Source organism: Candidatus Nitrosotenuis aquarius (genome assembly GCF_002787055.1).
GTDB lineage: Archaea > Thermoproteota > Nitrososphaeria > Nitrososphaerales > Nitrosopumilaceae > Nitrosotenuis > Nitrosotenuis aquarius.
Map to the genome: position 1 here is coordinate 111,554 of NZ_CP024808.1, position 112,951 is coordinate 224,504.

The 112,951-nt window shown below is 42.8% G+C and carries 138 protein-coding genes and 2 tRNA genes (2 of these 140 cut by a window edge); 68 read left to right on the forward strand and 72 right to left on the reverse strand.

Annotation, left to right across the window (positions count from 1 at the left end; translation table 11 throughout):
- A protein-coding gene (locus NAQ_RS00675; RefSeq protein WP_100181776.1) for a hypothetical protein crosses the window boundary here: on the forward strand, positions 1-137 show its 3' end. The gene continues 721 nt to the left of window position 1, outside the view; only the last 137 of its 858 coding nucleotides appear in the window; its start codon lies beyond the left edge, outside the window; its stop codon occupies positions 135-137.
- On the opposite strand, the gene NAQ_RS00680 is transcribed toward NAQ_RS00675, so the two are convergent.
- Complete coding sequence (locus NAQ_RS00680; protein WP_100181777.1) at positions 134-730, reverse strand: hypothetical protein; 597 nt, start codon at positions 728-730, stop codon at positions 134-136. The genes NAQ_RS00675 and NAQ_RS00680 overlap by 4 nt on opposite strands.
- Positions 731-761: 31 nt before the next feature.
- Positions 762-1,475, reverse strand: a complete 714-nt coding sequence (locus tag NAQ_RS10315; RefSeq protein ID WP_100181778.1) for a coiled-coil domain-containing protein — start codon at positions 1,473-1,475, stop codon at positions 762-764.
- A gap of 206 nt (positions 1,476-1,681) precedes the next feature.
- Between NAQ_RS10315 and NAQ_RS00690 the strand changes: the two genes are divergently transcribed.
- Both NAQ_RS00690 and NAQ_RS00695 read left to right on the forward strand, forming a co-directional pair.
- Positions 1,682-2,134 carry an eL15 family ribosomal protein gene (locus tag NAQ_RS00690; protein ID WP_100181779.1) on the forward strand — a complete coding sequence of 151 codons (453 nt, stop codon included), beginning with the start codon at positions 1,682-1,684 and terminating at the stop codon, positions 2,132-2,134.
- A 1-nt stretch (position 2,135) separates the two neighbouring features.
- Positions 2,136-2,660 carry a hypothetical protein gene (locus NAQ_RS00695; RefSeq protein WP_100181780.1) on the forward strand — a complete coding sequence of 175 codons (525 nt, stop codon included), beginning with the start codon at positions 2,136-2,138 and terminating at the stop codon, positions 2,658-2,660.
- On the opposite strand, the gene NAQ_RS00700 is transcribed toward NAQ_RS00695, so the two are convergent.
- On the reverse strand, positions 2,657-3,319 hold the full coding sequence (locus NAQ_RS00700) for a peroxiredoxin family protein (protein ID WP_100181781.1): 663 nt from the start codon (positions 3,317-3,319) through the stop codon (positions 2,657-2,659). The genes NAQ_RS00695 and NAQ_RS00700 overlap by 4 nt on opposite strands.
- An 83-nt stretch (positions 3,320-3,402) precedes the next feature.
- Between NAQ_RS00700 and NAQ_RS00705 the strand changes: the two genes are divergently transcribed.
- Positions 3,403-3,891 (forward strand): HEAT repeat domain-containing protein, encoded by a 489-nt coding sequence (locus tag NAQ_RS00705; protein ID WP_100181782.1) that lies wholly within the window; start codon positions 3,403-3,405, stop codon positions 3,889-3,891.
- Here NAQ_RS00705 and NAQ_RS00710 read toward each other — a convergent pair.
- Genes NAQ_RS00710 through NAQ_RS00720 form a run of 3 tightly spaced genes read right to left on the reverse strand, consistent with a single transcriptional unit; the run spans position 3,888 to position 8,621 of the window.
- A complete protein-coding gene (locus tag NAQ_RS00710; protein WP_100181783.1) occupies positions 3,888-5,966 on the reverse strand; it encodes an AAA family ATPase in 2,079 nt (692 codons plus the stop codon). The genes NAQ_RS00705 and NAQ_RS00710 overlap by 4 nt on opposite strands.
- Positions 5,963-7,093 (reverse strand): metallophosphoesterase family protein, encoded by a 1,131-nt coding sequence (locus NAQ_RS00715; protein ID WP_100181784.1) that lies wholly within the window; start codon positions 7,091-7,093, stop codon positions 5,963-5,965. Before NAQ_RS00715 ends, NAQ_RS00710 begins: the two co-directional genes overlap by 4 nt.
- Position 7,094: 1 nt before the next feature.
- The gene (locus NAQ_RS00720; RefSeq protein ID WP_100181785.1) at positions 7,095-8,621 is read right to left on the reverse strand and encodes an ATP-binding protein; all 1,527 of its coding nucleotides are present in this window, start codon (positions 8,619-8,621) and stop codon (positions 7,095-7,097) included.
- A 237-nt stretch (positions 8,622-8,858) separates the two neighbouring features.
- Between NAQ_RS00720 and NAQ_RS00725 the strand changes: the two genes are divergently transcribed.
- Positions 8,859-9,656 carry a hypothetical protein gene (locus tag NAQ_RS00725; protein WP_100181786.1) on the forward strand — a complete coding sequence of 266 codons (798 nt, stop codon included), beginning with the start codon at positions 8,859-8,861 and terminating at the stop codon, positions 9,654-9,656.
- Here the strand turns inward: NAQ_RS00725 and NAQ_RS00730 are convergent.
- Entirely contained in the window at positions 9,653-10,690 is a 1,038-nt protein-coding gene (locus NAQ_RS00730; protein WP_100181787.1) for a V0D/AC39 family V-type ATPase subunit, read from the reverse strand. The two genes, NAQ_RS00725 and NAQ_RS00730, sit on opposite strands and share 4 nt — an antisense overlap.
- A gap of 257 nt (positions 10,691-10,947) precedes the next feature.
- On the opposite strand from NAQ_RS00730, the gene NAQ_RS00735 reads away from it, so the two are divergent.
- Positions 10,948-11,472, forward strand: a complete 525-nt coding sequence (locus tag NAQ_RS00735; protein ID WP_100181788.1) for an Lrp/AsnC ligand binding domain-containing protein — start codon at positions 10,948-10,950, stop codon at positions 11,470-11,472.
- Here NAQ_RS00735 and NAQ_RS00740 read toward each other — a convergent pair.
- Entirely contained in the window at positions 11,464-12,303 is an 840-nt protein-coding gene (locus NAQ_RS00740; protein WP_100181789.1) for a DNA double-strand break repair nuclease NurA, read from the reverse strand. The two genes, NAQ_RS00735 and NAQ_RS00740, sit on opposite strands and share 9 nt — an antisense overlap.
- 246 nt (positions 12,304-12,549) lie before the next feature.
- Between NAQ_RS00740 and NAQ_RS00745 the strand changes: the two genes are divergently transcribed.
- Together NAQ_RS00745 and nadA are read left to right on the forward strand one after the other, a co-directional pair.
- A complete protein-coding gene (locus tag NAQ_RS00745; protein WP_100183369.1) occupies positions 12,550-13,368 on the forward strand; it encodes an aspartate dehydrogenase in 819 nt (272 codons plus the stop codon).
- A 94-nt stretch (positions 13,369-13,462) separates the two neighbouring features.
- Entirely contained in the window at positions 13,463-14,398 is a 936-nt protein-coding gene (gene nadA / locus NAQ_RS00750; RefSeq protein WP_100181790.1) for a quinolinate synthase NadA, read from the forward strand.
- On the opposite strand, the gene nadC is transcribed toward nadA, so the two are convergent.
- The 4 genes from nadC to NAQ_RS00770 form a co-directional block, all read right to left on the reverse strand.
- The gene (gene nadC, locus NAQ_RS00755) at positions 14,395-15,210 is read right to left on the reverse strand and encodes a carboxylating nicotinate-nucleotide diphosphorylase (protein WP_100181791.1); all 816 of its coding nucleotides are present in this window, start codon (positions 15,208-15,210) and stop codon (positions 14,395-14,397) included. The genes nadA and nadC overlap by 4 nt on opposite strands.
- A gap of 37 nt (positions 15,211-15,247) precedes the next feature.
- Positions 15,248-16,258 carry a sensor histidine kinase gene (locus NAQ_RS00760; RefSeq protein ID WP_100181792.1) on the reverse strand — a complete coding sequence of 337 codons (1,011 nt, stop codon included), beginning with the start codon at positions 16,256-16,258 and terminating at the stop codon, positions 15,248-15,250.
- A gap of 66 nt (positions 16,259-16,324) precedes the next feature.
- Complete coding sequence (gene spt4 / locus NAQ_RS00765) at positions 16,325-16,513, reverse strand: transcription elongation factor subunit Spt4 (protein ID WP_100181793.1); 189 nt, start codon at positions 16,511-16,513, stop codon at positions 16,325-16,327.
- The gene (locus NAQ_RS00770) at positions 16,514-17,119 is read right to left on the reverse strand and encodes a DNA-directed RNA polymerase (RefSeq protein ID WP_100183370.1); all 606 of its coding nucleotides are present in this window, start codon (positions 17,117-17,119) and stop codon (positions 16,514-16,516) included.
- 233 nt (positions 17,120-17,352) lie between these two features.
- Here NAQ_RS00770 and NAQ_RS00775 point away from each other — a divergent pair, with 233 nt between their 5' ends.
- From NAQ_RS00775 to NAQ_RS00795, 5 genes are all read left to right on the forward strand, one after another.
- A complete protein-coding gene (locus NAQ_RS00775; RefSeq protein ID WP_100181794.1) occupies positions 17,353-18,432 on the forward strand; it encodes an Mrp/NBP35 family ATP-binding protein in 1,080 nt (359 codons plus the stop codon).
- Positions 18,433-18,437: 5 nt separating this feature from the next.
- A complete protein-coding gene (locus NAQ_RS00780) occupies positions 18,438-18,923 on the forward strand; it encodes a GTP-dependent dephospho-CoA kinase family protein (RefSeq protein ID WP_100181795.1) in 486 nt (161 codons plus the stop codon).
- A gap of 101 nt (positions 18,924-19,024) precedes the next feature.
- Entirely contained in the window at positions 19,025-19,564 is a 540-nt protein-coding gene (locus NAQ_RS00785; protein WP_100181796.1) for an inorganic diphosphatase, read from the forward strand.
- A 69-nt stretch (positions 19,565-19,633) separates the two neighbouring features.
- The gene (locus tag NAQ_RS00790) at positions 19,634-19,999 is read left to right on the forward strand and encodes a SprT family zinc-dependent metalloprotease (RefSeq protein WP_100181797.1); all 366 of its coding nucleotides are present in this window, start codon (positions 19,634-19,636) and stop codon (positions 19,997-19,999) included.
- Positions 20,000-20,042: 43 nt separating this feature from the next.
- The gene (locus NAQ_RS00795) at positions 20,043-22,082 is read left to right on the forward strand and encodes a sodium-translocating pyrophosphatase (RefSeq protein WP_420887487.1); all 2,040 of its coding nucleotides are present in this window, start codon (positions 20,043-20,045) and stop codon (positions 22,080-22,082) included.
- Between the two features lie 2 nt (positions 22,083-22,084).
- On the opposite strand, the gene NAQ_RS00800 is transcribed toward NAQ_RS00795, so the two are convergent.
- Both NAQ_RS00800 and NAQ_RS00805 read right to left on the reverse strand, forming a co-directional pair.
- Positions 22,085-22,411 carry a winged helix-turn-helix transcriptional regulator gene (locus NAQ_RS00800; RefSeq protein ID WP_100181798.1) on the reverse strand — a complete coding sequence of 109 codons (327 nt, stop codon included), beginning with the start codon at positions 22,409-22,411 and terminating at the stop codon, positions 22,085-22,087.
- Positions 22,412-22,504: 93 nt separating this feature from the next.
- On the reverse strand, positions 22,505-22,783 hold the full coding sequence (locus tag NAQ_RS00805; RefSeq protein ID WP_100181799.1) for a restriction endonuclease subunit S: 279 nt from the start codon (positions 22,781-22,783) through the stop codon (positions 22,505-22,507).
- Between the two features lie 203 nt (positions 22,784-22,986).
- Between NAQ_RS00805 and NAQ_RS09945 the strand changes: the two genes are divergently transcribed.
- On the forward strand, positions 22,987-23,163 hold the full coding sequence (locus NAQ_RS09945) for a hypothetical protein (RefSeq protein WP_162858547.1): 177 nt from the start codon (positions 22,987-22,989) through the stop codon (positions 23,161-23,163).
- A 1-nt stretch (position 23,164) separates the two neighbouring features.
- Here the strand turns inward: NAQ_RS09945 and NAQ_RS00810 are convergent, their stop codons facing one another.
- Both NAQ_RS00810 and NAQ_RS00815 read right to left on the reverse strand, forming a co-directional pair.
- Positions 23,165-23,347 carry a hypothetical protein gene (locus NAQ_RS00810; protein WP_100181800.1) on the reverse strand — a complete coding sequence of 61 codons (183 nt, stop codon included), beginning with the start codon at positions 23,345-23,347 and terminating at the stop codon, positions 23,165-23,167.
- A 54-nt stretch (positions 23,348-23,401) separates the two neighbouring features.
- Positions 23,402-23,659 (reverse strand): DUF2024 family protein, encoded by a 258-nt coding sequence (locus tag NAQ_RS00815; protein ID WP_100183372.1) that lies wholly within the window; start codon positions 23,657-23,659, stop codon positions 23,402-23,404.
- A gap of 63 nt (positions 23,660-23,722) precedes the next feature.
- On the opposite strand from NAQ_RS00815, the gene NAQ_RS00820 reads away from it, so the two are divergent.
- Complete coding sequence (locus NAQ_RS00820) at positions 23,723-24,094, forward strand: cyclophilin-like fold protein (protein WP_320410639.1); 372 nt, start codon at positions 23,723-23,725, stop codon at positions 24,092-24,094.
- Here NAQ_RS00820 and NAQ_RS00825 read toward each other — a convergent pair.
- Complete coding sequence (locus NAQ_RS00825; protein ID WP_100181802.1) at positions 24,085-24,495, reverse strand: M67 family metallopeptidase; 411 nt, start codon at positions 24,493-24,495, stop codon at positions 24,085-24,087. The genes NAQ_RS00820 and NAQ_RS00825 overlap by 10 nt on opposite strands.
- 1 nt (position 24,496) lies before the next feature.
- The gene (locus tag NAQ_RS00830) at positions 24,497-26,092 is read right to left on the reverse strand and encodes a plastocyanin/azurin family copper-binding protein (RefSeq protein ID WP_119571096.1); all 1,596 of its coding nucleotides are present in this window, start codon (positions 26,090-26,092) and stop codon (positions 24,497-24,499) included.
- Positions 26,093-26,184: 92 nt separating this feature from the next.
- Here NAQ_RS00830 and cyoE point away from each other — a divergent pair, with 92 nt between their 5' ends.
- Entirely contained in the window at positions 26,185-27,072 is an 888-nt protein-coding gene (gene cyoE / locus NAQ_RS00835) for a heme o synthase (protein WP_100181803.1), read from the forward strand.
- On the opposite strand, the gene NAQ_RS00840 is transcribed toward cyoE, so the two are convergent.
- The 5 genes from NAQ_RS00840 to NAQ_RS00860 are packed head-to-tail and all read right to left on the reverse strand — an operon-like array spanning position 27,069 to position 31,201.
- On the reverse strand, positions 27,069-27,371 hold the full coding sequence (locus tag NAQ_RS00840; protein WP_100181804.1) for a hypothetical protein: 303 nt from the start codon (positions 27,369-27,371) through the stop codon (positions 27,069-27,071). The two genes, cyoE and NAQ_RS00840, sit on opposite strands and share 4 nt — an antisense overlap.
- A gap of 3 nt (positions 27,372-27,374) precedes the next feature.
- Positions 27,375-29,546: a CDC48 family AAA ATPase gene (locus NAQ_RS00845; protein WP_100181805.1), complete on the reverse strand. Its 2,172-nt coding sequence runs from the start codon at positions 29,544-29,546 to the stop codon at positions 27,375-27,377.
- A gap of 4 nt (positions 29,547-29,550) precedes the next feature.
- Positions 29,551-29,832, reverse strand: coding sequence for an elongation factor 1-beta (locus NAQ_RS00850; protein WP_100181806.1), 282 nt, complete (start codon positions 29,830-29,832; stop codon positions 29,551-29,553).
- 3 nt (positions 29,833-29,835) lie between these two features.
- Positions 29,836-30,015: a zinc finger domain-containing protein gene (locus NAQ_RS00855; RefSeq protein ID WP_100181807.1), complete on the reverse strand. Its 180-nt coding sequence runs from the start codon at positions 30,013-30,015 to the stop codon at positions 29,836-29,838.
- Between the two features lie 49 nt (positions 30,016-30,064).
- Complete coding sequence (locus NAQ_RS00860) at positions 30,065-31,201, reverse strand: geranylgeranyl reductase family protein (protein ID WP_177585540.1); 1,137 nt, start codon at positions 31,199-31,201, stop codon at positions 30,065-30,067.
- An 84-nt stretch (positions 31,202-31,285) separates the two neighbouring features.
- Between NAQ_RS00860 and pth2 the strand changes: the two genes are divergently transcribed.
- The 7 genes from pth2 (at position 31,286) to NAQ_RS00895 (ending at position 37,711) form a co-directional block, all read left to right on the forward strand.
- Positions 31,286-31,636, forward strand: coding sequence for a peptidyl-tRNA hydrolase Pth2 (gene pth2, locus NAQ_RS00865; protein WP_420887488.1), 351 nt, complete (start codon positions 31,286-31,288; stop codon positions 31,634-31,636).
- A gap of 41 nt (positions 31,637-31,677) precedes the next feature.
- On the forward strand, positions 31,678-33,234 hold the full coding sequence (locus NAQ_RS00870) for a Vgb family protein (RefSeq protein ID WP_100181809.1): 1,557 nt from the start codon (positions 31,678-31,680) through the stop codon (positions 33,232-33,234).
- Positions 33,231-34,424 (forward strand): tRNA pseudouridine(13) synthase TruD, encoded by a 1,194-nt coding sequence (gene truD / locus NAQ_RS00875; protein WP_100181810.1) that lies wholly within the window; start codon positions 33,231-33,233, stop codon positions 34,422-34,424. Before NAQ_RS00870 ends, truD begins: the two co-directional genes overlap by 4 nt.
- A 70-nt stretch (positions 34,425-34,494) precedes the next feature.
- The gene (locus tag NAQ_RS00880; protein ID WP_100181811.1) at positions 34,495-35,661 is read left to right on the forward strand and encodes a glycosyltransferase; all 1,167 of its coding nucleotides are present in this window, start codon (positions 34,495-34,497) and stop codon (positions 35,659-35,661) included.
- A 42-nt stretch (positions 35,662-35,703) separates the two neighbouring features.
- Positions 35,704-35,970, forward strand: a complete 267-nt coding sequence (locus NAQ_RS00885; RefSeq protein ID WP_100181812.1) for a hypothetical protein — start codon at positions 35,704-35,706, stop codon at positions 35,968-35,970.
- 35 nt (positions 35,971-36,005) lie between these two features.
- A complete protein-coding gene (locus NAQ_RS00890) occupies positions 36,006-37,484 on the forward strand; it encodes a thioredoxin-like domain-containing protein (RefSeq protein ID WP_100181813.1) in 1,479 nt (492 codons plus the stop codon).
- Complete coding sequence (locus NAQ_RS00895; RefSeq protein WP_100181814.1) at positions 37,481-37,711, forward strand: Lrp/AsnC ligand binding domain-containing protein; 231 nt, start codon at positions 37,481-37,483, stop codon at positions 37,709-37,711. The genes NAQ_RS00890 and NAQ_RS00895 overlap by 4 nt, the downstream gene beginning before the upstream one ends.
- On the opposite strand, the gene NAQ_RS00900 is transcribed toward NAQ_RS00895, so the two are convergent.
- The gene (locus tag NAQ_RS00900) at positions 37,689-37,907 is read right to left on the reverse strand and encodes a hypothetical protein (protein ID WP_245871631.1); all 219 of its coding nucleotides are present in this window, start codon (positions 37,905-37,907) and stop codon (positions 37,689-37,691) included. The two genes, NAQ_RS00895 and NAQ_RS00900, sit on opposite strands and share 23 nt — an antisense overlap.
- Positions 37,908-37,995: 88 nt before the next feature.
- Between NAQ_RS00900 and NAQ_RS00905 the strand changes: the two genes are divergently transcribed.
- Together NAQ_RS00905 and NAQ_RS00910 are read left to right on the forward strand one after the other, a co-directional pair.
- Complete coding sequence (locus NAQ_RS00905; RefSeq protein ID WP_100181816.1) at positions 37,996-38,457, forward strand: hypothetical protein; 462 nt, start codon at positions 37,996-37,998, stop codon at positions 38,455-38,457.
- 93 nt (positions 38,458-38,550) lie between these two features.
- On the forward strand, positions 38,551-39,240 hold the full coding sequence (locus NAQ_RS00910; RefSeq protein WP_100181817.1) for a hypothetical protein: 690 nt from the start codon (positions 38,551-38,553) through the stop codon (positions 39,238-39,240).
- On the opposite strand, the gene NAQ_RS00915 is transcribed toward NAQ_RS00910, so the two are convergent.
- On the reverse strand, positions 39,241-39,510 hold the full coding sequence (locus tag NAQ_RS00915) for a hypothetical protein (RefSeq protein WP_100181818.1): 270 nt from the start codon (positions 39,508-39,510) through the stop codon (positions 39,241-39,243).
- Positions 39,511-39,740: 230 nt separating this feature from the next.
- On the opposite strand from NAQ_RS00915, the gene NAQ_RS00925 reads away from it, so the two are divergent.
- Positions 39,741-40,079: a hypothetical protein gene (locus NAQ_RS00925; RefSeq protein ID WP_245871633.1), complete on the forward strand. Its 339-nt coding sequence runs from the start codon at positions 39,741-39,743 to the stop codon at positions 40,077-40,079.
- A 111-nt stretch (positions 40,080-40,190) separates the two neighbouring features.
- On the opposite strand, the gene NAQ_RS00930 is transcribed toward NAQ_RS00925, so the two are convergent.
- From NAQ_RS00930 to NAQ_RS00935, 3 genes are read right to left on the reverse strand one after another with little or no spacing between them, the layout of a single operon-like run.
- Positions 40,191-40,460 carry a hypothetical protein gene (locus NAQ_RS00930; RefSeq protein WP_420887489.1) on the reverse strand — a complete coding sequence of 90 codons (270 nt, stop codon included), beginning with the start codon at positions 40,458-40,460 and terminating at the stop codon, positions 40,191-40,193.
- Positions 40,457-40,606 carry a hypothetical protein gene (locus NAQ_RS09950; protein WP_162858548.1) on the reverse strand — a complete coding sequence of 50 codons (150 nt, stop codon included), beginning with the start codon at positions 40,604-40,606 and terminating at the stop codon, positions 40,457-40,459. The genes NAQ_RS00930 and NAQ_RS09950 overlap by 4 nt, the downstream gene beginning before the upstream one ends.
- A 25-nt stretch (positions 40,607-40,631) precedes the next feature.
- Positions 40,632-41,654, reverse strand: coding sequence for an alcohol dehydrogenase catalytic domain-containing protein (locus NAQ_RS00935; RefSeq protein ID WP_100183375.1), 1,023 nt, complete (start codon positions 41,652-41,654; stop codon positions 40,632-40,634).
- Between the two features lie 74 nt (positions 41,655-41,728).
- Between NAQ_RS00935 and NAQ_RS00940 the strand changes: the two genes are divergently transcribed.
- Both NAQ_RS00940 and NAQ_RS00945 read left to right on the forward strand, forming a co-directional pair.
- On the forward strand, positions 41,729-41,953 hold the full coding sequence (locus tag NAQ_RS00940) for a hypothetical protein (protein WP_100181820.1): 225 nt from the start codon (positions 41,729-41,731) through the stop codon (positions 41,951-41,953).
- 35 nt (positions 41,954-41,988) lie between these two features.
- Positions 41,989-44,019, forward strand: a complete 2,031-nt coding sequence (locus tag NAQ_RS00945; protein WP_100181821.1) for a thioredoxin domain-containing protein — start codon at positions 41,989-41,991, stop codon at positions 44,017-44,019.
- On the opposite strand, the gene NAQ_RS00950 is transcribed toward NAQ_RS00945, so the two are convergent.
- A complete protein-coding gene (locus tag NAQ_RS00950; RefSeq protein WP_100181822.1) occupies positions 44,008-44,325 on the reverse strand; it encodes a hypothetical protein in 318 nt (105 codons plus the stop codon). The genes NAQ_RS00945 and NAQ_RS00950 overlap by 12 nt on opposite strands.
- A gap of 40 nt (positions 44,326-44,365) precedes the next feature.
- A complete protein-coding gene (locus NAQ_RS00955; RefSeq protein ID WP_100183376.1) occupies positions 44,366-44,641 on the reverse strand; it encodes a hypothetical protein in 276 nt (91 codons plus the stop codon).
- 54 nt (positions 44,642-44,695) lie between these two features.
- Here NAQ_RS00955 and NAQ_RS00960 point away from each other — a divergent pair, with 54 nt between their 5' ends.
- Complete coding sequence (locus NAQ_RS00960; RefSeq protein ID WP_100181823.1) at positions 44,696-45,148, forward strand: hypothetical protein; 453 nt, start codon at positions 44,696-44,698, stop codon at positions 45,146-45,148.
- On the opposite strand, the gene NAQ_RS00965 is transcribed toward NAQ_RS00960, so the two are convergent.
- Positions 45,145-45,636, reverse strand: a complete 492-nt coding sequence (locus NAQ_RS00965) for a hypothetical protein (RefSeq protein WP_245871635.1) — start codon at positions 45,634-45,636, stop codon at positions 45,145-45,147. The genes NAQ_RS00960 and NAQ_RS00965 overlap by 4 nt on opposite strands.
- 92 nt (positions 45,637-45,728) lie before the next feature.
- Here NAQ_RS00965 and NAQ_RS00970 point away from each other — a divergent pair, with 92 nt between their 5' ends.
- The 3 genes from NAQ_RS00970 to NAQ_RS00980 all read left to right on the forward strand — a co-directional run bounded on the left by NAQ_RS00970 (position 45,729) and on the right by NAQ_RS00980 (position 47,747).
- Positions 45,729-46,526, forward strand: a complete 798-nt coding sequence (locus NAQ_RS00970; RefSeq protein WP_100181825.1) for an MG2 domain-containing protein — start codon at positions 45,729-45,731, stop codon at positions 46,524-46,526.
- Positions 46,527-46,594: 68 nt separating this feature from the next.
- A complete protein-coding gene (locus NAQ_RS00975) occupies positions 46,595-47,182 on the forward strand; it encodes a cupredoxin domain-containing protein (protein WP_100181826.1) in 588 nt (195 codons plus the stop codon).
- Between the two features lie 88 nt (positions 47,183-47,270).
- Entirely contained in the window at positions 47,271-47,747 is a 477-nt protein-coding gene (locus tag NAQ_RS00980; protein ID WP_100181827.1) for a cupredoxin domain-containing protein, read from the forward strand.
- A 14-nt stretch (positions 47,748-47,761) separates the two neighbouring features.
- Here the strand turns inward: NAQ_RS00980 and NAQ_RS00985 are convergent, their stop codons facing one another.
- The 4 genes from NAQ_RS00985 to NAQ_RS01000 all read right to left on the reverse strand — a co-directional run bounded on the left by NAQ_RS00985 (position 47,762) and on the right by NAQ_RS01000 (position 50,059).
- Complete coding sequence (locus NAQ_RS00985) at positions 47,762-48,049, reverse strand: hypothetical protein (protein WP_100181828.1); 288 nt, start codon at positions 48,047-48,049, stop codon at positions 47,762-47,764.
- Positions 48,050-48,064: 15 nt separating this feature from the next.
- Positions 48,065-48,307, reverse strand: a complete 243-nt coding sequence (locus tag NAQ_RS00990) for an Lrp/AsnC family transcriptional regulator (RefSeq protein WP_100181829.1) — start codon at positions 48,305-48,307, stop codon at positions 48,065-48,067.
- A gap of 32 nt (positions 48,308-48,339) precedes the next feature.
- Positions 48,340-49,866, reverse strand: a complete 1,527-nt coding sequence (locus tag NAQ_RS00995) for a DEAD/DEAH box helicase (RefSeq protein ID WP_100181830.1) — start codon at positions 49,864-49,866, stop codon at positions 48,340-48,342.
- A 119-nt stretch (positions 49,867-49,985) separates the two neighbouring features.
- A tRNA-Thr gene (locus NAQ_RS01000) sits at positions 49,986-50,059 on the reverse strand.
- An 84-nt stretch (positions 50,060-50,143) separates the two neighbouring features.
- On the opposite strand from NAQ_RS01000, the gene NAQ_RS01005 reads away from it, so the two are divergent.
- Positions 50,144-50,362, forward strand: coding sequence for a hypothetical protein (locus tag NAQ_RS01005; RefSeq protein ID WP_100181831.1), 219 nt, complete (start codon positions 50,144-50,146; stop codon positions 50,360-50,362).
- Here the strand turns inward: NAQ_RS01005 and NAQ_RS01010 are convergent.
- Positions 50,339-50,902: a hypothetical protein gene (locus NAQ_RS01010; protein WP_245871637.1), complete on the reverse strand. Its 564-nt coding sequence runs from the start codon at positions 50,900-50,902 to the stop codon at positions 50,339-50,341. The two genes, NAQ_RS01005 and NAQ_RS01010, sit on opposite strands and share 24 nt — an antisense overlap.
- Before the next feature lie 148 nt (positions 50,903-51,050).
- Between NAQ_RS01010 and NAQ_RS01015 the strand changes: the two genes are divergently transcribed.
- Positions 51,051-51,602, forward strand: coding sequence for a pyruvoyl-dependent arginine decarboxylase (locus NAQ_RS01015; protein WP_100181832.1), 552 nt, complete (start codon positions 51,051-51,053; stop codon positions 51,600-51,602).
- On the opposite strand, the gene NAQ_RS01020 is transcribed toward NAQ_RS01015, so the two are convergent.
- Positions 51,595-52,791 (reverse strand): hypothetical protein, encoded by a 1,197-nt coding sequence (locus tag NAQ_RS01020; RefSeq protein ID WP_162858549.1) that lies wholly within the window; start codon positions 52,789-52,791, stop codon positions 51,595-51,597. The two genes, NAQ_RS01015 and NAQ_RS01020, sit on opposite strands and share 8 nt — an antisense overlap.
- A 126-nt stretch (positions 52,792-52,917) precedes the next feature.
- A complete protein-coding gene (locus tag NAQ_RS01025) occupies positions 52,918-54,681 on the reverse strand; it encodes a M3 family oligoendopeptidase (protein WP_100181834.1) in 1,764 nt (587 codons plus the stop codon).
- Positions 54,682-54,753: 72 nt separating this feature from the next.
- On the opposite strand from NAQ_RS01025, the gene NAQ_RS01030 reads away from it, so the two are divergent.
- From NAQ_RS01030 to NAQ_RS01045, 4 genes are all read left to right on the forward strand, one after another.
- Positions 54,754-54,849: transfer RNA gene (locus NAQ_RS01030), tRNA-Val, on the forward strand.
- A 104-nt stretch (positions 54,850-54,953) separates the two neighbouring features.
- Positions 54,954-55,316, forward strand: coding sequence for a response regulator (locus NAQ_RS01035; protein WP_162858550.1), 363 nt, complete (start codon positions 54,954-54,956; stop codon positions 55,314-55,316).
- 57 nt (positions 55,317-55,373) lie between these two features.
- Complete coding sequence (locus NAQ_RS01040) at positions 55,374-56,441, forward strand: zinc-binding dehydrogenase (protein ID WP_100181836.1); 1,068 nt, start codon at positions 55,374-55,376, stop codon at positions 56,439-56,441.
- Positions 56,438-57,436 (forward strand): aldo/keto reductase, encoded by a 999-nt coding sequence (locus NAQ_RS01045; protein ID WP_100181837.1) that lies wholly within the window; start codon positions 56,438-56,440, stop codon positions 57,434-57,436. Before NAQ_RS01040 ends, NAQ_RS01045 begins: the two co-directional genes overlap by 4 nt.
- Here NAQ_RS01045 and NAQ_RS01050 read toward each other — a convergent pair whose 3' ends face one another.
- Positions 57,437-59,581, reverse strand: a complete 2,145-nt coding sequence (locus NAQ_RS01050; RefSeq protein WP_100181838.1) for a methyl-accepting chemotaxis protein — start codon at positions 59,579-59,581, stop codon at positions 57,437-57,439.
- Positions 59,582-59,756: 175 nt separating this feature from the next.
- Here NAQ_RS01050 and NAQ_RS01055 point away from each other — a divergent pair, with 175 nt between their 5' ends.
- The 6 genes from NAQ_RS01055 (at position 59,757) to NAQ_RS01075 (ending at position 64,476) form a co-directional block, all read left to right on the forward strand.
- The gene (locus NAQ_RS01055) at positions 59,757-61,199 is read left to right on the forward strand and encodes a sensor histidine kinase (protein WP_100181839.1); all 1,443 of its coding nucleotides are present in this window, start codon (positions 59,757-59,759) and stop codon (positions 61,197-61,199) included.
- Between the two features lie 37 nt (positions 61,200-61,236).
- The gene (locus tag NAQ_RS10365) at positions 61,237-61,362 is read left to right on the forward strand and encodes a hypothetical protein (protein ID WP_256387156.1); all 126 of its coding nucleotides are present in this window, start codon (positions 61,237-61,239) and stop codon (positions 61,360-61,362) included.
- 75 nt (positions 61,363-61,437) lie between these two features.
- Entirely contained in the window at positions 61,438-61,824 is a 387-nt protein-coding gene (locus NAQ_RS01060; RefSeq protein WP_100181840.1) for a hypothetical protein, read from the forward strand.
- Positions 61,825-61,945: 121 nt separating this feature from the next.
- Positions 61,946-63,064: a methyl-accepting chemotaxis protein gene (locus NAQ_RS01065; protein ID WP_162858551.1), complete on the forward strand. Its 1,119-nt coding sequence runs from the start codon at positions 61,946-61,948 to the stop codon at positions 63,062-63,064.
- Between the two features lie 67 nt (positions 63,065-63,131).
- A complete protein-coding gene (locus tag NAQ_RS01070; RefSeq protein ID WP_100181842.1) occupies positions 63,132-63,497 on the forward strand; it encodes a response regulator in 366 nt (121 codons plus the stop codon).
- Between the two features lie 37 nt (positions 63,498-63,534).
- A complete protein-coding gene (locus NAQ_RS01075) occupies positions 63,535-64,476 on the forward strand; it encodes a TerC family protein (protein ID WP_100181843.1) in 942 nt (313 codons plus the stop codon).
- A 111-nt stretch (positions 64,477-64,587) separates the two neighbouring features.
- On the opposite strand, the gene NAQ_RS01080 is transcribed toward NAQ_RS01075, so the two are convergent.
- The 5 genes from NAQ_RS01080 to ileS are packed head-to-tail and all read right to left on the reverse strand — an operon-like array spanning position 64,588 to position 70,420.
- Positions 64,588-64,755, reverse strand: coding sequence for a 50S ribosomal protein L40e (locus NAQ_RS01080; protein ID WP_100181844.1), 168 nt, complete (start codon positions 64,753-64,755; stop codon positions 64,588-64,590).
- Positions 64,756-64,782: 27 nt separating this feature from the next.
- Complete coding sequence (gene sucD, locus NAQ_RS01085) at positions 64,783-65,703, reverse strand: succinate--CoA ligase subunit alpha (RefSeq protein ID WP_100181845.1); 921 nt, start codon at positions 65,701-65,703, stop codon at positions 64,783-64,785.
- A complete protein-coding gene (locus tag NAQ_RS01090) occupies positions 65,696-66,808 on the reverse strand; it encodes an ATP-grasp domain-containing protein (RefSeq protein WP_100181846.1) in 1,113 nt (370 codons plus the stop codon). The genes sucD and NAQ_RS01090 overlap by 8 nt, the downstream gene beginning before the upstream one ends.
- Positions 66,809-66,841: 33 nt before the next feature.
- Positions 66,842-67,171 carry a hypothetical protein gene (locus NAQ_RS01095; protein WP_100181847.1) on the reverse strand — a complete coding sequence of 110 codons (330 nt, stop codon included), beginning with the start codon at positions 67,169-67,171 and terminating at the stop codon, positions 66,842-66,844.
- A 57-nt stretch (positions 67,172-67,228) separates the two neighbouring features.
- Entirely contained in the window at positions 67,229-70,420 is a 3,192-nt protein-coding gene (gene ileS, locus NAQ_RS01100) for an isoleucine--tRNA ligase (protein WP_245871639.1), read from the reverse strand.
- A gap of 85 nt (positions 70,421-70,505) precedes the next feature.
- Here ileS and purD point away from each other — a divergent pair, with 85 nt between their 5' ends.
- The gene (gene purD, locus NAQ_RS01105; RefSeq protein ID WP_100181848.1) at positions 70,506-71,771 is read left to right on the forward strand and encodes a phosphoribosylamine--glycine ligase; all 1,266 of its coding nucleotides are present in this window, start codon (positions 70,506-70,508) and stop codon (positions 71,769-71,771) included.
- Here purD and NAQ_RS01110 read toward each other — a convergent pair.
- On the reverse strand, positions 71,757-72,317 hold the full coding sequence (locus NAQ_RS01110) for a 5-formyltetrahydrofolate cyclo-ligase (RefSeq protein ID WP_100181849.1): 561 nt from the start codon (positions 72,315-72,317) through the stop codon (positions 71,757-71,759). The two genes, purD and NAQ_RS01110, sit on opposite strands and share 15 nt — an antisense overlap.
- A complete protein-coding gene (locus NAQ_RS01115; protein WP_100181850.1) occupies positions 72,304-73,158 on the reverse strand; it encodes a bifunctional 5,10-methylenetetrahydrofolate dehydrogenase/5,10-methenyltetrahydrofolate cyclohydrolase in 855 nt (284 codons plus the stop codon). Before NAQ_RS01115 ends, NAQ_RS01110 begins: the two co-directional genes overlap by 14 nt.
- A gap of 256 nt (positions 73,159-73,414) precedes the next feature.
- On the opposite strand from NAQ_RS01115, the gene NAQ_RS01120 reads away from it, so the two are divergent.
- The 4 genes from NAQ_RS01120 to NAQ_RS01130 are packed head-to-tail and all read left to right on the forward strand — an operon-like array spanning position 73,415 to position 76,065.
- Positions 73,415-74,620, forward strand: coding sequence for a S1C family serine protease (locus tag NAQ_RS01120; protein ID WP_100181851.1), 1,206 nt, complete (start codon positions 73,415-73,417; stop codon positions 74,618-74,620).
- Between the two features lie 32 nt (positions 74,621-74,652).
- Positions 74,653-74,799: a hypothetical protein gene (locus NAQ_RS09955; protein WP_162858552.1), complete on the forward strand. Its 147-nt coding sequence runs from the start codon at positions 74,653-74,655 to the stop codon at positions 74,797-74,799.
- Between the two features lie 2 nt (positions 74,800-74,801).
- Positions 74,802-75,740 (forward strand): COG1361 family protein, encoded by a 939-nt coding sequence (locus NAQ_RS01125; RefSeq protein WP_245871640.1) that lies wholly within the window; start codon positions 74,802-74,804, stop codon positions 75,738-75,740.
- Positions 75,741-75,744: 4 nt separating this feature from the next.
- Positions 75,745-76,065, forward strand: coding sequence for a cupin domain-containing protein (locus tag NAQ_RS01130; RefSeq protein ID WP_100181852.1), 321 nt, complete (start codon positions 75,745-75,747; stop codon positions 76,063-76,065).
- On the opposite strand, the gene purN is transcribed toward NAQ_RS01130, so the two are convergent.
- Together purN and NAQ_RS01140 are read right to left on the reverse strand one after the other, a co-directional pair.
- Entirely contained in the window at positions 76,046-76,666 is a 621-nt protein-coding gene (gene purN / locus NAQ_RS01135; protein WP_256387157.1) for a phosphoribosylglycinamide formyltransferase, read from the reverse strand. The two genes, NAQ_RS01130 and purN, sit on opposite strands and share 20 nt — an antisense overlap.
- A 33-nt stretch (positions 76,667-76,699) precedes the next feature.
- Positions 76,700-77,575 (reverse strand): sensor histidine kinase, encoded by an 876-nt coding sequence (locus NAQ_RS01140; protein WP_100181853.1) that lies wholly within the window; start codon positions 77,573-77,575, stop codon positions 76,700-76,702.
- A gap of 135 nt (positions 77,576-77,710) precedes the next feature.
- Between NAQ_RS01140 and NAQ_RS01145 the strand changes: the two genes are divergently transcribed.
- The 3 genes from NAQ_RS01145 to NAQ_RS01155 all read left to right on the forward strand — a co-directional run bounded on the left by NAQ_RS01145 (position 77,711) and on the right by NAQ_RS01155 (position 79,906).
- Positions 77,711-77,995 (forward strand): hypothetical protein, encoded by a 285-nt coding sequence (locus NAQ_RS01145; RefSeq protein ID WP_100181854.1) that lies wholly within the window; start codon positions 77,711-77,713, stop codon positions 77,993-77,995.
- Between the two features lie 2 nt (positions 77,996-77,997).
- Positions 77,998-78,795, forward strand: a complete 798-nt coding sequence (locus tag NAQ_RS01150; RefSeq protein WP_100181855.1) for a hypothetical protein — start codon at positions 77,998-78,000, stop codon at positions 78,793-78,795.
- A 109-nt stretch (positions 78,796-78,904) separates the two neighbouring features.
- Positions 78,905-79,906 carry a fused MFS/spermidine synthase gene (locus NAQ_RS01155; RefSeq protein WP_100181856.1) on the forward strand — a complete coding sequence of 334 codons (1,002 nt, stop codon included), beginning with the start codon at positions 78,905-78,907 and terminating at the stop codon, positions 79,904-79,906.
- Here the strand turns inward: NAQ_RS01155 and NAQ_RS01160 are convergent.
- Entirely contained in the window at positions 79,891-80,673 is a 783-nt protein-coding gene (locus NAQ_RS01160) for a hypothetical protein (protein ID WP_100181857.1), read from the reverse strand. The genes NAQ_RS01155 and NAQ_RS01160 overlap by 16 nt on opposite strands.
- Positions 80,674-80,806: 133 nt before the next feature.
- Between NAQ_RS01160 and NAQ_RS01165 the strand changes: the two genes are divergently transcribed.
- Both NAQ_RS01165 and NAQ_RS09960 read left to right on the forward strand, forming a co-directional pair.
- On the forward strand, positions 80,807-81,766 hold the full coding sequence (locus tag NAQ_RS01165; protein ID WP_162858553.1) for a DMT family transporter: 960 nt from the start codon (positions 80,807-80,809) through the stop codon (positions 81,764-81,766).
- A gap of 48 nt (positions 81,767-81,814) precedes the next feature.
- Entirely contained in the window at positions 81,815-81,985 is a 171-nt protein-coding gene (locus NAQ_RS09960) for a hypothetical protein (protein WP_162858554.1), read from the forward strand.
- On the opposite strand, the gene NAQ_RS01170 is transcribed toward NAQ_RS09960, so the two are convergent.
- The gene (locus NAQ_RS01170) at positions 81,978-82,334 is read right to left on the reverse strand and encodes a response regulator transcription factor (protein WP_162858555.1); all 357 of its coding nucleotides are present in this window, start codon (positions 82,332-82,334) and stop codon (positions 81,978-81,980) included. The genes NAQ_RS09960 and NAQ_RS01170 overlap by 8 nt on opposite strands.
- 195 nt (positions 82,335-82,529) lie before the next feature.
- Between NAQ_RS01170 and NAQ_RS01175 the strand changes: the two genes are divergently transcribed.
- The 4 genes from NAQ_RS01175 (at position 82,530) to NAQ_RS01190 (ending at position 85,483) form a co-directional block, all read left to right on the forward strand.
- Entirely contained in the window at positions 82,530-83,138 is a 609-nt protein-coding gene (locus NAQ_RS01175) for a transcriptional regulator (protein ID WP_100181860.1), read from the forward strand.
- A gap of 381 nt (positions 83,139-83,519) precedes the next feature.
- Positions 83,520-84,479 (forward strand): MBL fold metallo-hydrolase, encoded by a 960-nt coding sequence (locus NAQ_RS01180; RefSeq protein WP_100183381.1) that lies wholly within the window; start codon positions 83,520-83,522, stop codon positions 84,477-84,479.
- Between the two features lie 87 nt (positions 84,480-84,566).
- Positions 84,567-84,872: a YciI family protein gene (locus NAQ_RS01185; RefSeq protein WP_100181861.1), complete on the forward strand. Its 306-nt coding sequence runs from the start codon at positions 84,567-84,569 to the stop codon at positions 84,870-84,872.
- A 56-nt stretch (positions 84,873-84,928) separates the two neighbouring features.
- Positions 84,929-85,483 (forward strand): hemerythrin domain-containing protein, encoded by a 555-nt coding sequence (locus NAQ_RS01190; RefSeq protein ID WP_100181862.1) that lies wholly within the window; start codon positions 84,929-84,931, stop codon positions 85,481-85,483.
- A gap of 18 nt (positions 85,484-85,501) precedes the next feature.
- Here NAQ_RS01190 and NAQ_RS01195 read toward each other — a convergent pair whose 3' ends face one another.
- The 7 genes from NAQ_RS01195 to uvrB form a co-directional block, all read right to left on the reverse strand.
- Entirely contained in the window at positions 85,502-86,113 is a 612-nt protein-coding gene (locus NAQ_RS01195) for a cupredoxin domain-containing protein (RefSeq protein ID WP_100181863.1), read from the reverse strand.
- Between the two features lie 30 nt (positions 86,114-86,143).
- Positions 86,144-86,683, reverse strand: a complete 540-nt coding sequence (locus tag NAQ_RS01200; RefSeq protein WP_100181864.1) for a hypothetical protein — start codon at positions 86,681-86,683, stop codon at positions 86,144-86,146.
- A 17-nt stretch (positions 86,684-86,700) separates the two neighbouring features.
- Positions 86,701-86,970, reverse strand: a complete 270-nt coding sequence (locus NAQ_RS01205; RefSeq protein WP_100181865.1) for a hypothetical protein — start codon at positions 86,968-86,970, stop codon at positions 86,701-86,703.
- A gap of 177 nt (positions 86,971-87,147) precedes the next feature.
- Positions 87,148-87,390, reverse strand: coding sequence for an Lrp/AsnC ligand binding domain-containing protein (locus tag NAQ_RS01210; RefSeq protein ID WP_100181866.1), 243 nt, complete (start codon positions 87,388-87,390; stop codon positions 87,148-87,150).
- Positions 87,391-87,498: 108 nt separating this feature from the next.
- Entirely contained in the window at positions 87,499-89,088 is a 1,590-nt protein-coding gene (uvrC, locus tag NAQ_RS01215) for an excinuclease ABC subunit UvrC (protein ID WP_100181867.1), read from the reverse strand.
- Positions 89,085-91,898 (reverse strand): excinuclease ABC subunit UvrA, encoded by a 2,814-nt coding sequence (gene uvrA / locus NAQ_RS01220; RefSeq protein WP_100181868.1) that lies wholly within the window; start codon positions 91,896-91,898, stop codon positions 89,085-89,087. The genes uvrC and uvrA overlap by 4 nt, the downstream gene beginning before the upstream one ends.
- Positions 91,888-93,834, reverse strand: a complete 1,947-nt coding sequence (gene uvrB, locus NAQ_RS01225; protein WP_177585541.1) for an excinuclease ABC subunit UvrB — start codon at positions 93,832-93,834, stop codon at positions 91,888-91,890. The genes uvrA and uvrB overlap by 11 nt, the downstream gene beginning before the upstream one ends.
- 130 nt (positions 93,835-93,964) lie before the next feature.
- Between uvrB and NAQ_RS01230 the strand changes: the two genes are divergently transcribed.
- A complete protein-coding gene (locus NAQ_RS01230; RefSeq protein ID WP_100181870.1) occupies positions 93,965-94,621 on the forward strand; it encodes a hypothetical protein in 657 nt (218 codons plus the stop codon).
- A 1-nt stretch (position 94,622) separates the two neighbouring features.
- Here the strand turns inward: NAQ_RS01230 and NAQ_RS01235 are convergent, their stop codons facing one another.
- From NAQ_RS01235 to NAQ_RS01260, 6 genes are all read right to left on the reverse strand, one after another.
- Entirely contained in the window at positions 94,623-95,255 is a 633-nt protein-coding gene (locus tag NAQ_RS01235) for a pyridoxamine 5'-phosphate oxidase family protein (protein WP_100181871.1), read from the reverse strand.
- A 162-nt stretch (positions 95,256-95,417) separates the two neighbouring features.
- A complete protein-coding gene (locus NAQ_RS01240; RefSeq protein ID WP_100181872.1) occupies positions 95,418-95,828 on the reverse strand; it encodes a hypothetical protein in 411 nt (136 codons plus the stop codon).
- A gap of 71 nt (positions 95,829-95,899) precedes the next feature.
- A complete protein-coding gene (locus tag NAQ_RS01245) occupies positions 95,900-96,412 on the reverse strand; it encodes a bifunctional (p)ppGpp synthetase/guanosine-3',5'-bis(diphosphate) 3'-pyrophosphohydrolase (protein ID WP_100181873.1) in 513 nt (170 codons plus the stop codon).
- A gap of 9 nt (positions 96,413-96,421) precedes the next feature.
- Entirely contained in the window at positions 96,422-97,507 is a 1,086-nt protein-coding gene (locus NAQ_RS01250) for an LLM class flavin-dependent oxidoreductase (RefSeq protein WP_100181874.1), read from the reverse strand.
- Between the two features lie 86 nt (positions 97,508-97,593).
- Positions 97,594-98,538, reverse strand: coding sequence for an iron-containing alcohol dehydrogenase (locus NAQ_RS01255; RefSeq protein WP_100181875.1), 945 nt, complete (start codon positions 98,536-98,538; stop codon positions 97,594-97,596).
- Positions 98,539-98,563: 25 nt separating this feature from the next.
- Complete coding sequence (locus tag NAQ_RS01260; protein ID WP_100181876.1) at positions 98,564-99,415, reverse strand: arginase family protein; 852 nt, start codon at positions 99,413-99,415, stop codon at positions 98,564-98,566.
- Between the two features lie 111 nt (positions 99,416-99,526).
- Here NAQ_RS01260 and NAQ_RS01265 point away from each other — a divergent pair, with 111 nt between their 5' ends.
- Positions 99,527-100,750 carry a glycerate kinase type-2 family protein gene (locus NAQ_RS01265; protein WP_245871787.1) on the forward strand — a complete coding sequence of 408 codons (1,224 nt, stop codon included), beginning with the start codon at positions 99,527-99,529 and terminating at the stop codon, positions 100,748-100,750.
- Here the strand turns inward: NAQ_RS01265 and NAQ_RS01270 are convergent.
- Positions 100,739-101,119 carry a hypothetical protein gene (locus NAQ_RS01270; RefSeq protein WP_177585543.1) on the reverse strand — a complete coding sequence of 127 codons (381 nt, stop codon included), beginning with the start codon at positions 101,117-101,119 and terminating at the stop codon, positions 100,739-100,741. The two genes, NAQ_RS01265 and NAQ_RS01270, sit on opposite strands and share 12 nt — an antisense overlap.
- 76 nt (positions 101,120-101,195) lie before the next feature.
- Here NAQ_RS01270 and NAQ_RS01275 point away from each other — a divergent pair, with 76 nt between their 5' ends.
- A complete protein-coding gene (locus NAQ_RS01275) occupies positions 101,196-101,402 on the forward strand; it encodes a hypothetical protein (RefSeq protein ID WP_100181878.1) in 207 nt (68 codons plus the stop codon).
- Here NAQ_RS01275 and NAQ_RS09965 read toward each other — a convergent pair.
- Positions 101,399-101,551 (reverse strand): hypothetical protein, encoded by a 153-nt coding sequence (locus tag NAQ_RS09965; protein WP_162858556.1) that lies wholly within the window; start codon positions 101,549-101,551, stop codon positions 101,399-101,401. The two genes, NAQ_RS01275 and NAQ_RS09965, sit on opposite strands and share 4 nt — an antisense overlap.
- Positions 101,552-101,678: 127 nt before the next feature.
- On the opposite strand from NAQ_RS09965, the gene NAQ_RS01280 reads away from it, so the two are divergent.
- Positions 101,679-102,992, forward strand: a complete 1,314-nt coding sequence (locus NAQ_RS01280) for a multicopper oxidase domain-containing protein (protein ID WP_245871643.1) — start codon at positions 101,679-101,681, stop codon at positions 102,990-102,992.
- Here the strand turns inward: NAQ_RS01280 and NAQ_RS01285 are convergent.
- The 7 genes from NAQ_RS01285 to NAQ_RS01310 form a co-directional block, all read right to left on the reverse strand.
- Positions 102,989-103,507, reverse strand: coding sequence for a type II toxin-antitoxin system HicB family antitoxin (locus tag NAQ_RS01285; RefSeq protein ID WP_245871644.1), 519 nt, complete (start codon positions 103,505-103,507; stop codon positions 102,989-102,991). The genes NAQ_RS01280 and NAQ_RS01285 overlap by 4 nt on opposite strands.
- On the reverse strand, positions 103,504-103,935 hold the full coding sequence (locus NAQ_RS01290; RefSeq protein ID WP_100181881.1) for a hypothetical protein: 432 nt from the start codon (positions 103,933-103,935) through the stop codon (positions 103,504-103,506). Before NAQ_RS01290 ends, NAQ_RS01285 begins: the two co-directional genes overlap by 4 nt.
- Before the next feature lie 17 nt (positions 103,936-103,952).
- A complete protein-coding gene (locus NAQ_RS10370; RefSeq protein ID WP_256387158.1) occupies positions 103,953-104,075 on the reverse strand; it encodes a hypothetical protein in 123 nt (40 codons plus the stop codon).
- A gap of 80 nt (positions 104,076-104,155) precedes the next feature.
- Complete coding sequence (locus NAQ_RS01295) at positions 104,156-105,322, reverse strand: citrate/2-methylcitrate synthase (RefSeq protein WP_100183383.1); 1,167 nt, start codon at positions 105,320-105,322, stop codon at positions 104,156-104,158.
- Positions 105,323-105,378: 56 nt separating this feature from the next.
- A complete protein-coding gene (locus NAQ_RS01300; protein ID WP_100181882.1) occupies positions 105,379-106,026 on the reverse strand; it encodes a hypothetical protein in 648 nt (215 codons plus the stop codon).
- A 303-nt stretch (positions 106,027-106,329) separates the two neighbouring features.
- Positions 106,330-107,124 (reverse strand): MEDS domain-containing protein, encoded by a 795-nt coding sequence (locus tag NAQ_RS01305; protein WP_100181883.1) that lies wholly within the window; start codon positions 107,122-107,124, stop codon positions 106,330-106,332.
- 31 nt (positions 107,125-107,155) lie between these two features.
- Positions 107,156-107,851 (reverse strand): hypothetical protein, encoded by a 696-nt coding sequence (locus tag NAQ_RS01310; protein WP_218192568.1) that lies wholly within the window; start codon positions 107,849-107,851, stop codon positions 107,156-107,158.
- Between the two features lie 124 nt (positions 107,852-107,975).
- Between NAQ_RS01310 and NAQ_RS01315 the strand changes: the two genes are divergently transcribed.
- The 6 genes from NAQ_RS01315 to NAQ_RS01340 form a co-directional block, all read left to right on the forward strand.
- Positions 107,976-108,347 (forward strand): response regulator, encoded by a 372-nt coding sequence (locus tag NAQ_RS01315; protein WP_100181885.1) that lies wholly within the window; start codon positions 107,976-107,978, stop codon positions 108,345-108,347.
- A gap of 8 nt (positions 108,348-108,355) precedes the next feature.
- Positions 108,356-109,300: a matrixin family metalloprotease gene (locus NAQ_RS01320; RefSeq protein WP_100181886.1), complete on the forward strand. Its 945-nt coding sequence runs from the start codon at positions 108,356-108,358 to the stop codon at positions 109,298-109,300.
- Positions 109,301-109,389: 89 nt separating this feature from the next.
- The gene (locus NAQ_RS01325; RefSeq protein ID WP_162858558.1) at positions 109,390-111,291 is read left to right on the forward strand and encodes a sensor histidine kinase; all 1,902 of its coding nucleotides are present in this window, start codon (positions 109,390-109,392) and stop codon (positions 111,289-111,291) included.
- A gap of 61 nt (positions 111,292-111,352) precedes the next feature.
- Positions 111,353-112,084 (forward strand): sensor histidine kinase, encoded by a 732-nt coding sequence (locus NAQ_RS01330; RefSeq protein ID WP_256387173.1) that lies wholly within the window; start codon positions 111,353-111,355, stop codon positions 112,082-112,084.
- A gap of 89 nt (positions 112,085-112,173) precedes the next feature.
- Complete coding sequence (locus NAQ_RS01335; protein WP_100181889.1) at positions 112,174-112,362, forward strand: hypothetical protein; 189 nt, start codon at positions 112,174-112,176, stop codon at positions 112,360-112,362.
- Between the two features lie 36 nt (positions 112,363-112,398).
- Positions 112,399-112,951, forward strand: the 5' portion of a protein-coding gene (locus NAQ_RS01340; RefSeq protein WP_338140700.1) for a DHHA1 domain-containing protein. 455 nt of this gene lie beyond the right edge of the window; the window shows 553 of its 1,008 coding nt (coding positions 1-553); it begins with the start codon at positions 112,399-112,401; its stop codon lies off the right edge, out of view.

A 112,951-nucleotide genomic window follows, 5' to 3' on the forward strand; every position in this document is an offset into this window, starting at 1 on the left:
ATACATCCGCACCAACATCATCTTCCACAAGCATGGGCAAAGAATTCATAGTTGGAATATTTGCGGCATTTATCATTGCGTTTGTAGTAATGATAATTCTCTGGGCAATAGGCAGAGCGGGCAGACGCAAAAACTAGATTATTTTCTGATTTACCAGGTACTGCAGTCCTCTGACAAACTCAGAATCTGATATCTTTCTCTCAGACCACCACTTGCCGTTTATCTTGTACCAGTCGGGAATCTCTGTTTTTTCCTCTAGTTTTTGGCCCGCAGGCAGCTTGACTGTCTCTTTTTCCACCAAAAACTTGAAGAACATTGAATCGCTAATTGCCCCATCTAGCCACTGGGGAACTATGACGTTGCTGCCAAAAGGCATGACGATATTTCCTATGTCGACTAGCAGAAACGGCGCAGATGTCATTATTCCGTTATATTCTACCTGAATCTGGTATTTTCCCTCTCGGAACAGTTCTGAATTGAATGGAACCGGAGTTGTAATTGTGGTGTTTTGTTTTGTTATTTGTACTGGGATGCCACTACTTTTGATTCCTTCAGAGTCTATAATATGCAAAATGGCGTTCTTGCCGGTAACACTTGACACTGATATTGTAACAGAGAGGTAATCGCCGTAATTGTATGTGGCCTTGCTTGTCTGAACAAAAACCGACTGCGCAGATGCAAGTGGAAACGACGCTACAATCAGTAACAACACTGCAAGCTCGGCCTTCACGCACCTGTTCCGGTCAGACCAGACAAAAATGTTACTGAGGTTTTTTCTTGATTTGCTCTTCTAGCGAGTTTACTGCGCCAAGAATCTTTGCAGCGTCGTCCGTGATTCCAAGCCTTGCAAGTTCTGCACGAATTGTCTCTATTGGGTCTGGTGCCTGCATTTGCTTTTTCTTGTCGAGGATCTCTATTTCCTTTTTCACATCAGAGATTTGCGCGTCTTTTTCCTTTAGCTCTTGCTTTGCTCGCTCTATCTGGGTCTGGTGGTATGCTATTTTTTCCAGTGCGGATTCGCGCTCTGACTGCAAATGTGATAGTAACGAGTTTGTGTCGTTTTCTGTTATTTTTTTATAGTGAATTTTATCAAGCTCCACTCTTGGCTTTACCTGAAAGTTTTGCAGTGATTCCAGCTCTTCTTTGAATCGCTGCTCGTCTGCCTTTAGCTTGTCGATTTTTGATTTTTTTGCAGCAAGGTGCGCATTTACAAATTTTAGGTACTGGTTTGTGTTGGAAATATCGTCTTTGAATCTTTCAGACTTGTCCTGGACTGCCTCTTCCTTTGTGGCATAGCTGCGCTCTTTGCCAAAGCTGATCTGCCTTGATGTTACCGCAAGGGGGTCCACTATTTCCAGCTTGGGCCCAGTCTCTGTGATGTGAGCCCACTCGTCCTCGGCAGTAACATTTTGGTTAAAGTGGTTTTTTGCATCTTCTTCTTCCTTGGTTAGTCTGTTGATGTGTTTTTCTGGCATGTAGTACGGTAGGAACTATGCCATATGTCTTGCTAGTCGTTTGAAAAGCGCAAACTGCTCCGACATACTTATGACGGTGTGATGTGTAATGACGCTGAACTAAGTTCCTGCGGGTGAAACTAGCCTAGGCAAATTCTGACACTCGCAGACATTTTGTGCTTATTTTCCAGCTTACGCATATTAAGGGGGAAAAAATAATCGCGTTAATGCTTACCGCACAAGATCGAGTCTGGCTAAAACACTGGCAAGAAAACTCACCAGAGATAAGAAAGACCGCAATAGAGTGGAGAAAACAACCCGCATTCCACAGAATTGACAAGCCAAGCAGGATTGCAAAGGCAAGACGACTGGGCTACAAGGCAAAGCAAGGAATAGTAGTTATTCGCACTCGCGTCGGAACAGGCGGTATGAGGCGACAAAGACCAGTAGCAGGAAGAAGACAAAAACATCTTGGTGTCACCAGAATCAAGGCAGACATTAACATGCAGGGTGTGGCAGAGCAGAGAACAGCAGAAAAATACAAGAACCTAAAGTTGCTTGGCTCGTACTTTTTGTACAAGGATGGATTCCATTATTGGTTTGAAATTATCCTAGCAGACAAGGCACACCCAAGAATTGTCAAGGACAAAGAACTGCGAAAAAGAGTAATCCCTGCATAAATTGAAAATTCTCTTTGCATTATTGTTACTAGTTGTGGTATTGCCAGCATTTGCCGAGCCAATCTCTGACAAGACAGGCCTCAAGACAACGTTTTCTGTTATGGTAAATTCCAAGCCATATGCCATAGAGACCACAGCAAACTTTGATGTAAGAAATGTCTCATTTGAGGATGACACTCTGATATTTGCAATCAACAGCAGCCTTGAGAACAATTTTGCCGAACTGCAAATCCCAAACGAGATAACAAAGGGTGAGCTGAAATTCATCCTCGATGATACCCAAATAACACCAAAGGTCTTGCAAAATGAAAGGATTTCATTTGTAACACTAGAGTTTGCAGGAAACGGCACCCACACACTAGAGGTGCAAAGCGACTTTGTCGAACAACAAGAAGTTATAGAAACACCTGAAATCTTGGAGGAAAAACCTGACAATATTGTAGTGATTCTAGCAGCAGTAGGAATTGTGGTTGCAGGCGGTGCAGCGACAACTGCGGCAGTTTATTTCAAGAGAAAAAAGGCCTAGCCTTCATGCAATAATTGCTCAATCATGGACTCGATGTGTCCTGACTGGCCAAACGAAACATCACGCAGTATTCCCTTTCTGTCAACTAGAATTGTAGATGGCGTGCCACGCAGCTGGAACTTGTCAAATGTTCCTGCGGAATATTCCTTTGACATCATGTATTGTTCTACTCGCGCAATTATCTGCTTTCTGTATTCTTCTGGCTGCACATCAAAGTCCGGCAGCTGTGACTTGATAAACTCCATTACTATTTGCGGTGACGGCTTGCCTGTTGTCTTGACTAGGTTGTCCATTGCAAGCGGAAACGGAATCTTGTAGGGGATTTTACCATCAGAGCTTTTGCCGTACATTGCAAGCGCCTTTTTTGTCTCGCCTACTGTCTCTCCAGTCTTTGCCAATAACTCCAAGTTTTCTACGGTGTTTTTATCAAAATCCTCAAACGCAGTCGCAATTCCCAAGACACGCACGCCTTGGTCCTTGTACTTGTTGTAAATATTGATTGCCTCTGGAATTCCATACAAAAAGCATCCAGGACAGTTTACCTGAAATACCTCTACTAGGACAATGTGGTCTTTTTCCTGATCAAAGTTGGTCGGCATTCCCTGAACCCACTTTGAGACCTCAAAGTTTGGCGCCTTTTGGCCTATCTGGACTGACATCTGTTTTTTGATCCTTGGTTTTATTATAAAATCTAACCGTATCATACAACAATAATATAACAGCCAGCAAATCCGCAGATCACATGGATATAATCCCAGAAAAACGACTGGCACTTTTTGCAGAAATGGAAGACAGATATGAAAAAAAGGACGTCGACTATTTTGTAAAACTGCTGGACAATGACGATTATGTGGTCAGGACTAGGGCTACGTGCATCCTAGTAGACTTTGGCGGCGAGGACAAGATCCCATACATTGCCAAGGTTCTAAAAAACGATGAAAACGAGCTGGTCCGACACGAGGCCGCATTTTCTCTTGGGCAAATGGGGTATAGAAGCGCAATTCCTCACCTAGAGGATGCCACATCAAATGACCCAAGCATGTTTGTCAGACACGAGGCGGCAATTGCACTGGGAGTTGTGGGCGCCAAAGACGCAATTCCAACGTTAACCCGGGCACTATCGGATCCAAGCCCACCTGTCGTGGAGTCTGCAATAGTCGCGCTATCTAACCTACAATTCATGGAAAAGCTGTCCAAGAACGAAAAGTTTGCAAAACTGACCGGTGGCTAGAGCAAGGCTACCTGCGTGCCGTTTTCACTGGACTCGAATCGATAAATTTTCTCAACTGAAGAATCCTCAAAGATTTCGGCATCGTGCGTTATTATGATGAACTGGATTGGGTTTGCGTTTGCAACGTCGGTCAGCTGAGACAAAACCCGCACCAAGGATCTTCGTCGCTCGCTATCCAGATGTGTTGTCGGCTCGTCCAATATGACAAAGTTCAGATTAGATGATCCTAGCAAGTGCGCCATTCCAAGTCGAAGCGATAATGCAACACTTACCTGTTCTCCACCGGAAAGCGAATCAATGTCAATTATAGTATTTTTGGAATAACACGTAATGGAAATGTCTCTGGTTTTTTCCGCAAGTGTTATCCTGTGGATTTTTGTGTTTAGCATCTCTAGGTATTCTGATGCCTTTGCGGATATTGTTGATAGCGCCCATGATCGAAGGCTTGTGGCAACTGGGCCGTCCCGATTGTAGATGTTATCCTGGATTTCGTCTAGTTGTGCGATATAATTTTTGACATGTGCCAGCTCGGACAGAACTGACTTGATTTGGTCTATTCGTGATGTGGCCTGTGTTATTTTTTGTGTTACTGCGCCGTATTCCTGGTCTAGCCTGCTGAGTTCTTTTTTGGCCGACTCTGAGCCTGATTTTAGCTTGGCAAATTCGGCCTGATCAAATCCTTCTATTTCTTGTTGCATCTTTGCGATTTTTTCGTACAATATTTTTGCATGAGAGTCAATCTCTGATGCTTCCAGCAAGCCAGACGTGGTCATGACAAGTGGAATTTTCTGGATTTGCGCCTTTTGTGACTCTACTTCTTGGACCAGGATACTGATCTGCTCTGGCCTCTGTATGGAATGGGCGTCAAGTGTTGCTTTTGCCGCTGTCGCCTTTTTGCTGTACTCTAGTGTTTCTTTTTCTTCCTGAATTAGGCTTGATTTTTTTGATTCTAGTGCCTGGATTTGTAATTTGATGCTTTCTTGTTCTTCTTTGATGTGTTCTACTTGAAAGACTGGCTTGAGTCTGTCCACATGAGAGTCGCAGACAGGGCATTTGCCGTCTTGGAGCTGGAGTTTTTTTGCAAGTTCTGCGTGCTCTAGCAGGACTGCCTTTTTAGTTTCTAGCTCTGTGATTTTTCTTCTCGAGTCCTCGATTTGAGACTTGATTGACTGGAGTTTTGCTTCCAGTTCTTCTTTTTTGCCAGATATCTCAAAGCAGCCTTGGCAGTCGCGAATCTTTCTCTCCTTTTCCGTAATGGTTTTTTGGATTGATATTATGGCATCTTTGACGTATTTTGCAAATTCCGATTTTCGCTCCTCTATTTGCTTTAGTATCAATTCTTTGGCAGAATCAAGACTGATTTTGCTTTGCAGCACTTCCAGTTCTTTGGCCTTGGACTCTTTTTTTTGCTGCAATTCAAGCATCTGGGGTTCGCAATTTTTTATCTCTAGATTTTTTTCTTCAATTTCTTTTTCTAATAGTGGAATGTGGGTATCATCGTAGCCGAATTTTTTGTAAATTGTCTGGCGAAATGATTTTTGTGCTATTTTGAGATTCTCTGACGCCAAGTCAAGCTTGTCGATTCCGATTATTGCGTTGAGCAGTTCCTTGAACTCTTTTGGCTTTGCCTTGATAATAGAGCTCAGCTCGCCCTGCTGGACAATTGATGCGACCTTTAGCTTTTGAAAATCTAGTCCTAGTGTGGTTTCTATTTCATGTGTCGTGGATTCACCAAACTGCTTGCGCTCACCAGCAGAGCGCAGTATTTCTTGGCCTCCCTGGATTTCGACAAACTGGGCGGCAAGTGCGCCCTTGGAGTCTATTTTGCGCGTGGCCTCAAATGTCCTGTTCTTTGAGGTAAACCTGACTTTGGCATATGCCTGCGTATTTCCGCGCCTAATGAGGCTCTTGTTTGACTTGCGGGTGTGCTCGCCAAACAATGCAAATGTTATGGCGTCAATTATGCTTGATTTTCCAGCACCGTTGTGTCCTACAAAAACAGTCACGCCGTCATCAAAGTCCAGCTTTGTCTCCGAATGCGAGATAAAGTTGCCAAGCTCTATTGTCTTTATCATTTCTTGAACCTCTCAAATTCCTCTAGGATTGCCTGCTCTGCTTCCTTTACCTTGTTTGCTGATAACAATGGCAGCAGTTCATGTATTGCAAATGTCGCCTTTTCATTTGATCCCAAATAGTTTGATGCCAGCCTGAATAATTCGTCGTCAATGCTTGATGGTCTCTCTAATAGTATGGTACCATTGGAGCCCTCTTCTTGCAGTATTTTCCAGGTATAGTGTAAGGCGTGTGGTGCCAGTCTTGCAATCTGAGTCTGGATTATCTCTGACTCGATCTCTTTTCCGTGGATTTTTAGTTCCACTATGGGTTTTTTTGCAAGAGTTGAAATTTTCTCTAAAATCTTGCTTACTGATTCTGATAGTTTTTCAAATTCGACTTTTTCTGATAGTTGCGGACGCGTATTGAGTTTTATCCAGTTTGGCTTTGCCTCGCTTGTGGAAATGTCAACAATGTAGAATCCTTTCTGTGTTTCCTTGATTCCCTCGCTTGTTGTCATTTCTATTGACCCTGGGTATGCGATTGGTCCTAACAGATGTGAGAATTGCTTTAGGAACTTATCGTGGAGATGGCCCATGGCATAGTATGTGAAATTTTTTGGCAGATCCGTTGATGCAAGCTCGCCTGCAAACTGGTTTACCTCCACAATTCCCTGGTGCATTATCAGAATTTTGTGGCCTGGATGATGTAATGCGACTTTGTCAAGCTCGGAAAATCTGTCCAAAAACTGGGGCATTTCTCCCCGCCTGATCTTATCAAAGCCCGCAATCAGAACGTCCTTGTATACAAAGGGTGTGCCCTGGCCTACATATCTTGAGAATTCCAAATTATGGTACACGTACGGAATTGGCGCAGAGCGAATCCGAGAAATGTCGTGCTCGCCTAGCACAAAAAACGAGTCAATGTTGTTTTGCTTGAGGCGCTTGAGCGCATTTGCCATCTGCAGTATTGCAGTGCCGGTCGGGTTTGGCACATGGAAAATGTCCCCTGCAAATATCACAAAGTCGACATGGTCCTTGATGGAGACATCAACTGATTCGTTAAACGCAGAATAGACATCGTCCTCTCGCTCTTGCAGTCCGTATTGTGTTAGGCCCAAATGCGTATCTGAAATGTGGGAAAAGCTCATACTAGTCAAGCAGCAGATCTTTTTGTATTAATTTTTGCGTGGACTCGGTTGCGATCTTCTCGAATTTTTTTGTAGACTTCCATTCCGATATGGCGTTTTTATCAGAACCTACTGGCTTGTCCTTTACCTCCTCTATGTGAACTATGGCGGGCAGGTTCACCCACTGGCCCACAAACACAGCATCGCCTACATTCAGCGATGTTAGCTGGTTAATCAAATCATGAGAAATGGATTCGGCTGCCGCCGTTATCTGGCGCTGGTCGTCTTCTTGGACTATTTTCATTACTGCAAGTGAGCCCATCTGTGATAGCACATTTGGATCAATGTTTCTGGGTCGTTGTGACACTATGCACAGTCCTAGGCCGAACTTGCGTCCCTCTCGGGCAATCTTGGCAGCCCAGTATTTCGTATGGGTCTCCTCCCCCTTTGGAATAAACACATGTGCTTCCTCAATTATCACAAAGACTGGCGACTCGAATCTGTACCTGTGCGATGACTTGGCCTTTGCGCTTTTTGCCAACAATGCAGATTTTCTGTCCGTGAGCAATTCCTGGAAATAGTACGCTAGTGCGACGTTTGCCTGTTTTTCTGATAGCTCCGAGATGTTTAGCACGTTTATCTTGCCTTCTTTTATGAGGCCCAGTGGATCCATGATGTCTGGGTCCAAAACATCGGCAAATCTGTGCCTGGCATCGTCTATTTTGTCTCGTACCCTGTCTGCAGAATGCCTGTCGTCCTTTCGCTCTGGATTTGCACCAATCATTTCCACATTATGGTCTAGTGCATCCCAAAAATTCTGAGATTCCTTGACATCTGGAGTAAATGCTAACCTCAAAATTCTCTGCTGAATGTCTGCATTTTCTCTAATTTCTAAAACGTCAGAAAGCGTGTTTGCATCCAATAGTCTTGGATTTATTTTTGCCTCAATTACATTGATTTCTGGGATGTGCAGGTCTGCATAGTCATTGTGATAGTCAAAAATTATCAAAGTCCCGTTTACTGTGGAAATTTGCTTTGCTAGCAATGACACGAGATTACTTTTTCCCATTCCAGTCATTGCCAAAATTCCTAAATGGCGAGACACAATTTTGTTCAAGTTTATTTTAGCTTCAATTTGTGAATTTCTAAGCAGCGTGCCGACTCTGACCCACTCATCTTTCTGTGGGGCAAAAATATTTCCAAGATCATCCTTGGTTGCAGACAAGATTCCAGTTCCGGGAATTGGAGGAATTGCAGGCAACACTACGACGCTTTTTTGCAACTGTGCCAAGTATCCCAAGATTCCAATCTTTGCAGTAAAACTCTTGTCACGTGAATTGATATCTGCGATTTCCTTGCTTTCTATTGCCTCATCAAAATTATGAATATCCGTTAGTGCCGCGCTAGTTACAAATGATCTTTCAACTAGGCCAAGCAGCTTGCCATCTTGTGAATCAATTATTACATATTCCCCAACTGACAATGGACGCGATGTCTGCGCAGTGACTGCAGTTGGCTTTGACTCACCAATTACTACTCCTAGCGTCATGGCGCAACCCCATCAAAAAATCTCATGCAAAAAAACTAGCCCGGCCTGATAAATAAATTCCAAGATTGATTCTGAGCTGACCTTTGTTTGACATATTGTGTGCGCAATTACGCATGATGTAAAAATTACACATTTATGTGTAATTTGGTCTGAATTTCGATAATCGATCATACAATTCTTACAATTCTTTTCTTTTTGAACAGATAATCTTAAAAATATTGAATACGTACCCTACTAGTGCTACACTATCCAGACACTATAGTTGCAACAACTGTCGAAGAAAAGGTAGCAAAAAAACTGCACAAGCACCTAGACTCACTCGGTCTAGATTGCAAGCTTATCCCAGATGGAACGATGGATTTTGAGTATGATTATCCACGATCATCCCTTGACGGCCCAAATCCTGGAGTAGCAAGCAGAGGAGTACTCAAGGTAACCGGAGATTTCGATTACATTGACATACTCAAGAGAAAAACTGTGTCAAAAAGTGAGTTTGCCCCAGGAGGATTCTATGGAATGGGAATTGCAGAAGGAACCATGTGGAAGCTACAATTTTTCATATCCTTTCCATCCGAGTATGATCTTGGACCGCTGAACTTTGGAACTCTGACCAAAGTACTCAAAGGAAGATTCCACTCCAAGGTAGAGGACTTTATTTGGAGTGGATATGGCAAGCTCACAACACTTCCTCCCGGATTGATAGCAGACGACGTAATTGCCGTGTTAAATGCAGACAAAAAACTGCGTGAGCTGATGATGCATGCATTACTCAAAGAACACACCATAACGGTGTCTGTGTACAAACCAAAGGCCAAGGTCAACTATGAAATCTCGCAAATAGTAAAGGACGACTCGTACTGGTACAAGTACAAGCCAAAAAAGGAATCACACGCAAAGATTATGATTACTTCCGAGTGGAAGGTGCAAAAAGACCTATTCCTAGACCAACAGACACTAGAGGCATATCAAAGATTGAGTGCAAACATCAAGTCCACCGTAGAAAAGCTCAAGTATCACATAGCAAGACGAAGCTAGGCATCCTTTACAATTAATCTGTCCATTACTGTCTGACTTGGAATGTTTTGCTCTACACCAAATGCGATTGATGAAAGGTTTCTTATCTCGTAGTCTAAGAGTCGCACTATTGCAACTACTGTGGAAAAGCCGAAAATACGCACAAACTGGGCATTCATGGTGTCGTAGATTTTGCGCTCAAATGAGCGCTCAAACTTTGCAATCACATCGTCCTCGTCTTGCGGAACTAGATCCTTGTAGTGAGTCCCAAGAAGCTCATTTAGCGCATTTTTGATGGAATCTGCAGAAATCATCCGCGTGAGTATTTCCTTTGCCTCACTTGATGCGTTTGAGACAATTATGTGCTGTAGTTGGTTTTCATCCAGATTCCAGAACTTGCCCCGCAAAATGCTCATCATGTTGTAAAAGTCAATCTCCATTCCACAAACCGAATGCAGTGTAAACTCACCTGAGCTCTTGACGGTCCTACTGAGATTTTCATAAAACGACTTGTCAAAATACAAGTCCAGCACCTGTATCTGCTTTTTCTCATTATACAACAAATATGCCTTTTCTACCTCCTCACCAATCCCGATTGCCTTTAGAACACTAACTGCTTCTTCGATGTCTTTTGCAACCAGCGCCTTGAGTACAATGTCGCGCTCTTTTATCAGTTCTTCTGGATGCAGACTCAGAGATGTCTCTATTTCGCTTTGCGGCCTGCCAAGAATTTTTCCTTTTAAAATAATTTTCAGATTTCGCAAAATAAATTTCAGGTAATATGCAAACATTACATTAGATCCACCAGATGCCTGCATCATCATGTGGTGCAGCTCCGCCTGCCTGTCTCGCAGTGCAAGCTCTATTTTTTGCGCAGAAAATGGCTTTGTTACCTTTGATATGGAGTCATTGTATGTGGTGTTTTTTAGCCGGGTTACCAGCTCGTCTAGGTCCCTAGACTCTGATAGTGTTTGTAGATCTTTTTTTGTTAAAAGCTTGCCCTTTAGGCTGTATGATTTTACGCCAGCATAGACTTGGAGTGACTGTGTAACCATTGCCCGAACAGCGATTTGCTCATTAATGTTTTTTATTAAAATATGAAAAAAACATTAAAGATTATAATTATTTGATCTATTTTGCTCTAAATTTGATCAATTATGGGATTTTATTGTAAATTTTACCTTATGCGTAAATCATCATGTGCTAAATAACAAATTTGTAATTGTATTTTGTTGAGTTTTGCAATTGACGTAAAAAACTGAAAAGGTAACTTACAAAATACTTTTTGTCTAGTTTTGCGTAATAGTGTGGGTTGGCAAAAGCATACGTCCTAATAACGTGCGAGAGCGGCTCTGAAGACTATGTCCTGTCTTCCCTGAGATCAATTGACTCTGTCAAGATGGCAACAGGAGTGTTTGGCACATATGATATTCTAAGCAAGCTGGAGGCAAGCTCCGAAGATTTACTAAAAGACATTATAACAAAAAAGATTCGCAAGCTTCCAAGAATTAGGGCAACATACACTCTGATGGCGGACGGCAAAAACACTATTGCCAAAAAGATTGACGGCAAGGATGTTTTGGATACCTACATGTCTTATGCATACATTTTGCTTGACTGCGAAAAGGGAAAAGAAGTCGACACCATGCAAAACCTGAGCAAAATTGCCGAGGTGATCGACGGTGACGTCCTCTTCACATCGCAGATTATTTGCAATGTAGTGGCGCCGACATACAATGAAATCTCAGATATTGTGACAAAAAAGATTCGAAAGCTAGCTGGAATTAAAGGAACGACTACGCTAAATGTGATTAATCACAAACCAAGATCATTCTAAAACTTCGCGCGAGCCTATCTCGTTTGATATTCCATACAAGCTGACAAGCTTTGCCAAATCAGCACTGCTAATTTTGCAGTTGTTATGTGCGAGCTTTAGCGCGTAGGGGTATCCGCTGACACTTGTCTTGTAGAGTTTGTCTAGGATCGATTTTATCTCATCTTCAGAGTGGTTGCCGCCAAACAACTCGATTTTGATTAGCGGTGTAGAATCTGATAGTCTTGCATAAATTGAAGAGATTTGCTTGTCACGCCCGAATTCCGAGTCAACAAAAATCTTGCTAAATCCAGGCGTTTTGGTTGCATGATTATAATAGAAAATGTCCCCTGCCAGTGATCCCAGATCCTTGAACTGGACGTTTGTGTTTGATGTTTTTGCAATAAAGATGACATTGTCTTTACGTGTCATGACTCGAACAATCTCTGGAGTCAGGCCTGCCTGTCTTGTCATGAACTGCGAGTATAGGGAGCCATCCATCATCACTATATCTGATACTTCGACTGCCTTTTTGCAAATGTCTACTTCCATCTCGCTTGCCATTCTTGAAATGTCAAGGCCAACCCTGCCCAAGCCCTGCCTGTGCAGATCGTCTATTACTGTACCGTCCGATTGTATGGCAACTGCAGTCACAACCCACAGTTCCATTCCCTGAAATTTTGTACTGTTAAAGCTAGAATCAATTCCACATAACGCGGCATCTTGCTTTTTTGGCGTGTATTCTATCCAGTTTTGACTTGCGCGCTCTACTATTTGATCAAATTTGGGCCCCTTTAGAACGGAGAGAATCTTTTCGCGGTTTTTAATTGCCTCTTTGTAAACCGTGTTAAGCATAGGTTACCTTCATTGCAGAAAATAAAACCCTTGGGATGAATGAACCGTTAACACGCAACTAGCTCCAAGCTGATTTACTTTTTACGCCATCGTCGGGCAGCCTTTTGATCTGCATATCTTTGGTGCTTGCCAGTTTTTCTTTTTACCATGGCTGTGTTTCTATATCATGGCTAGTTAATTCTTCCTACTTTGAATTGTTTGGCAATATGCCATAATTCATTTACTAGATGCATGATCGGCTTTGTGTTGAAGAAAATAGGGCTTTTGGGGTGTGGTGCTATTGGCACGCAAATAGCACTCGCAATAGACACTGGCAAAATCCCTGCAGAACTGACTCATATTTATGATTTTGATAATGCCAAAGCAGAGGCACTTGCTGCCAAGCTTGCAAAAAGACCCATCATCGTGGCAAATCCGCATTTGTTGTCATCAAATAATGTGGATATTGTAGTGGAAGCAGCATCGCAAGATGCAGTAAAAAATCACGCACTCAGCATCTTGCAAAACAGGAAGGACTTGATGATGATGAGCGTAGGCGCACTGCTTGACGAGTCTGTACTTGATATTTTATTTGATGCGTGCAGGGAATTTAAGAAAAAAATCTATCTACCATCTGGTGCAATTGCCGGCCTTGACGCAATAAAGTCAGTCAAAGATGAGCTAGAATCCCTCACACTAGTTACAACAAAAAACCCAAAGGCACTGGCCGGAGCAAAATTCTTTGAGGCAAAAAAAATGGACATACATTCTATAACGCAAAAGACTGCAATCTTTGAAGGCCCAGCAAAAGAGGCAGTAACATTGTTTCCAGCAAACATCAACGTTGCGGCTTTGCTTAGCCTGGCAGGCCTAGGAAGCACAAAGACCTCAGTCAAAATAATAGCAGATCCTGAGACTGACAAGAACATACACCAAATAGAGGCGCGTGGCAAATTTGGCAAAATTACAATCCAGGTCGAAAATGTCCCAGATCCGACAAACCCCAAGACCAGCAGGCTTGCAATTTTGTCTGCCATTGAATGCCTGCGTACAGCATGCACTGATGATATCAAAATAGGAACATAATTCTGGCAAAAATTACCGTAATCTGGGCCAAATCTGTAAAATCGCACTATTATCCCAGTCTTTAAATCAATAATTCCAATATTGGTATGATCGGATGCTACAAGACAAAATAGCGCAACTCAAAAAAGAAAAAGACGTAGTCATACTTGCTCACAATTATCAGCTACCCGAAGTCCAAGATGTGGCAGACTTTGTAGGTGATTCACTGGGATTGTCAAGACAGGCGGCAAAGACTCCGCACAAGACAATTCTGTTCTGCGGAGTTCATTTTATGGCGGAAACTGCCGCAATCATCTGTCCTGACAAAAAGGTGCTCATTCCAGATTTGGCTGCGGGCTGCTCTCTGGCAGATTCTATAACCGTAGACCAGCTGAGGGACTGGAAAAAGCAACACCCGGATGCAATTGCAGTGGGCTATGTCAATACGTCTGCCGAAGTAAAATCTGAGCTGGACTATTGTTGCACATCCTCAAACGCAGTAAATGTAGTCAAGGCAATTCCTGAAAACCGGGACGTCTTGTTTTTGCCAGACATGTTCTTGGGCTCATACGTTGCAAAGATGACTGGAAGAAAAAACATGTACATCTGGGCAGGCGAATGCCACGTTCATGCAGGAATACGCTCAGACGACATACACAAGCTTCTAGACTCACACGCAAACTCTGAATTATTGGTTCATCCAGAATGCAGTTGCACATCACAAATAATGTATGATGTTGCAGTAGGTGACTACAGGGGCCGCCAAGTCCAGATAATGTCGACTGAGGGCATGATGAACTATGCAAAACAGTCTGCCGGACAGAACTTTGTAGTTGCAACAGAAACCGGAATCTTGTATAGAATGCAGCAACAAAACCCGGGCAAGAATTTCATTCCAGCATCAAGGGGTGCCGTATGCCAGTACATGAAAATGATCACACTGGACAAGGTATATTCCGCACTGCTTGAGGAAAAATACGAAGTACGCGTGCCAAAACAAACTGCAGACAAGGCACGGTTAGCTATTGAGCGGATGCTTGCTATCAGCTAGACTTCTAGACTAAAATCTACTGCTTTTACGGAATTTGTAATGCTGCCAACTGAAATCATATCGACGCCAGTTTTTGCAAATTCCCTGATGTTTTGTATGTTGATTCCGCCTGACGCCTCAAGACGAATGTTCTTTCGTAGGTGCATTCTTTCTAGCTGCTTTATCGTCTTTTTTATTAAATCTGGGGAGAAATTGTCTAGCATTATTATTGGAACGCCAAGTGTTGCAGCAAGTATTGCATCGGAAAATGTGTCTACCTCGACTTCAAAGACCTTGGCTCTTTTCTTTGCTCGCCTGATTAGCTCCACAATAGAGCCTTCTGCGGCAATATGGTTGTCTTTGATCATTATCATGTCTGATAGGGTTACTCGGTGCTTTCTTCCACCTCCGATTTCTACTGCTTCTTTGTCAAAAAAACGCAAGCCAGGCGCAGTCTTTCTTGTGGAATAGATGTCTGTTTTTTTGCTGATCTTTTTTACTTGCCTTACAAGCTGGTTTGTGGCAGTTGCAATCCCACTCATTCTGGATAATAGATTCAGTGCGGTTCGCTCGCAGCTAAGAATTGATCTTGCGGGACCAGTAATTTGGAGCACAACTTGATTTGCCTTGATTGTCTGACCGTCATCTCGCATTATATGTACTCTGCATTTTTTCATTGCAAAGATTTCTTTGGTGTGCTTTGCGCCAGCGATTATTCCACCCTGTCGCGCAATTATTGTGGCAGTGATTTTTTTGTTTGATAAAATTGCACTGGTAACATCGCCTCTGTTGATGTCTTCTGCCAAAAATCTGGCAAGCTCTCTGGTGTTCAATTACATCGTGTGGTTTTGTGCCTAAATAGAACTTTTTCTATGTTGATTCGGTTTGAATTGCTTCTTCGTGCTTGCTCAGGCTCTCCCACTCGGATTTTTTTGGAATCTTGATGGTAAATGTGGTTCCCTTGCCCACAACACTGGATGCTGTGATCGTTCCTCCGTGCTGCTCTATGATGTTTTTGCAGCTAGACAAGCCAAGGCCAGTGCCGACCTGTTTTGTAGTGAATAACGGCTCGAAGATCTTTGGCAGAATCTCATCCGATATGCCGCATCCTGTATCGGATACTTTGACTAGTACGTTGTTGCTGTCTTGCGGATCATCAAAAATTCCTACACTGACTATTCCTTTCTTACCTTCTGATGCTTGTATGGCATTCATTATCAAATTTACAAAAACAATTTCCAATTTCTCAGGATCGCAAAATATCTCCCTGTCGTTTTCCGGCAGGTGAATCTCTATGTTCTCTGGTGCAACTATTCGCTCTACTACGTCCTGCAATATCACGCATAATGAATAATCCTTCTTTTTGAGTGGAGATATTCTGACATAATCCATGACATCCTCTAGCTGATGCGACATTCGGTATATTGCCCTATCAAGCCTAGTCCACTGCTCCCTTGCTTTATCATCCAGATTCGACTCTAACCTCATTCTCAAAATCTGTGATGTGTTTTGTATAACGCTTAATGGGTTTCTCAAATCATGTGCCACTCTTGCAGAAAGATTTCCTATTGCAGAAAGTCGCTCTGACTTTAATAGTTCCTGCGTCTTGTTCATAATTTCGATTTGCAGCTTGTCTCGTTGATTGGCGAGCTCGCGCTTTGCATTTTCGAGCTCTATCATCTTGATTTGCAGCTTGTCTCTCTGGCTTGACAATTCATCTTGTGTTTCTTCTAGTCTTGCCATGTTATCTTGGAGCTTTGTGTTCAGCTCCTCTGCCTTTTCTTTGGATGCTCGAAGCTCTCGAACTTTGTTTACTAGAACCTTGGTTAGCTCCTCACTGGAGAATTCTTTTATGAAAAAGTAGGGACTATTATCCGACAATGCTATTTGGTATTTTTCCTGTTTTCACTAAGAGCTTGTGTGTGTTTTAATCAAACAAAATATTTCTTAGGCGATTTTTAATGCGTACTTGCCTTTCTGGGTAATTCCCAGGGTTTTGGCAATGTGCGAGTTTTCTGGGTCGCCAATTAGGACTACTCCTGTCCAGTCTGGTGTAAGATCAGACGATTTGCAAACTGGGCAAACTTTTCCAACAAAAACACACTTGCATTTTCTGCAAGCCATCTCTTTGACCATTTACTTTTTCACTTCGACTGGCTTCTTTTCTTTCTTTTCTGTTTCTCCGCCCTCTTTGCCGGATTTCTTTATCTCCTCTGCAATCCAATCCTCTGCTCCCAAGAACGGCTGTCTACACGTAATTCCAATTTTACCCATCGTTGCCGCTTTGCCTAATGATACTGCGGTGATTCTTGCGCGAAGTGTAGAGCCGACCTTTAGTGTGCGGTTGCTTTGCTTTGCAATAATCATGCCTGACTTTACATCTGATTGTAAATAATCATCCATCACTTGTGATAGGTGTAAGAGTGCATCTGTTGGGCCAATTCTGACAAATGCACCAAAGTCTGTAATGTCTACAATTTCTCCTAGGACAATTTCCTGTAGTTTTGGAGTAAATGTCAATGCCTCAAATTCGACTCGATGATATGTTCCGCCGTCGCCTGCAATCATTTTTCCCATTTCGTCTACTTTGGCATCTAAAATCATGATGATGTAGCCGAGCTCTGCGTTTATCATGGACTCGTATTTTTCCTTGAGAATAGCTACTGCTGCCTTTTTTAGTGATGCGCCAAACATGCTTGGCGGGATCCTAACAACATCCTCTAGGGTCGATATAGAAAACAACTGTGCGAAACTCCATGCGTAGAATTTATGAATCTTTGGGTAACTTTGCAATAATTTTTGTGAATCTTGGTGTGCCTGTGCCAAATATTGCATGAATTTTGTATTGATTGGTTTTTGATTTGGCAAAAAATAATTTCTAATTAGGAATACCTAAGCTGTAATTATCTGCAAAATAATTTCGCTGTTTTGAAAATCGACCTATCTTTAAATAATGTAATTCAAATTTTTTGTGCATGGTTGGCATTGACCAAGTTCTCACAAAACTTGCTACTGTAATTGATCCTGACCTCAAAAAAGACATTGTATCAATGGGAATGATAAAGGACTTGGAGCTAAACGAAGGAAATCTCAAATTTACACTAGAACTAACAACGCCGGCATGCCCGTTCAATGACCAAATAGAGCAGGATGTTCGCCGCGCAGTAGGAGAACTGGACGGAATCAAAAACTCCGACATCAAGGTAACTGCCAAAGTCATGGAAGGACGCACATTAGATGCAGACGAAGCAATGGCTTCTGTCAAAAACATTATCGGTGTCGCGAGCGGCAAGGGTGGTGTCGGAAAATCTACAGTATCGTTGAACTTGGCGTTGGCACTTGCACAGTCTGGCGCCAAAGTCGGATTGCTTGATGCAGATATCTACGGTCCTAGCATTCCTCTGATGCTTGGAATGCAAAAGGCGTTCATGGAAGTGGACAACAACAAGCTCCAGCCGGCAGAGATGAACGGAATCAAGGTTGTATCATTTGGATTCTTTGCAGAGCAAGAACACCAGGCCGCAATTTATCGTGGCCCGATTATATCTGGAATACTAAAGCAATTTCTCGTTGACACAAACTGGTCAAATCTTGATTATTTGATTGTGGATTTGCCTCCTGGCACTGGCGACATACCTCTGACACTTGCGCAAACAATTCCTATTACTGGCATACTGGTGGTTACCACACCACAAGACGTTGCATCAAATGTTGCAACCAAAGCAATTGGCATGTTCAACAAGTTAAACGTTCCAATTATCGGTGTAATTGAAAACATGAGTTATTTTATTTGTCCCAAATGCAGCGACAAACATTACATTTTTGGTGAAGGTGGAGCAAGACGAATCAGCGAAAAATTCAATGTTCCATTCATTGGAGAAATTCCGCTCAACTCTGGTATCATGGAAGGCTCGGATAAGGGCAAGCCAGTGATTCTATCGCATCCTATGTCGCCTTCCGCTGAAGCAATTCGTGCATCTGCAAAAAACGTCGCAGCCCAGTGTAGCATTTTGGCAGCCAAGCTAAAAGAAGAAATGCAAGGCGCAACCGCATAATATTATTGAGATTACCTGACTCTCTTCGTGACGAACTAAAGGCACCACTTGGAATTTTGCTCAAGGACACCACTAAAGAAAACATTGCAAATCACATCCCAAAAAATTCCTACATCATAACTGTGGGCGATGCCACAACTGAAAAAATGCTGATACTTGGATTTGTACCATCATTACAGATAGTGGATGGATACGAAAAAAGGGGAAAGAGAACTCCTCCGCAAAGCAACGCCACAAAACTATACTGTGACAATCCGGCAGCTCAGATAACGCAGCAAAGTATTGATCTTATCAGGCAAGCATTTTCCTCAAGGCCCCCAATCCAAATTCTGGTAAATGGCGAGGAAGACCTACTTGTAATTCCAGTTTGCATCTATGCACCGCAAAACTCGGTTGTATTGTACGGCCAGCCAAATGAAGGCCTAGTAATAGTGCAAATAACACAAGAAATTAGAAATAAAACAAAAAATCTACTGGATCGTATGATCTAGGGGTATGATGAGACGGTGGCTGTATGATCAATGATTACACACTACAAACTCTGACCCTTTAATCTCAAAGTATAGATTATTCCTGTTCTGGTGATGATACAATGACAAAGAATTTCTGGCACGACATTGAGACCGGAATCGACATCCCAGAGATAATCAATGTGGTAGTGGAAATCCCAAAGGGCTCGCAAAACAAGTACGAATACGACAAAAAACACAACATGATAAAGCTGGACCGAGTCTTGTTCTCCCCGTTTCACTATCCGGGTGATTATGGTATAATCCCACAGACACTATCTGATGACGGCGACCCGCTAGACGCATTGGTGCTTGTGACAAACCCCACATTTCCTGGCATACTGATCGAGTGCAGGCCGATTGGGCTGCTCAAGCTAAAGGACCAAGGCCAATCCGATGACAAGATAATCTGCGTATCCACTACAGATCCTAGATACCTGAACACAAAGGATGTCACCGATATAGAAGAGCATCATCTAAAAGAAATGGCTCACTTTTTCCAAGTGTACAAGGACTTGGAAGGAAAAAAAGTCGAGGTCCTAGGCTGGGATTCTGCAGACACTGCCAAGACAGTAATAATTGAGGCGGTAAAAAACTACAAAAAAATCCTATCCAAGTATTAAGATCTTGAACCAATTTTTGCACAAGAATTGACACTGTATGATTTAGTTTGATTCTAAAACTCATACTGGATGCATCTAGACGACGATCTACGGCTTGGTATTTTGGAAAAGACTGGGATTTTTTCTAACAGACTATCAATTCAGGAACCCAAAGTGCTAATGACGTCTAAAGAAGTCCTAGAAATGCCAAAGGAAATGACAAGGGGGAGGCGAACTACTGCATACAAGTATTATGGCGTATCCTACATGCAGCACAATCTCATTTTCATCAACGTCAAAAAGATCCCAGACGAAAAGGCACTAGATGACACCATAGCGCACGAGCTCGTACACCAGAGATTTCCATATTTGGCACATGGAAAAAGATTCAACAAGCTTGTCCGCCAAGTTCTCAAGGGCAAAACCTTTCCGCCATACAAAAAGAGAAAGTCCTAGTTTTATGGTTTATATGCCGTATTTTTAGGCAGGCAGTTATATCATGGAACTGTCGCTAGAATTTTTAATTCCTATTATTGCGTCAATTGCCTCTTTTGCAGTAGCTGCCGGATTTGCTGTCTGGGTAACTAGACAAAACCCTGGCACAAAACAAATGACTGACATATCTGATGCAGTCAAAGTCGGTGCAGCTGCCTTTCTGAGACGAGAGCTCAAAATTATCTTGCCAATAGCAATTGGTCTTTCTATTGTAATTGGCTATTTCATTGGATATTCAAACGGAATTGCATTTGCAGTAGGTGCGGCACTTTCTGCAGTTGCCGGAATCATTTCACTTAAAATCACAGTCAAGGCAGCAGTCAGGGCGGCAAACGCCACAGGAAGTGGACTGGGTAAAACATTTGCCTTGGCGTTCAGGGGTGGTGCAACAGTAGGTCTTGCAGTTCCTGCAATGGCATTATTGGCACTGGCAATTCTCTTTATGGTATTTCCAGACCCAATCACAATTGCCGGTGTTGGTATTGGTGCTAGTCTTATTGCGTTGTTTATCAGAATCGGAGGAGGAATCTTTACCAAGGCAGCCGACATGGGTGCCGACCTGGTAGGAAAAGTAGAGGCAAACATCCCAGAAGACGACCCAAGAAACCCGGCAACAATTGCAGACAACGTAGGCGATAACGTAGGCGATGCTGCCGGAATGGGCTCTGACGTTTACGAATCATACATTGTAACAATTTTGGCATCAATACTAATTGGCGCACTAATCGGCCTGCCAAAAATTATGACATATCCAATCATGGTTGGGGCTGCAGGAATGATTGCATCCATAATAGGCACTGCAACAATTGGCTCAAAAACAAAAACAGACGTGATGAAGCCGCTAAACGTCTCATTTTATGTATCGGCCGCAATTGCAATAGGCCTAAACTTTGTCTTTACTACGATGTTCCTAGGGAATGACAAGCTCGCATACGCACTCTTTGGATGCACAGTGGTGGGCGTAATTCTGGTTCCAGTAATACAGAGAATCACTGACCATTACACCAATTACAAGTACAAGCCAGTCAGAGACATTACCGATGCTGCCAAGTGGGGCTATGCATCGTTAACACTGATGGGCATAATCAAAGGAATGCAGTCGACAGGACCATTCATGATTGCTCTCGTAGTAGCTATAGTAATTTCATTCTCAGTTTCAGCAGCTGCCGCACCAGATCCATCGCAAGCAATGCTGTATGGAATCTTTGGCACGTCGCTTACTGCAATGGCAATGCTAAGTCTTGCAGGCATTGTGTTGTCAATTGATGCATTTGGCCCAATTGCAGACAATGCTGGCGGCATTGTGGAGATGACTGGCATGGGTGAAGAAAACCGCAAGGTAACAGATCAAATCGATGCAGTGGGAAACACAACAAAGGCAGTGACCAAAGGATTTGCAATTGCCAGCGCAGGCCTTGCAGCACTTGCAATGATCCAAGCATTCCAATATGAAGCAGAAAAGGTTTTCGAGCATGCATTTGATTATGGTCTATCAAATCCAGGAGTCGTAATCGGCTTGCTGGTAGGGGGACTGATTCCATTTATCATAACCGGTCAGCTGATTGGCGGAGTGTCTCGCGCAGCATCCAAAATGGTCGACGAGGTTAGGCGCCAGTTCAAGGCAGACCCAGAAATTCTCACAGGCAAATCCAAGCCCGACTATGCAAAATGTGTGGACATTGCCACTGTTGCCTCACTGCGAGAACTGTGGAAGTCAGCATCAATTGCAATTGCGGCACCGATTGTTCTTGGAATTATCCTGGGTCCACCGGCAGTCGCAGGACTGTTGATGGGCGCAGTAGTGACTGGAATCTTTTTGGCGTATCACCTAGCAAACACTGGCGGAGCATGGGACAATGCCAAAAAGCTTGTCGAAATGCAGGGAAGAAAAGGAAGTGAAGAGCACAAAGTTGCAGTGGTTGGCGATATCATCGGTGACCCATACAAAGACACGGCAGGACCTGCACTGAACACAGTGATAAAATTGCTAAACACAGTCGCAATCGTCTTTGTTGGCGCATTTGTGGCAATCTTGGTTCTCTAGAATTATTTTCTGTTTTTCATTGCCCACTTTACCAAGGCAGAACTTGCAACGATTAGATCTATTCCGCTTTTTGTAATGCTGTATTCTACAGTATATGGTGGAATCTTGCCGTGCTTTGCGCGCTTTACTAGACCTTCCCCTTGGAGTGATCTTAGTACCTCAGACAGTGTGGACGGAGAGATTCCTTTTTGCGACTCTAGTATCTGGGAGTAGCGCATTTTTTTGTGGTTTCTTAGCTCCCATAAAACCTGAAAATTCCATTTCTTTGCGCAAAACCTAGAGATTCTGGCAAGAAACGGACTGACATAGTTGACACTGGACTGATTCACAAGTTTTTTACCTGCTACAGTGCTTTAAACAAACTGGTGGAATTCCAAAACTGGAAGACCAGTTAAAATAATTCTTACTGTATGCAGATTATTTCAATTTTCTAACGACTTTAGGAATTCTGCGATTTCTTTTTGTGCTGCCATCTCATCAAGCTCTATTTTGAACTCGTCGATGATCTTTTGATAGTCGTTTGGATATACTTCTTTTATGACTGCGCCAAGATACTCTGGATGCTCAAAGCAATCAAAAATCCTGCAGTCATAGTAATTTTCAAGCTTGGCAAGTACTTGGTGGTATTGCGGCCCGCCTCTTCTCATCAACACTATTTCAATTGATAACACTAGTGCAGCCCTTGAATCGTTATTGCTCACAGCTCGATAAACCCTGAGTTGTATTAGATTTATTGTTTGTCTATTGTGAAAATTAGTCATAATACTATATGAGTATCATATTAATTTGGAAGGTATTTGCAAGATTTATCAAACAAACGTTGGGGGTATGATGTTCATACCACTTCGATTCCTCGAAGTTGACATCTTAAATAACTTTTCATAAAACATACATTGAACAGGTCTTGGTAAAGAAAAGAATCACATTCACACTAGATGAGGATCTTGACAAAAAGATCCGCACACTTCAGGTTGACCTAATATCTAGGACAAACCATGGTTGGAGCTATTCTTCTGTCTTGTCCGTAATAATCGAAGAAGGACTAAAGGTACTGTCTGCAAAAAAGATAGTAAAAAAGTAAATTATTCTACCACTCGGGTCATGTCAAGCTCGTCAATTTGAGCCTCGATTGCCTTGCTTAGCGTATTTTTGTGCTCAGGGCAGAACCAAAAATAACCATCAACCGTCTCAAAACAGCCGCAAATCCACTGGGTTTTCTTGTCGCCTTCGACTGTCAATTTGTGGTATTTTGCTTCTTCAGACATGGTATTGGGCCGCGAATTTGGAATTAAAATGTAATTAAAAATTAAAAAAAGGGCTTATGGACAGCCTTCCATCTTTTGGATGAAGAATCCATTTGCTTTGATTGCGTCTTCTACTGGCTTTGGTGCACCTTGTGAGTGGCAAAACTGACATTCTTCTGTTGTCACTTTGGCCTCTTCTTCACCGATGGTTTTGAGCCATTGTTTTGCGTATTGGATTGCCTTGCCATGGTCTTTTTCTGATGTGATGACATCAAAATGCATGGTGTGACCGTCCTTTGCTTCTACGTATGTGTCGTAGACGTGTATTTCCATCATGTTTTGTTTATGGAAAAAAGGGATATTTAATTCAAAGATGATAAAGTATCATTGAAGCATATGGTAATAGTTGAGATTCCAGACTCTGAGAATATTATACTAGAACTGGATGATGCCATGGCTCCAAAAACTGTAGCCGCATTTCTGAAAAGCCTCCCACTTACCATAAAGGCAAATGTCTGGGGCAAAGAGATCTATACGGATCCTGCGCCGTTTTCTATTGGGCCAGAAAATGCCCAAGATGTAGTGGAATTGTATGATGTGGCTTTTTGGCCTCCGGGAAATGCAATTTGTCTTTTCTATGGTAACACACCGCTTAGTGATTCTGTGATCAAGCCATACTCCACAGTCAACGTGATTGGCAAAATACTCCATCCAAATACGTCTGTGATCAAAAAGACATCTGGCAAAAAGCTAGTCTTTTATGCTTGAATTTTTATCAAAACTGGGCTTATTTCCGATTCTAGCACAAACGCATTTAGCTGGTCATGCGCATTTGAGAATATTACCCACACGACTGGGTTTATCATCATGAATTTTTTGTCAGTAGAGGACGGACTTGCTTCCGAGTGTGGGTGTGAGTGAAAGATTCCTATGACATCCAGTCCTTTTCTTTCCGCTTCCTGATACCCATGTAGCAATTCCTCATTTGATATGGTAAAGTTCACAGGCGAGTTTTCCGTATTTTTCGTCAAAAATATCTCCTTTACTGTGGATGTGTTGGATTCTTCTTTGCCAAAAAGCAGCGCACACGATTCAACAGGTGCATATTTTTTTGCGTGATCTATTAGAATTTGTTTTTGGGATTGGCTTAGGATTATTGTTTTTTGCAAGCTAACCTACGATTACTTTGCCCTTCATCCATGGGTGGACTATGCAATAATAGTCAAATGTGCCTGCCTCTTCAAATGTATGGGAATATTCTGCGCCTGACATAACTATGCTAGAATCAAACTTGGCCTCAACCTCTGTTGCAGTGTGTGCTGCAGTGTCGGAGTTTTTCCAAGTTACTGTTCCTCCAACTGTAACATATGCTGTGTTTGGAATAAAGCATTTGTCACCACATTCAGTGTTTGATGCAGTGCCTGCTGCCATGTCTACTAGTACAAGCTCAGCTGGTACGATTGCCGTTTCTGCAGGTGTTTCCTCGACAGGTGCCTCTTCTACTGGCGCCTCTGGTTCAACTGGGGCTTCTACTGGTGCTTCAGTCGTGGGTTCTGCGGGAATTTCGAGTGGAGTATCAACTGGGGCCTCGACAGGTGCCTCTTCTACTGGAATCTCTTCTGGTGGCACAGAGTTTGGATCAGTTGCGGTTGAGCCTTCTGCTAGTCGCTCCCCTGACGAGTCTACTAGGTCAAATGACGCTGTCATCCAAGGATGAACTATGCAGAGATAGTCGTATTTGCCAATCTCAAGTGTTGATGTGTCTATCTTGAATGTCTCACCTGCATTAATTATTGATGAATCAAATTTTGGGGCATCTCCAGCATGTGTGACTGTGTGCATTGTAGAGTCGTTGTTTGTCCAAACTATTGCGTCTCCCTTGGTTACTTGGACTGTATCTGGATCATAGTCCGGGTTTCCTTGTATGGCCGAGTCCTTGAGAATTGAGATTTCTACTGTTGGTACTGCCGGTGCCTCTCCTCCGTACACAAACGATGCTGTCATCCACGGGTGTACAATACACATGTACTCGTATGTTCCTGGCTGCAGCTTGGATGTTTCAAGTAGGTATTTTGCTCCGCCATTCATAATTCCAGAGTCAAACGTAGCACCAGCATCTGCTGAGCTAGTGACTGTGTGTGTCACATCATCGTCGTTTGTCCACTCGATATTGTTTCCAGCAGGCACTGTGGCCATGTCTGGATCATAGTCTGGCGCTCCCTGGACTGCAGAGCCCTTGAGTATTGAAATTGAAGTTATTGGTGCGGTGGGTGCGGCCGCTTTTTCCTCTTCTACTTCCTCCGGTGGCGGGACCAAATACTGCGACGGTCCGTACAATCCAAATCCAACATAGGCTGAAATTGCAGCTCCTGTGGCAATTACGAATATGATTCCTATTGGCTTTGCATATTGCGGCATCTTCATTGACACATATGCCATCACTATTGCCGGAACTGTGACAATTAGCATGACACCGATGAATGTTGGGATGCTTGTTATGGAGTTGAAAATTAGTGCGGCAGCACCAAACGAAAGCGAAATTGCCAAAACAACCAAAGTCGTTGCCTTGGCTCTGTTACTAGTTGAAACACCGCCGTCCAAAATTCCGGCAGCCAAAAATATCAATCCTATAAACATGGTAAGGCCAGTCAGGGCGTGCATTCCATCAATGAATGTGTGTGCTATTCCTGCATAAGAAATGGTAACTCCGGCTAGGCCTATGGCAGTCAGACCCATTCCTGGCATCATGAGGTCCCAATTACTCATTTGAGCTTGATGCCTAAAGTGAGGTACTTATTCCTTTTGTAGTGGAACTCGTCGAAGAAATTAAATGCCTAGCTGGGCGTTTTTGAGTGAGTTTGGCAGCAAAAGAACTACTCGAAGTATCAAAGCCAAGAATTGTGGTCTTACTGGTTATCACGGCGGTAACGTCAATGTATGCCGCATCAAAGCTAATCGGCCCAGATCTTGATCCGATGGGATTACTCCACATCATAATTGCAGGCGGTCTGGCATCTGCAGGATCTAGCGCCCTGAATCATTATTACGATCGTGACATCGATCCACTAATGAAGCGAACCATCTCCAGGCCAATCCCATCTGGAAAAATAAAGGCGCCAACTGTTTTGGCATATGGCCTAGCAGTGAGTGTGGCATCTGTTGTTTATGCATATTTTACACTAAACTGGGTCTCGACATTTTTCATAGGTCTTGGCATATTTTTTTATGTAATAATCTACACTGCTTGGCTTAAGAGAAAAAACTCGTCTAATATCGTAATTGGCGGCTTTGCAGGAAGTGCAGCCTCCATGGCTGGCTGGACTGCAGCAACCGGATTTGTCCCGCCTATGGGAATTGACCTGCTGGGATTCTTGGTTGGCTTTTTGGTCTTTGTGTGGACTCCGTCTCACTTTTGGTGCCTTGCCATGAAAATACGAGATGATTACGCAGAGGCGCGGGTGCCAATGTTACCGGTGCTAATTGGGATGCAAAAAACATCCAAGTATATTCTGGCAAACACTGCAATACTACTTCCATATTCACTGGCACTGTATGCGTTTGGCCTAGGCCTAGTCTATGTGGCAATTGCCGCAGCAAGTGGCGGTCTGATGCTGGTATATCACTACAAGCTCACAAAAAACCCAACATCGGACTTTGCATGGAAGGCGTACAAAGTCACTGCACCATATCTGACAATAATATTTGTAGCAGTGGCTCTAGATGCGGCGTTTCACTTTAGGATCTAGGAATCGTCAACGCCTGGAAAAGAAGCCTCATAGTCCTTTTCCATAATTTCCTTGTTTTGCTCGTCGTATTCGTCCTCTTCGGATTCTTGTGCTGCAACTTCGACTCGCCTTGTGTCCTTTGTGAGCCATGACACGCGGATTAGGCCCATTATCTCCAAGTCTAGTAAAATTTTGTTAAACTTGTCTTCAGCCAGTGGATGGCCTGCCTTGGTTAGTGCTTTTACTAGGTCTGTATCAGTAATTGATGTGACGTCCTTGATCTTTTCAAATACGATGTTTTTTATTGGAAAGTCTGCCATGGTTTATCCGTAAAATGCTCTGTCTATTGACTTTGGTACAACATTAGAAATAGTTTCCCTTATTGCCAAATACCACTGGTCAACTTCCTTTGTGATTGATGGTCGAATCTTCTTAAGGGCTGCAGCAAAGTCTGCACTGTCTATTTTGGCGGAATTGTTTTGCATTGCGTGAACTCCGGCCTCTCTGCACAAAGCCGACAAATCAGCACCAGTATAGTTTTGGGTAGAAACTGAGATCTCTTCTAGGTTTACGTTCTCAGATAGTGGCATCTTTTCTGTTAGAATTTTGATTATCTCGAGCCTTCCCTTTTCGTCTGGCTGCTGCACATATAGTACTGGCTCTAGTCTTCCCGGTCTGAGCAGTGAGCTGTCTAGTAAATCAGGCCTGTTTGTGATTCCAATTACTATTACGCGTGATGGTCCGCTTTCCTCCATTTCTGTGAGGAGCTGACTCAGTATTGTCTGGCCTATTCCTGCCTCTTCGCCTGACTTTATTCTTGCAAGCGAGTCCATTTCGTCAAATATTATAATACATGGGGCAGACGTCTTTGCCTTTCTGAAAATCTCTCTTATTGCTTTTTCAGATTCGCCAACCCACTTTGATAGAATTTCTGGCCCTCTAACTAGGATCATGTTGCTTCCGCTCTCCGTTGCAACTGCGCGCGCAAGAAGTGTCTTGCCACATCCGGGTGGGCCGTACAGTAAAATTCCACGTGGAGGCTTGATTCCCATGCTGTAGAATTTTTGCGGCTCTTTTAGTGCAACTATGATGTTTTCCTGGAGAGACTTTTTGACTTCGTCTAGGCCTCCGACATTTTTCCAAAAGACCTTTGGTCGCTCCACATAGAACTCCCTCATTGCTGTGGGCACAACTTCGTGTATTGCGTCGTAAAAGTCGGCTAGTGTTATTTCCATTGACTGTAGTATTTCTGCAGATACTTTTTCCGTCTCTAGGTCGATTTCTGGCAAAAATCTCCTAATTGCCTTGAGTGCTGCCTCTCTACACAATGACTTGATGTCTGCTCCAGTGTATCCGTGCAGTTCAGCTGCAAGTCTTCTCAGCTCGACGTCTTCGGCAATCGGCATGCCTCTTGTATGGATTTGCAAAATCTCCAGTCTTCCATCCACGTTTGGAACAGAGACCTCTATTTCCCTGTCAAATCTTCCAGGCCTTCGCAGTGCCGGGTCCACGCTGTCTGGCCTGTTTGTTGCACCAAGAACAATGACGTTTCCCCTATCTGTGAGGCCGTCCATTAGTGCAAGAAGTTGCGCTACGACTCTTTTTTCGACATCTCCGTATGCTTCCTCTCTTTTTGGGGCAATAGCATCGATTTCATCAATGAATATTATGCTTGGAGAGTTGTCCTTTGCTTCCTTGAAAATGTCTCTAAGCTTTGCCTCTGTTTCTCCGTAATACTTGTTCATTATCTCTGGACCATTAATTGAAAACATGTTTGCCTCTGACTCTGATGCCAAGACTTTGGCAATGAGTGTCTTACCACATCCTGGCGGGCCGTACAAGAGTATGCCGCTGTGGGGCTCTATTCCAAGCCTGTCAAATATTTCTGGGTGCCGTAGTGGCAGCTCTGCAATCTCTCGCATTATTTTGATTTCATTTTTGAGTCCGCCGACCTCATCGTATGTGACTCGAACCTTTTTGTCAATTGCCTTATCTGCAGATATCACAAAGTCGGTGCTCTTGTCTATTGTTACAATTCCCCTTGGGGAAATCTTGCTTATCTTGAAGTCCATCGGGTTACCCAAAATCATAACAGAGATCTCGTCTCCCTGGCAGAACGGCAGTCCCTTGAGCCTGTTCTTTACAAAATCGGTAAATTCCTTGTCCACTGTTACAACATCGGACACCGGTGTTAGAACAATTGACTTTGCTATTTTTGCTGATGCCTTTTTGATTTTTACTATATCGTTTAGTGCGCTGCCAATGTTCTTTCTTGTCTGGCCGTCGACGCGAACAACATCTGGGAACTTGTCGTCTTCATCTGTTGGCCATGCAACTGCACAGCTTGCCTTTTTGCCGGTAATCTCTATGATGTCTCCTGGATTTACTTTGAGAAAGTCCATCGCATCTGGACCAATTCGGGCTCTTTTCTTGCCGACATCTCTCTGCTTTGCCTCTCCTACTCGCATTTGCAGAGGTTCGTCTTTTTTGGCCACTGAATCACTTCACATCTACTGATTTGCGGCTCATGTTGAGGACCTCAAATTCGCTTACTCCTGCGACTGATCTGATGGTGTTCTCTAGCATGTCCATCTGTCCTTCCTTGTCATCTAAATCAAACTCTGCTTTTAGAAAGAATAGGCCAAAAGCAAGAGGCTCTTTAGTGTATTTTCCCATAGTAATGCCGCCCTCGAGTTTTGCCGAGATGTTTTTTGCCAGATCGTCCAGATTGACTTCAGTGCCTTCTGGGAGGATCTTGGTTATCAAAAGTAGTCGTGCCATTTCTTATGGTCCTGAAAACTTGCAAGTAGGGCATGTGTATGTTCTTGCTGCCTCTCTGCAACTTTGACATCTCCATACCAAGACTGCGCCACATTCTGGGCACATGAATTTTACACACTTGTCGTTTGGCATGATGTGTTTGTTGCAACAGCTGCAGACTGGAAGAGTCAGTGATGTTGACATGTGCTGTCTTTTTTAATATTCCATTTATAGCTTCCCAAGCGTTTTTTGTCTAGTTGAGCAGCTTGCGTATTTCGCCGCCAAAAATGGTCTGAGCAATTTTGAGCGATCCTCGAAGTCCTAGCATCTTGATGATTGCCGACGTATGAAAATCAAAATCGTCATTGTTGGAGATATCTGATATCATTTCTGGAGTTATTGTGGAAAATATCTTGTCTATGGTGGAATTGTCCAGTCGCTCTAGCATTTTTCTTGCAAAGAGCTGTTTTTCAAATTCCTTTCCAAATTTTTCAGTCCAGAGTTTTTGGTATGACTTTAGATCGTCTTTGTTGTGTGATGTTAGATAATTTGAGATGGCGCGGCCTGCCAAGATTCCGCCCACTCCGCAAGAATAAATTCCACCCGCAGTAGTCGGCTTTGCCTGACCTGCAGCATCTCCGACAATTACTGTGTTTGCCTCTACAAAATCACCAAGTGGACCGTTAATCCAGATTGGCGCAAAGACCTTGCGAATAGTAGAGTGTTTTCCCTTTTGCTCTAGGAACTTTTCTATTGCAGAAATGGCGTTGATGCCTTTTCCTGCAACTCCCACCTTTCCCATTCCGTCTGCTGCAGGTATTACCCAAGAAAAGAATCCGGGATATTTTTGAGAGTCAAAATTCACTTCGACTAGGCCTTTTTGAATCCAGTCTGCGTATATTTCGTATTGCGCAGATTGCAGGGTGCCTGTGCGGTCTCGCTGAATTATGGATGCAATTCCTCTTGCATCCACCAGAATTTTGCAATCAAATGTTCCAGCACTCGTTACTGCCTGGCCTTGCCTGAATTCCTTGAGTGATGTCTTTACTCTGATCTCTGCTCCGTTTTTTTGCGCTTGGCGAGCAATCTGCTTGTCCAGCTCACGCCTGTTGATCACAATGACGTTCTGCTTTTTTGCGTCAATGTCTAGTGTTATTCCTCCCGGCGATGTCAAGCGCGCCTTTTGGATTGGAGAGTCCAGCGTTTTGGTGGATGGTATTATTCCTAGGTCTTGCAAGCCAGATGCTGACACAAGTCCACCACAATGCTCAGGCGTGCCAACTTCAAAGTCTTCTTCTAGTACTAGGACAGAATGGCCAGCCTTTGCTATCTCTCGTGCACAAAAAAGACCTGCAACGCTTGCCCCTGCAATCACAACCTCATATGACAATTTGCTGTCTTTTGGAATGATTTCCTTTAATTCATTTCGGAAATATTTGCAAAGTTTTTCAATGTGATGTATGGCAAGTAGTTGTTGGGCCTAAAACAAGTCATAATAGTACGGGCAGACCTTGGAATGGGAAAAGGCAAGATTGCAGCTCAGGTGGGGCACGCATGTGTACTTGGAGCAGAAAATGTTCGCAAGTCTCGCCCAGATTGGTTTTCCAAGTGGTGGCAAGGCCAAGCAAAAATAGTGCTCAAGGTAAATTCCGAGTCCGAGCTTGAATCAATAAAGCGGGACGCAATAGAGATGGGCCTTCCATGGGCCGAGGTGACTGATGCAGGCCACACACAGATAGCGCCTGGCACATTTACATGCCTTTCAATAGGTCCTGCCCCAGAAGAGCAAATAGACAAGATAACAAGTGAGCTCAAGCTGCTATGATGCCCAGAATAGATATAATGTGGTAAACAAAAACGTGACTTGTGAAGAAAAAGGGAATAGCAGTAGCAATATTTTTTGGAGTAATTCTAATAACATCAACACTGGCACTTGCACTAAACTCTAGCCCAAGCCAGCAAAACCCGCTGACAAAGACCACCATTACCGGAACACCGGCAGACAACTTTCCGGATTTGGATAGGCCAAAGTTCTGTGGCGCCAGTAATGCAAAATCAAATCAATATGTAACTGAATACAAAATCCCGACTGACTGCACACAACCACTAGCAATCACAACTGATGACTCTGGAACTGTGTACTTTGTTCAGACAAACACCGGCAAAATAGCAAAATTTGATCCAGACACAGAATACTTTGTGGAATATCCAAACCCTGACTGGCCACAGGGCGGGCGCTCTATGATGTGGGGAATTGATTATTCATTTGGCGATGTTTGGTATACCGATGATTCGTTTGACTCTATCTGGAAATTTTCAACAACTGAAGAAAAATACTCTCGTGTAGGCTTTCCAACACAGGAAGACTCGCTTCCGCAACACCTCAAGGTGCTTGGCAACCAAATTATAGTAAACGACTTTTATGAAGGCAAAATAAGCCTCTATGATCGCACACAAACCTCAAAAGACAAAACATACACAAACATCCCGACTCCTATTCCGGGCTCTTTTGTTGGCGGATTTGATGTGGATTCTGATGGAAACATCTGGTACACAAACTGGATGCTCAGACAAGGCGGCGCACTGATAAAATTCGACTATAACTCGTTTGCAGACTATGTCGCATCAGGCACTGGCAAAAATGTAACCGTACTGGACTTTTCAGAGACCTTCAACCTGCCTCAATCAATTGCCGCGCCAAACGGACTGGCAGTGGACAAGAACGGAAATGTCTGGCTTGCAGACACTGCCAGCAGCAACTTTTACAAGTTTACAGAATCGACTGAATCCTATACTAGATACACTACTCCAATTGCACCGCTTGCAACATATGGCAACGCAACCGGCATGATCAAGACTCCTGTCAGCCAGCCTTATTGGGCGCAAATTGAAGGCGACAAATTATACTTTAATGAGCAGGCATCAAACGCACTGGCGGTATTTGACATTGAGCAAGAATATCTGGTGGAATATCACGTGCCGTCAAGAAACCCAAACTGGGCCGACTGTGGTGACAAATCCGACTGTGGAATTGCGCAGGTCTTTGGATTTGACGTGGCAGGAGACAAAATCTGGTTTACCCAGTGGGTTGAAAACAAAATTGGCAAAGTAGACCTTGCAAAACCACTATCGACTACCGTTTCTACCTCAAGCAAGCAACTAACAATTCCAAAGGGGCAGACTGCGTCAGTTGACGTAATGATATCCACAAACCAAAACACGGAAATCCTGTCAAAGGCAACATCCGAGTTCTCTGATATTATAGTAAAAACTCCAGTTTCAACTATCTCTGAATCCCAGTCAGTTCCAGTATCGATTGTGACTAACCCGTCTGCACTTCCTGGCACCTACAAGGTCCTAGTCTCTGCAAGGACTGCGGATGTTACCGTGTCTGAATTTATCACAGTAACAATAACGCAGTGATTCCAAAAATAGACTCTGATATTGGAATAGGGGTGTACACCACAAAATTTGCAGGCTGCGGTGGAAAGATTCGCACCAGGCCTGAAGATTTTTTAGTATCGGAGGTTCTAGGCAAAAAGACACGTGCATCTCTTTGCGGTGACGGCTATGCAGTGTATAGACTAAAAAAATCTGGAATCGACACGAATCACGCACTTGATCTAGTTTTCAAAAAAACCGGCGCAAGGCTCAAGGCGCTGGGGCTCAAGGACGCACATGCCGTAACTATACAATATGTATGCTCTATGGCACAGGGAAAGACAATTCCAAATTATTCCGATGGCAAGATCACACTGGAGAGAATTGGATTTGCAAAAAAACCACTCTCTGCCAAAGACATGACTGGGAATAACTTTGTCATACGTATAGATGGTGCAGACTCGACACTATCCAGCTTTGCAGAATCTGACAAAATTCTGAATTTCTACGGATACCAGAGATTTGGCTCCAAGCGGCCAGTAACACACCTAATTGGCAAGGCGATAATCCAAAAAAGATTTTCAGATGCAGTAAGCCTGTTATTGTCGTTTACTTCGCAATATGATTCGCAGGAAAACACCAAACTAAGGCAGGAAATGGAAGATCCGGCAAACTATTCCAAAGTGCTGGATGTAATTCCGCCACAAATGGACCTAGAAAAAATCGTTCTACGACAAATGATAGAGCACGGGGACCCAAAAAAGGCACTCCACGAGCTACCAATTGGGATTCGCAGGCTGTATGTTGAGGCATACCAGTCATACTTGTTCAATCTCACACTGACTAGTGCGTACCAGTATGGCGAGGATCTCTTTGCGCCGCAACAAGGCGATGTCTGCTTTGACAAAAACGCCAAGCTTGGCAAATACCAAATGGATGACTCACAAAAGCTAGCAATTCCAATGGTCGGCTTTTCCTATTTCAAAAAGACCAGATTTGACTATCATGTCTCAAAGATATTAGAGCAAGAACAAGTCACGCCGTCTGATTTCTATCTAAAGGAAATGCAGGAATCATCCAACGAAGGTGGATTTAGAAGCGCTGCCATACATTGTGATGACTTTACAATAAAGTCTGATACGGTAAGCTTTACGCTTCAGCGCGGATCGTTTGCCACAATGATAATGCGCGAAATAATCAAGCCGCAGAGCCCACTTGAGGCTGGTTTTTAAAGAATTTAGCTCGTACGTTAACTGATTTTAATAATCATTTAATACTCTAAATCTTGGGCAAGAATCAATCATGAAATACAGCGAGATCCCAAGTGGTACTCAGGTCTCTATTATCATTCCAACATATAATGAGTCACAAAACATACTCAAAATTCTAAAATCAATTCAGGACAATTTGCCAAAGAACACCAGGGCACAAACCATAGTAGTTGACGACAATTCACCGGACGGCACAGGCAAGCTAGTCGAAGAATACATGCAAAGCGTCAAAAAGTTTGCAAATAATACCATCGAGGTAATACACAGAAAGACAAAGGACGGCCTGGCATCTGCAATACTCAAGGGAGTGCAGCTTGCCACTGGCAATACTATTGTTGTCATGGACAGTGATTTATCACACCCTGCAAGCCTTTTACCAAAAATGATTGATGCACTAAAGCATCCAAAATACGACATTGTCGTCGCATCGCGATACGTAAACGGCGGCGCTATTGTCGGATGGACTAGAAAAAGAAAATTCCTCTCAAAACTTGCTACATTTATCGCAAAGCGTGGCCTTGGTGTGCGCACCAAAGACCCAATGTCTGGCTTTTTTGCATTCAAAAAACCGGTGATTCAGGGCTTGAGCTTTGACGCCATAGGCTACAAGATGCTGCTTGAAATACTAGTCAAGGCAAAGAGCGCAAACGTCTTGGAAATACCCTACACATTTACAAACCGGGAATTTGGCAAAAGCAAGCTAGACTCTAAAACAATATTTGATTATCTCAAGGCAGTCTGGAAGCTATATCGATACGGCAAGGAAGCAAACAAGGAAGAAAGACGCAAATCTGTCAGCTTTTTCTCAAAGGCAGGCAGATTCTACTCTATTGGCGCAATCGGTCTTGCCATAAACTATGTAGTCTCGTCGCTCTTTACGGACGTGGTGTCTGATCTGTGGTATCTGCACGCCACCATAATTGGCATTGCAGTGTCCATGTCTAGTAACTTTGTTCTCAACAAAATATGGACCTTTGAGGATCGCAACTTTGAGCCAAAACACGCATCAATTCAATATGCCAAATTCATGGGACTAAGCTCGCTTGGTGCGCTAGCGCAGCTTGCAATGGTGTATTTGCTAGTTGATCACAACAAAATGGACTATCCTCTGGCACTTGTTCTGGCTGTTGCAACAAGCGCACTGTCGAATTTTGTACTGAACAAAAAACTGACATTCAAAGAAAAAGTATGGTCTTAATTTCAGAAAGCTAAAATACCTATCCCAGTTAACGCCAAATCGATGATGGATCCAATCTTCATCGTAGCTATAGTATTTTTGGTACTTGGAGGAGCCTTTGGAGGCTATGTCGTGTATCACAAAGAGACCGTCATCAGGCCACTGGAAATAGAAGAACACAATGCAGTGGAAAAAATGTCATGCGATGAACTAAGACTAAAGCACGAAGGAGGACAATACTGGTCCTTTAACAACTGGAAGCTTGGCAACACCAAGATTTGCGGATGCCCCAACCCACCACCACAATGCACCGGTGGCGGCGGACACTAGATGATTTTTATTTTTGATTTGTATCTTTACAAATAATGTTTGACTTTTCCGTATCAAAGGCACCAGAATTTCCGGAATTTGACTGGCTAAACACAAACTCGGACATTTCATTATCAAAACTAAGGGGGCATGTCGTGGTGCTGGACTTTTGGACGTATTGCTGTATAAACTGCATGCATACATTACCAACACTTGCCAAGCTAGAGCATGTATATAGCGACAAGCCGGTTGTGTTCATAGGGGTTCACTCGGGCAAGTTTTCTAGCGAACAAGAGACAAAAAACGTCCAATCTGCCATTCTGCGATACGAAATAGAGCACCCTGTCATAGTGGACAGGCAAATGAAGATCTGGCAGAGCTTTGGCGTGCGGGCGTGGCCTACAATAGTGATACTGGATCCTGCGGGAAATGTGGTGTATCACCAGTCCGGCGAAGGGCAATACGACGTCATCTCTGACACAATTGATGTGTTGTTGCAAAAATATGAGCAAAAGGGCACTCTGGCAAGAGTGCCACTAGACATCAAGCCATCTAGGCCTGCAAAAAACAACACACCGTCGTTTCCAGGCAAACTATCCATTTCACAATCAGGCAAAATCGCAATAAGTGATTCTAATCATAATAGAATCATAATAGTTGATGTTTCTGGCAATATCTTGAATGTTATCGGAAGTGGAAAAGTCGGACTCAAAGACGGCGGTTTTGCAGTTGCAGAGTTTTTCAGGCCGCAAGGCGTTGCGTGGAATGGTGATGTATTGTTTGTTGCAGACACTGAAAATCATTCATTGCGTAAAATTGACTTTGCGCAAAACAAAGTACTAACAGTTGCAGGAACTGGCAAGCAGGGACCGTGGCGCTCGCAAGGAGGAAGAGGAATCGCGACTGCAATCAGCTCGCCATGGGATGTTGCATGCAAGGACAACCTAGTCTATGTTGCAATGGCAGGAAATCACCAAATTTGGACATATGATATTACAACTGAGATGATACTGCCGTTTGCTGGTACCGGCCAGGAAGACATCATAGACGGCCCGGCAAAATCCGCGCAACTGGCACAGCCAAGTGGTCTGTCCATTTCCGGAAATGTACTGTATTTTGCAGACAGTGAAACATCTGCAATAAGAAAAATCGACCTTGCAACAAACACTGTACAGTCTTTGGTCGGCCATGGATTATTCGAATTTGGCCACGAAGATGGTCATACTGACTCTGCATTATTTCAACACCCTCTGGGATTGTGTGCAACACCTGAGGCGATATTTGTTGCAGACACGTACAATTCCGCAATTCGAGTAATTGATCTAAAAACAAGCCAGGTTTACACGCTTATTGGCAAGACAGAAAAAGAGACAGTCTGCCTTCCAGAGAATCCGTCTTGCGATATTTTGGCACTATACGAGCCTAGCGACGTAGAACTATACGAAGGAAGACTCTATATTTCTGACACAAACAACCATCTGATCCGCGTCTTTGATCTAAAGACAAACACGCTATCCACGCTGGAGATAAAATGACCCAGACTGCATATGTGCTGGTTAGCTGCATGATGGGCCAAGAACATTCCATCCTGGAGCAAATACGGACAATCCCTCAGGTAAAAACAGCAATAATAACATACGGCGAATACGACATTGTCGCAAAAATAGAGACCAGCACCGCTCAAGAGATGGCAGAAATAATTTCTTCACAAATAAGGCAAATCCAAAAAATTCGAAGCACTATAACCTTGCACGTAATCTAGCTCGCACATACAAAAATACGCCCGCCCCACAGACTGCAACTCCGGATAGTATGATTGCGATTCCGTAGTAGATCCAGTCCTTGTTATAGTACATAAACGAGGATTCCGGTCCTACGACACCTCTGCCTTGGTATTGGAACAATACACCAAAGCAAATCATTATTGCACCGATTATCATGATGATCTTTTTCATCATGTCTTGGCAGATGTTGTATCTGTTAAATGCTTGTAGGCCTGATAATCATTAAATTAGTTTTAATAGCATTTGGTGTTTCACAAAAAGTATGAAGTACGCAGTAATTATTGCGGTTGTATTTGCAGTAGGCTTGCTCTTTGTTGGGGCAAACCTTTCCGCAGATGCAGCAAAATCCAGTGGAACAAAAAACCAGCAGTTTGGAAAAGGCTCACAAATCCAAGTATGTGGTACACATTTCTGCGCATCCGATCCTTCGCTGAAAAAGCATGTCGACCATGAGAAAAACAAGCCGACCCAAGACGACCTACGAGCGCTATTTAACAGAATGGACAAAATCCACAAACAGCACCAAGATCAGCTCTTGGACAAGTGGAGACTGATGACAAACGCAGAGCGCGTCCAATTCATAAAACAAATGAACGAGATGATGACAAAGATGGAGTCAATTGATATGGCTACTCACATGGAGCAGATGCTTGTGGACCAGCACGATGCATCCCACACAAAGATGAAGGACCAAGTCCACAAAAAGACAAAAACAGGCAAATAAGCCTAGCCTTCTTTTTTTAATACACTAAAGTTGATAACAAGACCAAATGATTTTCCGTCATTTTCTTTAATCTGGTTTTGTCGAGGCTCAAAAATGTACAATTGGAGCGCAGACGCATACGGCGAGCGACGCTTTTCATTTGTTAATCTCATTGTCTTTGCCTCGGCTGCATCAATTGCAATTTTATTGTTCTTGGTGTTTGCGCCGCAGATTCGCGAGCTGACACAAAGTATTCCATATCTAATAGAACTAGCATATTTTCCGACAATCTTTGTCGGGTTTTTGTTTGGACTAAAGCTGACCGAGCGCGCAATCAGTCCTGCAGAAACGCGCAGCCCAATCAAGCGAGGAATAATCAAGATTTTGCTGTTCTTCTTTATTATAGGAGGGCTATTCAGCTCCGTAAGTTTTGCACTAAACGGCGGAATTCACCTGCCAGAAAAATCGGTACTAGAGATGGGCCTAGCAGACTGGGTTACGCAGTTTAGCTCTCATAATGGCGGCCTGACATTTCTTATTGTTACTAGCATTTCACTCATGGCAGTTGCCACAAAAAGAATCATAGGACTGCAGGGAATAGCAAACAGCATTTCGACGTTTTTTGGCACATTCATATTTTTTTCCATGGTTGCGTTGAGCCTATCGCATACAGAGCCTTCGGCGTCCCAGGTATACCTGTACACGTTTTACCATGCGGGAATAATTGGGGGGGCTCTATACAAAATGAACAAGCTCACATCAAACATGAACATGTGGGAAGACTTTGCTAATGGGTATAGGTAACTAGGGATTAGTTGATACGTCCATTGACTCGTCAAGATTGAGCGAGAGATTACGCCCCTCTGCGACTTTTTGCTCTTCTTGCTTTAGCTTCATCTCCTCTAGGAATTGCTTGTATTCGTGCTGTTTTTCCTTGCTTACTCTGTCAGAGTATAACACGTCGTCTCCTATTGCTAGGTACAGCAAGGCAATCACCACTAGTGAGGCAGCAACCAAAATCATGGAATAGCCTACTGTTCGATAATTATGTGGGTTTTTTTCCTTGCTTTCCATTGTACTGCCTTGATTTTGGGGATGATTTATCCCTTTTTAGTTTTTTTGCGCATTTTTGATCCCACCTGATCAGGTGCGCATCGAATTGAACACACAGATCCTTATGGGCTGGTATTGTTCTACTATAATTCCTGAAGGTCTTGCGGCGCCTCTCCGGAGGTTCTTGTCCCGCATCATCCTTCAGCTTTTTTCGCAAAAGGCACAAAACCGGCCTAGTACAATCCAAAACAATGGCAATTCAGATCCTAAACTATGAGTTTTTGGGGCCGATTCGGCTATCAGAGTGGGGGCCGCCAATGGAAGAGGTCCTGTACCTGATTTTGTCAAAAAGCAAAGAAGCATTTCAGATTATCTATGTGGGCGAGTCTGGCAAAACAGACGATGCGGGATTTTTTACCAAACATGACAAGTTCAAGTGCTGGCTCTCGCATGCATCAGAGCAAAACCTGCATCTGTGCATTTACCCAATGTGGGGCTCTGAGCAAGAGCAGCGGCAAAGGATTGTGCGCAAAATCGCAGAAAAATACACCCCACCATGCAACTCAGATAACACAAATATCGAACAATAATATCATTATACCATGAACTGTCCTTGCTGTGGTGGTATGATGGAAAAAACTCAAGACCTAGGGTCTAGTGTCTTGATGAAATGTAAGGAATGCGGCTTGTCTGATACTGTGTTAAAGTGAGTCTGTCTTGTTTTTGACTTCGAATATCTGCAATGTGAGCAGGTCTAGTGCTTTTTTTAGGTGATCAAACTCGTTAATTGAATGAATCTGGCCTTCGACTAGTCTGCGCAAAACCTTGATTGTTCCCTTTTGGAACTCGTCATGAGCAATGATCTCAAGCGCATTTAGCTTTGATAGCATGGCATCGAGCTCTTTTTTGATGTCATCTGGAGACTGGTGGTTTCCCATGATGCATTTTATGATAATTCCAATATGAATCACATGAGCTCTTCATCTAGCTTTTCGATGGACTCTACAAATTGCCTGCAAGAACATCCGGGTATGGCGCACTTGCCTAGCTTTAGGAATGAATCGTTTTTTGATTCTTCGTGGATTTGCCTTACATGATGGCAGCGCTTGCAGTTCACAAAAACGATTTTGGTTTTGGTTTATTTAAGGCGTAAGAACTGCACGTGCCTCTATTCTGGAATATTTGAGATCCTCTAGGACGGAATTTGCCTGTTCCAGCGGAAATGACTTGAAGATTATTTTCATGTCGTTTTGTTTTGCCAATCTTACTACATCTACCATGTCTGATCTAGAGCCAATCAGAGTCCCGCGCAAAGTTTTTTCCGTAAATACGTCAAAGTTTGGAATGCTTGCCAGTACTCCAAGTACTATGGTTCCGCCCTTTTTGACTGAATTGATTGCCAAGTCCACTATTTTTTCTGATGGCGCAAAGACAATTGCTGAATCAAGCAGCCCTTCTTCTTTTTTTAGTGTGGAGAGAAACTCGTTTTGCTCTGTAAACTGGATTACATTGTCTGCTCCAACTTTTTTTGCCACATCAAGGTGAGCCTTGTTTCGCGCAACGCCTACTACGCGCATTCCTTCCAGTTTTGCAAACTCCACTGTTAGGTGGCCCACTCCGCCGACGCCAAAAATGCCGACTGTTTTTTGTCTTGTAGGCTCGGATGCTTTGACTGCCTTGTATGCGGTAATTCCGGCACAAAAAAGAGGTGCGGCATATTCGGATTTCATGGAATCTGGAATCGGCGTTGCAAAGTCTTCTGATACTGTGATGTATTCTGCATACCCACCAAGCATCGTCTCGCCTGTGATCTCTGCCTGGTCACAGAGGTGTTCTTTTCCGGTTTTGCAGTAATCGCAATGCATGCAAGAGCCGTGTAGTGGGGATATTCCTATTCGCTGGCCAACTTTGAGGTTTTTTACACTGGGTCCTATCTGAGTTATGGTTCCAACAATTTCATGCCCTGGAATGGTTGGCAACGCTGGAGGAATTCCGTACTTTTGCCAGTCTCCCTCTATTCCGTGGAGCTGTGATCTGCAAACCCCGCAAGCCTCTATTCTGACTAGTACATCGTTGTTCTTTTTTATTTTATGAGTTTCAATCTCTCGCAGTTGTAATGGCTTGCCCTCAATCGGCCCAAGTCTTTCTAGCACCATTGCGCGCATTATTCTGTAAGATAATGCCAAGCTATTTCTTGGTTTAGATAAAAAATTAAACTCTGGGCGTTGCATTGTGGTATATGGCTGACATTGCGCCAGACGACAAAAGGCGAATAGAACTATTGGAAGTCGTTTCAAAGAAGGGACTCAAGACGCTGTCTTTGGAGGACCTAAAGGAGCTGATCATCTTGGTGGAGAAAAAGGACTATTCTCACAACAAAAAGGCTCAAAAATCCAAAATGAAGCTGCTGGCGCAAATCAATGCGCGTGTATATGACATTGAAGAAAAGACTTGGTTTAGATAAAAAATACAAATACTAAAACGAATCACGCAAGTTTGTTGGCAGAAAATAAACTCGTACATGAGACCAGTCCGTACCTTTTACAACATGCACACAATCCGGTAAACTGGTATCCGTGGGGAAAAGAGGCGCTAGAAAAAGCAGTAAATGAAAACAAGCCGATTTTCCTCTCAGTTGGGTACAGCTCGTGCCACTGGTGTCATGTGATGGAGCACGAGTCATTTGAAAACGAAGAGATTGCCAAAATAATGAATGAGAATTTTGTCTCAATCAAGGTAGACCGAGAGGAGCGACCTGACTTGGACGACATTTACCAGAAGGTGTGCCAGATGGCAACAGGACAAGGAGGCTGGCCGCTAAGCGTGTTTTTGACGCCGGACCAAAAGCCGTTCTATGTGGGTACGTATTTTCCAATTCTGGATAATTATGGCAGGCCTGGCTTTGGGAGCATACTGCTTCAGCTGGCACAAGCCTGGAAGGAAAAGCCAAATGACGTAAAAAAAGCATCCGAGAATTTTATGCAAAACCTTCGCGGCGCAGAAATGGTAACAACTCCTGCAACACTAGACAAAGCAATCCTGGATGAAGCCGCAATGAATCTGTTTCAAATTGCCGACAACACATATGGTGGATTTGGCCAGGCACCAAAATTTCCAAACGCCGCAAATCTTTCCTTTTTGCTGCGATACGGAAAAATCTCCAAGATATCAAAGTTCTCGGAATTTGTATTCAAGACACTAAACAAGATGGGAAAAGGAGGAATCTTTGATCAGATTGGTGGTGGATTTCACCGCTATTCAACGGATGCACGCTGGCTTGTCCCTCACTTTGAAAAGATGCTATATGATAATGCATTATTACCAATAGTGTATGCCGAGGCGTACCAGCTGAGCAGGGACTCGTTCTATCTAGATGTAATTAACAAAACTCTGGGGTTTGTCTTGCGCGAGATGACCTCACCAGAAGGAGGGTTCTATTCCGCACTGGATGCCGACTCTGAGGGCGAAGAAGGCAAATTCTATGTCTGGAGCAAAAAAGAAGTGAGCCAAATCTTGGGAAAAGACGCCGATGTGTTTTGTCTGTACTATGACGTCACCGATGGCGGCAACTTTGAGGGCCACACCATACTGAATAATTCAATTGCCACATCTGCAGTTGCATTCCATACTGGAATCACCGAGGATGCAGTAAGGTCAATAATAGCAGAATCATCAAAAAAACTCCTAGACGTACGCTCAAAGCGCATCAGGCCAGGCCTTGATGACAAAATAATCACTTCATGGAATGCATTGATGGTCTCTGCATTTGCCAAGGGGTACAGGGTAACTGACAATCTAGCATACCTGCAGGCGGCAGAAAACTGCGTGACATTCATTGAGAAAAACCTCCTAGCTGGAGATTCTCTTCTGAGAACGTACAAAAACGGCAAGGCAAAGTTATCTGCATACCTTGAAGACTATGCGTATCTTGTCAATGCACTAGTTGATCTCTTTGAGGTAAACCCAGATGCAAAATATTTGGCGCTGGCAGAAAAACTTGCGAAGTATATGGTTGAGCATTTCTGGGATGAGAAAAATTCTAACTTTTACTTTACTGCGGACAATCATGAATCACTCATCATACGCCCAAAGAACAACTATGATCTGTCGATGCCGTCTGGCAACTCTGTTACCGCAAACGCATTGCTAAAACTATACCATTTGACGCAGAACAAAAAATTCCATGAAATATCTGTCAAAACAATGGAAGCATTTGCAATAATGGCCGCAGAAAATCCGTTTGGGTTTGGGTATTTGCTAAATACGATTTATCTACATCTGCAAAACCCAACTGAAATAACACTGCTAAACCCACAAAACAAAACCATCTATGACGATCTAACAAAACGATTCCTACCAGAATCCATTCTAGTCACGATACAAAGCCAAGCCCAGATACAAGCACTGGAAAAATACCAGTACTTTGCTGGCAAGGAATTTGAAGATGAAACAACGGTGTTTGTGTGCAAAAACTTTAGCTGCTCTCTGCCACTAAAGACCATATCTGAAATAGTAAAGTTACTTTCTTAGAGTTATTTCTAGGACATCGCCTACTTGGGGCCGTCCGAGTCTTTCATAGCGGACCTTTGGCATCGTAATGGATATGGTGGTCTGATCATACGTCTTTATCTTGACTGTGGGCTGTGCCCCCAAAATGGCCTCTAGCAGTGGCTGCACTTGCTCTTTTAGTTCCGGGTCTAGCTTTTTTGCAACGGAATCTAGAATCATCTGCTTTTGCGAGATTGGCTCAGTTTGCACGTCTTCTGCAAGAGAAATCTGCACTATTGTCCCATTGTCGACTATTTGGTGGATGCGGTATTTTGTAATGTCTGCCAATGCTGGTTATTTTTTGTAATGGGATTTAATCCATTCTGGATTATCCCAGTATTGCCTTTTTGATGAGTGCTGCCTTGTCTTTGATTATCTTGTTGAATTCCTGCATGTCGTCTAGCTCGACTGTTCTTTTTTCATTTTCATATGCTCTCAAAAACGCAGAATACACGCATCCGGCTATTATCCCAAACGTGGCGTCCTCTATGGATATTACCTCTGGGGAATAGTTTTGCACAATTTGCCTAAACGATTGGGCTTCGCTTATGTAATAGTCAATCTGATTCTCAAGAAAATCGCGGGTGTATTTTGTTAGCGCCACTCTGTAATTTCCGGTTTGATGATTTATTAACATTGAGAGCAAACCCAGCATGACATGTGGAAGTTAGATCTGGATTCGGATTTTTTTAGAATCTTGGACAAGGATCGAAAAATTGCTGGCTACTTTTGGCCAGACTATGGGCAGATTCTACCTGAAAACAAGTACGACGAAATTGTAGAAAAGATGCACAAAAACCATGATCCTATTCCCGGTGGATTTGTTACTGTGCCGATGGTAAAGTTTGGAATTTTTGATAACAATCAGGAGATGGATGTCTTGCAGTTATCTAGTAAAATCGATGACGTCCATGCGAGAATGGATGTGTGGAAGGAATTTCTACTCGAAAAACAAATGCAGCACTCTATCCAGATGTCCCACACTGACAATGACATGCTCAGCCTGAGCTTTCCGGTAAAGTTTTCTCAGGGCGTGCCTCTTGAGAAGGAAAAACTGCTTGATGCATTATCTTCAACGCTGGACTTACTGTCGCAAAAAGGCTTGCTCTAGTTTTGGCCCGCGTTATTTTTTGCCTCATTAAACAAAACAAGGCCTGCCATCTCATTTTCAAATGATTCCTGAAGCAATAGATCTGAGCGTATCTTGTGTGCAGTGTCGTTGGTCGCAATCCATTCTATGAGATATTGATCACTTTCAAGCTGTTTTTCCGTTGATGTTTTGAAGAGTTTTACTGATTTTGCAAACGATTCAGGCGGGGAAAGCAACTCGTAGGATTTGAGTATCTCTTGCATTTTCTTTGTATGGGTTTCTCCAAATTCTAAAAATTCTTCCTTTTCTATGGCTCCTTCGTCAAGCATTGTCTTCATTGAATAAAATTCTGTCTGGGTTTTTTTTAATTCGTCTTGGATTGTCTGAAGGCTATCTCCAAATGCTTTGCCGCGATTTTTTGCCTGATCTGCTGAATATACGAACAATATTGCCAGCGCGATAATTATTGCTCCTGCAATTCCAGCAATGTGAATGGCCTTTATCTTCAAATTATTTGATATGGATTTTGAGGCGCGATATTAATTGTTGGTCAAACAAATCCTACCCAAGTATTATTAATCATAAAAAAGAAAATAATGCAATGCAATTACTGCTTTTAGCTGCATTAATTGGTGGATTAGTTGCAATTGTACCAACTGTGTCGTACGCAGATTCTAATTTTGTGCTGATTGGAAATGGCTTTGGCACAATAAATGGTAACATAGATGCGGCTTCACTACAAATGTCATTAAAATTTCTGGATTCTGGCAAAACTGAATTCCAAAGCGGAAAAATTCTGCTTGGTGATGATATACAAGTCATCGATGAGGCAAGCCTGTCATTGTTTTACAATAAAAAATTCCTAAGGCTGAACGCAGAATCTGGCGATCTTCGGCTGTCTGCCTCAGGCAAACTCGTACTAAATGTTGACGATGATTCTATCTATCATCTGACTGGCAGAACATCAACCAATGATGCGTTCTCTGTTTTTGCCAGACTCAAGCAGGACCAAGCACCGCCAAGCCCAATAGACGAGCCTGTGCAGAAAAAAGATCTCTTGCTTTTAGTAAAACAAACCGAACGAGTACAATGGAAGTCACCATACAAGTTTACTGTAAGGGCGTTTGATCTAAAATCAAACCCGCTGTCTGACTTTTACAATACTTTTGGATATTTGGAAGGGCTGCAAGTCTCTGCCACGGTAACAAATCCTGTGGGCACTGTCATAAAGACATCCAGTGGAACTACACAAAAATTTGGTTATTATGATGATTCCATAATAATTCCAGACAATTCCAGAACTGGTACATACAAGCTAAGTGTTACTGCATCTGGCAAGGATTATCAAAGTATCACGCAAGAATTTACATTTGTAGTAATTCCGCTTGGTACAAGTTAAGCAGAATTAGGTGTTGGAGAAATTCTGAACAATCTTAATATATCAAAAGTCGAGCTCGGTGATCAATAATGAATACCAAATTACTTGCAAGTTTTGCAGTATTTGTGTTACTGGCAGCAGTTGTTAGTGTATCGATGACTAACTCTGCATTTGCAGCAGAAGACAAAAAGGCCGAAATGAAGGCAAAGAAAGACGACAAAAAGACAGCAATCAAAGAAAAGAAAGACACCAAGAAAGCCGAAATGAAGGCAAAGAAAGACGACAAAAAGACAGCAATCAAAGAAAAGAAAGACACCAAGAAAGCCGAAATGAAGGCAAAGAAAGACACCGCGACAGGCCAAACTAGCGCAAAGGCAGCACCATCTGGTGAGGCATTAAAAGAAGTTACAGTAGACATGGCAAAAGGAACCGCGTCGGACACCAACTGTGGTGATAAATGCTATCTCCCAAGCACCGTAGCTGTCACTGTAGGCGGTAAAGTCACATGGAAAAACGTAGACTCCGCGGCTCATACTGCAACAGCATCTGATGGCTCTTTTGACACTAGTCTTGTCAACGCAGGCGCATCTGCTTCTAACACATTCAACACTGCGGGTTCATACCCATACATGTGCATTCTCCACCCCTGGATGAAAGGCACAGTCACCGTCCAATAATCAGAAGAGATTCTGATTTTTCTTATTTTATTATCTCCGATGAAATCCTGAACAAAATTAATTAAGTTATGATATTGTTCCCAAAATCATGAACAAGACAATTCTTGCAGGTGTGGCGATCTTTGCATTACTTGGCGCTGTCCTGGCTGTACCAATGATGCAACATGCAGACGCCGCAGAAAGCAAGGAAAAAAAGACTGTCAAAAAAGAGACAAAAAAGAAAGAAACAACCAAAAAACCGACTAAATCAACCGGTAAGGCCTCTTCTACCGTGACAGTAGAAATGGTAAAGGGCTCTGCAAATGAAGGATGTCAGAAAGGCAACAAATGCTATTCTCCATTTGAGGCCAAAGTTGCAAAGGGCGGAACTGTAACTTGGAAAAATGTAGACTCTGCAGCCCACACTGCGACTAGTGGCAACCTCAAGACAGGCCCTGACGGCAAATTCGACACCGGACTTGTGGCAGCTGGAGGAACATTCTCACAAAAGTTTGACAAAGCTGGAAAATACGATTACTTTTGCATCGTCCACCCGTGGATGACAGGTAAAGTAACTGTCAGCTAAATTCTTTTTTATTTTTAATCTATGTAATTTCCTTGCTCGTCCGTTCTTAGCTCAATTTGCATGACGGATCCTGAAATGAATGACTCGTTTCGAATTGTTCGCACGCGTGCAACGTCGATGTGGTATGGCCACATTTCAACTACTATTTCGCCAACTTGGACGTTTTCTGGGGCATCTGTAAGTCTGATGTCTTCTTTTTTAATGCCATATTCCTGGAGTTTTTTTAGGCAATGGGTGACTAGGGGCTCTGGGTTGTTGTGGTTTATTGCCCACACTGTTCCAGAATATTGAATTTTTTCCAATTTGTATTACCTGAATTATTTGGTCTTGCTTGCAAGAACCTTTAATGTCATTGTGCTCATGACTCGTGACAGTCTTCGGATTTTGTTAGATACTGTCTTGTCAAAGTCTTCTGGTGATTTTGCATGAATCTCAATTATGATGTCATATGCACCAAATGTCAGGTATGCTTGCTTTACTTCTGGAATCTGCTTTATTTCGTCTAGCAGGTATTCTTCTGCGCCAAGGTCACAATTGAGTAAAACAAAACCTACTTCCATTGCATATCACTATAACTCGAGTTTAAAAAAGATTACCAGCGTCTTCTGTGTGCTGGTCGCTTTGAAGAGTGTTGCCCTCTAAAGCCGTCCTCTATTCTGGATTCACGTTTTTCCTCTCTTCTATAACCTGAATCTCTTCGCTCTTCTCTGCCAGAATCACGTCTATCATAATCGCGTCTTCCCTTGCTGAATCCGCCCCTAAATCCAGAATCCCGTCTATCATCGTTTCTCCTAAATCCTGAATCTCTTCGCTCTTCTCTGCCAGAATCACGTCTATCATAATCGCGTCTTCCGCCAAATCCTCCACTCCTACCAAACCCTCCTCTGGAGCCTCCGCCCCTGCCAAAGCTTCTTCCTCCACTCCTACCAAAACCGCCTCCACCCCCGCGTCCAAATGTTCTGCGCGGGCCGACCTGTCTTTTTAGTGGGTCTGGAATGTCTACAATGATTCCCATCTTTTCGTTAAGATCAGTCATTGGAGCTTTGACTTGTTGCTTTATGAGATTAAAGTCGCCGACAGAAGAATATGATACTAGCGTGATTGCTCTGCCTTTTGCGCCTGCTCTTGCGGTTCTTCCAATTCGGTGGAAGTAGACCATTTCCTGGTTTGGTACATCATAGTTTACAACCAGTGCTACCTCTGGAACATCGATTCCTCTTGCAGCTACGTCGGTTGCAACCAAAATGTCCGCCTGGCCTCGCCTGAACTGCGACATGGATATTTCACGTCTGTGTTGCGACATGTCTCCTTCAATTGCCACAGCATTGTATCCTGCTTGGCGCAATGCGCGAGCAACATCTCTAGTTCTGTTTTTAGTTGAGCAAAACACTACTGATTGGCCACGCTTGTTTTCTTTGATAAATTGCACTAGATAATCCATTTTCTCTCTGTCCTTGATAATCAGAAATGATTGATCTATTCCCTCTCCTGATAGGTCATCTGCTGATAGGAGGAACTGTTTTGGGTTGTTCAGGTATTCGTCTGCCAGTCTTAGAATCTCTGGAGGCATTGTAGCAGAGAATAATGACATTACTTTGTTGACTGGGGTCATTTCCAAGATGAATCTGATATCGTCGATAAATCCCATGTCTAGCATAGTGTCTGCTTCGTCTAGTACAACATACTTGAGGTCGTTGAGCTCAATAGATCCCTGCTTTAGGTGGTCAATTAGTCTGCCTGGCGTGGCAACGATTACCTCGACTCCATGTTTGAGCGCTTGGAGTTGTACTCCCATTCCCTGTCCGCCGTATATTGAAACTACGCGAATACCTGTGTGTTTTGCAAATTTTTTGATCTCCTCTGTTATTTGCAGTGCTAATTCTCTGGTTGGTGCTAGTACCAAGCCTTGGATGGTCTTGTTTGCATCAATTCCACTCAGCATTGATATTCCAAATGCTGCCGTCTTGCCAGTTCCGGTATGTGCCTGACCTATGACATCTCTGCCAGATAGCAACACAGGTATAGTTGCCTCTTGGATTGGAAACGCCTCGTCAAATCCTATGTCCTTTAGCCCATCTAAGATGGATTGTTTTATCCCTAATTCTTCAAATTTTGTCAATTTATTTTCCTAAGCAATGACAGACAAAGAAGCTCATTGCTTATTTTCCGTCATTATAGCCTAATGATTGCCAGAATCTCTGGTCCTCTAATAAATCCTTGGAACATGAAGTTGAAAAAAGCCAATAAAGGGATTTGGACCCTTGACCCACGGTTTACAAAACCGTTGCTCTGCCAGGCTGAGCTATATTGGCAACGATTTTCTAACAAAAACTAGCGTTTTAAAATGTTAGTGCAGCCCGTCACTCTTTAATAGAGTCACATTACAAACTCAACAAATGAAGTGGATTCCACCAAAGAAGCTCAAGGTTCTGACAATTTTGTTTCTGGGAACTGGAACTTGGGGAATCATTGCGGGAATGCTTCTCATAAAACCAATCCCGATGATGTTGGTGTTATTTGGTGTTATCAATCTCTGCATCGGCGGATTCATCGGATATCGATATTTCATGCAGGGACCAAAGCCGGAAAGGTCATCGGATAAGCGTAAGAAATAATGCCACTACAACTAGGATGTTTGTAGTAAAGTGCATCGCATAAGAGTGGTTGAGGCCTTTTTTGTCATAGACGTACTTGAACAAAAACCCAATCGGGATTAGCAGTATTGCCATGTGCAGCTTGATTCCCATTGCAACATGCGCTACCGCCCAAACCAGAACCATCTTTTTTGATTTTCTAAAGTATAGTTCCTCTACGTGGTTTATGTGGATGAACATGTACAGGAGTAGCGGAATAAACGGTACAATTCCCCAGAACCCTTGGTCTGCAAAAGGACCAAACGCAATGTTGTAGCCCAGCCAGCTCCAGTTAAGAATTGGAATATTTTCTACAATTGGGTATAGTGTAAGCAGGTATCCGATCAGTATGCCAAATGCTATTGGGGCATATATGATGGAGCGAATTCCATCCTTTAGGTCCAGCAGCCGCTTTTTTGTCTCCTTGATTAGTATCAGAGATGTTGCAACCGTAAAGACATAGTACCCGATTACAAATCCGTCTGATTGCAGGGCGGAATCCAAAAAGCTGAAGATATCCACGATCCAGTATGGGCTCAACTGAATAATAACATGTGCGTATCTGTATTTAGCAAAAGGCGCACATTTTGTGCAAACTCTTTTAGACAAAAATCATGGCTTCACCAGCTGAAATAAGTATAATAATTCCATGTATTGTTACAAAAACAAAATGCTTGATCTTGTTGCAAAAAAATTATTCCTCACAAAAGGCAAAGGCGTTCATGAGGACCGGCTGACAAGCTTCGAATTTGCCTTGCGAGACGCAGGAATCGCAGGCACAAACATCGTTCTGATTTCCAGCATTTTCCCACCTCGCGCAAAGATGGTCTCGCGCGCAGAAGGCCTCAAGCTTATCAACCCAGGCCAAGTTCTCTTTTGCATTTATTCAAGAAACCAAACAAACGAGCCACACCGACTAATCTCGGCATCCGTTGGCGTCGCTCAGCCAAAAGACCCAAACAGGTACGGCTATCTTTCAGAATATGAGGCGTTTGGACAAAATGAAAAGCAGGCAGGCGACTATGCAGAAGACATTGCGGCTCAAATGCTTGCATCGTCTCTTGGAATCAAGTTTGATCTTGACAAATCGTGGGACGAAAAAAGAAAACAATGGAAGATTTCCGGAGAAATTTACAAATCAATGAACATAACGCAGACTGCGGTAGGTGACAGCAAAGGGCGCTGGACCACGGTGTTTTCTGCAGCTGTTCTGGTTATTTAGATCTGATTCCTTTTAGATAATACACAACTGCTCCTGCAGCTGCTGCTCCAATTCCAACTAGGATTACAATTTCCTGCAGTCCGACACTTACTGGGATTGACAATGATTCTTTGCCGAACGTGATCTTCAAATCAGAACTATCTGCAGAAAACTCCTTGCCAAAAAGATACATTGCCTCTATTTTCTTGCCTGAATTGGAATTGAAGAACCATCCGCTTGTCTCTAGATCTGCTGGAACTGTCTGATTGTTCTTGACTGTGGCACCAATCATACTTCCTGCAGCTGCCTGCGCAGATTCATCTTGCGGAAGTATTACGACCTGCACTATGGAATTTAGTGGAAAGAATCCCACTTTGTAATAGTCTGATTTTTTGATTTCGTTTACCTTGAGGTATTTTAATGGTTCAACAGCTGTGATGCTTTGCGCTAGTCCTGGATAGTTCTCTGAGACTTTGAGCTGCATAACCGAGATTGGTCCCCTTGGCAGTATGGTAAATGTCATCCTCGAAGAGTCGTCTTTGGATAGTGTTTGTGCTATTTCATAAAATCCACCCATGCTTCTTATCTGGCTTGGAATCAGTGCGCTGGAGACTCGATTGAACATAAAGTCTGTGTTCTGAAATGACGCCGTATAGACTGCCGAGACTACCCCCCTTCCAGAAACTTGGCCTTGCGTCTCTAGCGCTCGGTTTGCTTTATCGTCATAATGGATGAATGTAGAGTGGAATTCAGTATCTAGGCCGAAAAATTCGTTAATGTCGTCTATTATGGCATCGCCTGTCTGTCTTGCTTTTTGCTGCGCTGCTTGGATGCCTCCTTCACCCTCTTGGCGCTTGACGTTTACCAGTACGCAAATGTCGTCCTGCACTCCGAGGACACACTGGTTTTCATTTGTGATTACCACTGCGACAATGTCTGTGTTGTTTCGTATTTTTTGGTCTAATGCGGGCGGGATCTGAAATTCATGCAGGGATGTGGTTTGTAATGACACTGAGGCCGTAACATTGTTTGACATTCTCTGATCGACTAGGATGGTTGCCGTCTCGTGAAACGTGGCAAGCCTTGGCTCTTCTGCAAACACACTCACAGTAAATCCTAGGACAAAAACCAGGCCAAGTATTGCAAAAACACGGTACACAAAGTTGGCAGAACTAATTTTTACTATTAACTTTGCGTAAGAATCAGCCATCACTGAATCAAAGGTTTAAATCCAAATGGCTCAGAACACATCTTGACATCGATTCAAACCGTTCGGGGAACAAAAAATTCCGTGGACTGGCAGCCAGTGCGTAAAGGCTGTCAGCCCCATTTTCACTTACAATAAAACCAGTTCTTTTACCTGAGATTTGATGTAATCAAAGCCATCCTGCCAGAACTTGGCAGATGAAATGTTGATTCCATATTCATCTAGCAGGGTCTCTGGCTTTTTAGAGCCGCCGGCAGCTAGGATCTCTAGGTATGTCTTCTCAAACGATCTTCCTTCCCTCTGATACATTTGGAACAGCGACAGCGACAGCAGATTTCCAAATGAATATGCGTAGCAGTAAAACGGCGTGTGGAAAAAATGAGGAATGCAGGACCACTCAAGCGCAAAATCCTCTGATATCTCTATGGAATTGGCAAACTGGGTCTTCAGGTTCCCAAGATATGTCTTGGATAACTCTTCTATTGTCGTGCCACTGGCAATTTGCTTGTGTGCGTCGATCTCAAATATTGTAAAGAAAGCTTGGCGCATCACGGTAGCATAAATGTCGTCTATTTTTTCTGACAGAATAGCGGCTTTTTCGGTGTCCGTCATCTGGTCTGAAATGTTATCGTATAGAAGCAATTCAGAAAATGTCGATGCTGTTTCTGCCAATGGGAGTGGGGCCTCTGAGACTAGGATGGATTGCTTTGATGCTGCCTGGCTATGCACTGCATGGCCAAGCTCGTGTGCCAAGGTGAATACGTCCTTTGATTTTCCTGCATAGTTTACCAAAACATATGGGGTCAACTTTGGCGATACTGTGCTGCAAAATGCACCGTCCCGCTTGCCTGGCCTTATCTGAGAATCAATATGGCTTTGCGCAAATACTTTATTTGCATACTCTGACAGCGTGGGACTGAACTTGTTCAGAGACTCTAGGACCAGTTTTATTGCCTTGTCGTAGGTGTAGTCCTTTTCTTTGAATTTTTTTGCGCTTGGCGCATACAGGTCGTATCTTCTGAGCTTTTTGAGGCCCAGAGACCTTGCCTTGAACTCAAAAAACTCGTAAAACACACTAGAGTTCTTCTTGCAGACATCAAGCAACACCTGGACGGTTTTGTCATCGACATCATTTCCGATATTTCTAATCGAAATCGGGGAGGTGTATTTTCTGATTTCAATTCCTTCGTCTTTCCAGTTTAGGACCAGATTCTGGTAGATTTCGCCTAGCACTCCCTTGTTTGCATTGAACTTGCCTAGGAGCGTCTGATATGCTGTCTTTCTCAAGCTTGGATTGGTACTGCGTACAAGAACACTCAGCTGCTCTCGAGTAAGTTTTTTCTTTTTGCCGTTAATTGTTATGATGTACTCAAACGCATTTGTTATCTTGTCGTATAATTTTACAAGTGCTGTCGAGCCGGTAACATCAAGGGTGTTGATTATTTTTTCTTCCTGCTCTGAGAGGGAATATTTTGCCAAGAGTCGCTTGTGTCTTAGGAATTGTGATAGGTTTCCTGCGTCCTTGATTAGTCTGTTTGCATTTTTCTCGTCGATTTTGCGCTTCCACCACAAGTCAAAAAATAATGTCTTGTTTTCGATTTCAGAGCCAAGCTTGGACATTTTTGTCAGCAGTGTGGTGGCCTCATCTGACTGGGTGTCTGATGAATACAATAACGATGCATAGCCGCCTAGTCTACTTGCATCCTCTGTCAGATCTTCTATGTTGTGTATGATTCCAAAGAACTCTTTTGATGAAATGGAAGGCCTAAGCTTTGACTTTATTTTCTCAAAATTCTTGACTTTGGCTTCTAGCCTTGTTACCTGTTTTGCAAATTCTGGGCTTTTGTGGTCTGGTGCTAATTCGGATAATTTCCACGTGCTTTGTTTATGCATCAGACTGGTCTGCATTTTTTCCTCTATATGACTATTCTAACGACTAAATAGCGCAGAAATTTGTCCATAGTTGGACCGGTTGTCTAGTTGGTTAGGATGACGCACTCACACTGCGTAAGGATTGTTGCAATCCCGCAAAGGTCGTGGGTTCGAATCCCACCCGGTCCACTCTTATTGTATTATTATATGATAGTAAAGTAGTACCTTCGCTAATTTGTTTGTATTATGTGTACAAACAGGCAGTTTAATCTCACAATGTCACACACTTTGTGTTGATTCGAGCAATCATAATAGATGATGAAACCGATAGTGCGGAAGTTTTTGCCGAATTCCTCAAACTCAAAGACATCGATGTTGCGGGTCTTGGCAAAAACGGCAAGGAAGGCGTAGAATTGTACAAAAAACACAAGCCAGACGTGGTGTTTTTGGACCTTGTAATGCCACAATATGACGGGTTTTACGCACTAGAGGAAATCAAAAAGATAAACGCAGATGCACGAGTCATAATAATTACCGCATTTCTGACTGACCTGATGAGAAAAAGACTGGATAATTTTGGCGTCGAAGATGTTTTTGAAAAACCATATTCGGTCAAGGAAATCGCAAACACACTAAAAGAAAAAATTACTACCTAGGAACTGTCGGCAGATCATGCCAATACATAAAAAACACAACAAGACAACAAAATCTAGTTGAGAGCGCTAGTCTATGACAATTATTGTGTAAATGATGACTATGCATCTGTTTTGCAAATCAAAGACATTCCAGAACCCGCCCCAAAACCAAACGAAGTTGTATTTCGAGTGCGAGCAGCTGCTCTGAACTATGATGATATCTGGGGAATGAGGGGGGTGCCACTCAAAGTCCCACTACCGCACATCTCTGGCTCTGATGCGGCAGGCGACGTCATTGCAATAGGTGATGACGTGACTGGCATCAAGATTGGCGACAGAATTGTTTCGCATGGAAACATGTCGTGCCGACTGTGCAAGAACTGCACCTCTGGGCGAGAGTTTGACTGTAAAAAACGCAAGGTCTGGGGATTTGAGACAGGCCCACTCTGGGGTGGCTACTGCGAGGTCACGCACTTGCCAGAAGTAAATGCGGTGAAAATACCTGACGGTGTATCGTATGAGGAGGCGGCTGCCTGCTCCATGACACTTATGACTGCGTGGCACATGCTTGTGGGCCGTGCACAAATCAAGCCCGGACAGCTGGTCTTGGTAATGGGTGGTGGCTCTGGCATGGGAATATTTGGAATTCAGATAGCAAAGATGTATGGTTGCACTGTGATTGCAACTGCGTCTGGCGACAAGCTGGAAAAATGCTTGCAATTGGGGGCAGACTATGCGGTGGACCACAGAAAAGAAGACTGGCACAAGCAGGTATTTGCAATATCCAAGGAATTTGCAAAAACAAAGGACGGGATTCCGGGAATTGATGTGATCTTTGAGCACATTGGAGGCTTGCACTGGAACAAGGAGCTAACCCTGCTAAAGTATGGTGCAACACTTGTTACAACAGGTGCCACTACTGGCTATGACGTGATAACTGATCTGAGACACATTTTCTTCAAGGGCACAAACATTTTGGGCTCTACTTTGGCCACCAAGTCCGAGCTGGAAGATGCGCTATATTGGGTATCAAAGGGAAAAATAAGGCCGGTAATTGACTCTGTGTACACAATAGATAATGCGGCAGAGGCCCACACAAAAATGCTAAGGGGAAATCTCTTTGGCAAAATCATAATGAAACCATGATAGAAACCGCAACACTTGGCTCGGACCTGAAAATCTGCAGAATAATAAACGGAATGTGGCAGGTATCTGGCGGCCACGGACACATCACACCACAAAAGGCCATATCTGAAATGGATCTGTATCACAAAGCCGGCCTGACAAGCTGGGACATGGCAGATATCTACGGCCCCGCAGAAGGGTTTTTTGGAAAATTTAGGCAAAACTTGGAAAAATCCGGGCATGATTTGAGTGGCTTGGTTGGGCTGACCAAGTTTGTTCCAAATCCTGTACCAATGAACAGAACCATCGTGGAGCGCGCAATTAAAAACTCGATTCTGCACATGAATGTTTCATCGTTGGATCTAGTCCAGTTTCACTGGTGGGATTATGACGATCCAAGGTATTTTGATGCGTTATACCACTTGACGGCACTCCGCGATGAGGGAAAAATAAAACACATCGGCCTGACAAACTTTGACACCATCCGAATGCAGATGATGCTGGACAAGGGGTTTGTCATAGTATCAAACCAGGTGCAATATTCCATAATTGACCAGAGGCCCCAAATGGAAATGGAAGAATTCTGCAAAAAACACAACATCCATCTTTTGGCGTATGGGACGCTGGGAGGTGGATTGCTATCTGAGCGATTCCTTGGTTCTGATGATCCGACAAGAATTGATCTGAACACATACTCGCTACAAAAATACCACAACATGATTGATGCATGGGGAGGCTGGACACTATTCCAAAAGCTACTGCACACACTGGACAAAATAGCAAAAAAACATCACACCTCAATACCGAATGTAGCAACAAGGTTCATTCTGGACAAGCCACAAGTCGCAGGAGTGATTATTGGCGCAAGACTAGGAATAGCGCAACACATTGAGCAAAACAAGCAAACGTTTTCACTCAATCTTGACTCTGATGATTATTCTGCAATACAAGAAATAACATCTCAGGCAAATGACCTGTTTGATGTAATTGGGGATTGCGGCTCTGAGTATCGCTAGTTATTTTTTGAGGCTTATTTTGGCAAGAATAGATTTCTTCTCTGGCTCGGCATTTTGGGTTGATTCTAGCGAGAATTTGGCCAGCGTTGCCTGGAGCTGTGATGCCAGCTCGGCCAGCTGTGTTGAGGCCGTGGCTATTTCATGTGTCTGAGCAGTCTGTTCTTCTACTGCAGCCGATGCTTCCTCAGTAGATGCTGCATTTTCCTCGGATACAGCTGCAATGTCTACTGCATCCGCTGAAATGCTAGCTACTTTGTTTGCTTGTTCATGGGCAAAATCAGCTAATTGTTTGACATTTTCAGAGACATTTTTGATGTTTGTCGCAATTTCATGCAGCGTTTTTAGTGACGAATCAATTACCATTTTGCCTTGGTTTACTTCATTTGAGCTCGTCTCGATCTCTTCTACTACCTCTTGCGCATATTCGTGAATTTGTTTTAACTTGGTGTCTATTTCATCAGACGATTGTGCAGAGCTTTCTGCCAAATGTCGAACTTCATCGGCGACTACTGCAAATCCACGGCCTGCCTCTCCGGCACGAGCTGCCTCTATTGCGGCATTTAGAGCCAAAAGATTTGTCTGATCGGCTATTTCTCGAATCACTTGCAGTGCAGCAGTGATTTCGTTTGTCTTTTCTGCTAACTTGTGGACCTTTTTTGCAGAATCGTTTGTTACTTCGATAATCTTGTTCATGCGCTCATTTGCTTCGCCTGCAGCTTCTGCTCCACGCTCTGATAGTGTGCCTACCTGAATTGATATCTCTGCAGATTCTTTGGCACTAGATGACAACTCGTTCATTGATTTTGTGAGTTCTTCCACAGTTTGCTTTGATTTTTCAATTCGCTGCGCCTGGGTTTGTGATCCTCGTGAAATTTGGTCTACTGTGGTTGCTATTTGCTGCACTGAGGAGTTTAGCTGGGTTCCAGATGCGGAGAGTTGTTGCGCATTTGCATATACTGACTGGGATGCATTTTGCATTTCTGATAGGACCCCTCTGAGCTTGTCAACCATTTGTTTTTCTGAGTTTAGCAGCGTGCCTATTTCGTCCTTGGATTTTGAGGCTGGAACTACTACTCCGAGATTGCCCTCGCTTATTTTCCTTGCAACCTGTGCGGCATTGTGGATTGGATGAGATATTGATCTTGATATGAAAAATGCAAATACGCCTACGGCGCCAACTACGATTCCGCCTGTAATTATGTACATGTTTTGCAATGAAATTATGGGTATCATGATCTCTGCCACATCAAACTCTGCAATCAAAACATAGCCTAATTCTGGTTCACACTTTGATGCACCAAAAATTGGCACATTTCTATAATCCGGATAAATGGATGCTGAAATGTCTTTGCTATTATTGATGCATTCTTGGACTGGTAGAGTGTCCACAATTTGCTTGAATTCTAATCCTTCTGTAAATCTTGAAGGCGTGATCATCGTTTTATCAAAATTTACCATATATGTCTCGCCAGTATTGCCAAGGCCGTCCCTGTCTAGAACAACTTTGTCCAAAATTGGAATTCCCGTCTGAGCAATTATTACACCGATTTTTTGATTATTCGAATCAATGATTGGCACTGCAGTGATTGCAATTCTCTTTCCGTCTTCTTGTGTATATTCGCGATGTGGATTTTCTAATCCTTTTTGGAATAACCTGTTTGCAGAATAATCCGAATTAATCAATGATGAATCTTGTGCATAAATTACCTGGCCACTTGCAGACATTATCTTGAAGTTTTGATATCCATCCTGTCCGCCAGTGATTTGCTTCGTGTTTTCAAAAATCTCTTGCAGAGATTCTGTATTGCCGGATTCTATAGAGTCAATTACTTGTGGCATCTTTGCTACTTGGGTTAATTGTTGAATTCTAAACGAGTTCAACTGCTCTAGTGTTTTTGCCCTGTCATTGGCAAGTGTTTTTAGCTGATCAAATGAGCGTTGCTCTAGGGATTCCTGAGAAATTGAAAAACTAACAAGTGATATTGTTACCAGCGGAATGGTTGCAACCAAAACAAAAAGACACACAAGCTTTGCATTCAGTGAGCCTAGTAATTTCATGAATTCATGTAGGTATGTGTAATTATAGGCTGATGTGTGTCTGTCTAGAACAATTTTGCCAAACAAAGTATGACGATAATACTTCATCACTTCTTATCCTCATACACAATTTTACCGCCTCGTTCCTAGCAATGTAAATACTACATTGACAAATTGCTTACTTTTGTTTATCATGCATTTTAAAATCAAAACCAAATAGACTCAATCTGTGCGGGTACAGAGGAAAATTTTACTAGGGTTTCTCATTATTATTGCAATTACCGTGCCAAACGGCATAGTTGGATTTCTCAAAGTAGAGCAGAATCTTCTGACCATAGAATCCGATACCAAATCCAGCATTAATGATCTAAAAGTGGCAGCACATCTTGATGGGCTGGCAGTTTCCATGAGGTATTATGATGAGGTATTGACACAGGCTGCGCGAAACTATGCATTTACGTCTGATGAAAAATGGACATCGGCCTATTTTGAAGCCGAGCCGAAACTGGACCGTGCAATACAAGATGCTCTTGCATCTGGTACTGAAAAAGAAAAGTCGATTTTCTCTAGAATCCATGAGGCGAATCTGTTGCTTGTGAGACTGGAGCATCAGGCAATTGATCTGGCCAGAGATGGTAAGGCGGCAGATGCAATTCAAATTCTAGACTCTGAAGAATACTGGAATTCAAAACAAGTCTATCGTCAGGCACTGGCTCAATATTCAAAAGATAAGGGCATAGAGCTTGATCAACTAATAGAAAAATCAACCGCCAAAATAGACAGCAATGCCGCCCAGATTAATGGCGTCCTGCTGGAAACGCAAATCCTTCTCTATGTTGGAATCCCAATACTAGTAATAGTTGCTGCAAGTCTTAGCTATTTCATATCTCGCTCCATCTCAAAGCCTATACGGCAATTACACACTGCAGCAGAACAAGTCTCAAATGGAAACTACGATATACAATTCCAAGCACAAAACAATGACGAAATTGGCGAGCTTGGCCAAAAGTTCCAATCAATGATAAACGCATTCAAAAATTCGCTAGAAACAGAAAGAAAACTAGTCATCACCCAAGAACGACTAAAGACGGAAAAGCTAACTGCAATAGGTGAACTTGCTGCAAGAATTGCCCATGACTTGCGAAATCCATTATCTGTAATCAAAAATGTGTCAGAGCTAATCAGATTACAATACCCAAGAGAAGATCCAAGACTCCAAGAGCACTTTAACAAGCTAGAAAACTCAATTCAACGCATGTCTCACCAAATAGATGACGTACTAAACTTTGTCCGCACTACACCGCTTGAGAAGAAGATCACATCACTGCGGGAAATAATCCAAAAGTCCGTCGATGATTTGGATGTGCCTGATGGTATTAGCGTGGTTGTGCCAAGCAATGACGAAAAAATAGACTGTGACGATCAAAAGATGAGAACTGCATTTTCAAATATTCTGTTAAACGCAATTCAGGCAATATCTGATAAGGGAACAATATCTATCAAGATAACCGGATACACAAAGCACATCACAATAGAGATCTCTGATTCAGGCCCTGGCATTCCAGAAAATGTACTGCCGCACATTTTTGAGCCCTTATTTACCACAAAGCAGCGCGGAACAGGCCTAGGACTGTCCAGCTGCAAAAACATCATAGCGCAACACGGTGGAACCATATTGGCGAAAAACAATCCCACTACCTTTGTGATAACACTACCTCGGATCTAAAATTCTTATACTGACTGGGTGTAGTGATATTATGTGCGTGCGAGACAGTGATGATTCGTTTAGACGCGGACGAAAGCAGATGGTAATGGACAAAAAAGAAGACGAGCTGGAATCTCACTTTAAAACATCGATGCTTTTCCAAAAATCAATGAAGGCGCTTTAAATACAAAACCGTAAACTCGTCCGTATGAATCTCACACACAGTACCTAATAGGGCTTGCAAAATCATTATCATCGTTTGAGCTCCCTGAAAACAAGAGAAAAAACCGAATTTGAGTTGTTGCTAACTGGCGAGGATTTTTCTGGGTTTAATTCTGATACGTATGATTTATCAAAAATTCTGGATCAAAAACTGGCTAGTGCTATTAATGGCGAGATTAATTCCATAATGGGCAAAAATTCTAACCTGCAAGCAATACCCGTATTGCAGAATCTTTGCTCCAAGATCCCCTCTACCATATTTACAAAATACGAGCGTGCAGGCAAAAACTATGTCACAATAGAGCACAAGTTGGGCGATTCCGGCAACGTGTTCTTTAGCGAATTATTCACAAGATCTATTCGTGCATCTGATCATCATACGGTATCCGGGCAAAATAAAATCTGCTTTATTTTCAGACAGTAAATAACAAAAACAACCTGCCCGTGGCAGGTGTTGCAATACTGTTTTTGTTACTTTGATGTAATTGTGCCAAATTTGCTATAAAATGACATGTCTGTTTGAAAAGTAAACACAGCTGTTCTAGTTGGGTAGCGTAAAATCCAAAGATATGTCCACCACGCAAATCCAGCAGGGAAAAAAATTCACACTAGAGGAAGTAGTCGAGTTTATTGATCTGATTGCAGAAAAGCTAAATTCTGCAATAGACAAAGTAGATGATGTCAATCATAAGACACATGTTTTGTCAGTTAATGCGTCAATAGAGGCCGCCCGTGCAGGAACATACGGCAGGCCGTTTGGGATAGTTGCAACAAACATGAGTGAGCTATCTGAAGAGACATCCAAAATCACCGACAATATGAGAAAAGACACCAAGGAAATCATCAATGTGGGCAACATGATAAAGACACAGTCAAAGGAATTCCGTGGAAACAGACTCACTGATTTGGCGCTAGTAAACATTGACCTAATAGACAGGAATCTCTACGAGAGAACCGCAGATGTTCGATGGTGGGCAACGGACTCAAATGTAATAGATGCATTGACAAAAAAGAACCAGGATGCATGCGATGTCGCATCAAAAAGGCTTGGAGTCATCTTGCAGGCATATACTGTTTATTATGATCTGGTAATTGCCGATGTTTCAGGAAATATAGTATCTAATGGAAATCCAGAAAAGTTTCCGTCACGCGGTCTTAATGTTTCTGATTCTAGATGGTTTGTCTCTGCAATGAATACAAAAAATTCTGGACAGTTTGGCTTTGAGTCGGTCCACCGCTCAAGCCTTGTATCAAATAATTTATGCTTGATTTATTCTGCGGCAGTCCGGGAAAATGGCGACCCGAAGGGCCAAATAATTGGAGTCTTGGGGGTTATCTTCAAGTGGGAGTCGCTTGCCCAAACGGTGATTGTACACACTCCTATTTCTGAGGACGAAAAGAAAAACACCCGAATCTGTATTGTGGATGACTCTGGATTGATTCTGGCAGACTCTGATGGCAAAATGCTCCGAGACAGCCTTGACTTTGATCAAAAAACCAGCCTGCTATCGGAGAAGAAAAACCACATCTTCATCGAATATTGCGGCCTGAATTGTTGCATTGCGCATGCACTGTCGCCAGGATTTGAAGGGTATTCTACCGGCTGGCATTCTATAATAATTCAGAAGCTTGGCACTGCCAAAAAGGCAAAGCTAGTCAAATAGCATCTTTCTTGGTTGTGTGTGATGTGAACAAACATCAAACTATATTGTATCGTTTTGGGATGATGTTATGAAGATATTACACATAGAAGACAATGCGGAAATCGTCGAGCCTGCAAAGCTTATCTTTGAATCGGCAGGGCACACATACCATTACACATTGGATGGCAAGGTCGGCCTGCAGGCGATCCGAGATGACAAGTACGATGTAGTGTTTTTGGATCTAATGATGCCAGAATTTTCCGGCTTTGATGTAATTGACACTCTGGAAAAAGAAAATCTGATGAAAAAGCAGACGACTTTTGTCTTTTCTGCCATGACGCTGCCAAAAGAGCAGGAAGACAAGCTGCTCCGCCAAGGCGTGCACAGCGTTTTGCGCAAGCCGATCTTTTTGGCAGATCTAATCAAGAAAATCGACCTGATCCAAGTCCACTAATGTATATTATGAGTGTCTAATGTGTCAGAATTGACGCATGAACGACGTTTACATACTGTGGACAGTATTTACCATCTTCGTTGGCATATCGCTTGCAATTGACCTAGGAGTATTTTCCAAGCTCCGCAAAAAAGATGCACACAAGGAAGTTCCTCCATTCAAAACGGCACTGCGCTGGACCATAGTCTGGATTTCGCTTGCAGGAATATTTTCTGGCATAATCTACTTTGATATGGGCGAGCAAAAGTTTGCCGAGTTCATCACCGGCTATGCCCTAGAAAAATCACTTTCAGTTGACAACATGTTTGTGTTCTTGCTGATATTTACATCGCTTAACATTCCCCACAAGTTCCAGCACAGAGTTCTCTCCATGGGCATACTTGGCGCAATAGCGATGAGGGTTCCACTCATTTTGGTAGGCGCGCACCTATTGGAGGAATTCCACTGGATGATTTACCTCTTTGGCGGATTTTTGATATTTACTGCACTCAGAATGCTTGTCCAAAGAAAGGAAAAGAAGATAGAAGTTGAAAAGAACATCGCGGTGCGGGCTCTGCGCAAAATAATGCCAGTTGAGCTAAACATGCAAGAGCCCAAATTCTTTGTTATCAAAGAAGGAATAAAGTACGCAACACCGCTCCTAGTCGCACTAGTAATAATAGAATTCACCGACTTGCTTTTTGCACTGGACTCGATCCCAGCAATACTTGCAATCACAACTGATCCATTCATTGTAATCACATCAAACATCTTTGCAATATTGGGCCTGCGTAGCCTGTACTTTTTGCTGGCTGGCGTGATGGAGAAATTCTACTATCTCAAGCCAGGCCTTATTGCAATTTTGATGTTCATTGGAATAAAGATGCTGGTATCAGAATTTGTAAAGATTCCAACACTTGTGTCCCTCAGCATAGTCATGGGAATACTGGGCCTAGCATTATTGTTCTCGTTTATTCGCGCAAAAAAGCATCCGGAATAATTTTTTAGCTTTTCGCGACTTATATCTGATATTTTTCTGGTAATACTGGAATAATACTATCAGACGAACCAAAAAACTCCTTACAAAACACTGCGAGCAGTAAAGTACTGACTATTTCTTTGCGCCCAGAGTTCTATTCTTTAGTCTTAGGAATTGGCCACGGCATTTTCTGCACCTGGACGCTGCCATGGAATTTCTGACGCCACAGTTCAGGCATATTTTCATGTGTAACCTTGCCGCCTGGGCGATTCTTTTTTTCTCTGGGTCTGTGATTGGCATTTGATAAAAGTCTCCGGCGTGTCCTTTTTAGTCTTTGGATCCTAACTTGCCTGACAACAACATGGCAACCTCGTTTGGCCTTTTCCCTACAGGAATGTTTGCCTTGTTAAACATTGAAACCTTGGATTCTGCAGAGCCGTATGTTCCCATGACTATGGCACCTGCATGGCCCATTCTTTTTTCTTTTGGGGCGTTTCGTCCTGCAATATATGCGACAATTGGCTTTTTGAAGTTAGTATCAATTATGTGCTGGGCCAAGATTTCTTCGGAATCCCCGCCTATTTCCCCTACTACTACGATTCCCTTTAGGTCTGGGTCGTCCTTTACCATCTCAAATGCGTCAATTAGCCTTGTTCCGTTTACTGGGTCTCCGCCAATTCCTATTGTGATGGACTGGCCATAGCCTGCGCGGGACAGCGCATTTGAAATTTCGTATAACAATGTGCCGCTTTTTGATAATACTGCAATGTTTCCTGGTTTGAATGGACTTGCAGGCATTATGCCGATTTTGATCAAGCCTGGGATCATGATCCCTGGCGTGTTTGGCCCAATCACTATGGCATCTTTTTGCTTTGCAATCTCTAGGACCTGCATTGTATCTCTAATTGGTACGTGTTCTGGTATTGCCACTAGCAACTTGATTCCTGCATCTAGTGCCTCTTTTGCAGCACCGAGGAAGAATTTTGCTGGGACGAACAAGATTGATATTTTTGCCCCCGTTGCATCTACTGCCTCTTTGACTGAATTGTATATTGGTACCTTGCCTTCGAATTTTTGTCCACCTTTGCCAGGTGTTACGCCAGCTGCAATGTTTGTGCCGTATTCCATCATCATTTTTGCGTGCAGCGAGCCAAACGTTCCTGTAATTCCTTGTACAATTACTGGCATTCTCTGATAATTCCCAGAAGAATCCTTGGCTCCGCGCAAAATCTCGTAAATGTTAGCCATGTTTTGAGACTCCTAACACTACGCCAGATATTGCCTCTTCTACTGAATCAAACATTTTTGTTTTTGTGTTTTTGAGCATTTCTCTAGATTTTTCAGATTCTGCGCCCATCAGCCTTGCATACACTGGCAGATCAATTAGCTTATCATCATATGCCTTGATAAATGCGGATGCGACAGTTGTTGTCTTTACAATTCCTCCATACAGGTTTACCAAGATTGCTTTGACCTTTTTCATCTTTGAAATCAATGTCAGAGCTTCGTATACGGATTCTGTTGTCGCACCCCCGCCTACATCCAAAAAGCAAGCGGCCTTTCCACCATTATCAATTAACATGTCAAGTGTTGACATGACAAGGCCTGCGCCGTTTCCAACCACTGCAATGTTTCCCTCTAGCTCCACCAGAGTAAATCCTGACTTTTCGGCCCGCTCCTCTAGTTCGGTTTTTTCCTGATACTTGTCCATTTCCGGATGGCGGAAATTAGAGTTATCATCAGTGATCACCTTGCCGTCTAGTGCCAGTAATGATCCGTCTTTGAGCAATGCTACTGGATTTATCTCTGCAAGCTCTGCTTCTTTTTCTATTGTTAATTTTGATAATCTTTGCAGCATGTCAACAAAGTCTGCAACGGAATTGCCTGAAAGCCCGATTGACTTTGCTACCTCTTCTGCTACTTGCGGTGTGACGTCGCCTAGGCCGACCTCCCGAATCGTCTGGTTTTTGACTGATTCAATTTCAACTCCTCCTTCGCCTGACGCAATGATGGTGTAGCACTGCTTTGAGCGATTCAAAAACAGCGATAGGTATATCTCCTTTTGATATTCTGCCATTTTTTCTAATAAGATGGCGCGCGCCTTTTCCCCCTTGATCGTCATGCCTGCAACTTGCGGGTACTTTAGCTCAAACTCGTCTTGGTTTTTGACTACTTGGATTCCACCTGCCTTTCCACGACCGCCTACTGGGGCTTGGAACTTTATGACAAATGGATAACCCAGCTCAGCAGCATGCGACCTTGCCTCGTCAATGTTCTTAGAATACCTTCCCTTTGGGGTCTTGATTCCATACTGGCCGAAAAGCTCCTTTGCCTGGAATTCTAAGAGTCGCATGGAGGGATTTTTTTTAGGGCTCTTTATATTCGGTTAGTTCATCTGTTCTTCCAAGAGTTCTATTGTTTGCAAAAACAGGTCCTTGCTTTTTCTGATCAGTCTTTGCGGAAACTCGTCCAGATCGTAAATCATCTGTTGCCGAAATGTCGGTGGAATTCCACCGCCGGAAATTACTACTTGTTCCACTACGTGCTTGTCTGTTAGCGAACAAACAATTTCTTCATAAGAGTCCTCTTCTTCTTCCAGCGTCTGCCTGTACAAAATAATCGGAGTGCCTGTCTTGGTTACGATGCTTGCACCCTTTTTTAGCAGAGCCTCTAGGTGTTGTGTCTGCCACGCATCAAGGCTGATCTGCTTTACCATTATACTATGATGGTGATTTTGCTATTTAACCCCAGACATTTACCAAAAGCTAGCTTACTACTCTATCCAGATTCGGATTTTTTGACCATCAATGTCGTCGTCTTTTGTTTGCGGGGCTGACTCAAAATCAACTGATTTTACCCGAACCAAAAAAGCCAAGTCCTTGGATTTTTCTTTAGCCATTTCTAGAGACTCTGAATCCAGGTCCAAAATGTGGGCGCAGCTCAAAACATCTGTTGGATTGTAGCCTTGCTCTTTGCGCAATGTCTGCAGTCTTCTTGCCAAATCCTTTACTAGTCCGCGAGCCATCATTTCGCGGTTTCTGGCAGTAGCTATGAACACAATTAGCGAGTCGCGCTGAGAATACGCATATCCGTCCTGGGCATCAAATGATATCACAAAGTCTTCTATGTCCAGCGTAATTTTGTCAGAGCCGACATCAAATGTATGGGACCTTGATTTGAGCAGGCTTGATACGATTTCCTCTGGCTTTGTGCCTGCAAATGCAGACAATAATGCACCCATGTGTTGCTTTGCCTTGGGACCAATCTTCTTTCTGTCCATTTCCACTAGGGGTTTTACTGGAAGCTTCAAGTCTTGCATTTCAGCAATCAATTCTAGGCCTGTCCTGTTTTGCAGCTCTACTGTCCGAAATGACTCTACATTCATCTGTGACAATAACAACTCCGATAGTGATTCCAGCTTTTGCTTTTGTCCAGGTGCGACACAAACGACTGCGTCTGTTAATGGCCATCGTCGCTTGAGCCTTGCCTTCATTCTGGCAGCTGACGATACTGACACGGACTCTTTCATCAAATCAAATGATTCTTCAATGGTGTCGTTGATCAGATCTGTTTCCTGTGCAGGCCAGCTCTGCAGCAAAATGCTGTCTTTGCCAAACACTGCAAGATACAGGTATTCACTGGTGTAGGGGCAAAGTGGGTGGATCAGAACATCAAGTGTTTTGAGAATCTTGTGCAAAATTGCATAAATTGCAAATCGCCTGTCTGTCTTGGAATTATCCTCATCCCACAGCTCTGCCTTTGTGATTGGGATGTACACCTGGCTTAGCGAATTTATGATAAAGTCTTCCAGTGTGCGAGCGGACTCGTGAAATTTGCAGGAATCATTGTTTTGTTGTACTGACTTGATGAGTCTTTGCAGCTTGGATAAAATCCAAATGTCTGGCGAGCCCAGCAGGTTCTTTTGCTTTGCCTGCGATATTGTGTTGGTGTTATAGTCGAACTTGTCGTATTCACTGTTTTGCTTGTAATACAGGTGAATGTGGTATAGCGTGTTTAGGATTTGGTATGGCCGCGACATGAGCTCATCCGTGCTGAAATTGATTGGCTCAATGGGACTTGACTTCCAGATGAAATAGAATCTAATCAAGTCCACTGGATATTTTGATAATAATTCTTTGCCGTCCATTACATTTCCGAGGCTTTTACTCATCTTGTTTCCATTTTTGTCTAGGACATGTCCCTGGAACAAGAAGGCAGAATATGGCGGTGTCGGCTTGTTGTTGAGAATCACGTTTTCAATTAACAATGTGTATGCCCAACCTCTTGTCTGGTCAATTCCCTCTGTTAGAAACGGCGCTGGAATTCCCTTGGAATATTCAGGATCTGATAATGATGAATATGGGGCAGAGCCACTATTGTGCCAGGTGTCTAGGACAAATTTTTCTCGCTCCATCTGGGCTCCACACTTTTTGCACTTTATTCCTATTCTATCGATCCATGGTCTGTGCAGCTCAAAGTTCGGTCCGTCTGGAAGGTCGGTTGCGACATCTAGGATCTCTTTTCTTGAGAACAGTCGCTCTACATGTCCGCACTTGCAGTTCCATATTGGCAGGGGGCAACCCCAGAATCTCTCACGGGAAATACACCATGGGTGTTTTTCTTTTATTATGCCTAGGAATCGGTTCTTTGGCTGATCAAAAAAGTATTCTACCTTTTCTGCTGCATCTATTGCCTTGTCATCTAGCTTGTCCAACATGTAGAAAAACTCGCGCCTTGCAAGCCACACAATTGGGTGGTGGGATCGCCAGCAAAGCGGATACTTGTGCTTTATTCTACCTATTCTAACTAGGGCGCCTTTTGCCTTGATGTCTTCCACTATCGTCCTATCCGCATCGCGCACAAACATTGATGCGTATTTTCCGGCATCTGACGTGAACTTGACCTCATCGTCAATTGGCGAGAAAACCGGAACTTTTCTTTTTTGCGCAATGTTGTAGTCTTCCTCTCCGTTTGCGGGAGCCAGGTGCACAAGACCGCTTCCAGTGCTTGGATCCACAAATTCTTCGGACACTGCAATGTGATAGTTGGGGTTTTTTGCAAGCTCGTCCAGCTTTGGAATCTCTGATAATAACGGGTGGATGTACTTTTTGCCCTCAAAGCTTGCACCCTTTACTGTTTTGATTATTTGGTAATTTTCAATTTTGACTTCTTTTGCAAATTCTTCTAGTCTTTTTTCCCCTACGACCCAAGTTTCATTTTCTACTTTGACATAGTGATAGTTCTCTTCTGGGTTGAGGCCGACCATTGCATCAGTGACCAGAGTGAACGGCATTGTGGTCCAGACAATCAAAAATACGTCCTCTGATTCCAGCTTGACTTTGTAATATAATGAAGGGTCTTGGACCATTTCATATCCCTGGTTTACCTCCTGGCTAGACAGTGCTGTCTGGCAGCTAGGACAGTATGCCACGATTCTGTATCCTTCTGTTAGTACGCCGATTTCATGCGCCTTTTTTAGAATCTGCCATTCCCGCTCGATGAACTCGTCCTTGTATGTCCAGTATGCGTTTTCTTGGTTAAACGACATGCCAAGGAGCTTGTCTACTTCGATCCATTTTTCGTTGTACTTGTGGACCAGCTTTTTGCATTCTGCTACCAGTTTTTCAATTCCAAATGACTTGAGGATCTCGGTTTTTCCACCTGTGATTCCAAGTTCTTTTTCTGCCTGCAGCTCCACTGGCAGTCCCTGAGTATCCCAGCCTGCATTGAATGTAATTTTGTGGCCTTGCAGTGTGTTGTAGCGATACCATAAATCCTTGATTATTCTGCCTCGAAGGTGTCCCGCATGGGGAATTCCGTTCATAGTTGGAGGACCTTCTATGAATACTAGGCTTTGGCCTTTTTTGGTTTGGTCTAGCATTTTTTGCAAATCAAGACCAGACAAGTGTTCTCGGATCTGCTCTTCGATTTTTTTGGAATTGAATTCCTTGTCTAGTTGCAACATCGTACAAACTGTGATCTGATTTTATAAAGCAAGCTGGGTTTGATTGGAAACTGCGATTATATACGAGAATACAAGCTCGAGTTTGTTGGTTAATGTTTTGGTTGTCGGCTCTGGTGGCAGAGAACACGCACTGGGATGGAAGCTGGCGCAATCAAAACAAGTCGACACGGTTTTCTTTGCACCTGGAAACGGAGGAACACAAAACAACATCCCAATCAATCCAGAAGAAATTGACAAGCTGATCGAGTTTGCAACAAACAATGACTGCTTTACTGTGGTAGGCCCTGAGGCGCCACTATCCAAGGGAATTGTGGATAAATTCACAGAAAACAACCTTGGAATATTTGGCCCAACAAAAGAGGCGGCACAGCTAGAATCCAGCAAAATCTGGGCAAAGCAATTCATGCAAAGAAATGGCATACCTACTGCACCATTTGGAATATTTGATGACGCAAAAGAAGCAAGACAATACGTAGAGTCCCTGAACTATCCTGTAGTCATAAAGGCGGACGGCCTTGCGGCAGGAAAAGGTGTAATTGTCTGTGATGGAAAGCAAGACGCGCTGACTGCAATAGACGAGATGCTAGTCAAAAACACCTTTGGCTCTGCTGGCGCAAGTATTGTAATAGAAAAGAGAATTGACGGAATCGAAGCGTCATACATTGCATTGTGTGACGGCGTAACTGCAATACCTATGGCTACAAGCCAGGACCACAAGAGGATTTTTGATGATGACAAGGGCCCAAACACGGGAGGAATGGGTGCGTACTCGCCTACAGGCGTCATCACAGAAGAGTTGGCACAAAAAATCCAAAAAAACGTAATAGAAAAAACCATACGTGCCATGAAAAAGGAAGGAATTCCATTCAAGGGATTTTTGTATGCTGGAATAATGGTCAAAGACGGCGAGCTGTATGTTCTGGAGTATAATGCAAGAATGGGCGACCCGGAATGCCAGCCGATAATGATGAGAATGGGCTCTGATTTGTACGAATACCTGCTTGCGTCATACCATGGTACACTTGGACTGCTTCCGCAAATTACCTGGAAAAACCAGACAGCAGTATGTGTTGTACTGGCATCAAAGGGCTATCCTGATTCTTATCCAAAAAATGAAACGATTTTGGGCCTTGACTCTGTTAATGACAATAACACCATGGTGTTCCATGCCGGAACACGGCGCGAGGATGGCCAAGTACTGACAAATGGCGGGCGTGTCCTTGGGGTAACAGCACTTGGCACAACGCTAGAGTCGGCAATTGCAAATGCCTATCTGGCTGCACAGAAGATCCAGTGGCAAAGCAAGTACTGCAGAATGGATATTGGCAAAAAAGGCCTAGCCTTTCTCTGAGTGAATAATTTCATCCTCTGTTAGTATGATGTCTATTTTGACATCCGAATTTTCGTGTGGGATGTTTTTTGCAATGGACTTGGAGTATGCCAGTGCTATTGTTGGTGTTTTTTTGCCGGCAAGGAATCTATCGTAGAACCCCATTCCATATCCTAGCCTTTGGCCTGTCCTTGTCATTGCGACTGCAGGAACTATGATCAGATCAAATCTGTCCACTGTTTTGCAATACTGCTTTGGCTCCATTATGCCAAATTCGCCTTTTTCCAAATCCTCGAATTTTTCTACCTTGCAGAAAACCAGACTTTCCCCCTCTACGCGAGGAAGCGCAAGTGTCTTGCCGTGACTGAGAATCTCTTGCATTATTTCGTGCGTTTTGACCTCACTTCCAGTAGAATGATAGCACGCAATGGTCTGCGCCTTTCTGTATTGCTCTATTTTGCCCAAGTTTTTTCTTATTTGCTTGCTTGCGATTTCTATCCAGTCCGCTGAGAGCCAATCCCTTTTTTCTAGGAACTGCTTGCGGAGGTTTTCCTTAGTTTCTACCATGACCTGCCGCAGTTATCGTGTTTTTTAATAGCATCGCAATAGTCATCGGACCAACTCCACCTGGAACCGGTGATGCAAAGGATGCCTTTTGGATTATTTTTTCAAAATCGCAATCGCCGACTAGCTTGCCATCCAACCTACTGGTAGCAACATCAATTACTATTGCGCCGTCTTTTATCATCTCTGGCGTCAGCGTGAACTTTGTCCTATCACCAACACCTGTTATGACGATGTCTGCATTTTTGCAAACATCTGCCAGGTTTTTTGTCTTTGAATGTGCTATTGTGACTGTGGCGTTTTTTTCTAGCAGCAAGTGAATTAGGGGCTTGCCGACCAAATTACTTCGATTAATGATCACGATGTTTTTTCCTTCTAACGGTATTGAATAATACCGAAATAACTCCATTATGCCAGACGGCGTACATGCCTTTAGTGCAGCCTTTTTCATTGTAAGAAGCCCTACATTTTGTGGTGTTAGGCCGTCCACATCCTTTGCAGGTAAAATCCTAGATGTTGTCTCAAATTCGTTGCACTGTGGAGGCAATGGCAATTGAACCAGTATGCCGTGGACCTCTGGGTCTTTGTTTAGGGTATCGACTAGCGAGTTTAGCTCCGCCTGTGTAATGGTGGATGGCAGCTTGTGGTCCTTGGTCCTAATTCCCACTTCGGCGCATGCCTTTTGCTTGTTTTTCACATATGTGGCAGATGCTGGATTGTCGCCAACGAGAACTGTTGCAAGACACGGCTCTATCCCATTGGATTTTAGGTCTTTTGCGTCCTTTTTGACCTGTTCCCGTACCGATGCAGAGACTACTAGTCCGTCTATTTTTGTGCCAGCCAACAAGGCATATCCGAAATAATTCTAATTTAACTTATCAAAATTGACGAGAACGACAAATGGTGAAGCAACAGGGTTATCGTTAGGTAATATCGTCCTCGTCACACAAAGTTTGCATCCGAAATATTTATGCGCAGATTAACTTTGTTAACTCAGAATTATTAGCTGGAAACCCAGCCTCTGGCTCAATGGTTGAAATTAACAAATTCTACGTAATGATTATAGGCAATATGATAACTAGGAAACATCAAACGCAAAAATGAATTCCCGTGAAAAAGTTCTAGTCTGCATAGTAGGAATACTTGTAGTGGCATTGTCTGTTGGGTTTGTCACAAACTTTGGAGAATCAAAGACAGTTCTGGTGCAAAGCCCCAAGCCAACCGCCCCTGTACTTGACCAGCAAGAGCCAATCAGTGCGCCAAAACTAGAATATGCCGCAGTCTCTGACGCTCAAAACCAAAAAAGCCCGCTGACCGTATTGTTCAAAAAAGTAGAAAATTCAGTGGTACAAATAAATGCCAAGGTATCTACTGTTAACACTAATATCATAATTAACGGCTCGCCGCTTGAAAGCCAATCCTCAAGGCTTGGCTCTGGATTTGTCTATGACACACAAGGCCACATCATTACTAATAATCACGTAGTTTCCGGCGCACAAGAGGTGGATGTCAGATTCGTTGACGGAAACATCTATTCTGCCAAGGTTATTGGAACGGATCCGTTCAACGATGTTGCAGTGTTGCAAATAACTGACGATTTCTCTGAAGAAACCCTAAACCCACTGCCTCTTGCAAACTCGGCAGAACTTGAAGTAGGTCAGCAAATAATCGCAATTGGTAATCCATTTGGCCTATCCAACACCATGACTACTGGTATAGTAAGCCAGGTCGGAAGGCTATTGCCAAACCGTGATGCTGGTTATTCAATTCCAAGTGTAATCCAAACCGATGCCGCAATCAATCCTGGCAATTCTGGCGGACCGATGCTGAATCTGGATGGCCAAGTAATCGGTATAAACACGGCAATCCAGTCTACTACTGGCGAGTTTTCAGGAATTGGCTTTGCAGTACCTTCTAATACTATCAAGCGTCTAGTTCCGGTCCTGATAGAAAAAGGAACCTACATTCATCCCTGGCTTGGTGTTTCTGGAACAAGCCTTACGCCAGACATTGCAAAGCTGATTGGACTGCCAAAGAACTATCACGGTGTATTTGTGACTACAGTGGTGCCAGACGGTCCGGCAGACGAGGCCGGAATCCAAGAGGCCACATACAATGCAAACCGCGAGCTAAAGGGCGGTGACGTAATTGTGGCACTGGATGGAAAAGTCGTGCGGGACATTGACGACCTTATCATATATCTAGCGGAAAACAAATCCGTGGGCGATACGGTGTCAGTTAAGATTAATCGTGCAGGGGAGTTGCTGGAAATCACGGCGACCCTTGCCGCAAGACCTGCAAATTAATTTAAATTCGAGATTTCTCTGATTTCATTATTATGAAAAAGGATGTCAATTCTATCGATAAGGCCGGATTCTCAAACAAGTTCTTCGAAGAGCTTGGAAAAGAGCATGACAAAGTTAACGAATTTGCAAATAAACAAAAACAACTAAGACAAAAACACAACCAGGCCAACCTAAAATAGTCTTGATTGCGCATTTTCTTGCCATAATTGGAATTCTTGTGCTGGCAGGAACTATAGTTTCTGTCGACGCGGCAACCATAAAGCAAACAATGGATGGGGCAATGGATGTTACACTGGAATATCCTGACTCTGTCATTGCTGGGCGCGACTTTGCAGTCTCTATATTTGTTCAAAACAACGGCTGGGAGGACAAACAAAACGTCCAGTTTACAGTAGAGTCACAAAGCCAGTCTATTTTGGCAAAAAACCAGACCATTTCCATTGAGCGCCTCTCAAAGAGCGGCTCTTTTGGAGGAACACTAGAGTTTAGCACCACATTGGAGTCTGAGCTTGGCACGCATTATCTGAATGGCTTGTATTCGCATGTGCTGCTCTCCAATAACGAAACACCGCAACCGGAATTCCAAAAAAACATCGCAATCCCAATTTTGATCAAGGCGGCACCGGAAATCCAGCTAAACACCGTAACCCCAACAAGCATATTTCCAAACGCTGAATTTCCATTTGACATAGAAATAACATCACAGGATGTACTTATTCGAGATGTTGCAGTCCAGATAATTGCGCCTTCCGATGTGAGCATTCGAGGGCAGACATCATACACATATTCCGTTATACAAAAAGACACTCCTATATTCATTCGAACCCAGGTGATTACAGACCCAAAAGATGTAACATCAGAGCACAAGATCCCGTTTGAGGTAGTAGTGTCATACACTGACGACTCTGGCGAGGACAAAACCACATCAAAAACAGTCTCGCTTTTGCTTAGGCCTAGAACCTTTATGGAATTTACGACCGACGGGGGACTCTGGCTTGGCGGATTCTTTTTGGCGCCATATGTGAGCATTGGTACCATAGTTGGCATTCCAGCAGGTGCACTGTTCTCATTGTTTATTCACAGATTGCAAAAAAGAAAAAAATCCAGGAAAAAAAAGTAATATCATGAAAATAGAGTTTGACGTAAAAAAATACATTGAGGAGATAAAAAACTCGGACGAATACTTCCACACATTTATCAACAGAGAAAACATTGCGGCGGGCGTCTTGGTACTCGAACCAGGAGAGGAAGACACGCAGACCCCACACGAGGCAGACGAGCTGTACTATATTATCAAGGGTGATGGGTTTTTACAAATAAACAAAAAAGACTATGCTGTCTCAGACGGCCTTGCATATTATGTGCAAAAAAACATACCACACAAGTTCCATGGCAACAAAAAACAACTGATTGCCTTGTATTTTTTTAGCGGCCCTGATTCCTAGTCTTTCTGCCACTTATCTTGACTTTGCCTTCTGCAACAAGCCTTACTGCCTTGACATAGGCCACGTGCTCTTTTGCCAATATTCTCCTTGAGAGCGTTTCTTCGGTGTCATCATCCTTGATTGGTACAATTTCCTGCAGTATGATGGGACCAGTGTCAACACCAGAGTCTACAAAGTGGACTGTGCACCCTGAATATTTTACTCCATAGTCTAGTGCCTGCTTTTGCGCATGCAGTCCTGGAAATGACGGCAATAATGCGGGATGGATGTTGAGGATTCTGTTTTTGTATTTTGCAATAAACTCGGGACTAATTATTCTCATAAAGCCCGCCAGGCAAACTAGGCCTGATTTTGGTGTAACCTTGTACTTTTCTAGGGTTTTGATGATTATCTGGTCGTATTCCCCGCGGGTGCCTGAGAAGCCCTTGCTTGGAATCACCTCTGTTGGCACGCCCATCTTTTGGGCAATTTGGAGCCCCTTTGCGTCTGGATTGTTCGATATCACTATGGCAGGGTTAATTGGAATCTTTTTTCTTTTTATTGCCTTGAGGATTGCCTCCATGTTGCTGCCTCTGCCGGAAATCAAAATTCCTAGGTTCAACGCTTTTTTGTAAATGTGACTGATTTTATGCTTTTAGTATCTGGGCAGTCTGATAGTAAAGACGGTTCCCTTGTTTACTATACTAGAGCACTCTATTGTGCCACCGTGATTTTCTATTATGCTCTTGCAGCTTGCAAGGCCGAGGCCTGTCCCTCCTGGCTTTGTGGTAAATAACGGCTCAAAGATTCTTGGCAGGTGTTCCTTTTCTATTCCACGGCCATTGTCAATTACGTCGATTATAGTATAGTCGTCTATTTCCGATGCCTGTATCATTACTCTGCCGCCGTCGTCTCTAGCCTGCACTGCATTTAGAATCAGGTTGGAAAATACTATCTCTAATTGCTTTACGTCTCCGTATATGTCGACGTTTTGGTCTGGCAAAATGATCTTTGCATTGGTAGGGATGCTCAGGCCAGAGATTGTGTCTTTGAGTAGTGTTAGAATCGATGTCTTTTCCATTACAAGGTTGCTTGTTCTGACATAGTCTAGCACATCATGGATCTGTTGTGACATTTTGTTTGCAGCCCTCTCTATTCTGTCGTAGCTTTCCTTGGTTTTTTTGTCAAGGTTTGGGTTTTTGAGATTTAGCAGTTCTATGGTATTTTTGATTATTGTAAGTGGATTCTGCAAGTCATGCGCTAGTCTGGAAGACATTTCCCCAATTGTGTATAGTTTGTCTTTTTTGATTGATACGTTTGGAGGGATGGTTTCTTCTGCCCCTTGATCTTGTGCTAGTCTGCCTACATCCTCTCTGGCATGTCGCAAAAGTCTCTCTGCGTCTTCTTGTGAGTTTTTTAATAGTCGCTCGGCATCCTCTTTTGCATGCCTTAGCAGTCGCTCTGCATCCTCCTGCGCATTTCTCAATAACCTGTCTACTTCAGTTTCCCTTGGGGCCTTCCTAGGATGCATGGTTTTGTATCAGACTCGTCTGAATATTTGATCTAGTCTGTTTTGTGCAAACATCATCCGCATAAACCATCATTTTATTGCCACACAATAAAACATCAGTCGTATTTTTATATCTGGCCCGTAAGAATATCATACATGGATGCCACAGAAATCCAGATAAAAAAAGCACTGGTCGCATTCTCAATAGAAAAGACACTCTTGAATCTAGGTGAGCCAGTATATCAAAAGGTAACAAAGACACTAAAAGATGACTATGGATGCTTTATTCCTGACTGCTACGAGCACCCAGAATACCTAAAGAGAATTCTGGCAGATATCTATGGCAATGCACACATGACAATAATTGACTCAATCAAGTCCGATCTTGAGGAATTCTCAACACAAGGCCCAATCCAAAAGTTTGTTTTGGCACTGGGCTAGCTATGCAAACCACCCTTGACGTAATATTATCAAAAAAATATCTAATTGCATCTGTTCTTGCAGTAGTTGCGTTTAATCTTGTTGCAAATCTGATGTCTCGCGAGTTTGCAACACTCGTTGGGAATCTGACGTACATTCCGATTGCTGGGTCGTTTCTGATCTTGGCGTTATTGACTGTGTCTCGCTTTGGCCTTGGGGGAAATCACGGCCTTGCATGGTTTTCATTTGCAGGATTTGCAGTGTCTTGGTTTATTGCAGAGATGCTCTGGATACACCAAGATTTGGTCGTGCATGAGGATCCGTTTCCTTCTGCTGCCGACATATTCTACTTGATTGGCTATCCGTTTTTGCTAATGTTTTTTGTAGCATATTTGCAGCCGGTTCGAGCAGGAATCACAAATAAAGCCCTCGGCATTTCTAGTGTAATCTCAGTCGGCGTGCTGATTCCAAGCCTGTATTTTGTTTTGGGTAATGCAGAAAATCCCAGCAGCCTGGAGACTATTCTGGGTACGATATACCCAATCTTTGATTCCATAGTGATAGTTCCTGCCATAATTGGGGTAGTGTTGTTCTTCAAGGGGCAAGTAAACCTGATGTGGACGCTGTTTAGTCTTGGAATCATATTGCTTTTTGCCGCAGACACTGCATTCTTACTTGGGCAAATCGATGACTCGTACTATACTGGCAGTCCAATAGAGGTACTATTTTACTTGAATTATGTGCTGCTTGCCTTTGGGGTTCATAACCATTTGACGCTTTTTAAAAAAGAGAAAAAGTCTGACAAGATAAACCTGCGATAATCCAGTAGTAGTTTATGATGTTATTACGTGATTGGCATCGTGATTTATTTTTAATAATTGAGGCTTTGAAACGCGATCTTTAATAATAATACCTACTACTCATTTTCAAATGTGGAAATATGTCGATATTGGGGAAGGGGAAAAAATATTTCACAAAATTGACAAGTGCATATTTTCAAAAAAGACGAAATTTCAATTACTAGAGATAGTCAAAACGCAGGAGTTTGGCAATGTTTTGTTCCTGGATGGCGACCCACAATCTTCCGAATCTGAGGAGCACATCTTCAATGAATGCCTAGTCCATCCATCAATGATCACAAACCCAAAACCAAAAACCGTATTCATCGGCGGAGGGGGGACTGGACTGACATTGCGCGAGGTATTGCGTCATGGCTCTGTTGACCGAGTTGACATTGTGGACATTGACAAAGAGGTAGTTGACATTTGCAGAAGCCTGTACAACTATGCGTCCGAGTCGTTTTCAGATCCGCGCACCAAATTATACCATGATGATGCAAGAAGGTTTCTTGATCAAACTGATTCAAAATATGACTGCATGTTTTTAGATACTACAATGCCTCATCACGACGATATTGCAGCCCCACTGTATCGCAAAGAGTTCTTTGAGCTGATAAAAAACAAGCTAAATCCAAGTGGCATGTTTGCAACTGCGGCAAACTCTGCTGACTATAGGTATTCTACACGCTTTGCGTCTGTTGTAAAAACGCTCAAGGCCGTCTTTGACTATGTAGTCCCTTACATGGCATATACTCCTCTTTTTGGCCAAGAATGGGCGTTTGCACTCGCATCGGACACACCAATTCCTACATTAAATTCGGCACTGGTAGACGAAAAACTAAAACAACGAAAATGCGACAATCTTAGCTTTTATGATGGCCTAACTCACCAGCGAATCTTCTCAATTGACAAGAAAACACGCAAGGTACTGGAAACTAAGGGTAAAATTCTGTCGGATTCTGATGCCATCCGGGACAAAATCTTTGTGCCGGATGTGGCCAAATCTCATCATTTTGATAACTTTGTAAACTTGGTAGATCTATCGGAGCTAGCCGCGCTAAAAGTAACTGCCCAATATCACAAGACTTTTTGATGCTTGTATAAGGAATAGATGATTACCATCCATCCGGCCTGCCATAATGCATTGACTACATGCGTGTCTGTATACTCGCTAAATATCTCAAGATAATAATACCAAATGTCGCCAAATATATGCAAGAACAATCCTACTGCCAGTAGTGACCAAACCACTGCAAATGCACTTCGTCTAAATGTCAGTGCACCCAAAATAGCAAATGATACTGATATTGATGCAGCAGTCACAAAAATCAGCGAATAATAATAGTCAAAATTTGTACCGCCCCAAGCTGTAATTGCAATATACGAATACGCAGTAAGGATTACTACTGGGATTGTTGCCATCCATGTGATTGTTTTTTTAGTAAACTTGACTTCAAAACCGCGAATGTTTGTTACCATGTGGTATATGGCAAATGGATAAAATGCAAAATAGAAGATATCTGCGGGCGACGGGTATGGCTCTATGAACAAAATATTTTCATAGACTTGCCAAACTAGTTCCCCTGCCAACCACATGCCAAATGCTATTCCTAGTGCAAAGTATGCCTTGCCGAAGACTTTACCTAGCCAATACAACTTTGATATGAAAAATGCCGTTATCATTGCAGCCGCCTGAAGGGATAATTCTATGACATCTATGACATTGAATTCTGCATCTGTTATGTCCTTGATTGAAAAATTTACAATTTGGTATATTGCCGATAATCCAATTATGATCCAGATTATTTTATAGTCGATTTTGGCACCTAGATTGTCTGGAACTGAACGCGATTCTGTCAAATATGTTTATGCGTGTTATCTGTCTTAAAAATATACGAGTCGATTTACGTATAGTATTGTGATGATTGACCTGATAAAAGATCCATCTTAAATTTAGGGACTCATTTCCACTTGTGGGAATGGTGCTACGATCTTGTCTATTGTAATGGAAATCCAAAAAGTCAATACAATTCTTTCCAGATTCTACAAAATCAAATCTGTTAGTACTATGGGGTTTGTGGTTGCAATAATTGCCGCAGCTTTGTCTTCACTACCTGATGTTATTTCAAAGCCAATCATTGATCCAACCGTTTCTGGAGTTGTTCCTACTGATCCTCTGTTTGTGGTGTTCATAATGTATATGGTTACTGGGGCAGTTTTTTCACCCATCTCAAAATTACAAAAACCAAAAAATCCCATCAAAAAGTCATCCTATTTTATTTTGATCATATATGGCGTTGCCTCTGCCTGCTCTACTCTGGCGTTTTCATATGGACTAAAAGAAACAAGTGCTACTAATGCATCAATTCTGGCAAACAGTGAGATCGTCTTTACTGTGCTAATTGGAATGATAATGTACAAAGAATATCTTGCAAAAAAAGAGATACTCCCGTTTGTCCTAATTGCCGCAGGTGCAATCTTTATGCCGATTGGCTCTGATATTTATGAACACAAGTTTGAATTTACAAAATTTGTCTTTGGTGATGCCATGGTTTTGCTTTCAGGATTTATCTATTGTATTTGCACATTTATTGCAAAACATGCAGGTACTGTCAATACCGCAAAAGTAGTACAAGTAATGTCCTTGTCTGGTGCAGGCATGTGTTTTGCATTGATGTTGGCAACCGACGCACCATTTGTAATAGGAATGTCAGATCTTTCGTTGCTGTCCTTTGTAGGCGTGGCGGGAATAGGGGGCAGTGTTTTGTTCTTTGTTCTTGCCGTACGACTAATTGGGGCGGTTCGAACCATATTGGTTTATTCATCAAGCACTGCTTTTGGCATTGTATACTCTGGCGTCTATCTCTTGGAATCAGTAAACATATTCACTATTTCTTCTATAGTGATAGTGGCTGTGGGGTTATACCGACTTAGATACAAACTAGCAGCTTGAACGTCTGATTTCCAAGTTTGGCAGAGTGATTTTTTATACCAAGTGCGAATGTCATACTACATACACATGGCTGACGGCACCCAATCCCTTCGTGACCCATTATTCGTAATTAGCGCCTCTTTGGAGATAATAAAGCATCAATCCAATGACAAGTCTGTCCAAGTAGAAATACAAAGAATAGAAAAGGCATTAGAAAAAATCCGCAAAATAATTAATTGATATTTGAGATAATCTGGCTTATTTTTTCAATATCGTATGGCTTGATAAATACACGAGTTGGCTTGAGCTTGCTTAGTTTTGTGGCAGTCTCATCCCTCAAATCTGCAGTGACTATGACAATTTTTGCCTCTGGGCTTATTTTCCGAATATTTTCAAGAGCGTAAATTCCGTCATATTCCGGCATCATCAGATCCAAGAACACCACGTCTGGCTTGTGGGCCTGATACAGCTCTACTGCCATCTTTCCGTTGTATCCGCGCCCTACGACTTGGACATTTTTTATCTCCAGATAATCGCAAAATACGTCTACGGTGTCAATATCATCGTCTACTACTATGGCTGTGACCATTTCTGATTCCCACAACCCATCTTGTTTTGACCGCTAAAGCGGGTCATCATATCTCTTGTAAACCAGTCCTACGTGTGAAGTTGATACCCATGTCTAGGAATGCTCTCATTACCATATTTGGAAATGATAAAATGATATTAAACTCTTATGCCCATGAGTGGAAATGGTAATATACTTGGGCGGTGGTATCATGGTATGACCGGATTGGACAGACTTTTTGCAAAGTCGCTAGACGCCGTCATCCGGGAAAATCTTGGCAGCAGAACCGTGCAAAAGATAGAAAATAGACTGTTTGAGAAATTTGGAATCACACTTACCGAATCCTTGGAACAGTTCCAAAAACTAGATTCTGTATTGCGCGAATACTTTGGCGCTGCGGCAGACGGTCTTGAGCAAAAATTCCTCAAAAGCGTTTGCACAGTCAGCTTTGCAAACGATGAGACTTGGCTAGTAATCGACAACCCTGTTCTGACTGGAGTGATACTGGGTTCATTTGGAGATGATGACAAAAAGAAGATTCTTGGCGCATTAAACGGCAACCCGCTTATAGTGTCTCAGATCATAGACCTGTGCAGCATTGCGCAGACTTCGGGATACCGAAAGGTAAACGCCCTAATTGACGATGGACTGCTTGTACCGTCTGGCTACATCACAACAAACGACGGCAAAAAGGTCTCAAAGTACCGCTCTGTCTTTGACAATATCAAAATAGATATCGTCAAAAACAAGATTACAGTGTCGCTTCGCCTGGCAAAAGAAGACATTGGCAGTAGCACAATTCTGGCTGTCTGCACTCAGGCATAATCTGGCTAAACATCTGTTTGGGTTTTAACTTTAAACTGGACGTATTTTTGATTTTATTGGTGTCTGCAATTTTGTGCTAAACAGATTTTCACTAGTCCGATGATCCTCATTAAATAATTCGTAGGCGTATGTGTCTTGATTCGAAAATGTAAGGGAACTCGGTGTCCAATTGCACAATTGAGCTAGCCATCAAGTGCTACTTGATTTTGCTCTCTTGCGCCGGTACAATGGTGCCGATTCGAATTCTAGCCAGGTGAATTGGACACTGCGATCTTTCCTATTTTTTTGCTTGACAAAATTTTGTACAGTTTGTCAATGTTCAATCAAAGCCGAGACTTAAATCGCATGTAGATTCTGCCTTGATTGCAGCTAATGATAAAAATGACAAAGACAGGAATTGTTTGCAAAATAGATGGCAAGACCATAAACTTGGATCCAAAGACTGCCGCGCAAAACTGTGTGAATTTTGTGTCTCATGCCCACTCGGACCATCTGCCTAGCGGCAATAGTGGACTGGTCCTGGCAACTCGGGAAACAAGGGAGATTGCAAGCCTTAGGGGGCGAACACTGGCAAATCATGTTGAACACCTAGATGACTTTAGGCTATATGACTCTGGCCACATTTTGGGCGCAAGAGGGGCGCTGTTCCATGACATTTTCTATACTGGTGATATCTGCACTAGGGATAGGGGCTTTCTCAAGGGTGCTACAATACCAAAATGCCACACACTTATCATGGAATGCACCTTTGGCAAACCAGAATTTGTCTTTCCAAAAATAGACGAGACAGTAAAAAAAGTAAACGAGCTGATATCGGAATTGTACCACAAGGGCAAACCCGTGATATTGATGGGTTATCAGCTTGGCAAGGCCCAGACAATATCAAATCTCTTTGGACACTGGGAGCCGTTGTACTATCATGATTCTGTAAAAGAGATGAATCTGCTTCACAATCGCTTGGGTGTTCCACTCAAAGAAGCAATGGGCCACACCGAAGCCGAGTCAAAGGGATTGCTTAACAAAAAGCCATGGGTAATGGTGTGCCCACTCATGTCTGAGAACAATCCGTTTCTCAAGCAAATGAAGACAAAATACGGCGCAGTCACAGTCGGGTTTTCGGGTTGGGCAAAGTCAAACGTGTCATTTGGCAGAAAATCAGACTATTCCATCCCATTATCTGATCACTGCGATTACTCTGAATTGCTAGATTTGGTCAAAAAGACAGGCGCCCAGAAAATCTATACAATTCATGGCTTTGTTGACGAGTTTGCATCCGATCTAGTCAGGCTTGGATATGACGCCCAACCTCTACATGAAATCTCTCTTGACGAGTTTTTCTGAGGCTGGAATATTTCCGTAGTATCACATCATAAAACAACACCGTGCATCCTTCACCATCTTTAACTAAAATCATATCTTGGGTGTGTCATGTCAAAAACTATCCAAGAAGTTGCGCAAAAAGAGCTCTGGGTTCTAGTAAGCCAGCTCAAAGAAAATGCAAGCAACTCTGAGCTTGAAAGAATCGCACCACAAGTTCTATCCATAATTGATCAGTGGAGCGACTCTGGCAAGTTCATCTGGTCTGGGCCGTTTGGGGACAACACTGGGGGAATGGCAGTCTTTGAGGCAACACAAGAACAAGCAAATCAGTTTGCCAAAAACTATGGCGACATTGTTTCCGGCGTTCTGAACTATTACATCTACAAGTGGGATGTCCTCTGGGGCTCCAAATGACCATTTTTTTCTTGCACCGGACTAGCTTTAAATGAGAATGGTTTTGCGAAAATTTTATGGCAACTGAGTCGCTGCGCAAGGACCACGACCTAATAGAAAAACTAGTCAAGGCAATGGAAGTCACACTAGAATTGCTCAAGTCCGGCAAAAAAATCCCAGAATCGATTCTGATGCCGACAATAGATTTTACAAAAAATTTTACGGATGTGTGCCATCATGGAAAGGAAGAGGAATCACTCTTTCCGGCACTGGGGCAGGCAGGCATGCCAACAAACATGGGCCCAATTGCCGTAATGCTAATGGAACACGAAATTACGCGCAAAATAGCAACCCACATGGAGGGCTCTGCCAAAGAATACCTTGCTTCTGGGGCTGCAGATGCACTAATCGCTGATATCTCGCAATACATAGAACACATGGGCCAGCACCTCTGGAAGGAAAACAACCGACTGTTCATGATGGCAGAAATGCGCCTCTCTGGAGTATCTGATAAGGTCAATGCCGAGCTTGGTGCCGTTGAGAAAAAAAAGCTCGACCTGCTTGGCAAGTCAAGGCAAGACTATGAAAATCTGGTGCAGGGAATCCAGTCGGAAATATCTAAAATAAATTAAAAGAAAAATAATGTGGATTTATTCCACTATAACTTTGCCTGTCATCCACGGATGGACGATGCAAAAGTAGTCGTAATCGCCTTCTTCCTCAAAGGTGTGCTCAAATGTTGCACCTGACATGACAATACTGCTGTCAAAGACACCGTCTGGTCCATCTGTTGGTGTGCCACTAGTTACGGTGTGTGCTGCAGTGTCGTCGTTTGTCCATGTGACTGTTGCGCCAACGCTTACTGTTATCTCTGGTTCGATGTAGCATGCATTGTCTGCTTCACATCCTGGAGTCGATGATCCTTCTGGGATTGATACGTCTGCACTCATTACCATCTCAGAGTGTTCTTCTTCCATCACTGGTTCTTCCTCTGTTGGTACTTCCTCAGGTGTTTCCTCTACGGGAGCCTCTTCCTCAGGAATTTCTTCCTCAGGTACTTCTACTGGAGTCTCCTCAACGATCATTTCTTCAGGAGCTTCCTCAGCTGGTGCCGGAATGTCTACTGGCATTGGAGCTGATGGTGCTGGAATTGGAGCCACTGGTGCACTTTTGCCCGTTGCCGAAAATGACATGGCAAAGGCAATCAGAGCTACAGTAAATCCAATTGAAATGGCGATGCCGAATTTATCTGCGGCTGTCATGGCTCAACTAATTATGAACTCTAAATAAAGCTACGACTTTACCAGAACTTGGTTTACTTGGGCATTGAATCTCTTTAGGCTGATTAGAATTTGCTCAAAATACCTGTACGGATCTTGGGTTTTTTGCACAAATTCATGCATTGTTTTGCCCTCGCGAACAGTGTATCTGAATACCAGTGAACACCCCGTCTTGCAGATGATGTTTCCGTGCATTGCCTGATTGCGAAGCGCCTGCAGTCTCCAAAGGCTGCTTTTGGTGGCATCGACCCTGGGCTTGGTCTTGGGGGTGGTAAAGTAGCTGGCAATTGCCTCTTTGGACTTTTTTTGTGAGCCTGAGTTTGCAAGGTTTTTTCGCAAGCCATGTATGTAAAAGACATTTTGTTTATCAAAAATCTCGAATCTGTCGTTAATCTGGCGCTTAATTATCTCAATTACACCAGATGCAAAAAACAAAAAGGCCTCAGAGTTTTCTTCTAGTTTTTCTAATTCTCTTGGTGTTTTTGGGATTTGGCTTGGAATTTTCGCTAGAAACTTTTCTGCCGTTTCTAGCTTGAATTGCATACTGTCCATGAAATAATGTGGTATGACTAAAACGTAAATGCTTCTTTTAGCATTGCGTGTATGTCTTCTTTTAGATGATCGGAATTCATTGATATCTTGAGGTTCTCAAGTAATGTCTCTATTATGGTGCACTGGTTTTTGGAAAACTGATAGTAGCATTCCAGAACATCTTCGTACGACTTTGCGCGCTTGTACATTTGCCAGAAATTATCCGACATTATCTGGTAATTATACAGAAAAATCCTGATCGGCTCTTGTACTCCAGCAGAGGAATTATACCTCAGCATGTTTACCAAAAGCTCTTCTAGTCTTGCATCTAGGTTTGCCTCAAAAATTGACTTGTAAATGCTGGTTGCAGCCGTCTATAACATCACTGTATGATCCAAGATAAGTCTGTCTTGTGGTATAGTGAACGTTTGTTTAGCGTGCAAAAAACAACACTAAACGAATTTTCGTACAAAAAGTTTGGAGAGTTATTGCTGGCCTTCTATTCCCATCAATGTCAACGTGGAGCGGATTCTGTCTATTTTGCGGATCTTCCAAGTTATTGTCTCGCGGAGTTGTTCTGTAGTGGGTGTCTCTATTTTTGCCAAAATATCATATGCACCAAAGACTCCCTTGACCTCTCTTACCCCTTCCAGGGGCTTTATCTGATCAATTACTCTTTGCTCAGAGCCCAAGTCGCAGTTGATCAGAACATAGGCAGTCGCACTCATCTTATCCCTCTGGATTTCATGCTAGCATTATGCAATTTGTCGTATATATTGTAAATTATGGAAAATCTACGAATTTGTTTAATTTTTTTGTTCCACTATGAACAGATTTTAAGAAAATTTGGATTTTGGCATACGCAGAGATCTGTTGTATGCCACGCCAAACCTGTGGGCCTCATCTCGCGCATGTTGCAGGATTTTCAGTGACTGGTTTTGCCTTGGTAGAATGATTGGCTCTTTTTGGCTGGGCAGGTACACCTCTTCGTTTTCTTTGGCAAGCGATGCGCAAGGAATTCTAATTGCCATGCTTTCCAGCGCAGACATTGCGGCGCCAAGCTGGCCTCGCCCCCCGTCAATTAATATGAGATCTGGCATTTGCACGTTTTCATTGTCCAGCCTAAAATACCGGCGCTTGACTATCTCATTTATCATTGCAAAGTCGTCTTGACCTTTTACCGTCTTTATCTTGAATTTTCGGTATCCTGACTTGTCTGGCCTGCCGTTGACAAATCGCGACATAGAGCCAACTGCATATGACGTGCCGTGATTTGAAATATCAAAGCATTCTATTATTTTGGGTATGGCAGGCAGTGCGAGTCTTTCTTTTAGCTCGACTAGGCCTGGCTCTGAGCCACTTGACTGCACCAGGGCAATATTTCTCATTATTAAATCCAGCATTTCCCGTCGCTTGCCTGACTTTGGCGATATTATCTTGACTGGAAATCCTGCTGTCTTGGCAAACATTTGCTCTAGTAATGCATGGTCTTCTGGGATCTGGTTTGTTATGATAACTGGCGGAATCTGGTTTGTCGTGTAATACTGGTATAGGAAGTTGGCAAACGTGTTATCGCCAATCAAATCAAAGGAATATTTGTTGCTGTCGCGAATCACTCCGTTTATTTTCTTAAAAGTCATAATGTGGGCAGTCTGATCAGATGATACAATTCCAAAATATTCCTCATCAGAACCTGTCGCATTTTCCATCTTTTGCCTGGTTTTGAGGCTGCCTAGTCTTTGGAGGGTGTCTTTGATTTCTTGGGCGCGCTCAAACTCGAGGTTTTTTGAGGCAAGTACCATCTCATGTTCTAGGCTTTTTGTAAATGCGCTCAGGTCTCTGCCCCGAAGTATTGCCTCTAGGTCTGCAACATGTTTTTTGTAGTCTGCTTGGGCCTGGACAAACTCGCACGGTGCCTCGCAATTTCCAAGATGGTATTCTAGACACGCCTTTTTTGGCAGTCTCTTGCAGATTCTGATCTTGAATGTTTTTCGCAGCGAGCCGATGCTGAGAAGCTTGGAGCTGCCAGAGGTAAATGGCCCAAACACCTTGCCGTCTCCTAGGAATTTTCCACTGCGGGTTCTTCTTGCAACCAGTAATCTTGGGTATTGCTCGTCTGTTATTCTCAGATACGTGTATCTCTGCTGGTCTTTGAGCTCGATATTGAACATGGGCCTGTATTGCTTTATCATGTTTGATTCAAGCAAGAACGCCTCTGATTCGTTGTCTGTTAGGACAAATTCTATTTCTGAAATTTTTTCAACCAGCTTATGTGTCTTGTAGTTTTGGTTTTTTAGAAAATACGACCTGACTCTATTTTTGAGGTTTTTTGCTTTTCCAATATAGATTATTTTGGAATCGGCGTCCTTCATCAGATAAATTCCTGGGTGTGATGGAATGGTGATTTTTTTAATGTCTAGGGTCAATTTAGGATCTTTTTGAGGTATTGCCCTGTATAGCTTTTAGAATTTGCGGCAACCTGGGCCGGAGTCCCAGTCGCAATTACTCTGCCGCCCTTGTCTCCTCCCTCTGGCCCTAGGTCTATTATCCAGTCGGAATTTTTGATTACATCCATGTTGTGCTCTATTACCACTATGGTGTTTCCAAGGTTTACCAGCCTGTTTAGAACATCGAGCAGCTTTTGCACGTCAGCAAAGTGCAGGCCGGTGGTTGGCTCGTCTAAAATATACATCGTCTTGCCGGTGTCGCGCTTTGCCAGCTCTGATGCCAACTTGACACGCTGGGCTTCGCCGCCTGATAGTGTGGTAGATGACTGGCCCAGCTTGATGTAGCCTAGACCAACATCAAATATTGTCTGCAAAATTCGCTTTATTTTAGGAATGTTTTCAAAAAATACCAGTGCTTCCTCTACTGTCATATCAAGGACATCAGAGATGTTTTTGCCCTTGTACAATACAGAGAGAGTCTCGGAATTGTATCGTTTGCCCTTACATTCGTCGCATCGAACGTATACGTCTGATAAAAACTGCATCTCTATTTTTTTGACGCCGTCTCCCTCACACGCAAAGCATCTACCGTCTGCAACATTAAACGAGAATTGTCCTGGCGTGTACCCTCTCTCTTTTGATGACTCGGTATTTGCAAACAATTCCCTAATTGGAGTGAATGCGCCAATGTATGTTGCAGGGTTTGATCTTGGGGTGCGCCCAATTGGGGACTGGTCTATTGCAATTACCTTGTCAATTAGAGTGGTTCCTTCAATGGACTTATGCTTGCCAGGCCTCTCGTTTGTCTTGTAAAAATATGACGACAGTGCCTTTAGCAGAATCTCATTTACTAGGGTTGACTTGCCAGAGCCTGAAACCCCAGTCACAGTAACTAGCAGTCCTAGTGGTATGTCTACTGTAATGTCTTTGAGGTTGTTTTCTGCAGCGCCCGTGATGGTTATTGTTCCAATTTGGTTTCTCTTCTTGTCTGCTAGTCTGATGAGGTTTTTGTCCTTGAGATAGTCTCCAGTGACTGACTTGTGGTTGTTCATTATCTGCGGAACAGTTCCCTCAAAGACCACCTCACCGCCGTGAATTCCTGCGCCTGGGCCCAAATCCACTATCCAGTCTGCGTTTTTGATTACCTCCTCGTCGTGCTCTACTACTATTACTGTATTGTCCAAGTCCCTAAGCTTGACTAGTGTTTTGATTAATCTGGCATTGTCGCGCTGATGCAGGCCTATTGTTGGCTCGTCCAGCACATACAGTACGCCTGTGAGATTAGAGCCAATCTGGGTTGCAAGCCTGATTCTCTGCGATTCCCCGCCTGATAGGGTCGAGCTTTGCCTGTTTAGTGTCAGATAGTTGAGGCCTACGTTTCGCAGAAATTCCAGTCTTTCTGTTATTTCCTTGAGAACGTCTTTTGCAATATATTTTTCAGTGTCCGTTAATTTGATTTCTTTGAAAAACTCGTAGCAGTCGTCTATGGACAGATCACATACTTCAAAAATTCCCTTGTCGTTTATCTTGACTGCAAGTGCTTCTGGCTTTAGCTTTTTGCCATCACATACATTACACGGGATGTCTCGCATGAACTGCTTTAGCCAGTCTCGCTTTGACTCGGAATCAGTCCCCATGAAGACTCGCTGCAAATTATTCAGTACGCCTTCAAATGAATTAGTATAGGCCCAGTGTGAATCCGTTGTCTGTGATTCATAATGGAAGTTTATTCTCTGGTCAGTCCCATGTAAAATAACCCGGAGATGTTCCGGCTTTAGCTTGTTAATTGGAGTCATCAGATCAAAGCCGAATTTTTTTCCAACTGCACGCAATTCCTGCTTTCTGAATGCGGAAAATCTCCCACTCCATGGAATGATTGCACCATCCAGAATCGATTTTGTCTTGTCTGGAATCACCAAATCTTCATCAAACTCCATTTTGACTCCAAGGCCATGGCACGCCTTGCAGGAGCCAAACGGCGAGTTGAATGAAAACGTCCTAGGCTCTATTTCGCCAACTGTTAATCCGCAATATGGACATGCATTATTCTGGGAAAACATCTTTTCGTCCTTGTCAGCTGATACCAAGACTGAGCCCTTGGCAGCCTTTAGCGCAGTCTGGATTGCCTCAAAGAGCCTGCTTTTTTCTGCCTTTGATGCCCTGAGTCTGTCTACTACAATTTCGATATTGTGCCATTTCTGCCTGTCAAGTGGTGGGATTTCATCCTCCAATAGAATTACTTGGCCGTCCACTCTGGCTCGGGAATAGCCGTCCTTTTTCATCTGCTCGAACAGTTTTTCGTACGTTCCTTTTTTTCTCTGGATTAGCGGAGCCAAAATCAGTACCTGCTTTTCATCAAAATCCTTGAAGATGGATTCGCAAATTGACTCTACTGACTGGTTTGAGATTTTCCTGCCGCATTTGACACAATGCGGAATTCCGATTCTTGCGTATAGCAACCTCAGGTAATCATAGATTTCCGTAGTGGTGCCGACAGTAGAGCGGGGATTTTTTGATGTCGTCTTTTGTTGTATGGATATGGCAGGCGACAGCCCTTCTATGGAATCGACATCCGGCTTGTCCATCATTTCTAGGAATTGCCTTGCATATGCTGATAGTGATTCTACGTATCTTCTCTGTCCTTCTGCATAAATTGTGTCAAAGGCCAAAGTGGACTTGCCAGAACCAGACAGTCCAGATATCACTACTAGCTTGTTTTTTGGTATGTCCAAGTTTAGGTTCTTGAGGTTGTGATGGCGCGCACCTCGAATCTTTAGCTTATCGTGCATTTTTCTTTTCCAACTCTACTTGAATTCGCCTCAGTCTGTCGCGACAGGCAATCGCATTCTCAAAGTCCAATTCTTCTGCATATTTTTTCATCTGGGTCTCTATTTCTATTATTTCACGCGACAGGTCGTGCTGGGTCTTGTTTTTGAGATCATCAAGTGCTGCCACCTGCTCTGGAATGGACTTGATGATTGTCCGCGGCGTGATGTTGTGGATTTTGTTGTATTCTAGCTGTTTTGTGCGCCTTCTGGCCGTTTCTTCCATTGCCTGCTTCATGGACTTTGTGGTAGTGTCTGCATACATTATGACAGAGCCGTCTGCGTTTCTAGCAGCCCTGCCAAACGTCTGAATCAAACTGGTAAAGTTGCGCAAAAAGCCCTCCTTGTCGGCATCAAGTATTGCAACTAGTGCCACTTCGGGAATGTCCAGGCCCTCTCGGAGCAGGTTAATTCCAACTAGGACATCAAAGTCGCCTAACCTCAGCTGGCGTATTAGTTCGGTTCTTTGCAGTCCTTCGATTTCAGAGTGCAGGTATCGCACGCGCACCTCTTTTTTTGCCAGATATTCTGCCAGGTCTTCTGCCATTCTTTTTGTCAGGGTGGTGACTAGGACGCGCTGATTTTTTTCAATGCGCTTTTTTATTTCAGATATTAGGTCATCCATCTGGTTTTTTGTAGGCCTGACCTCTACTTGCGGGTCTACTAGTCCTGTTGGTCGAACCAGCTGTTCTACTATTTGGTATGATAGTTCTTTTTCATATGCAGATGGTGTTGCAGAAACAAAAATCGTATTTTTGATATATTTTTCAAATTCCTCGAATTTCAGCGGGCGATTGTCAAATGCGCTTGGCAACCTAAATCCGTAATCAATTAGGGATTTTTTTCTGGTGTGGTCCCCGCCATACATTCCATGAAGCTGCGGAATTGTTACATGCGATTCATCTATTACTAGTAGATAGTCGTTGCCAAAAAAATCCAAAAGACAAAAGGCTTGCTGGCCTGGAGCCCTTCCATCAAAGTGGCGAGAATAATTCTCAATTCCGGAGCAATAGCCGAGCTCCTCGATCATCTCTAAATCAAACTTGGTTCGCATTTCCAGTCGCTGTTGCTCCAGCTCGTTTAATTCTGGCAGTCGCATTTTGAGTTCTTCTCGAATCGACTTTACTGCTCGGGCTCGTACATCATCTGCTATTAGATAGTGCTTTGCGGGAAAAATCTTGATTGAATTTGTCCTGCGCTTTTCTTTTAGGGATACATTGTCCAGTATGGAGATTTTTTCAATCTCGTCGCCAAACATGGATATTCGAACTAAATCTTGGGAATATGCAGGAATCACATCCAGCGTGTCGCCTTTTACTCGGAAATTTCCAGGCGCAATCGTGGTGTCGTTGCGCTCGTATCGTGCGTTGACTAGGCGTCGAATCAGCTCACTTCTACTCATTTGCGCACCTGCCTTGATAGTGGTTGCCATCTCCTCCCAGTCTTTGGGATTACCTAAAGAATAGATGCATGACACTGTGGCTACTATAATGGTCGGCTCGCCAGACAAGAGCATGGCAGTTGCCTCTAGTCTCATTTTTTCAATTTTCTCGTTGATTTCGGTGTCTTTTTCGATGTATGTGTCGGTTTGCGCAATATAGCTTTCAGGCTGGTAATAGTCATAGTATGATACAAAATAGCCGACATTATTCTTTGGGAAAAACTGTTTTAGCTCTGAATATAGTTGTGCTGCAAGTGTCTTGTTGTGCGATATTACAAGGGTGTTTTTGCCGGTTTTTGCAATTACGTTTGCAACCGTGAATGTCTTGCCCGAGCCGGTCACCCCAAGCAATGTCTGGACCTTGCCTTTTTGCACTCCCTGGACTAGTTTTTCTATTGCCTCTGGCTGGTCGCCTGTTGGCTCAAACTCTGATGATATTTGGTATGACTGTACCTGCAATAGGCAATGAAAATTTAATTTCAAATTTAAAGGATGGGTGATTGTATTATCGTAGATTACCTAGTGGTAAGTAGCTCACTGATAATTCATACGTGTCTCTTTTAAGCTAATTTGCAAAGTCAAGCTTTGGTTGCAAGGCTCATTTAACACGCACTTGATCGCATTGTGTAGTATTGCGTTTGTTGTGGTGTCTGCATTTTTGATTTTCGATCTTGACGAGAAATTTTACCCAAAACCAACAGGACATGCGGCAAGCATTGACTATACTGAGACGCCAAACCCGACTATGATCCATGAGTCAGTTGCAGAATCCTCACTTGCATTAGAGCCTACTCCCACAATACAAAAATCAATGCCAAAATCTGTGCCGAAAATCCAAATCGAGCCTAAATCACGCCTAGCAGAACTAGAACAAAAACAGTTCCAGCTTAATCTGAGCGGCGAGGCATTTGTTTCTGGCATGCTCAAAAAGGCAAACCTGCTACTAAAGCTAGAGCCAATTCAGGGAACAGGCCTAAAACAGTTCAAGGTAGTCGAGTCTCGACTGATCCTAGATGGCACCGGCGTTGCAATTGTATCGACTGGTGCAACCATTAATGACACTGTATTGACGCTGGACTTTACCGCAAACAATGTTGGACCATTTTCAATTTCCGTCACACTGGATAATAATATACTAGATGATGCAAACAACAAGCAAACCGTAACAATGAAGGACCAGAATTTCTATTTGGTCAAAAAGGAAATGCCGTACAGATTAAACCTAATGGGTACGCTGAGCAGCTAAGCTACCAGAGCGGCTCGTCTACCATCTTGACGTCGTTGTCTATTATCTCGAAGCCCATTATCTGCAACGCCTGCCTTGCAAGTGGGCTGTTTTTCTCTAAAATCTTTCTTGCCAGCTGAATTCTAGTGGACTTGTCCATGTGCTGGCCTATCTTGTATTTTCCTCGCATTGTCTTTGGCGTTACCTTGATGATTGCGACTTCGTCCACTACGTGCATTTCAGGCGTTAGCCTTTCATAGCCTCCCTCTGGCTGGTATTTTTCCATTAATGCATTGAGTGCCATTGCCTTTTCTGACCTGTCTTGTATTATTGATACGATTCCCTTTATTACCACACTGATGTAAAGCGTGTCTGCCTGCGATGCGTCAGTGGGTGAGCTAAAGTATGATGGCAAAAACTCTACTTCTCTATCGACTTCAAAGCCCACCTTTGGGTTTGCGCGAATGTTGTCAAGCTTTTCCCCTCTTGTGTGGGAGTGCATGTATATTGCGCCGTTTACAAAGGCAAAATTCATCGGTATTATCTGCGGAAAACCCTCTTTGTCTAGTGAGGCAATCCTTCCTACGTGCTCTGAGTTGAGAAATTCAGCTATTTTTTGGGGTGATTTTATCTCCAGCCTGCCTAGTAGCTGCATACTGCAAATTATACTGCACTGATAATAAATTCAACCGAACTTGCTGCTTGGGATTTTTGCTCCCAAGCACTTGGGTACAGGTATGGCTTAGGGTCCATGTGCCCTAATTGTTGTGATTATGCAATTTTACAATAAAACCATTACGCATGATTTGTCAGTATGCTATGTAGTTGTCCACTCATATATGGAAAAGGACAACCCTTCGTCTTTTTCGGATTCAACTAGCTTTTTCTCTAGTGTTGTCTTGTATATTGTAGAATCATCCTTTATGATGTCTAGGCCTGCCTCTACTTCCTTGCCTGATGCCATTATTGGTGATAATACTGCAAGCAGAACATTAGATAGTGAGTGTGTGTCTTTTTTTGCGTGCACGGAATCCTTTTTGACATAAAATGTAACGCTTATGGATAGTGGCTTTGATTCTATTCTTTTTTTGACTGCATCAATGTTTTTGCCTAGCTTGGTTTCTATTGCCTCTTTGATTTTCTTTTTATCCTCTTTGACGTTTTTGCCTGCCGTTGCGGGAATGAATCCTCGAACCGAAATGTTTTGCAGCAAAATGTCTCCCTTCATGGTATTGGATGAAAAAATTCTTAATTTAAGCTAGGCCTGCAAAGAAAATCTGGCCTGCTAGCTTGCACTTTTCATTCAAATTTGATCGGGCGGTGCCCAAAGTGCATAATGGTCTCATTTGCACCATCTAGCAGTTTTGACAAGCCCAGTGCTTTGTCCTGGTTTTCTGCAATGTTTTTCTTAAGCACATTGAGATAGTGGATGTTTTGCTTGAGCAGCTTTCTGCGCTTGTTTTTTGATAATTCTGATTCTTTTATCACCTTGAGGTTGGCAGAAATCTCGCATAATTTGATTAGGACTGATTCCCAAGGCGCTTGCTGTATCTGCTCTACATAGGACTCTTCCTGCTTTTTCTTTGGTTGGGTAGTATCCCGCATGATGCTAGTTGCCATGACTGCGACGTCGCGCCCAAAGCGCTCAAATAATTCATCAAAGGTTGATTTTGTCTGTGACAAGATGGCCGAGCACAGAATCTGTTCATGTGTTATTCCAATTGACTTTAACCTAAAGACTACTCCCATGCAAAATGGTATGTCTGCTCCCTTACCGCGAGCATAGGCCTCACACTCGTCCAGAGTCGCCATTGAGGAAAATTATCGTGTGTTGCCTTTGAGGTGTGGCATTACTTTGGATGCAAACTTGTCAATTGATCCAAAATAGTTAGAGCCCCAGAACCTGATGACAAAATGGTTGACGCCTGCCTTCATGAATCTCTCAAACACTGGGATTACATCGTCTGGTGTTCCTACCGCAACAGAAGAGCGTGCGATTGCGTCTGGGATTGTGGTTGCACCCTCTCTCATCTTTACAATCCAGTCCTGGTTTGACATCGAGTATTCTGTGAAATATTTCTTAAAATCAAACCCCTCGATTGACTTTAGGTTGTGTACACGCAACACCTCTGGCTTGAATAATGATACCTTGACTGCCTCTTTCATCTTTGCCCAGGATTCTTCTGCGTCTTCTGAGAAGTACACGTCTATGTCCAAAGCATATTGAAAGTTTTCCTGCTCTTCTTTGGTGCGGTTGTTTTCCTTCATTGATTTTCTAATTGTTGCAGCATGGTCTTCAAACAATTCCGGTGTGTATCCGATTGGCAGCCATCCGTCACCGTATTTTCCAGTCATTTGTAATGTTCGCTGTCCGCCAGCTGCCATGTATGTCGGTGGATGTGGCTTGCGAATCGGCTTTGCCTGCAAGCACGCGTCTGTTAGCTGATAATATTTTCCATTAAAGTTTACAGTGTGTTCTGGTGATGATTGGTATAGCAATTTGATTACCTGGAGCTGTTCTTCCCATTTTGAGACCGGGTTGTCAAATGGAATGTTGAATTCCTTTAGGTTTTGTGCCTCGCCCGCACCAATTCCAAGCGTTCCTCTTCCTTTTGAAATTCTGTCCAGTGTTATGGATGCAAGTGCAATGTTTGATGGATGGCGTCGAATCGCATCTGTGACACATGTTCCAAGTTCTACATTTTGTGTAGTAGCTGCAATCGCAGATAGCATGACCCATGGATCCAGCACCGTTGCCTTTGTCCACTGCGGGACATTAGAGTGATCCATGTACCAAATGGAATCATAGCCTACTCTGTCTGCAAGCAAGCATGCTGTGAGAATCTGGTCTTCTGAAAAGCCGGCCCTTGCGACGTTTAGCCCGTTTTGAATTCCAAACTTTAGCATCTTTTTTTGTGATCAGATTTGACCTATTTAAGTTTAGTAAACGCCGGCGAAATTCGTGTACAAAATTAAAAGAGAAAATGAAAATTTTACAGCTTGCCGTCGACGATATCCTGTAGACACTGGATGACATCTTGTTTTGTCACCGGTCTTGGGTTTGGATCCAGATGGCCCTTGTCTGTCATGACTACATCCGCTGCCTGGTCTAGTGGTGCCTTGAGCGTCATTCTGTCGAATTTTAGCTTTTCAATTACTTCTTTGAACTGCTCGTAGAAAATCGACTTGTTGAACTTGTGTGCTACAGTTGTGCATGATGACAATGAATATCCATGTGCTACACCCTCATTTGAGAAGACATAGGATAGTGCGTGACCCAGTGTCGTGGAGCAGTTGCCAAATCCGATGCCTGATAGCATTGAACCATATGGATAGTTTTCCGGCTTGTCGTTCATTATTGCGTCATACAATACTTCAAATGCCTGCTTGCACATTGTTCTTGTGAACTCGTTGCCCAGCTTGGAATCGTATCCTTCAGTTGCCTGGGCACATGCGTCACAGACAGAGTTTTTGACTATTTGCTCTGGTGTTCCTTCCATAAAGTATGAATCTACAATTGCCCTGTCTGCTAGGAATCTGTCCTCGCGGAGCAGTTTTTTCTTGCCGTCGAATTTTAGGACGCAGTATGTGGTCATCTCTGCTCCAGTTCCAAATGTTGTTGGGATGAGTGTTTTTTCCAGTTTCATTTCCGCTCCTGCATATTTTGCAACATCTAGTGAGCTTCCGCCACCCAATCCGATTATACAAGATGGATTCTTTGGCTTGAATTCTGCAATTACGTTTTGTACGGTTTCGATTGATGGTTCTGGTTCTACTTTGTCATATAACATGTAATCTTTGATGCCCATTCTGCCTAGCCACTTTTGTGATATTGGTGGTGGGGCAGTTGTGATTACTAGAGCATTTTTTTGATATTCTGATTGAGATAATGCGTCTTTGCCGAAATTGATTATTTTTGGAATTTTTACTGTGTGCATGTTTTGGTGGTTGTAATTTGGGTACTTATACCTTACAGGATGAAATCAGCTCGCCGATCATTCGCGATGCCAAGTGTGACGTGACATCGTTTAGGTCATGTGATGGGCAGACTTCCATGATATCAAGGCCTATGATTCCTCTCTGGGCCAGTTTTTTTACGCAATACATGGCGTCTGTGGACTGGATTCCTAGGGGCACTGGCACTGATACTCCTGGCGCAAATGACGAGTCAAGGCAGTCCATGTCAAATGACACATAGACATTTTCTTTTACGGTATCCAAAATGGTCTTGGCTGCCGACTTTATGCCTGATTCTATTATATCAAATGGGGTGATTACCCGGAGTCTGTGCTTTTTGATGTTGTCTAGTTCTTCTTGCTCGGGGCTGCGGATTCCTATCTGGATGCTGGACTTGATATCGATATAGTCCAGACAGTCGGTGATTACCGAACCATAATAGTTTCTGGTGTGCGATACAAAGTCAGGATGGGCATCAAAATACACTAGTGAGATTTTGCCATGCTTTTTTGCCATGGCTTTGATAATATGGGTGGTGTTGGAGTGGTCTCCGCCAATGGATATTGGCAGTTTTTTTGCGGCAAGAATTTTTGCCATGGTTGTTTCAATCTGCCGTCTTTTGATGTTGCCGTAGTCGTGGACGCGCGCTTGCCCTATTCCAAGTGTTGGCTGGGCCAAGCACAGCAATTTTTTTTCCGCATAGACGTCATTAGAATTTGAAATCTTTCTGATGTGATCTGGTGCGGCAGATGATCCTGCAAATATTGCGTGCGATCCCGTCTCGTCTGGAATGCCAACTATAACAATATCAGAGTCATCATAGGACGAGTTTGCCCAGCAGATCTGTTTTTTATTCAATGAGGTAGCTTGGCTACCATGCGAAGAGAAGATAACTCTTTCTACTAATCTTGGATGTGACTAGTGCTAATCTAATAAGCAAGGCAGGACTCAAATCATTCATTGAGTGATGTGCGCAAAATTCTTGATGCCGGACTAGGTGCTGCAAGGCCTGCAACGTATATTAAAAAATACATTACACAAAACAGGCTTGTCTGCTCTGGCAAATCGTATCATACATCACAATATGATAAAATCTGGCTTGTCGCAATGGGCAAGGCAGCAGATGCAATGGCCAAGGCCGCACATAATATTTTACACGCAGACGGCGGAGTCATTGTGATTCCAAAAAACACCGGGCCTGCATTTTACAATAAAAAATTTCGAGTCATCCGCGCAGGACATCCAACGCCTAACCAAAACTCGGTCCTTGCCGCAAAAAAGATCATAACACTATTGCAAAATGCGGGCAAAGACGACCTGGTTGTGTTTTTGGTATCTGGGGGCGCATCTGCTCTGGTCTGTGCGCCTGCGGGAATTACACTGCAACAAAAAATCAAGACCACAAAAATACTGCTGGAATCGGGCGCCTCTATATCGGAAATTAACGCAATCCGCAAGCACCTCTCAGGCGTAAAAGGGGGTAAAATCCTAGAAAATCTCCACTGCGACGCATTATCCTATGTAATGTCGGATGTGGTGGGAAACGACTTGGGCGCAATTGCATCTGGAATGACATATTGCGATAAGACGACATTTTCTGACTGTATTGGTATAGTATCAAAGTACAAGCTGGGCAAAAAGATGCCAAAGCCGGTTCTATCCAGACTGTGTCGTGGCGCGCAAGGCAAAATAGCCGAGACTCCAAAAAAGCCAAAAATCCCAAACCAGATAATTGCGTCAAATTCCGACTGTCTTGGTATAATGTCGAAAAAGGCAAAATCACTTGGCTATTCTGTGGTGCAGTATGGTGCTGTGACAGGAGATGTTGCACTGGCTGCGCAAAAAATTCTCAAAAAATTCCAAACTGCAAAAAAATCATGCCTTGTCTTTGGCGGGGAGACCACTGTACAAGTGCGCGGCAGGGGAAAAGGGGGGCGCAACCAGGAGCTTGTACTAAATATAATTCCAAAGTTGCCTGCAAACACAACTGTCGCATCGATTGGAACTGACGGAATTGATGGCAACACGGAATATGCCGGCGCAATCTTTGATCATGCAGTTGATTATGATGTTGTAAAGCCATACTTGCAAAACAATGATTCCAATTCGTTTTTTAGAAAATTTGGCGGCCTGATAAGGACTGGGCCCACCCACACAAACCTGCAAGACATTGGAATAATTCTACAACATTGATGAGCTGATATTGTCTTGGCTTGATATCTTGGAGTACTGGTAGATTAGGCCGCGTTGTTCCGCTAATTGATTGATGAATCTTTTTTTGCCTTCTATTAGCGGGTCTTGAGATTTTTGGTCACTGGATAAATGTTTGATCATCTCGTCCGAGTCCAGCTGAATTTTTATCGTGTCGCCATTTTTTATTATGAAAACGCCGATTCCCCAAAAAATCCCTACGTGCAGCGCGATGTATTTTGATTGCAGGTCAGTTACTTTATCCAGGTAAATGTCGGCATGATCTCGGAACTGATCAACTGTGGTACTGTCAGTCTGAATGGTCCAGCAAATTCTCTTTGCATTTCCGTCGCAAAAAATATTGTGAATCATAGTCAACCAAAAAGGCGTTTTTTGTCTATATAATTTGAATTCAGGTCTGAATAGTCAAGTGCAAAACCATACCGTAATGCAAAAGTCCTTTGCCTTCTTTACGAGGATGGTCGACGAGCTGGTCCAATTCTCCGACACTGATCCTGAACTAGCAGAAGGAATCAAGTGGCTTGATGCGCAGGCACAACAAAAAGGAATCACGTTTTACGAGATGGTGTTCCAAGTTTTGTACAAGCACGACATTACAAATCGCGCACAACAATGGCTCAACACTAGAAACTAGATCTCGGATGCTTTTTTGAATTCTACTTTGTGATCTCCTGGAATGACTTTGATCTTTGGCTCTATTCGTGGCTTTGATTTTTTCTTTGACTTGACAGGTGCCTTTTTCTTTTTTGGCTTGCCATAGTCAGAATATCTAATCCAGACCATTACTTACATTGCAAAAAATTCTCTAATAATTATTACCTTGAGCGGATCGCTGCACTTGGCTGCACAGTAAACGCCCCGCATATTAGCAGAATCTACCAAAATCTCCATAATGGACAGAAGCATCTTGATGGGCCTCTCTATCGTTGTTCTAGTGGGGATTGCAATTGTTACACTTGTTGCATTTCCTGCATCGCAGCACGTCTCATTTGCTGACAAGACTTCTGTCCTGCCTTCCCAGACAAGACACTATACCATAATTGCACAAGACACCACAATAGAGATTGCACCCGGAGTCCGCGTAGAGGCATGGACGTACAATGGTACAATACCTGGTCCCACAATACGCGCAACTGAGGGAGACCGAGTCATAATAGATTTTATCAACAACGGACATTTGCCTCACACGATACATCTGCACGGTGATCACAATGAGAAAAACGACGGCGTATTCCAAGAGGTGCTTCCAGGCCAATCCTACACGTATGACTTTGTAGCAGAGCCTGCAGGCGCATTCATGTATCACTGTCATGTGATGCCAGTCTCTGAGCACATTAGGAACGGCCTCTATGGGGCAATGATAATTGACCCCAAAGTAGCACCAGCGCCTGCGCGAGAGTTTGTCCTAGTCAAAGGCGAATATGACTTGGACGACCAAGAGTCATGGGAGCCGGACTATGTGTTCTTCAACGGCTATGCAGACCAGTACTGGAATAACCCACTGCAGGCAAAAACGGACGAGCTGGTCAGAATCTATTATGTGGACATGGGTGCAATGCCCGCATTTGGGTATCATATCCATGGGACAGTCTTTGATGCAATTGCGTCTGGAATATGGCAAAATCCACCGGTAAAGGCACAAACCTGGGAGGTCTCGCCAGGAAACGCAGCAATCTTTGAGGCAAGCTGGGAAGATCCAGGAAGATACTTGTTCCACCTGCACGGCTTGCCAGAAGAGCGTGGAACCATGGCGTACTTTGATGTGTCCGATGCATCTGATGGCGCAATAGACGGAGTGGATGTTGCAAAAACAAAATCCATCTACATGTGGCAAGACCAGCTTGCACTATTGACAAGACTGCAGGCATCTGATACCGACGGCACCGTTATACCATCATCTAGGCCAACGAGTACAGAGTCACATCAAAACCACTTTGCACAAACTCCTGCAACAATTCAGACCACAACATGTGAAATAGAAAATGGCTCTGCAATGAAATCAAGCAACAAATCATACTATCCTCAGCAAATCCAAGTAAACGCAGGAGACACAGTCCAGTGGAAAAACAGCGACAACTCCATTCACACTGTCACTGGGGAAGAATTTGACTCTGGAATGCTGATGGCGCAAGACACGTTTGAGTACACATTTGAGTCTGCGGGATTGTACGAATATTACTGCACACTGCATCCCTGGATGAGAGGTGCAGTTCAAGTGATCTAGGCAGTAAACACGAGTGTGAACATTCTTGGGTTTGCGTCTATTTTGATTGGCTTTTCTAGGACGTCTCTGAATATTATCTCGAGTACTGTCTTGTGGTATAATGACCAGTTCTGGCCAAGATCGTGCTTTACAATGTAGGTATGGGTGTCGTTTTTGACATTGTGGTTTACCTCAAATCCGGACATTTGCATTCTTGTCTCAAACCACGAGGTAAATGACTCTAGGTTCATTGCGCCTTTCATGAATGTGGCAACATCCTTTACTATTTCACTGCCGATTTTTTTTGCCATCTCTATTACCTCGTCTCCACTCAGCCTGCCAAAGAGCGAATCCAGGATAGGTCTTGCGACTGGAACCATGCCGACCTTGGATTCAAACATGTCCCAATCTGTGTATCTTCTTAGGACTTGGTTTATCAAAACATTAAGGCTGATTCCTTGTTTTTCTGACTCGCGTCGAAGCTTTGCTAGAACCTCATTGTCAAGCCTAAATGAGATGGTGTCTGTTTTTCTCATTTTGACGTCCTTGATACCAGCTGGGCCTTGATGAATCCTACAAACTCTGGCTTGAACTTGTGGGAATTGTCATAAAACCATGACTTGTGCAGCTCTGACTCTAAAGTTATGATTGTGTTCCAGGTGTCGTGAATCTTTTTGTATCTGTCATGTACTGTGGCAGCTAGGTTCATTGCCATAAAGGCATATGATTCGTACGCAAAAAGCCTTGTGCCTGAAAATGATGTCTTGTAGTTGATGGTTTGTTGAGGATCTCTAAAGTCTGGGTTGTCTACTCCTGTTTTCATCAGCTCTGTGTACATTTTGTCAAGTGAGCTGTAAACAAAGTTGGCCTCTGACTTTTGCGCCGTAATTATTGAAATGGCAATTGCGGTAATCGATATTGTGATTGGCAGTATTGTTCCGATTACTGTATACTCTGGCGTCATGATAAAAAAGAAGACTCCTAGCTTGTGACTAGGAATGCTCCTACTCCTGTTCCTACGCCAATTCCTAGGACAAAAAACAATGTATCCCAAGCAATGACTTTTTTGAATGGTGCGCGAATTTCGCGGTTCCAGTGACTCATGTGTGTGATATGGCGTCAGAATTGATATTGTCTTGTCAGTAAGGTGTATGATTTATCAGCTAAGTTGTTGATTTTTGTATCTATTTTCTAAGATCGATTGGCTCGTACGTGCAGCCTTGCGGTCCGCAATACTTTCCGACATATACTGCCTTTGGTCTATACAATGCAGTCTTTGGCGCCGCCTGCGCAAATTTCTCCTCTATGACATGCGAGGTCCACCCTGCCACTCGAGATATTGCAAAGATTGGCGTGTTAAGATCTGGCGGAATCTTTAGCATGTAGTATAATGATGCGGAATACAAGTCAACGTTTGGGTAAATGTCGATTCCCTTTTGGCGCTTCATCTCGCGAATGGTAGTCTCTTCTACTGCCTGGGTGATATCATACCATGGCGCGCCTGTCTTTTTTGCCATTTTGCGTGATAGCTCCTTGAGGACCTGCGCTCTTGGGTCATACGTGCGGTATACTGCATGGCCCATGCCCATTATCTTTTGGCCTTGGGCGATCCTTTCTTTGACCCAGGACTCTGCATTATCGACTGACTTGATTTCAAGCAACATCTTCATTACCTCATAGTTTGCACCGCCGTGCAAGGGTCCAGACAATGCTCCAATTGCTGCGCTTACTGCAGAATACATGTGCGCACCAGTCGATGCTACCTCGCGTGCTGCAAACGTGGACGCGTTAAACGTGTGGTCTGCATGTAAAATCAGGCAAATATCAAAAATTCTCTCTGTTTCGGCGTCTGGCTTTTCGCCCACAAGCATGTTTAGAAAATTTGCCGCATGGGATAGCCTTGGGTCTGGGTCTACAATGTCTTTTCCCGTGCGGACTCGCTCCCAGCTTGCGACTATTGTTGGTGTCTTTGATATTAGAGATATGGCGCTCTGATAGTTTACCTCCTGCTCGTTTGCACCTTTATCATCATAGTACCCTGACAGTGCAACTACAAATGCCTGCATCATTACCATCGGGTCGGCGTTTTTCTTCCAGTTTCTCATGTTGGACTGCATCTGGCGCGGCATGTCGCGCGCATCAATCAGCCTTTGCTTGAACTCGTCAAGCTCTGACTTTGTTGGGAGCTTGTCGTTGAGCAACAGATATGCAGTCTCCTCGTAGGTCGAGTTTTTTGTCAGATCCAAAATGTCGTATCCGCGATAGATCAGCTTGCCGTGCTCGCCGTCAATGTCGGATATTTTGGTGTCTGCCACTTCAATGTCGCGCAGGCCTATGTTTTTTGTCTCCAATTCGGCCTTTCTGCCCAAAAATTACCTATTAAGTTTATGCAGGAAATTTGAAAATCCTACTTGAAGATTCGATTTCCGGTAAACTCTCCGCCGATTGTTATTTCCCCTACCGATCCTGACACTTGTCCTCTGATCAAATCACTGGTGACTGTTCCCCTGACGTCTAGTAGGCCCAGCTTGCCGGAAAACCCGGAACCAAAAATCTTGGCATCAACTGAGCCTAGTGGGGCTAGGCCTTCCTCAGAGCACACCTGCATGTTTCTTCCGCCTGTGACTTTGAAATTTGTTATCTCTGCTCCACCTCTGACGATGTTTCCGGTTTGGGTCAATGTCATCCCAAAGTTTCCTTGGTACTGGCAAGCCTCGCGATATGATCCCAAGTTGGGATCCCAATAATCAAAAGATGCAGACCATGTTGCAATTCCTTCCCACTTGCCAGACATGTCCAAGGACGTAGTCGAGCCTTGGGTATGAAGTTTTGGCTTGACTGGTTGCGGCTTTGCTGGCTTTATTGATTTTGTTAGGTTTTTTGGCTCTGATTCCTGTTTTGGCTTGAGTGGTTGAAATCCCGGCTTGAGCTTCTTTTTTTCCGCAGTCTTGGTTTTTTTCTTGGTGTCTTTTTGCTCGGCAAATGCTGAATCCGATGTTGATGCACTAAGTAACAACATTGCACCTAGAAATACTGCAAGCACACTGCGATTCAAGCAAGTCACAATTTTCTTTAATTGATTTAAGACTTGGTCACATTATCAGACTTGATATCGTGAAAATTTCAGTGATGGTTGTGGCCTTGAAAATCATGATCAGTCTTAAATAATATTTTGCCGTAATTATTTCCGACGAGAAACTGCCATATCTGCGTCGTAGACTTGGCAGATGGGAAAACACATGTTATTGGAAAATACTACTTCGTTGTGGTTTTCCACCGTGTTCTCGTCTGTTTTGTTTGGTATGGTATTGATTGGCTCTAAATATACACAAAAAATTTGTTCGCGGTTTATGAGGAATTATTGAATATAATCTAAACCCATCTTGTGTAAAAATGAACTGATGCTATCGAATTTATTCACAAATTCTCTTCCTTTATCGGTTATAGTTAGGGGGTCTCTTTGAATTAATTTTCTTTCTCTCATCTCATCAAGGTATTTGGTAAATTTATCATATGATAGATTACTCTTACCTTGAATTCTTGTCTGAACTGCATTTTCACCTGCTTCGCCTATTGCAACAAGTATGTCGAAATAGATTTCCAACTTGTTTCGTCTAAGTTGTTTTAGCGGTCTTGATGTTTCTTTGATTATGTCTGAGTGAAAGTCGTACAATCTACCTCGGCTTTCTGGATTTAGGATGCCGATTGACTCTGACATGTATGCACATAATGCTGTGATTGGCAAATCAAACCCCATTCCTAATATTTTTTCACATTCAAAGAATCTTTCCACATGGTCGTCTCTGAAAAATACTGTCTTATCTCCAAAAATCCTTATCCCAGTTTTTTTATCGTCTTTTGCCTGTTTTACGATATCGTGCATTCTATTCAATAAATCATTAGAATCAAATTTGTCCTTTGGGAAATACCACTTGTTAGAATTCAAAATGACTGCGTTTTTTTCTTTTTCAAGTTTTTTCAAATCTATTCTGTAGTTTTTTTCCATTTGCTGTTTGAAGCTATTCTCCTCATCGTCTATGAGTATGATGATCTCATTTTGTTTGATACCTTCGATTAGGAATTCAGATGCATGTTTTATTTTTGATTCGAGATTAGAATAAATTAGTAAATTATGAACATTTTCTAATCCCACTTCCTTATTGTGTGGTTTTTATAGATAAATCTTAGCTTTGAATTTTAGTAGTTGATATGCCTGCTTTATTCTTGACAAAAACTGACCAAACCAAAATGAATAATCCTACATCTCTTAATATGTTGGATGCAATCCTTGCAGCAACACTACCGTCGATTGAAAAAATTAACACCGAAAATTGACCCATTAGGAGAATCATAAATGCAAAGGGGACATGAATTGGACCATTCTTTTGAGCTACATATTGTAATGAAGATTTTACTATGTATGCAAGTATGATTACATTGAATAGCCTGAATAAAAAGTTGGATTGATTGGCTATTGTTGGGCCAGGTAATTGCATTGTGATGTTGGTCAAAAATAACACAATTCCAGTCATGATGAATGCCGCAATTCCAATCTTTAACAAGGGAATTTGTTGATCTTGTTTGCTACGATAATGATATGTTAATGCAATAAAAACAAAACCAGCTGATAGAAAAATCAACCGATACCAGTACAGTAAGTTATACTGACTTGATTCAAGAATTGGCCCAAATGTTGCTGTTATTAGCAAGAAAAAATCACCAAGAGCTATACTTGCAAAACCAATGACGAGTCCTAGCAAAAATTGACTCTGTGCGATTTTGTACATTTTAAATGACTGCCCGGCAAAAATGCTTGCCAAAACAATTGAAATTATGCTTGTGGGCAGCAATACATGTGCAAGTGCAGAGTGATCAATCAACAACTCCATACTGATCTAGTTGTTATGCGAAATTATTGATAATAAGACAAACTCCCCATGGGACATATCATAATATGTATTGAGTTGAGCAAGTCCTTTTAATCAGAATTTGATCTAACCACTAATGTCGAATTCACAAAAAAAAGTACTCGTCATAGACGATAATGAAAGCATAACGAAATTATTGGCTAGTTATCTAAAAATTAAAAAACATGATTGTGTTTATACAAACAATTCTATCACGGGCCTAAGTTTAATCCAGCAGCAGCAATTTGATGTCGTTCTTCTTGATATTGCAATGCCTGAGTTATCGGGCCTAGAGATTCTAGAACAATTGGATAAAAAAAATAAAATCAGGGAAAATCGAATTTATCTATTTACGGCAACACCAAATCATCGCTCAGAGATAGAAAAATGGCTAGGTCGCGGTCTTAGTGGTTATCTAAGAAAACCGATCAAACTACAAGATCTAGTACAGATTATTGAATCACAATGATGATGTGAATGGATGACCACAGACACATACTAAATGAAAAAGAACAGGAGAAAATTCTTCTTGAAGCAAACATCCAAGAGCTTGACAATGAGGCCCAAAAACTAAGAGCGAAAACACAAGATCTTGAAAAAAATCTCGATCAAAAAATACATCAATGTAATGAATTAGAGCAAGAAAAGATCCTTCTTGTAGAAAACATACACCAAAATCGTTTCACAAAAAAACATTATTTATTGATAGTAGCCATCTCTGCTTTCATAATACCTGTCGTTGTATTTTCTACCCCACTAAAATCGTACGAGTCTGAATTAACATCAAAATACGTAATAGAAAATTTACGTGGAGATACAATTGACACATGGATCGCTTGGAAAATTCCAGACGGCACGGCTCTGGATGTGAATATAATTGGTGAAGACAAAATTTCTTCGGATAAAATTACCGCAATAAAGAATTCGATTTTATCTGATGCCGTACTGGAAATTGATGACTCTCTTTTACATAAGGGTCCTAAGGGAATTGTTTCAAAATACTATGATGGGTGGAAAGGAGCATTAGTGAAAGCTTCAGAAACTCCAACATCATTACATATCCCAACAAAATTCAGTATTATTCAGTCAAATACTGGAGAAGGCGATATTATAATAAAACTAACAAATGAGCGAAATACTGATGGTTATACTGGATATACAAAATCTGTTGTAGAGGATAATCAAATTCTAAAATCCACCATAACGATATACAACGTGGACAATCTGACCGTAGATGAATTAAGCACAATAGCCAGACATGAATTTGGACATGCGTTAGGCCTTGCACATTCTACTGCTCCAGAAGACCTAATGGCGCCCACAATCATATCTGCGTATCCATACATATCTGAATGCAATATTGACGCAATTGTCTCACTGTATGATGGAAATCAATCTGGCCGCGTGAGATGTGAAAAATGAGGGTTACTACCAAAACATATTTGGCATTTTTGGGCATATGTGTGGCCTTTCTTGTTAGTGGAGTTTTTTTGATCGTACAAACTGAAAAGATGACTAAAGAGACAATAGCCAATAATTATCAAGTTCGAGCAAAGATCCTTGCAAATTCTATAGATCATATAATACATGAAAAAATCTCATCATTTGAAAGATTTCAAGAAAAACAAGCTATACATCCCATGAAATCATCAAACGAAGAATTTTCCCAGTTTGCGGACGTTTCCGAGTACATAAAACAAATTGACAGTACGTGGAATTCACAAAATTCTGTTCATGCAGAAGCAATAACTCGTAATGATTTTTCAAATGTTCTTGTGGATCAGGCCTCGTACTACAATAAAGCTTGGGATTTTAGCACTGTACAGGAAAATACCTCGTTTATTAAAGAAATAATCATGACAAATTCCTATGGAGCAACGATAGCAGCAACTAACAAACCAAGTGATTATCGTCAAGATGATGAAAAGTGGTGGAATGAAGCACGTAATGTGGGATATTATGTTGATGACATATACTACGATGAAAGCAGTAAAACCGATGCAATTGCAATCTCATTGGCAATAAATGATGATCAGGGAAATTTTGTAGGTGTTGCAAAATATGTGCTTGATCCTTTAGCAATCTCTTACCCGCTTCAAGAAGCAATATCAGTTTCCAAATACAACACCACCAAATATTATCTTCTCACGAATGATGGCAAAACAATTCATTCTAATTATTTTGATGTGGGTCACAGTGTGCCATCTGAGAGTTTTTTTGATAAAATAATTAATTCTGAAGGATACGTTGATAGTAAATTATCTGATGGTACAGAAATTTTACTTGTATATACAAAAACTGCTAATCTCGTTAACTCTTCTAATTTGAACTGGATAGTGGGAATTAGCATAGACAATACAGAAATTATGGAGCAAGTCTTGCCTTTGATTAATAATGTAAGTCTATCATTGGTGATAATTTTTGTATCCGTGTCTGTAATCGTATTTGTTATATCTAGAACTAATCATAATAAAATCGCACAGATACGAAAAATTGCAAATCAAATTTCAAATGGAAATCTAGATGAAGTTTCACAGTTGGAAGGAAATGACGAATTTGCAGAAATCAGTGGATATTTTGACAGAATACGAAGATCACTTAAATGTCAACTTGAAACAATCCGCCAAAATGAATATCAAATTAAAGACCATCTGGATCATGTAAAAAGACTAATTCAGCAAAAAGATGAGTTTGTATCTTTGATGGCTCATGAACTGAAAACTCCACTTGTTCCGATATTGGGACACGTAGAATTACTCAAAGAGATTTCCACATACGACAACGACCAACTAGAATCCATGGATGAAATAACAAAAAATGCTAATAGGATAGAGTCACTAGTTAATGATTTACTAGACGCACAAAAACTTGATTGCGGTAAAATGAAAATACACAAGACAAAATTCAAAGTGACCTCTCTTCTTTTTGATGCATATCAGGAATTTGTTGCGGTTGCCAAGAAAAAGAATATTCAATTTGAAATAAAAGATGACACCAATGATGCAGCTATAGAAAGTGACTTTCAGAGACTTTCTCAAGTATTGAGAAATCTCTTACTAAATTCATTTGATTTTGTAAACCACGATGGGGGCAAAATATTGCTCACTGCATTATTGAATGGTGACAATGTTGTGATTAGCGTAATGGATAATGGTATTGGAATCAGTAAAGAAAACCTCTCAAAATTATTTACTAAATTCTATCAAATAGACTCCTCAATAAAGCGGAGTCATGGTGGAACTGGACTGGGTCTTGTTATTTGTAAAGGCATAGTGGAATTATTGGATGGAAACATCAAAATCACAAGCGAGAAGAATCTTGGGACTACCGTGTCGATTACTTTGCCCTTGATGCAAAAGAAAGCCACTGATAATTCTAAATCAAAACCCATACTGCAATTATCTGAGAGATGATCGATAAATGAAATCGCAAGAAAATGTCAAACACAAAATCAAGGAGCTTGAACAAGAAAAAATGCTCCTCGCAGAACTGAATCTGTACCTAGACGAAAAAAGAGACATTGAGGTCAATGAGTTTCTGCAAGTTGTATCTCACGAACTCAAAACTCCGTTGGTGCCAATCATGACAAATCTGGATCTGATCTTACGGCATGATTCAATAAACCTCACTGACAAACAAAGGAAATATCTGTCTGAGATAAGTGCAAATGTCGCATTTCTCTCACAGATTATAAAGAATTTACTTGATGCGAAAAAATTTGCTTTTGGTGAAATCATAATAAGTAAACAGCAAGCCGACTTGAATGAGATAATTAGAAATGTAATGCATATGATGAGACAATCGTATCCAAACATTCCCACAATTACTTGTGATGCACAACAAAAAATTCCAATAATGTGCGACGTATCTAGAATAACACAAGTGATCTTTAATTTATTGAAAAATAGCGTAGAATCAACTACTGTTGATGGATTGATAGTGGTGAATGTTTTGAATGATGAGGACATTGTAACTATTTCTGTTTCTGATGATGGTGTAGGAATAAGTCAAGATCGTATGAATGATCTTTTCAAAATGTTTTACCAATCAGATATGTCTACTACTAGGGAAAAAAACGGACTTGGTTTGGGCTTGTATTTGTGTAAAAAAATTATTGAAGCACATGGGGGTACAATCTGGGCTAAGAGCGAACTAGGTGTTGGGACCACAATTACATTTGTACTTCCCAAAGGGATTATTCAGTAGTGTTACTCTTGCAAAAATGCCCTAAGAATTTAGTAATTGGTCTAATCTGACAAAGCTGAATCCTATAGGTTTGCTTTTGATTATTCATTATGAGCCAAATAGAGCGCGACTTTATGCGTCAGGTAGACGAGCTGGTTTTGTCTGCCTCGCCAGAACTGCAGGCAAAGCTTGCAGAAATAGACACGGCTGCCCAAATGTCTGGCAGAACATTTTACGATGTCTACTCTAGTCTCTCAGATGAGGACAAGCGCCAGCTAATAGTCTTGGCAAAAAAGTAATTTTGGTTTAAATTAGAGCCCAAAAGACCGCACCTTGTGGCGGCAAAAAAGTCAGTCAAAAAAACAAAGGTCTTGTGCATATCGCACATGGAGGACGCAGACGGAATCAGCTCGGCAGCATTAATTAGAGAAGCCTTTGGCGGAGATACAATACTGGTTGACTATCCGGGATTGATGCCTGCAATTGAGTCTCTAGTCCATGATGAAAAGCTAAAGACACTATACATTTGCGATTTAGGCCTTGCAAAAAACAACCAGGACAAGTTTGTCGAAGTATTATCCACTCTGAGAAAGCGCAAGGTTGCAGTCACCTACATTGACCATCATGATATCGACCCAGAAATAATAAAAAAACTGGAAAAGGCCAAAGTCAAGATATTCCACGACATCAACGAATGCACCACGGTCCAAGTCTATGACGCATACAAGAAAAAACTATCTGACCATTCCACATTTGTTGCCACATGTGCAGCTATAACTGATTACATGGAGGACAGACCCAAGGGCGCAAAACTACTCCAAATCTATGACAGGCAGTTTGCACTGATATCTGCTACCGTTCTGACCTACAACATAGTAGGACACCAAA

Coding starts and splice junctions, on each gene's coding strand:
- NAQ_RS10315 (WP_100181778.1), bottom strand. CDS start 1,475: ATGCCAGAAAAACACATCAACAGACTAACCAAGGAAGAAGAAGATGCA.
- NAQ_RS00690 (WP_100181779.1), top strand. CDS start 1,682: ATGCTTACCGCACAAGATCGAGTCTGGCTAAAACACTGGCAAGAAAAC.
- NAQ_RS00700 (WP_100181781.1), bottom strand. CDS start 3,319: ATGTCAGTCCAGATAGGCCAAAAGGCGCCAAACTTTGAGGTCTCAAAG.
- NAQ_RS00705 (WP_100181782.1), top strand. CDS start 3,403: ATGGATATAATCCCAGAAAAACGACTGGCACTTTTTGCAGAAATGGAA.
- NAQ_RS00710 (WP_100181783.1), bottom strand. CDS start 5,966: ATGATAAAGACAATAGAGCTTGGCAACTTTATCTCGCATTCGGAGACA.
- NAQ_RS00715 (WP_100181784.1), bottom strand. CDS start 7,093: ATGAGCTTTTCCCACATTTCAGATACGCATTTGGGCCTAACACAATAC.
- NAQ_RS00720 (WP_100181785.1), bottom strand. CDS start 8,621: ATGACGCTAGGAGTAGTAATTGGTGAGTCAAAGCCAACTGCAGTCACT.
- NAQ_RS00730 (WP_100181787.1), bottom strand. CDS start 10,690: ATGGTTACACAGTCACTCCAAGTCTATGCTGGCGTAAAATCATACAGC.
- NAQ_RS00740 (WP_100181789.1), bottom strand. CDS start 12,303: ATGCTTAACACGGTTTACAAAGAGGCAATTAAAAACCGCGAAAAGATT.
- nadA (WP_100181790.1), top strand. CDS start 13,463: ATGCTACAAGACAAAATAGCGCAACTCAAAAAAGAAAAAGACGTAGTC.
- spt4 (WP_100181793.1), bottom strand. CDS start 16,513: ATGGTCAAAGAGATGGCTTGCAGAAAATGCAAGTGTGTTTTTGTTGGA.
- NAQ_RS00775 (WP_100181794.1), top strand. CDS start 17,353: ATGGTTGGCATTGACCAAGTTCTCACAAAACTTGCTACTGTAATTGAT.
- NAQ_RS00785 (WP_100181796.1), top strand. CDS start 19,025: ATGACAAAGAATTTCTGGCACGACATTGAGACCGGAATCGACATCCCA.
- NAQ_RS00790 (WP_100181797.1), top strand. CDS start 19,634: ATGCATCTAGACGACGATCTACGGCTTGGTATTTTGGAAAAGACTGGG.
- NAQ_RS00795 (WP_420887487.1), top strand. CDS start 20,043: ATGGAACTGTCGCTAGAATTTTTAATTCCTATTATTGCGTCAATTGCC.
- NAQ_RS00810 (WP_100181800.1), bottom strand. CDS start 23,347: ATGTCTGAAGAAGCAAAATACCACAAATTGACAGTCGAAGGCGACAAG.
- NAQ_RS00815 (WP_100183372.1), bottom strand. CDS start 23,659: ATGGAAATACACGTCTACGACACATACGTAGAAGCAAAGGACGGTCAC.
- NAQ_RS00820 (WP_320410639.1), top strand. CDS start 23,723: ATGGTAATAGTTGAGATTCCAGACTCTGAGAATATTATACTAGAACTG.
- NAQ_RS00830 (WP_119571096.1), bottom strand. CDS start 26,092: ATGAGTAATTGGGACCTCATGATGCCAGGAATGGGTCTGACTGCCATA.
- NAQ_RS00840 (WP_100181804.1), bottom strand. CDS start 27,371: ATGGCAGACTTTCCAATAAAAAACATCGTATTTGAAAAGATCAAGGAC.
- NAQ_RS00850 (WP_100181806.1), bottom strand. CDS start 29,832: ATGGCACGACTACTTTTGATAACCAAGATCCTCCCAGAAGGCACTGAA.
- NAQ_RS00855 (WP_100181807.1), bottom strand. CDS start 30,015: ATGTCAACATCACTGACTCTTCCAGTCTGCAGCTGTTGCAACAAACAC.
- NAQ_RS00880 (WP_100181811.1), top strand. CDS start 34,495: ATGAAATACAGCGAGATCCCAAGTGGTACTCAGGTCTCTATTATCATT.
- NAQ_RS00885 (WP_100181812.1), top strand. CDS start 35,704: ATGATGGATCCAATCTTCATCGTAGCTATAGTATTTTTGGTACTTGGA.
- NAQ_RS00890 (WP_100181813.1), top strand. CDS start 36,006: ATGTTTGACTTTTCCGTATCAAAGGCACCAGAATTTCCGGAATTTGAC.
- NAQ_RS00895 (WP_100181814.1), top strand. CDS start 37,481: ATGACCCAGACTGCATATGTGCTGGTTAGCTGCATGATGGGCCAAGAA.
- NAQ_RS00900 (WP_245871631.1), bottom strand. CDS start 37,907: ATGATGAAAAAGATCATCATGATAATCGGTGCAATAATGATTTGCTTT.
- NAQ_RS00905 (WP_100181816.1), top strand. CDS start 37,996: ATGAAGTACGCAGTAATTATTGCGGTTGTATTTGCAGTAGGCTTGCTC.
- NAQ_RS00910 (WP_100181817.1), top strand. CDS start 38,551: ATGTACAATTGGAGCGCAGACGCATACGGCGAGCGACGCTTTTCATTT.
- NAQ_RS00915 (WP_100181818.1), bottom strand. CDS start 39,510: ATGGAAAGCAAGGAAAAAAACCCACATAATTATCGAACAGTAGGCTAT.
- NAQ_RS00925 (WP_245871633.1), top strand. CDS start 39,741: ATGGCAATTCAGATCCTAAACTATGAGTTTTTGGGGCCGATTCGGCTA.
- NAQ_RS00935 (WP_100183375.1), bottom strand. CDS start 41,654: ATGCGCGCAATGGTGCTAGAAAGACTTGGGCCGATTGAGGGCAAGCCA.
- NAQ_RS00940 (WP_100181820.1), top strand. CDS start 41,729: ATGGCTGACATTGCGCCAGACGACAAAAGGCGAATAGAACTATTGGAA.
- NAQ_RS00960 (WP_100181823.1), top strand. CDS start 44,696: ATGTGGAAGTTAGATCTGGATTCGGATTTTTTTAGAATCTTGGACAAG.
- NAQ_RS00970 (WP_100181825.1), top strand. CDS start 45,729: ATGCAATTACTGCTTTTAGCTGCATTAATTGGTGGATTAGTTGCAATT.
- NAQ_RS00975 (WP_100181826.1), top strand. CDS start 46,595: ATGAATACCAAATTACTTGCAAGTTTTGCAGTATTTGTGTTACTGGCA.
- NAQ_RS00980 (WP_100181827.1), top strand. CDS start 47,271: ATGAACAAGACAATTCTTGCAGGTGTGGCGATCTTTGCATTACTTGGC.
- NAQ_RS00990 (WP_100181829.1), bottom strand. CDS start 48,307: ATGGAAGTAGGTTTTGTTTTACTCAATTGTGACCTTGGCGCAGAAGAA.
- NAQ_RS01005 (WP_100181831.1), top strand. CDS start 50,144: ATGAAGTGGATTCCACCAAAGAAGCTCAAGGTTCTGACAATTTTGTTT.
- NAQ_RS01015 (WP_100181832.1), top strand. CDS start 51,051: ATGCTTGATCTTGTTGCAAAAAAATTATTCCTCACAAAAGGCAAAGGC.
- NAQ_RS01020 (WP_162858549.1), bottom strand. CDS start 52,791: ATGGCTGATTCTTACGCAAAGTTAATAGTAAAAATTAGTTCTGCCAAC.
- NAQ_RS01025 (WP_100181834.1), bottom strand. CDS start 54,681: ATGCATAAACAAAGCACGTGGAAATTATCCGAATTAGCACCAGACCAC.
- NAQ_RS01045 (WP_100181837.1), top strand. CDS start 56,438: ATGATAGAAACCGCAACACTTGGCTCGGACCTGAAAATCTGCAGAATA.
- NAQ_RS01050 (WP_100181838.1), bottom strand. CDS start 59,581: ATGAAGTATTATCGTCATACTTTGTTTGGCAAAATTGTTCTAGACAGA.
- NAQ_RS01070 (WP_100181842.1), top strand. CDS start 63,132: ATGAAGATATTACACATAGAAGACAATGCGGAAATCGTCGAGCCTGCA.
- NAQ_RS01075 (WP_100181843.1), top strand. CDS start 63,535: ATGAACGACGTTTACATACTGTGGACAGTATTTACCATCTTCGTTGGC.
- NAQ_RS01080 (WP_100181844.1), bottom strand. CDS start 64,755: ATGCCAATCACAGACCCAGAGAAAAAAAGAATCGCCCAGGCGGCAAGG.
- sucD (WP_100181845.1), bottom strand. CDS start 65,703: ATGGCTAACATTTACGAGATTTTGCGCGGAGCCAAGGATTCTTCTGGG.
- NAQ_RS01090 (WP_100181846.1), bottom strand. CDS start 66,808: ATGCGACTCTTAGAATTCCAGGCAAAGGAGCTTTTCGGCCAGTATGGA.
- NAQ_RS01095 (WP_100181847.1), bottom strand. CDS start 67,171: ATGGTAAAGCAGATCAGCCTTGATGCGTGGCAGACACAACACCTAGAG.
- ileS (WP_245871639.1), bottom strand. CDS start 70,420: ATGTTGCAACTAGACAAGGAATTCAATTCCAAAAAAATCGAAGAGCAG.
- NAQ_RS01110 (WP_100181849.1), bottom strand. CDS start 72,317: ATGGTAGAAACTAAGGAAAACCTCCGCAAGCAGTTCCTAGAAAAAAGG.
- NAQ_RS01120 (WP_100181851.1), top strand. CDS start 73,415: ATGAATTCCCGTGAAAAAGTTCTAGTCTGCATAGTAGGAATACTTGTA.
- NAQ_RS09955 (WP_162858552.1), top strand. CDS start 74,653: ATGAAAAAGGATGTCAATTCTATCGATAAGGCCGGATTCTCAAACAAG.
- NAQ_RS01130 (WP_100181852.1), top strand. CDS start 75,745: ATGAAAATAGAGTTTGACGTAAAAAAATACATTGAGGAGATAAAAAAC.
- NAQ_RS01140 (WP_100181853.1), bottom strand. CDS start 77,575: ATGCATCCTAGGAAGGCCCCAAGGGAAACTGAAGTAGACAGGTTATTG.
- NAQ_RS01145 (WP_100181854.1), top strand. CDS start 77,711: ATGGATGCCACAGAAATCCAGATAAAAAAAGCACTGGTCGCATTCTCA.
- NAQ_RS01150 (WP_100181855.1), top strand. CDS start 77,998: ATGCAAACCACCCTTGACGTAATATTATCAAAAAAATATCTAATTGCA.
- NAQ_RS01155 (WP_100181856.1), top strand. CDS start 78,905: ATGTGGAAATATGTCGATATTGGGGAAGGGGAAAAAATATTTCACAAA.
- NAQ_RS09960 (WP_162858554.1), top strand. CDS start 81,815: ATGTCATACTACATACACATGGCTGACGGCACCCAATCCCTTCGTGAC.
- NAQ_RS01170 (WP_162858555.1), bottom strand. CDS start 82,334: ATGGTCACAGCCATAGTAGTAGACGATGATATTGACACCGTAGACGTA.
- NAQ_RS01175 (WP_100181860.1), top strand. CDS start 82,530: ATGACCGGATTGGACAGACTTTTTGCAAAGTCGCTAGACGCCGTCATC.
- NAQ_RS01180 (WP_100183381.1), top strand. CDS start 83,520: ATGACAAAGACAGGAATTGTTTGCAAAATAGATGGCAAGACCATAAAC.
- NAQ_RS01185 (WP_100181861.1), top strand. CDS start 84,567: ATGTCAAAAACTATCCAAGAAGTTGCGCAAAAAGAGCTCTGGGTTCTA.
- NAQ_RS01190 (WP_100181862.1), top strand. CDS start 84,929: ATGGCAACTGAGTCGCTGCGCAAGGACCACGACCTAATAGAAAAACTA.
- NAQ_RS01195 (WP_100181863.1), bottom strand. CDS start 86,113: ATGACAGCCGCAGATAAATTCGGCATCGCCATTTCAATTGGATTTACT.
- NAQ_RS01200 (WP_100181864.1), bottom strand. CDS start 86,683: ATGGACAGTATGCAATTCAAGCTAGAAACGGCAGAAAAGTTTCTAGCG.
- NAQ_RS01210 (WP_100181866.1), bottom strand. CDS start 87,390: ATGAGTGCGACTGCCTATGTTCTGATCAACTGCGACTTGGGCTCTGAG.
- uvrA (WP_100181868.1), bottom strand. CDS start 91,898: ATGCACGATAAGCTAAAGATTCGAGGTGCGCGCCATCACAACCTCAAG.
- NAQ_RS01235 (WP_100181871.1), bottom strand. CDS start 95,255: ATGCAGCTACTAGGCAGGCTGGAGATAAAATCACCCCAAAAAATAGCT.
- NAQ_RS01240 (WP_100181872.1), bottom strand. CDS start 95,828: ATGAAGGGAGACATTTTGCTGCAAAACATTTCGGTTCGAGGATTCATT.
- NAQ_RS01245 (WP_100181873.1), bottom strand. CDS start 96,412: ATGGCGACTCTGGACGAGTGTGAGGCCTATGCTCGCGGTAAGGGAGCA.
- NAQ_RS01250 (WP_100181874.1), bottom strand. CDS start 97,507: ATGCTAAAGTTTGGAATTCAAAACGGGCTAAACGTCGCAAGGGCCGGC.
- NAQ_RS01255 (WP_100181875.1), bottom strand. CDS start 98,538: ATGCACACAGTAAAAATTCCAAAAATAATCAATTTCGGCAAAGACGCA.
- NAQ_RS01270 (WP_177585543.1), bottom strand. CDS start 101,119: ATGATTCACAATATTTTTTGCGACGGAAATGCAAAGAGAATTTGCTGG.
- NAQ_RS01275 (WP_100181878.1), top strand. CDS start 101,196: ATGCAAAAGTCCTTTGCCTTCTTTACGAGGATGGTCGACGAGCTGGTC.
- NAQ_RS09965 (WP_162858556.1), bottom strand. CDS start 101,551: ATGGTCTGGATTAGATATTCTGACTATGGCAAGCCAAAAAAGAAAAAG.
- NAQ_RS01280 (WP_245871643.1), top strand. CDS start 101,679: ATGGGCCTCTCTATCGTTGTTCTAGTGGGGATTGCAATTGTTACACTT.
- NAQ_RS01285 (WP_245871644.1), bottom strand. CDS start 103,507: ATGAGAAAAACAGACACCATCTCATTTAGGCTTGACAATGAGGTTCTA.
- NAQ_RS01290 (WP_100181881.1), bottom strand. CDS start 103,935: ATGACGCCAGAGTATACAGTAATCGGAACAATACTGCCAATCACAATA.
- NAQ_RS10370 (WP_256387158.1), bottom strand. CDS start 104,075: ATGAGTCACTGGAACCGCGAAATTCGCGCACCATTCAAAAAAGTCATT.
- NAQ_RS01315 (WP_100181885.1), top strand. CDS start 107,976: ATGTCGAATTCACAAAAAAAAGTACTCGTCATAGACGATAATGAAAGC.
- NAQ_RS01320 (WP_100181886.1), top strand. CDS start 108,356: ATGGATGACCACAGACACATACTAAATGAAAAAGAACAGGAGAAAATT.
- NAQ_RS01325 (WP_162858558.1), top strand. CDS start 109,390: ATGACTAAAGAGACAATAGCCAATAATTATCAAGTTCGAGCAAAGATC.
- NAQ_RS01330 (WP_256387173.1), top strand. CDS start 111,353: ATGCTCCTCGCAGAACTGAATCTGTACCTAGACGAAAAAAGAGACATT.
- NAQ_RS01335 (WP_100181889.1), top strand. CDS start 112,174: ATGAGCCAAATAGAGCGCGACTTTATGCGTCAGGTAGACGAGCTGGTT.